This is a genomic window from Microbispora oryzae (assembly GCF_017896165.1).
Taxonomy (GTDB): domain Bacteria; phylum Actinomycetota; class Actinomycetes; order Streptosporangiales; family Streptosporangiaceae; genus Microbispora; species Microbispora oryzae.
The window spans coordinates 1-112,236 of sequence record NZ_JAFCNB010000002.1 but is presented as its reverse complement, the minus strand read 5'-3'; the positions used below and the strand labels follow the sequence as shown (position 1 = coordinate 112,236).

The 112,236-nt window shown below is 70.3% G+C and carries 110 protein-coding genes and 1 tRNA gene (1 of these 111 only partly in view); 74 read left to right on the top strand and 37 right to left on the bottom strand.

Annotated elements, in window-relative coordinates; all coding sequences use genetic code 11:
- On the top strand, positions 1-210 hold the final stretch of the coding sequence (locus JOL79_RS04120) for an AarF/UbiB family protein (RefSeq protein ID WP_210154309.1). Its footprint begins 2,199 nt before the window's first position; only the last 210 of its 2,409 coding nucleotides appear in the window; its start codon lies beyond the left edge, outside the window; it ends in the stop codon at positions 208-210.
- 52 nt (positions 211-262) lie between these two features.
- Here the strand turns inward: JOL79_RS04120 and JOL79_RS04115 are convergent, their stop codons facing one another.
- Positions 263-1,108 carry a hypothetical protein gene (locus JOL79_RS04115; protein WP_210154308.1) on the bottom strand — a complete coding sequence of 282 codons (846 nt, stop codon included), beginning with the start codon at positions 1,106-1,108 and terminating at the stop codon, positions 263-265.
- Positions 1,105-2,361, bottom strand: a complete 1,257-nt coding sequence (locus JOL79_RS04110) for a KR domain-containing protein (protein ID WP_210154307.1) — start codon at positions 2,359-2,361, stop codon at positions 1,105-1,107. Before JOL79_RS04110 ends, JOL79_RS04115 begins: the two co-directional genes overlap by 4 nt.
- 222 nt (positions 2,362-2,583) lie before the next feature.
- Between JOL79_RS04110 and JOL79_RS04105 the strand changes: the two genes are divergently transcribed.
- From JOL79_RS04105 to JOL79_RS04070, 8 genes are all read left to right on the top strand, one after another.
- Positions 2,584-3,891 carry a HEAT repeat domain-containing protein gene (locus tag JOL79_RS04105; RefSeq protein ID WP_210154306.1) on the top strand — a complete coding sequence of 436 codons (1,308 nt, stop codon included), beginning with the start codon at positions 2,584-2,586 and terminating at the stop codon, positions 3,889-3,891.
- Between the two features lie 45 nt (positions 3,892-3,936).
- On the top strand, positions 3,937-4,578 hold the full coding sequence (locus JOL79_RS04100; protein ID WP_210154305.1) for a DUF6073 family protein: 642 nt from the start codon (positions 3,937-3,939) through the stop codon (positions 4,576-4,578).
- Between the two features lie 48 nt (positions 4,579-4,626).
- Positions 4,627-5,643, top strand: coding sequence for an SRPBCC family protein (locus JOL79_RS04095; protein WP_210154304.1), 1,017 nt, complete (start codon positions 4,627-4,629; stop codon positions 5,641-5,643).
- Between the two features lie 53 nt (positions 5,644-5,696).
- Positions 5,697-6,956: a cytochrome P450 family protein gene (locus JOL79_RS04090; RefSeq protein WP_210154303.1), complete on the top strand. Its 1,260-nt coding sequence runs from the start codon at positions 5,697-5,699 to the stop codon at positions 6,954-6,956.
- Between the two features lie 250 nt (positions 6,957-7,206).
- On the top strand, positions 7,207-8,229 hold the full coding sequence (locus JOL79_RS04085) for a class I SAM-dependent methyltransferase (RefSeq protein WP_210154302.1): 1,023 nt from the start codon (positions 7,207-7,209) through the stop codon (positions 8,227-8,229).
- Positions 8,226-9,662, top strand: a complete 1,437-nt coding sequence (locus tag JOL79_RS04080; RefSeq protein ID WP_210154301.1) for an alpha/beta fold hydrolase — start codon at positions 8,226-8,228, stop codon at positions 9,660-9,662. The genes JOL79_RS04085 and JOL79_RS04080 overlap by 4 nt, the downstream gene beginning before the upstream one ends.
- Positions 9,659-11,110 (top strand): alpha/beta fold hydrolase, encoded by a 1,452-nt coding sequence (locus JOL79_RS04075; protein WP_210154300.1) that lies wholly within the window; start codon positions 9,659-9,661, stop codon positions 11,108-11,110. Before JOL79_RS04080 ends, JOL79_RS04075 begins: the two co-directional genes overlap by 4 nt.
- Positions 11,111-11,136: 26 nt before the next feature.
- A complete protein-coding gene (locus tag JOL79_RS04070) occupies positions 11,137-11,727 on the top strand; it encodes a hypothetical protein (RefSeq protein WP_210154299.1) in 591 nt (196 codons plus the stop codon).
- An 84-nt stretch (positions 11,728-11,811) separates the two neighbouring features.
- On the opposite strand, the gene JOL79_RS04065 is transcribed toward JOL79_RS04070, so the two are convergent.
- Positions 11,812-13,038 (bottom strand): FAD-dependent oxidoreductase, encoded by a 1,227-nt coding sequence (locus JOL79_RS04065; protein ID WP_210154298.1) that lies wholly within the window; start codon positions 13,036-13,038, stop codon positions 11,812-11,814.
- Between the two features lie 160 nt (positions 13,039-13,198).
- Here JOL79_RS04065 and JOL79_RS04060 point away from each other — a divergent pair, with 160 nt between their 5' ends.
- The 3 genes from JOL79_RS04060 (at position 13,199) to JOL79_RS04050 (ending at position 15,941) form a co-directional block, all read left to right on the top strand.
- Positions 13,199-13,567, top strand: coding sequence for a VOC family protein (locus JOL79_RS04060; protein WP_210154297.1), 369 nt, complete (start codon positions 13,199-13,201; stop codon positions 13,565-13,567).
- 111 nt (positions 13,568-13,678) lie between these two features.
- Positions 13,679-15,271: an MFS transporter gene (locus JOL79_RS04055; protein ID WP_210154296.1), complete on the top strand. Its 1,593-nt coding sequence runs from the start codon at positions 13,679-13,681 to the stop codon at positions 15,269-15,271.
- 103 nt (positions 15,272-15,374) lie between these two features.
- Entirely contained in the window at positions 15,375-15,941 is a 567-nt protein-coding gene (locus tag JOL79_RS04050; protein ID WP_210154295.1) for a DUF5655 domain-containing protein, read from the top strand.
- A 16-nt stretch (positions 15,942-15,957) separates the two neighbouring features.
- On the opposite strand, the gene JOL79_RS04045 is transcribed toward JOL79_RS04050, so the two are convergent.
- The gene (locus JOL79_RS04045; RefSeq protein WP_210154294.1) at positions 15,958-16,962 is read right to left on the bottom strand and encodes an aromatic ring-hydroxylating oxygenase subunit alpha; all 1,005 of its coding nucleotides are present in this window, start codon (positions 16,960-16,962) and stop codon (positions 15,958-15,960) included.
- A 167-nt stretch (positions 16,963-17,129) separates the two neighbouring features.
- Between JOL79_RS04045 and JOL79_RS04040 the strand changes: the two genes are divergently transcribed.
- The 7 genes from JOL79_RS04040 to JOL79_RS04010 all read left to right on the top strand — a co-directional run bounded on the left by JOL79_RS04040 (position 17,130) and on the right by JOL79_RS04010 (position 22,998).
- Complete coding sequence (locus JOL79_RS04040; RefSeq protein ID WP_210154293.1) at positions 17,130-17,573, top strand: ester cyclase; 444 nt, start codon at positions 17,130-17,132, stop codon at positions 17,571-17,573.
- Positions 17,574-17,591: 18 nt separating this feature from the next.
- The gene (locus JOL79_RS04035; protein ID WP_210154292.1) at positions 17,592-18,080 is read left to right on the top strand and encodes an ester cyclase; all 489 of its coding nucleotides are present in this window, start codon (positions 17,592-17,594) and stop codon (positions 18,078-18,080) included.
- 71 nt (positions 18,081-18,151) lie between these two features.
- Positions 18,152-18,988 (top strand): helix-turn-helix domain-containing protein, encoded by an 837-nt coding sequence (locus JOL79_RS04030; protein WP_210154291.1) that lies wholly within the window; start codon positions 18,152-18,154, stop codon positions 18,986-18,988.
- Between the two features lie 103 nt (positions 18,989-19,091).
- Positions 19,092-20,108, top strand: a complete 1,017-nt coding sequence (locus JOL79_RS04025; RefSeq protein WP_210154290.1) for an aromatic ring-hydroxylating oxygenase subunit alpha — start codon at positions 19,092-19,094, stop codon at positions 20,106-20,108.
- 38 nt (positions 20,109-20,146) lie between these two features.
- The gene (locus JOL79_RS04020; RefSeq protein ID WP_210154289.1) at positions 20,147-21,211 is read left to right on the top strand and encodes a methyltransferase; all 1,065 of its coding nucleotides are present in this window, start codon (positions 20,147-20,149) and stop codon (positions 21,209-21,211) included.
- Positions 21,211-22,440, top strand: coding sequence for a cytochrome P450 (locus tag JOL79_RS04015; protein ID WP_210154288.1), 1,230 nt, complete (start codon positions 21,211-21,213; stop codon positions 22,438-22,440). The genes JOL79_RS04020 and JOL79_RS04015 overlap by 1 nt, the downstream gene beginning before the upstream one ends.
- A gap of 186 nt (positions 22,441-22,626) precedes the next feature.
- Positions 22,627-22,998, top strand: a complete 372-nt coding sequence (locus tag JOL79_RS04010; protein WP_210154287.1) for an ArsR/SmtB family transcription factor — start codon at positions 22,627-22,629, stop codon at positions 22,996-22,998.
- On the opposite strand, the gene JOL79_RS04005 is transcribed toward JOL79_RS04010, so the two are convergent.
- Positions 22,986-23,471 (bottom strand): SRPBCC family protein, encoded by a 486-nt coding sequence (locus JOL79_RS04005; protein WP_210154286.1) that lies wholly within the window; start codon positions 23,469-23,471, stop codon positions 22,986-22,988. The two genes, JOL79_RS04010 and JOL79_RS04005, sit on opposite strands and share 13 nt — an antisense overlap.
- Before the next feature lie 85 nt (positions 23,472-23,556).
- Here JOL79_RS04005 and JOL79_RS04000 point away from each other — a divergent pair, with 85 nt between their 5' ends.
- Positions 23,557-24,432, top strand: a complete 876-nt coding sequence (locus JOL79_RS04000; protein ID WP_210154285.1) for an LLM class flavin-dependent oxidoreductase — start codon at positions 23,557-23,559, stop codon at positions 24,430-24,432.
- Positions 24,433-24,450: 18 nt separating this feature from the next.
- On the opposite strand, the gene JOL79_RS03995 is transcribed toward JOL79_RS04000, so the two are convergent.
- Complete coding sequence (locus JOL79_RS03995; RefSeq protein ID WP_210154284.1) at positions 24,451-24,699, bottom strand: acyl carrier protein; 249 nt, start codon at positions 24,697-24,699, stop codon at positions 24,451-24,453.
- 168 nt (positions 24,700-24,867) lie between these two features.
- Here JOL79_RS03995 and JOL79_RS34875 point away from each other — a divergent pair, with 168 nt between their 5' ends.
- Both JOL79_RS34875 and JOL79_RS03985 read left to right on the top strand, forming a co-directional pair.
- On the top strand, positions 24,868-25,275 hold the full coding sequence (locus JOL79_RS34875; RefSeq protein ID WP_210154283.1) for a nuclear transport factor 2 family protein: 408 nt from the start codon (positions 24,868-24,870) through the stop codon (positions 25,273-25,275).
- Between the two features lie 26 nt (positions 25,276-25,301).
- The gene (locus tag JOL79_RS03985) at positions 25,302-26,045 is read left to right on the top strand and encodes an SDR family NAD(P)-dependent oxidoreductase (protein WP_230984209.1); all 744 of its coding nucleotides are present in this window, start codon (positions 25,302-25,304) and stop codon (positions 26,043-26,045) included.
- Here the strand turns inward: JOL79_RS03985 and JOL79_RS03980 are convergent.
- Both JOL79_RS03980 and JOL79_RS03975 read right to left on the bottom strand, forming a co-directional pair.
- Complete coding sequence (locus JOL79_RS03980) at positions 26,038-26,955, bottom strand: aromatase/cyclase (RefSeq protein WP_210154282.1); 918 nt, start codon at positions 26,953-26,955, stop codon at positions 26,038-26,040. The genes JOL79_RS03985 and JOL79_RS03980 overlap by 8 nt on opposite strands.
- Positions 26,956-27,076: 121 nt before the next feature.
- Positions 27,077-27,859: an SDR family NAD(P)-dependent oxidoreductase gene (locus JOL79_RS03975; protein WP_210154281.1), complete on the bottom strand. Its 783-nt coding sequence runs from the start codon at positions 27,857-27,859 to the stop codon at positions 27,077-27,079.
- Between the two features lie 155 nt (positions 27,860-28,014).
- Between JOL79_RS03975 and JOL79_RS03970 the strand changes: the two genes are divergently transcribed.
- The 5 genes from JOL79_RS03970 to JOL79_RS03950 are packed head-to-tail and all read left to right on the top strand — an operon-like array spanning position 28,015 to position 32,878.
- Positions 28,015-28,362 (top strand): antibiotic biosynthesis monooxygenase family protein, encoded by a 348-nt coding sequence (locus JOL79_RS03970; protein ID WP_210154280.1) that lies wholly within the window; start codon positions 28,015-28,017, stop codon positions 28,360-28,362.
- Positions 28,359-29,618 carry a beta-ketoacyl-[acyl-carrier-protein] synthase family protein gene (locus JOL79_RS03965; protein WP_210154279.1) on the top strand — a complete coding sequence of 420 codons (1,260 nt, stop codon included), beginning with the start codon at positions 28,359-28,361 and terminating at the stop codon, positions 29,616-29,618. The genes JOL79_RS03970 and JOL79_RS03965 overlap by 4 nt, the downstream gene beginning before the upstream one ends.
- A 4-nt stretch (positions 29,619-29,622) precedes the next feature.
- Positions 29,623-30,825 (top strand): ketosynthase chain-length factor, encoded by a 1,203-nt coding sequence (locus tag JOL79_RS03960; protein WP_210154278.1) that lies wholly within the window; start codon positions 29,623-29,625, stop codon positions 30,823-30,825.
- Positions 30,822-31,871, top strand: coding sequence for a ketoacyl-ACP synthase III family protein (locus tag JOL79_RS03955; RefSeq protein WP_210154277.1), 1,050 nt, complete (start codon positions 30,822-30,824; stop codon positions 31,869-31,871). Before JOL79_RS03960 ends, JOL79_RS03955 begins: the two co-directional genes overlap by 4 nt.
- Positions 31,868-32,878: an acyltransferase domain-containing protein gene (locus JOL79_RS03950; protein ID WP_210154276.1), complete on the top strand. Its 1,011-nt coding sequence runs from the start codon at positions 31,868-31,870 to the stop codon at positions 32,876-32,878. Before JOL79_RS03955 ends, JOL79_RS03950 begins: the two co-directional genes overlap by 4 nt.
- Here JOL79_RS03950 and JOL79_RS03945 read toward each other — a convergent pair.
- On the bottom strand, positions 32,807-33,667 hold the full coding sequence (locus tag JOL79_RS03945) for a class I SAM-dependent methyltransferase (RefSeq protein WP_210154275.1): 861 nt from the start codon (positions 33,665-33,667) through the stop codon (positions 32,807-32,809). The genes JOL79_RS03950 and JOL79_RS03945 overlap by 72 nt on opposite strands.
- Positions 33,668-33,824: 157 nt before the next feature.
- Between JOL79_RS03945 and JOL79_RS03940 the strand changes: the two genes are divergently transcribed.
- The 6 genes from JOL79_RS03940 (at position 33,825) to JOL79_RS03915 (ending at position 39,266) form a co-directional block, all read left to right on the top strand.
- Positions 33,825-34,262 carry an ester cyclase gene (locus JOL79_RS03940; protein ID WP_210154274.1) on the top strand — a complete coding sequence of 146 codons (438 nt, stop codon included), beginning with the start codon at positions 33,825-33,827 and terminating at the stop codon, positions 34,260-34,262.
- Positions 34,263-34,634: 372 nt separating this feature from the next.
- The gene (locus JOL79_RS03935) at positions 34,635-35,426 is read left to right on the top strand and encodes an AfsR/SARP family transcriptional regulator (protein ID WP_210154273.1); all 792 of its coding nucleotides are present in this window, start codon (positions 34,635-34,637) and stop codon (positions 35,424-35,426) included.
- Positions 35,427-35,648: 222 nt separating this feature from the next.
- Positions 35,649-36,428, top strand: coding sequence for a cyclase family protein (locus JOL79_RS03930; RefSeq protein ID WP_210154272.1), 780 nt, complete (start codon positions 35,649-35,651; stop codon positions 36,426-36,428).
- Between the two features lie 180 nt (positions 36,429-36,608).
- Entirely contained in the window at positions 36,609-38,075 is a 1,467-nt protein-coding gene (locus JOL79_RS03925; RefSeq protein WP_210154271.1) for an acyl-CoA carboxylase subunit beta, read from the top strand.
- Positions 38,072-38,731 carry a response regulator transcription factor gene (locus tag JOL79_RS03920; protein WP_210154270.1) on the top strand — a complete coding sequence of 220 codons (660 nt, stop codon included), beginning with the start codon at positions 38,072-38,074 and terminating at the stop codon, positions 38,729-38,731. Before JOL79_RS03925 ends, JOL79_RS03920 begins: the two co-directional genes overlap by 4 nt.
- Before the next feature lie 190 nt (positions 38,732-38,921).
- Positions 38,922-39,266, top strand: a complete 345-nt coding sequence (locus JOL79_RS03915; protein ID WP_210154269.1) for a hypothetical protein — start codon at positions 38,922-38,924, stop codon at positions 39,264-39,266.
- 111 nt (positions 39,267-39,377) lie between these two features.
- Here JOL79_RS03915 and JOL79_RS03910 read toward each other — a convergent pair whose 3' ends face one another.
- The 6 genes from JOL79_RS03910 to JOL79_RS03885 form a co-directional block, all read right to left on the bottom strand.
- Positions 39,378-40,787 (bottom strand): MFS transporter, encoded by a 1,410-nt coding sequence (locus tag JOL79_RS03910; protein ID WP_210154268.1) that lies wholly within the window; start codon positions 40,785-40,787, stop codon positions 39,378-39,380.
- Positions 40,784-41,656: a BtaA family protein gene (locus JOL79_RS03905; protein WP_210154267.1), complete on the bottom strand. Its 873-nt coding sequence runs from the start codon at positions 41,654-41,656 to the stop codon at positions 40,784-40,786. The genes JOL79_RS03910 and JOL79_RS03905 overlap by 4 nt, the downstream gene beginning before the upstream one ends.
- Before the next feature lie 10 nt (positions 41,657-41,666).
- Complete coding sequence (locus JOL79_RS03900; protein WP_210154266.1) at positions 41,667-43,541, bottom strand: CoA transferase; 1,875 nt, start codon at positions 43,539-43,541, stop codon at positions 41,667-41,669.
- Complete coding sequence (locus JOL79_RS03895; protein WP_210154265.1) at positions 43,538-44,578, bottom strand: flavin-containing monooxygenase; 1,041 nt, start codon at positions 44,576-44,578, stop codon at positions 43,538-43,540. The genes JOL79_RS03900 and JOL79_RS03895 overlap by 4 nt, the downstream gene beginning before the upstream one ends.
- Before the next feature lie 109 nt (positions 44,579-44,687).
- Entirely contained in the window at positions 44,688-46,553 is a 1,866-nt protein-coding gene (locus JOL79_RS03890) for an acyl-CoA synthetase (protein ID WP_210154264.1), read from the bottom strand.
- Between the two features lie 146 nt (positions 46,554-46,699).
- Positions 46,700-48,163: an NAD(P)/FAD-dependent oxidoreductase gene (locus JOL79_RS03885; protein ID WP_210154263.1), complete on the bottom strand. Its 1,464-nt coding sequence runs from the start codon at positions 48,161-48,163 to the stop codon at positions 46,700-46,702.
- A 326-nt stretch (positions 48,164-48,489) separates the two neighbouring features.
- Here JOL79_RS03885 and JOL79_RS03880 point away from each other — a divergent pair, with 326 nt between their 5' ends.
- Positions 48,490-49,077, top strand: coding sequence for a TetR/AcrR family transcriptional regulator (locus tag JOL79_RS03880; protein ID WP_210154262.1), 588 nt, complete (start codon positions 48,490-48,492; stop codon positions 49,075-49,077).
- Between the two features lie 231 nt (positions 49,078-49,308).
- On the opposite strand, the gene JOL79_RS03875 is transcribed toward JOL79_RS03880, so the two are convergent.
- Positions 49,309-49,905: a TetR/AcrR family transcriptional regulator gene (locus tag JOL79_RS03875; protein ID WP_210154261.1), complete on the bottom strand. Its 597-nt coding sequence runs from the start codon at positions 49,903-49,905 to the stop codon at positions 49,309-49,311.
- A 63-nt stretch (positions 49,906-49,968) separates the two neighbouring features.
- Here JOL79_RS03875 and JOL79_RS03870 point away from each other — a divergent pair, with 63 nt between their 5' ends.
- The 3 genes from JOL79_RS03870 to JOL79_RS03860 all read left to right on the top strand — a co-directional run bounded on the left by JOL79_RS03870 (position 49,969) and on the right by JOL79_RS03860 (position 53,217).
- A complete protein-coding gene (locus JOL79_RS03870; protein ID WP_210154260.1) occupies positions 49,969-51,480 on the top strand; it encodes an FAD-dependent monooxygenase in 1,512 nt (503 codons plus the stop codon).
- A 90-nt stretch (positions 51,481-51,570) separates the two neighbouring features.
- Entirely contained in the window at positions 51,571-52,272 is a 702-nt protein-coding gene (locus JOL79_RS03865; protein ID WP_210154259.1) for a lipase family protein, read from the top strand.
- Positions 52,273-52,413: 141 nt separating this feature from the next.
- Positions 52,414-53,217 carry an SDR family NAD(P)-dependent oxidoreductase gene (locus JOL79_RS03860; RefSeq protein WP_210154258.1) on the top strand — a complete coding sequence of 268 codons (804 nt, stop codon included), beginning with the start codon at positions 52,414-52,416 and terminating at the stop codon, positions 53,215-53,217.
- 80 nt (positions 53,218-53,297) lie between these two features.
- Here JOL79_RS03860 and JOL79_RS03855 read toward each other — a convergent pair whose 3' ends face one another.
- Positions 53,298-54,170, bottom strand: a complete 873-nt coding sequence (locus JOL79_RS03855) for a helix-turn-helix domain-containing protein (protein WP_307848295.1) — start codon at positions 54,168-54,170, stop codon at positions 53,298-53,300.
- A 103-nt stretch (positions 54,171-54,273) separates the two neighbouring features.
- Here JOL79_RS03855 and JOL79_RS03850 point away from each other — a divergent pair, with 103 nt between their 5' ends.
- The gene (locus JOL79_RS03850) at positions 54,274-55,152 is read left to right on the top strand and encodes an SDR family oxidoreductase (protein WP_210154256.1); all 879 of its coding nucleotides are present in this window, start codon (positions 54,274-54,276) and stop codon (positions 55,150-55,152) included.
- Between the two features lie 92 nt (positions 55,153-55,244).
- Here JOL79_RS03850 and JOL79_RS03845 read toward each other — a convergent pair whose 3' ends face one another.
- Positions 55,245-55,706 carry a hypothetical protein gene (locus JOL79_RS03845; protein ID WP_210154255.1) on the bottom strand — a complete coding sequence of 154 codons (462 nt, stop codon included), beginning with the start codon at positions 55,704-55,706 and terminating at the stop codon, positions 55,245-55,247.
- Positions 55,707-55,810: 104 nt separating this feature from the next.
- Between JOL79_RS03845 and JOL79_RS03840 the strand changes: the two genes are divergently transcribed.
- Positions 55,811-56,818, top strand: coding sequence for a BtrH N-terminal domain-containing protein (locus tag JOL79_RS03840; protein ID WP_210154254.1), 1,008 nt, complete (start codon positions 55,811-55,813; stop codon positions 56,816-56,818).
- A 154-nt stretch (positions 56,819-56,972) separates the two neighbouring features.
- The gene (locus JOL79_RS03835) at positions 56,973-57,560 is read left to right on the top strand and encodes an HD domain-containing protein (RefSeq protein ID WP_210154253.1); all 588 of its coding nucleotides are present in this window, start codon (positions 56,973-56,975) and stop codon (positions 57,558-57,560) included.
- 95 nt (positions 57,561-57,655) lie between these two features.
- Here JOL79_RS03835 and JOL79_RS03830 read toward each other — a convergent pair whose 3' ends face one another.
- The 3 genes from JOL79_RS03830 to JOL79_RS03820 form a co-directional block, all read right to left on the bottom strand.
- Positions 57,656-58,216 carry a GNAT family N-acetyltransferase gene (locus tag JOL79_RS03830; RefSeq protein ID WP_210154252.1) on the bottom strand — a complete coding sequence of 187 codons (561 nt, stop codon included), beginning with the start codon at positions 58,214-58,216 and terminating at the stop codon, positions 57,656-57,658.
- Positions 58,217-58,511: 295 nt separating this feature from the next.
- Positions 58,512-58,676 (bottom strand): hypothetical protein, encoded by a 165-nt coding sequence (locus JOL79_RS03825; RefSeq protein ID WP_230984207.1) that lies wholly within the window; start codon positions 58,674-58,676, stop codon positions 58,512-58,514.
- 208 nt (positions 58,677-58,884) lie between these two features.
- Complete coding sequence (locus tag JOL79_RS03820) at positions 58,885-59,289, bottom strand: winged helix-turn-helix transcriptional regulator (protein WP_210154250.1); 405 nt, start codon at positions 59,287-59,289, stop codon at positions 58,885-58,887.
- 95 nt (positions 59,290-59,384) lie between these two features.
- On the opposite strand from JOL79_RS03820, the gene JOL79_RS03815 reads away from it, so the two are divergent.
- From JOL79_RS03815 to JOL79_RS03805, 3 genes are read left to right on the top strand one after another with little or no spacing between them, the layout of a single operon-like run.
- Positions 59,385-59,963, top strand: a complete 579-nt coding sequence (locus tag JOL79_RS03815) for an SDR family oxidoreductase (RefSeq protein ID WP_210154249.1) — start codon at positions 59,385-59,387, stop codon at positions 59,961-59,963.
- 35 nt (positions 59,964-59,998) lie between these two features.
- Entirely contained in the window at positions 59,999-60,355 is a 357-nt protein-coding gene (locus JOL79_RS03810) for a pyridoxamine 5'-phosphate oxidase family protein (protein ID WP_307848294.1), read from the top strand.
- Between the two features lie 24 nt (positions 60,356-60,379).
- Positions 60,380-61,219 carry a haloalkane dehalogenase gene (locus JOL79_RS03805; RefSeq protein ID WP_210154247.1) on the top strand — a complete coding sequence of 280 codons (840 nt, stop codon included), beginning with the start codon at positions 60,380-60,382 and terminating at the stop codon, positions 61,217-61,219.
- 309 nt (positions 61,220-61,528) lie between these two features.
- Here JOL79_RS03805 and JOL79_RS03800 read toward each other — a convergent pair whose 3' ends face one another.
- Both JOL79_RS03800 and JOL79_RS03795 read right to left on the bottom strand, forming a co-directional pair.
- On the bottom strand, positions 61,529-62,287 hold the full coding sequence (locus tag JOL79_RS03800; RefSeq protein ID WP_210154246.1) for a hypothetical protein: 759 nt from the start codon (positions 62,285-62,287) through the stop codon (positions 61,529-61,531).
- A gap of 253 nt (positions 62,288-62,540) precedes the next feature.
- Positions 62,541-62,885 (bottom strand): CPCC family cysteine-rich protein, encoded by a 345-nt coding sequence (locus JOL79_RS03795; protein WP_210154245.1) that lies wholly within the window; start codon positions 62,883-62,885, stop codon positions 62,541-62,543.
- Between the two features lie 379 nt (positions 62,886-63,264).
- Between JOL79_RS03795 and JOL79_RS33725 the strand changes: the two genes are divergently transcribed.
- Complete coding sequence (locus JOL79_RS33725; protein ID WP_230984205.1) at positions 63,265-64,017, top strand: site-specific integrase; 753 nt, start codon at positions 63,265-63,267, stop codon at positions 64,015-64,017.
- Positions 64,018-64,043: 26 nt separating this feature from the next.
- The gene (locus JOL79_RS03785) at positions 64,044-64,562 is read left to right on the top strand and encodes a hypothetical protein (RefSeq protein WP_210154244.1); all 519 of its coding nucleotides are present in this window, start codon (positions 64,044-64,046) and stop codon (positions 64,560-64,562) included.
- 401 nt (positions 64,563-64,963) lie between these two features.
- Here JOL79_RS03785 and JOL79_RS03780 read toward each other — a convergent pair whose 3' ends face one another.
- The 3 genes from JOL79_RS03780 to JOL79_RS03770 all read right to left on the bottom strand — a co-directional run bounded on the left by JOL79_RS03780 (position 64,964) and on the right by JOL79_RS03770 (position 71,398).
- On the bottom strand, positions 64,964-65,962 hold the full coding sequence (locus JOL79_RS03780; RefSeq protein ID WP_210154243.1) for a hypothetical protein: 999 nt from the start codon (positions 65,960-65,962) through the stop codon (positions 64,964-64,966).
- Positions 65,963-66,655: 693 nt separating this feature from the next.
- Positions 66,656-69,250: a DEAD/DEAH box helicase gene (locus JOL79_RS03775; RefSeq protein WP_210154242.1), complete on the bottom strand. Its 2,595-nt coding sequence runs from the start codon at positions 69,248-69,250 to the stop codon at positions 66,656-66,658.
- A gap of 6 nt (positions 69,251-69,256) precedes the next feature.
- Entirely contained in the window at positions 69,257-71,398 is a 2,142-nt protein-coding gene (locus JOL79_RS03770; RefSeq protein WP_210154241.1) for a DNA methyltransferase, read from the bottom strand.
- 415 nt (positions 71,399-71,813) lie between these two features.
- Between JOL79_RS03770 and JOL79_RS03765 the strand changes: the two genes are divergently transcribed.
- Positions 71,814-72,374, top strand: a complete 561-nt coding sequence (locus tag JOL79_RS03765) for an NUDIX hydrolase (protein WP_210154240.1) — start codon at positions 71,814-71,816, stop codon at positions 72,372-72,374.
- Here the strand turns inward: JOL79_RS03765 and JOL79_RS03760 are convergent.
- Entirely contained in the window at positions 72,355-73,572 is a 1,218-nt protein-coding gene (locus JOL79_RS03760) for an NsdA family TPR-like regulatory protein (protein ID WP_210154239.1), read from the bottom strand. The genes JOL79_RS03765 and JOL79_RS03760 overlap by 20 nt on opposite strands.
- A gap of 121 nt (positions 73,573-73,693) precedes the next feature.
- Here JOL79_RS03760 and JOL79_RS03755 point away from each other — a divergent pair, with 121 nt between their 5' ends.
- From JOL79_RS03755 to JOL79_RS03710, 10 genes are all read left to right on the top strand, one after another.
- Positions 73,694-74,104, top strand: a complete 411-nt coding sequence (locus JOL79_RS03755) for a hypothetical protein (RefSeq protein ID WP_230984204.1) — start codon at positions 73,694-73,696, stop codon at positions 74,102-74,104.
- Positions 74,101-74,403: a hypothetical protein gene (locus JOL79_RS03750; RefSeq protein ID WP_210154238.1), complete on the top strand. Its 303-nt coding sequence runs from the start codon at positions 74,101-74,103 to the stop codon at positions 74,401-74,403. The genes JOL79_RS03755 and JOL79_RS03750 overlap by 4 nt, the downstream gene beginning before the upstream one ends.
- Before the next feature lie 91 nt (positions 74,404-74,494).
- Complete coding sequence (locus JOL79_RS03745) at positions 74,495-75,211, top strand: GntR family transcriptional regulator (protein WP_210154237.1); 717 nt, start codon at positions 74,495-74,497, stop codon at positions 75,209-75,211.
- A gap of 123 nt (positions 75,212-75,334) precedes the next feature.
- Positions 75,335-75,772, top strand: a complete 438-nt coding sequence (locus JOL79_RS03740; protein WP_210154236.1) for a plasmid replication, integration and excision activator — start codon at positions 75,335-75,337, stop codon at positions 75,770-75,772.
- Entirely contained in the window at positions 75,772-76,098 is a 327-nt protein-coding gene (locus tag JOL79_RS03735) for a 4a-hydroxytetrahydrobiopterin dehydratase family protein (protein WP_210154235.1), read from the top strand. The genes JOL79_RS03740 and JOL79_RS03735 overlap by 1 nt, the downstream gene beginning before the upstream one ends.
- Positions 76,099-76,185: 87 nt before the next feature.
- Positions 76,186-77,625 carry an FtsK/SpoIIIE domain-containing protein gene (locus JOL79_RS03730; protein WP_210154234.1) on the top strand — a complete coding sequence of 480 codons (1,440 nt, stop codon included), beginning with the start codon at positions 76,186-76,188 and terminating at the stop codon, positions 77,623-77,625.
- The gene (locus tag JOL79_RS03725; RefSeq protein WP_169987517.1) at positions 77,612-77,773 is read left to right on the top strand and encodes a hypothetical protein; all 162 of its coding nucleotides are present in this window, start codon (positions 77,612-77,614) and stop codon (positions 77,771-77,773) included. The genes JOL79_RS03730 and JOL79_RS03725 overlap by 14 nt, the downstream gene beginning before the upstream one ends.
- Before the next feature lie 38 nt (positions 77,774-77,811).
- Positions 77,812-79,386 carry a replication initiator gene (locus JOL79_RS03720; RefSeq protein WP_230984260.1) on the top strand — a complete coding sequence of 525 codons (1,575 nt, stop codon included), beginning with the start codon at positions 77,812-77,814 and terminating at the stop codon, positions 79,384-79,386.
- Positions 79,383-79,571, top strand: coding sequence for a helix-turn-helix transcriptional regulator (locus JOL79_RS03715; protein WP_076435042.1), 189 nt, complete (start codon positions 79,383-79,385; stop codon positions 79,569-79,571). The genes JOL79_RS03720 and JOL79_RS03715 overlap by 4 nt, the downstream gene beginning before the upstream one ends.
- Complete coding sequence (locus JOL79_RS03710; RefSeq protein ID WP_210154232.1) at positions 79,568-80,950, top strand: tyrosine-type recombinase/integrase; 1,383 nt, start codon at positions 79,568-79,570, stop codon at positions 80,948-80,950. The genes JOL79_RS03715 and JOL79_RS03710 overlap by 4 nt, the downstream gene beginning before the upstream one ends.
- A 254-nt stretch (positions 80,951-81,204) precedes the next feature.
- Here the strand turns inward: JOL79_RS03710 and JOL79_RS03705 are convergent.
- A tRNA-Arg gene (locus JOL79_RS03705) sits at positions 81,205-81,278 on the bottom strand.
- A gap of 146 nt (positions 81,279-81,424) precedes the next feature.
- Positions 81,425-82,396, bottom strand: a complete 972-nt coding sequence (locus JOL79_RS03700; protein WP_210154231.1) for a Gfo/Idh/MocA family protein — start codon at positions 82,394-82,396, stop codon at positions 81,425-81,427.
- A 171-nt stretch (positions 82,397-82,567) separates the two neighbouring features.
- Here JOL79_RS03700 and JOL79_RS03695 point away from each other — a divergent pair, with 171 nt between their 5' ends.
- The 5 genes from JOL79_RS03695 (at position 82,568) to JOL79_RS03675 (ending at position 87,327) form a co-directional block, all read left to right on the top strand.
- Complete coding sequence (locus JOL79_RS03695) at positions 82,568-83,386, top strand: phosphotransferase (RefSeq protein WP_210154230.1); 819 nt, start codon at positions 82,568-82,570, stop codon at positions 83,384-83,386.
- Positions 83,387-83,419: 33 nt separating this feature from the next.
- Complete coding sequence (locus JOL79_RS03690; RefSeq protein ID WP_210154229.1) at positions 83,420-84,388, top strand: cobalamin biosynthesis protein; 969 nt, start codon at positions 83,420-83,422, stop codon at positions 84,386-84,388.
- Between the two features lie 197 nt (positions 84,389-84,585).
- Positions 84,586-85,494, top strand: coding sequence for an ABC transporter ATP-binding protein (locus JOL79_RS03685; protein WP_210154228.1), 909 nt, complete (start codon positions 84,586-84,588; stop codon positions 85,492-85,494).
- Positions 85,475-86,275, top strand: a complete 801-nt coding sequence (locus JOL79_RS03680; RefSeq protein WP_210154227.1) for an ABC transporter permease subunit — start codon at positions 85,475-85,477, stop codon at positions 86,273-86,275. The genes JOL79_RS03685 and JOL79_RS03680 overlap by 20 nt, the downstream gene beginning before the upstream one ends.
- Entirely contained in the window at positions 86,275-87,327 is a 1,053-nt protein-coding gene (locus tag JOL79_RS03675) for a PucR family transcriptional regulator (protein WP_210154226.1), read from the top strand. The genes JOL79_RS03680 and JOL79_RS03675 overlap by 1 nt, the downstream gene beginning before the upstream one ends.
- 37 nt (positions 87,328-87,364) lie before the next feature.
- On the opposite strand, the gene JOL79_RS03670 is transcribed toward JOL79_RS03675, so the two are convergent.
- From JOL79_RS03670 to JOL79_RS03645, 6 genes are read right to left on the bottom strand one after another with little or no spacing between them, the layout of a single operon-like run.
- Positions 87,365-88,324 (bottom strand): quinone oxidoreductase family protein, encoded by a 960-nt coding sequence (locus JOL79_RS03670; RefSeq protein WP_210154225.1) that lies wholly within the window; start codon positions 88,322-88,324, stop codon positions 87,365-87,367.
- Between the two features lie 38 nt (positions 88,325-88,362).
- Positions 88,363-89,070 (bottom strand): HAD family hydrolase, encoded by a 708-nt coding sequence (locus JOL79_RS03665; protein ID WP_210154224.1) that lies wholly within the window; start codon positions 89,068-89,070, stop codon positions 88,363-88,365.
- 8 nt (positions 89,071-89,078) lie between these two features.
- Entirely contained in the window at positions 89,079-90,179 is a 1,101-nt protein-coding gene (locus JOL79_RS03660; RefSeq protein WP_210154223.1) for an ABC transporter ATP-binding protein, read from the bottom strand.
- Positions 90,176-91,039, bottom strand: coding sequence for an ABC transporter permease (locus tag JOL79_RS03655; protein ID WP_210154222.1), 864 nt, complete (start codon positions 91,037-91,039; stop codon positions 90,176-90,178). Before JOL79_RS03655 ends, JOL79_RS03660 begins: the two co-directional genes overlap by 4 nt.
- Positions 91,027-91,863, bottom strand: a complete 837-nt coding sequence (locus JOL79_RS03650; protein ID WP_210154221.1) for an ABC transporter permease — start codon at positions 91,861-91,863, stop codon at positions 91,027-91,029. Before JOL79_RS03650 ends, JOL79_RS03655 begins: the two co-directional genes overlap by 13 nt.
- Before the next feature lie 4 nt (positions 91,864-91,867).
- Complete coding sequence (locus tag JOL79_RS03645; protein WP_210154220.1) at positions 91,868-93,025, bottom strand: ABC transporter substrate-binding protein; 1,158 nt, start codon at positions 93,023-93,025, stop codon at positions 91,868-91,870.
- A gap of 112 nt (positions 93,026-93,137) precedes the next feature.
- On the opposite strand from JOL79_RS03645, the gene JOL79_RS03640 reads away from it, so the two are divergent.
- The 3 genes from JOL79_RS03640 (at position 93,138) to JOL79_RS03630 (ending at position 97,844) form a co-directional block, all read left to right on the top strand.
- Positions 93,138-93,875: a GntR family transcriptional regulator gene (locus tag JOL79_RS03640; protein ID WP_210154219.1), complete on the top strand. Its 738-nt coding sequence runs from the start codon at positions 93,138-93,140 to the stop codon at positions 93,873-93,875.
- A gap of 164 nt (positions 93,876-94,039) precedes the next feature.
- Positions 94,040-94,306: a DUF6504 family protein gene (locus JOL79_RS03635; RefSeq protein ID WP_210154218.1), complete on the top strand. Its 267-nt coding sequence runs from the start codon at positions 94,040-94,042 to the stop codon at positions 94,304-94,306.
- 52 nt (positions 94,307-94,358) lie between these two features.
- Positions 94,359-97,844 carry a DNA polymerase III subunit alpha gene (locus tag JOL79_RS03630; RefSeq protein WP_210154217.1) on the top strand — a complete coding sequence of 1,162 codons (3,486 nt, stop codon included), beginning with the start codon at positions 94,359-94,361 and terminating at the stop codon, positions 97,842-97,844.
- A gap of 730 nt (positions 97,845-98,574) precedes the next feature.
- Here JOL79_RS03630 and JOL79_RS03625 read toward each other — a convergent pair.
- A complete protein-coding gene (locus tag JOL79_RS03625) occupies positions 98,575-99,291 on the bottom strand; it encodes a FadR/GntR family transcriptional regulator (RefSeq protein ID WP_210154216.1) in 717 nt (238 codons plus the stop codon).
- A gap of 88 nt (positions 99,292-99,379) precedes the next feature.
- On the opposite strand from JOL79_RS03625, the gene JOL79_RS03620 reads away from it, so the two are divergent.
- The 9 genes from JOL79_RS03620 to JOL79_RS03580 all read left to right on the top strand — a co-directional run bounded on the left by JOL79_RS03620 (position 99,380) and on the right by JOL79_RS03580 (position 111,028).
- On the top strand, positions 99,380-100,150 hold the full coding sequence (locus tag JOL79_RS03620) for a (Fe-S)-binding protein (RefSeq protein ID WP_210154215.1): 771 nt from the start codon (positions 99,380-99,382) through the stop codon (positions 100,148-100,150).
- Positions 100,147-101,580 carry a lactate utilization protein B gene (locus JOL79_RS03615; RefSeq protein WP_210154214.1) on the top strand — a complete coding sequence of 478 codons (1,434 nt, stop codon included), beginning with the start codon at positions 100,147-100,149 and terminating at the stop codon, positions 101,578-101,580. Before JOL79_RS03620 ends, JOL79_RS03615 begins: the two co-directional genes overlap by 4 nt.
- On the top strand, positions 101,577-102,194 hold the full coding sequence (locus JOL79_RS03610) for a LutC/YkgG family protein (RefSeq protein WP_210154213.1): 618 nt from the start codon (positions 101,577-101,579) through the stop codon (positions 102,192-102,194). Before JOL79_RS03615 ends, JOL79_RS03610 begins: the two co-directional genes overlap by 4 nt.
- 135 nt (positions 102,195-102,329) lie before the next feature.
- On the top strand, positions 102,330-103,418 hold the full coding sequence (locus JOL79_RS03605) for a GNAT family N-acetyltransferase (RefSeq protein WP_210154212.1): 1,089 nt from the start codon (positions 102,330-102,332) through the stop codon (positions 103,416-103,418).
- Between the two features lie 120 nt (positions 103,419-103,538).
- Complete coding sequence (locus JOL79_RS03600) at positions 103,539-104,666, top strand: sirohydrochlorin chelatase (protein ID WP_230984203.1); 1,128 nt, start codon at positions 103,539-103,541, stop codon at positions 104,664-104,666.
- A gap of 74 nt (positions 104,667-104,740) precedes the next feature.
- Positions 104,741-105,766 (top strand): nicotinate-nucleotide--dimethylbenzimidazole phosphoribosyltransferase, encoded by a 1,026-nt coding sequence (gene cobT, locus JOL79_RS03595; RefSeq protein ID WP_372446723.1) that lies wholly within the window; start codon positions 104,741-104,743, stop codon positions 105,764-105,766.
- A 111-nt stretch (positions 105,767-105,877) separates the two neighbouring features.
- Positions 105,878-107,110, top strand: a complete 1,233-nt coding sequence (gene cobA, locus JOL79_RS03590) for a uroporphyrinogen-III C-methyltransferase (RefSeq protein ID WP_210154211.1) — start codon at positions 105,878-105,880, stop codon at positions 107,108-107,110.
- 56 nt (positions 107,111-107,166) lie between these two features.
- Positions 107,167-109,338, top strand: a complete 2,172-nt coding sequence (locus tag JOL79_RS03585; RefSeq protein ID WP_307848293.1) for a GTPase — start codon at positions 107,167-107,169, stop codon at positions 109,336-109,338.
- A gap of 58 nt (positions 109,339-109,396) precedes the next feature.
- Positions 109,397-111,028, top strand: a complete 1,632-nt coding sequence (locus tag JOL79_RS03580; protein WP_210154210.1) for a GTPase family protein — start codon at positions 109,397-109,399, stop codon at positions 111,026-111,028.
- A gap of 38 nt (positions 111,029-111,066) precedes the next feature.
- Here JOL79_RS03580 and JOL79_RS03575 read toward each other — a convergent pair whose 3' ends face one another.
- On the bottom strand, positions 111,067-111,267 hold the full coding sequence (locus tag JOL79_RS03575; RefSeq protein ID WP_210154209.1) for an excisionase family DNA-binding protein: 201 nt from the start codon (positions 111,265-111,267) through the stop codon (positions 111,067-111,069).
- A gap of 168 nt (positions 111,268-111,435) precedes the next feature.
- Here JOL79_RS03575 and JOL79_RS03570 point away from each other — a divergent pair, with 168 nt between their 5' ends.
- Entirely contained in the window at positions 111,436-112,143 is a 708-nt protein-coding gene (locus JOL79_RS03570; RefSeq protein ID WP_210154208.1) for a single-stranded DNA-binding protein, read from the top strand.
- The last annotated feature ends 93 nt before the right edge of the window (positions 112,144-112,236 follow it).

Genomic DNA, 112,236 nt, shown 5'->3' with positions numbered 1-112,236 from the left:
ATCGCCGAGCTGGTCCGGACGACGACGGAGCCGGGCGGGCGGTTCGACATGACCGACTTCGGTCCCCGGGTCTTCGACTCCCAGAAGAGGTTCGGCGTGCATCCGCCGGCCGACTTCGCGTTCCCCCTGATGTCCCTGATGATCGTCGAGGGGACGCTCCGGCGGTGGTGGCCCGACCTCCAGATCCCCGCGGCCACGGGCGTGCGGTGAGAGGCGGCCGGCCTGGTCCGATCAAACCGGGGTCAGGCCCCGGTGCGCCGCGTCAGACCTGGGCGGCCCGCTGGAGCGTGTGCTGCCACGTGGCCAGGAACCGGTCCCGGAGGACCTCCCGCGTCTCGGCGTCCAGGTCGAGCGCCGACCAGCCCGTGTGCCGCACCTGAAGCTCCAGCGACGCCGAGTGCGCCGTGACGGCGACCTCGGCCTCGGTGGGCGGGCTCCCGCGGACGGCCTCGATCCCCAGAGTGATCAGGTCGTCGAAGTGCGTGTGCCAGCGGACGATGGGGAAAGGACGCGGCCCCTCGGAGTCGACGACGTAGAACCACCGCGGCGGCCACGCGGGTCCGGAGAGGGGCAGCCACTCGCTCAGCACGGCCCGGTGCAGCGGCCGCCAGCCCGGCCGGTCGAGCGTGCGGCGCACGCTGATGTCGGGGATCGGCCCGGGGCCGCCGCGCGCCCCGAGCTCCGCGATGTCGGAGACGCCGTCGGTCGCCGACATGGCCGGCAGTGCCGCCGCGAGGCGGTCGAACCGGTGCTGCCACAGCCGCCTGACCTGATAGATGGTCGCCGGATCGGCCGAGTCCACCGTCTCGGTGACGCACAGCCGCACCGGTCCCGCGCCGGACAGGTCGAACCGGACGGAGCTGACGGGGCTCACCCCCAGGTAGGCGGAGGTGAACTCGAGGGCCTCGCCCGGGGTGATGGACTCGATCCAGACGCGGTAGAGCGACGACGAGCCCGTGGACACGCTCAGCTCCTGGGCGACGTGCGTGATGTCCCGCTCCAGCCGTCCCCACCACGCCTGGGCGCGCCCGGCCTCCACCAGCATGAGCCATACCGTCGCGGGGTCCGACTCCAGTCGCACCGAGTGCTCGACGGGGAAACCCCTCACCCCTGCCTCCGCGGTGTCCGTGTGTTCCAGTCCCGGCAGCCGGAGCCCCAGGTGTAGACGGTGTGGTCGGCGACCTGGGCCCGGACGACGCGGTCGTCCGGGCCGACCGGCCGATGCGGCGCGGCCCGGCTCGGGCGGCAGAGCTCGACCAGGCGCCGTACGGACGCGTCGTCCATCGCGAGGGAGCTGCCGCCGACCCCGGTGATCGCCGCCAGTGGGCGATCCGGTGTGGGCTGCGGCCCGCCGAGCACGATCTCGTCCGGGACCGTGCGGCGTTCGTCCAGGAGGAGATCGGTGATCTGAACGCCCCAGGCCGGCGGCACGATCGCGAAGCCGGCCCGGCCCGCCATCGCGGCGGCGAACGCGCCCATCCCGATCGACGACCAGAGGGACCACTCGGCGACGACGACGCGCATCCCGGGCCGCTCCTCCCGCAACCGGGCCGCCTCGCGCCGCAGGAGCTCGTTGGCCAGGGCGTATCCGCCGAACATCCGGTGCGGGCGGCGCGACTCGGTCGAGCCGAAGGCCACCACCGAGCGCAGCCCGGCCAGGGCCGGCGCGTCGACCAGGCTCCGCAGCCCGCCGGCCTTGCCGCCGGCCAGCCGTTCCAGGTCGTCGCCCGTGACCTCGCTCAGCGGGGCGAGGTCCAGCTCGCCCGCGGCGTGAACGAGCCGGGTGATCGGGAACGGCGCCGGGGGGACCGCGGCGGTCACGTCCGCCTGATCGACGATCACCTGGGTGCGGGCGGCGACGGCCGCCAGGCGCCGCCGGGCCGCCGCAGGAAGGCCGGCGGCCGGTCGCCGGTCGAGCAGCCAGAGCCGGTGCCCGGCGGCGGCCAGATGGGCGGCGAGTTCCAGGCCGATCCCGCCGAGCCCGCCGCTGATCGCGACTCCGGCGGGTTCGCCGCCGGGCCGGGGAGCGGGGAGGCGGTGATGCGTCCACCGGGGCTGGCGCGGCCGGAACGACGCGTGCCGGCCGGGCACGAGCTCCTGGCAGCGCAGCCGCGGCCATTCGACCGACGCGGCCCGCAGCAGGCTGCCGCCGCCGGCGCCGCGGTGGACAAGTGTGAGCGGGACGTCGCGGGCGAGGGCCCCCCTGATCCCGTCGAGAAGGACGCCGGCGTCGCCGGCGCGCCAGCGGCCGCCCAGTTCAACGAGGACCCCGCCGTCACTCCAGTGAATTCTTGAATCAGAATTCGACGTCGTTAATGGGGAGCGGCGTTGCGGCGGGCAGGGTCTGGGAACGAATGTCAAATCCGTGCTCGGTGCGATTAGGTTGCCCATCGCGACCCTTCCGTGGACTCCCTCGATCGGCGGATCGGCTTTCCCGGGTCAGGCCGACAGTATCCGATCAGTTGCCTGTCCGCCAGTGTCGACGCCGTCGTCGGCGGGGTGGGCAAGGTGGGAGAAGTTTTGTCATGCGGGCTCTCTTAGCGTGATTCATGCAGCCACAACTTCGCCCTTCGGAGGAATCAGATGGCAATTGATCTAGCCAATAAGTCACCGGAATCGATGGGCAATCCCGGTCCTCAGTCGGCGCTTCCGGTGGAGGCCCCGCCGCTTGAGTCGCTGCGCGAGGAGCAGCGCGACGCGCTCAACTTCGCGTACCGCACGACGCTGAGCATGGACCCGCGGTTCGTGGCCGGCGACCCCGCCGCCTGGTGCAGCGACTTCGGCTACGCCCTCAACCGGGCCGCCGTCCGCGTCGACAACCGCACCGACGAGGAGCTGCAGCACGACGCGCTGCACCACCCCGACCCGGTCATGCGGGAGCAGGCCGTCTTCGAGTACGCCGACCGGGACCTGCCCGACGCGTTCGAGCTGCTCAGCGAGGTCATCAAGCACGAGAAGCACCGCGAGGTCCGCTGGGACACCCTGTGGGCGATGGAGAAGCTCGGCGGCCCGCACGCCATCGCGGCGCTGCGCCGCTTCGGGACGGACGCCGACCCGGAGATCGCCGAGTGGTCGCGGCTGTTCGCCAGCGAGCTCACCACCGGCGACCCGTCGTTCGACGGGCGCAGCGGCGTCTTCACCGAGGGCAGGACCTTCGACGAGACGATCTACCTGCTCATCCACTGCGACCTCTACGTCCGGCTGGACGACACCAACCGGCACTGGGGCAAGATCTCCCTCGGCCCCCTGGGCCTGGCCCGCATCTACGGGCAGGCGCACGCGTGCCCCAACGTGGCCACCCGCGAGCGGCAGCTGCTGATGGCCAAGACCATCAGCGGCCTGCACACCGACGGCTCCCCGCACATGGACAACTACCTGTTCCGCGGCTTCACCGAGCGGACCCGGCGGGACCGCGGCAACTTCTTCTTCGAGTCGCAGGTCCCGCGGACGTTCTTCAAGTCCGGCCGGGCGGACGACCCCTCGATGGGCACGCACGAGACGCGCATCGGCTTCGCCCGCTACGGCACCTGGCACCTCGACCCGACGCTGCAGGTCCGCGGCGAGGACGCGATCAGATACGTACGCGGCCGCTTCCAGGGCTGGGGCTACACGAACGTCGCCGGTGTGGCCGGCAAGTCCCTCGAGGAGATCCTGCGGCCCGGCAACGGGATCCTGTCGACCATGCACGACCCCGAGGTCAGGGACCTGACCAACGTGTTCATCCTCGGCACCTTCAAGGGCAAGCTGAACGACTGGGACGGCGACGGCCGGATCGACCTCAACTCCCGTGACGTCTACAGCACGGTCGACGGCGAGGTCGACAGCGACCAGGACGGTATCGCCGACGAGCCCGGGCGTACCTGCTGCGACTACCGCTCCGCAGGCCTCTAGACCGCCGTCATCCCGATAGCACGCTTTCTGAAAGGACGAGACATTATGGCCAGTTCCGAGAAGACCACCGTTTTCGGCCGGCCGGTGCCGACCGACGGGGTGCCCAATCTGTACAGTGGCACACCGGTCGTCAAGTGGGCGACCCCCGAAGCCGGTATCGACAATCTCGGGATCCACTCCTGGGACACGTTCGCCATTCCGGGTGTCGGCGAATTCGACGTCGAATTCGATGGTTACGTTCGGGTGGTCCGGTCGGAGCCCACGGAAAGTGAATGGGCCGGCGCCGAGGTCTACACGAACCTCATCGAGATGAAGATGACCGGCGAGTCGGAGGAACTGGGGACCATCACCGTCACCCTCAACCCGACATGCCTTTCCGCCGGCCAGATCCGCAACCCGTTCGACCCGTACGCGGGCGAGGGCCCCTCGGCCAAGGCGTGCCGGATGGCGGTCGGATGCCTGTTCGACATGCCGAAGCTGGGCAAGACGCTCTTCAACAAGGAGCCGGTCATCCTGACGATCGACGACGTCCGTTCGATCCCCCCGGCGGGCGCCCCCGGCAAGGGGCAGATCTACCGGATGCTGCCGCTGCACGACATGCAGAACCCCGACGGCGAGCCCGTCGGCTACCTGACGAGCCTGCGGTTCAACATGGGCGGCTACCTCGCCCCGGAGCGCTTCGCCTGACCCGGACCAGACCGGTTCCCCGCCCCCGCCGATCGAGCCGAGGATGTCATGACCTCTGTCTCACCACTGCCCGATGATCTCGTCGTCCCGCTGATGGAGCCGTCGCCCTTCCCTCCCTTCAGGTCGACGGCTCAGCCGGTCGCGCACGACCGCTGGGAACGGCTGATCACGACGGTGACCGTCCCGGCCGATCTGCCCGAGGTGTGGACCGCGCTGACCGATCCCGCGCGGGTCGGCATGTGGTTCGCGGAGACCGGTCCGACCTGGGCCCGGGAGAACGAGCGGAGCATGCTCGACTTCCGCGACGGCGAGTTCTTCTGGTGTCACACCGACGTCGTCGAACCCCCCGGCGCGGACGGGCGCTCGGGCAAGCTGAGCTACCGATGGCGGTGGGTGGGCGCCGGCCCCGCCACGCGGGTGACATGGCAGCTCACCGCCATGGGCGGCGCCACCATGGTGACCACCACGGAGATCAGCTCGAACGGGCCGTCGGACTGGCGGAGCTGGAACGGCACCGGCTGGCCGGGCATCCTCGACCAGTTCTCCGACCACGTCCAGACCGGACGCGACGTGCGCTGGACCTGGCGGCGCATGGGGCCGTACGTGCAGACCGAGCTGCCCGTGCCGGTCTACGAGGCGTGGGCGGCACTGACCGCCGTCCCCGCCCTGCAGTACTGGGCGGGTCGCACGTCGGGTTCGCTCAGCGTCGACGACCCGATGACGTTCGTGATCGGCGACGCCAGCGGAAGCTGCGTCCTCACCGTGACCGAGCACGTCGAGGCCGGCCAGCGGTTCCCCTCGTACCTGCCGAGCCTCAGCTTCGACCTCGACCGCGGCGGATGGCCGGGTCGTCTGTCCGGCCATCTGTGGATCGAGCCGACCCACCTCGGCGGCAGCCTGCTGCAGGTCTTCCATTACGGGTGGGAGATGTTCGGCTCGACGGAGACCGCCCCGCACGACCGGACCCTGCTCACCCAGTTCTGGGCCGCCGCATTCGACCGCCTCGGCAATCTCGTCCGGCGGTTGTCGCCGCCGCCGGAAATGCCGGGCGGCATGCCCGGATGACGGCCGGGCCGCACGAATTTCTCTCATAACTTCACAACGGAAGGACCGGCGATATGGCACACGCCGAGGACGAACTCCACCCGCTATATCAAAACCACCTTCGCGCCCACCCCTTCCCGATTTACGCGGAGATGCGGGAGGAGGGGCCCGTCCAGCTCGTCAAGGAGCCCCGCGGCATCGAGCACTGGGTGATCACGCGGTACGACGAGGCGCGGGCGGCGCTCGCGGACCGCAGGCTCTCCCGCGACCCCCGCAACATGTGGGAGGTCATGCGTCAGACGGAGCTCTACGACGAGGGCGAGGAGGACTCCGAGCCGCACATGCTCAACGCCGACCCGCCGGACCACACCCGGCTCCGGCAGCTGGCGAACAAGGCGTTCACCGCCGAGCGGGTGCAGCGGCTCCGTCCGCGCATCCAGCAGATCACCGACGAACTGCTGGCCGAGATCGACACCTCCCGGCAGGTCGACTTCATGAGCACGTTCGCCGCGCCGATGCCCATCAAGGTCATCTGCGAGCTGCTGGGCGTCCCGTACGAGGACGCCCTGAGCTTCACCAACTGGGTGCTCGCGGCCCTGACCCCGACGTACGTCAAGGGCGAGCGGATCCGTCCCTACGAGGCGAACCGGCTGCTGCGCGACTACTTCGTCGACCTCGTCGCCCGCAAGCGCGCCGAGCTCAAGCCGGGCTCGGGGCGTGAGGAGGAGCAGCCCGACCTGCTCAGCGCGCTGATCGTGGCGTCCGACTCGGGCAACACGTTCACCGAGAAGGAGGTCGTCTCCACCGCCGGGCTGCTGCTCATCGCGGGCTACAAGACCACGGTGAACCTGATCGGCAACGGGATGCTGGCGCTGCTGCAGAACCCCGGCGAGATCGACCGGCTCCGCGAGAACCCGTCGCTGATGACGTCGGCCGTGGAGGAGCTGGCCCGCTACGACGGCCCCGTGGAGCGGGCGATGCTCCGGGTGGCCACCGAGCCCGTCACCATCGGCGAGGTCACGATCCCGGCGGGCGCGCTGGTGACGGTCGCCAACGCGTCGGCCAACCGCGACGAGCGCAGGTTCGCCGACGGCGACCGGCTGGACGTGAGCCGCGGCGACCGCAACCACCTGGCGTTCGGCTACGGCATCCACTACTGCATCGGGGCGCCCCTGTCCCGCCTGGAGACGGAGATCGCGTTCGGCTCGTTGCTGAACGAGTTCTCCGAGATGGCCCTGGCCTGCCCGGTCGAGAAGCTGGAGTATCGCGAGACAGGCGTCCTGCGCGGCCTCAGCGAGCTGCCCGTCTGGTTCACCCGGCGCGAGACCGCCTAGCGAATCGACGGCCCGGGTCGAAACCGGCGCACCGGTCTCCGCGCAGTGACGCGGACCGGCGCGCCGGTTTCCATTTCTCTCCTTTTCTCCGCCGGCGCGGGCGCAATCTCGAAGAAGCCGCCCGCCGGGGCGATATTTACGCTGGCGGCACCGGACAGGAAAACGACGACAGGCGGAGCAAATGGGCAACCCTATCGTTTCCGACCGTGGAGCCGACCTCGAAGAAACGCTGGCGGCGGGGGGACGGTTCATGGCGGATCTGAGCCGCGCCATGGTGACCCTGTCGTGCGCTCTGGGAGACCGGCTGGGACTGTTCGCGGCGATGGCGGACGGCGCCGCCCGCAGCGCCGACGACATCGCCGGCCGGGCCGGCGCCGACCCCCGCTACGTACGTGAATGGGCCCGGACGCTGGCCGCGGGAGGCTACCTGGAGATGGAGCCCTCCGGGGAGGCGTTCCGGCTGCCGCCGGCCTACGCGGCGCTCCTGGCCGACCCCGGCTCGCCGTTCTACGTCGGCGGCATCGCCCGGCTGGTCCCGCCGCTGGCCGCGATGGTGGGGCCGGTGGCGGACTGCTTCCGCACCGGCGCCGGTCTGACCCCGGGCGACTACCCGCCCGAGATGTACGAGGCCACCTGGCGGATGAGCGCCAAGTGGCTCAGGGCGATGCTGCTCGACCAGTGGCTGCCCCTCGTCCCCGGACTGGACGAGAGGCTCTCGGCCGGCGCCCGGGTGGCACATCTGGCCTGCGGATCGGGCACCGCCCTCGCGCTGCTGGCGCGGCGGTTCCCCGCGTCGCGGTTCGTGGGCGTCGACCGGCACGAGCTCAACGTCGAGCGGGCCCGCCGGGAGGCGGCCGACTTCGGCGTCGCCGACCGCGTGACGTTCACCCGGGTGGCGGAGTTCGCGGACGGCCTGTCCGGACACCATGAGCTGATCATGGCGTTCGACTCGCTCCACCTGGCCGCAGACCCCGCCGACGTTCTGCGCAGGGTCGCCGGAGCGCTTACTCCGACCGGTGTCTTCCTCCTCCTGGAGACCCAGTGCTCGACCGACCCCCGGGAGAACGTGGGTGACGTCGCCGCCTTCCTCTACGGCACCAGCACCCTCTACTCGGTGCCGCTGTCGACGCCGGGACCGGTGGTGGCGGGCATGCTCGGGCTCCCGCAGCCGGTGCTCACCGGCATGTGCGCCGACGCCGGCCTGACGGCTCCCCAGCGGATCGCCGCCCCCACCCCCTTCAACGTCCTGTACCAGATGAGGAGGGCGTCATGAGCGGAGCCTCACCCGCCCGCACGGTCACCGGCGTGCCGTCGCCGATCCGCTGGGCGGAGGCGTCCGACGGCTCTGAACGGGCGCGGCTGCCCGTGCCCGTGGACCATCGCGACCCGGACGGACCCGCGATCGACCTCGCGCTGGTCCGTCACCCGGCCGCCGAGCCGGGCGCCCGGCTGGGGGCGCTGGTCGTCGCGCCCGACGATCCGGGCAGCTCCGGCATCGCGGTCGCCGGCGAGCTGAGGAAGGCGCTGCCGCCGTCGGTCACCGCCCGGTTCGACCTGATCGGGTTCGACCACCGATTCAGCGGAGAGAGCGCGCCGCTGCAGTGGGGCCTCGACCAGCGGGAGATCTTCTGGGTGTTCCACCAGTCCGGGTCGTTCGCCGCCGAGGTCCGGTTCCAGGCCGAGATCGCGGCCAAGGCGGCCGGGCCCTCCCTCGCCGTCCTGCCGCACATCACCACCCGCAACATCGCCAGGGACATCGACATCATCAGGCGTGCCCTCGGCGAGGAGCGGATCTCCCTGCTCGGGCACAACTACGGCTCCTACGTCGCCGCTGTCTACAGCCAGATGTTCGGTTCCCACGCCGACCGGGTGATCCTCGACAGCGTCCTCAGCCCCGACTGGGTGTGGAGCGGGCTGTTCCGCAACTTCGCCCGCAACTGCGAGGAGACCCTGCGGTGGTGGTGCGCGCGGACCGCCCGGCCCGGCGGGCCGCTCGGCGACACCCCCGAGCGCGTACGCGACGCCTTCGAGGAGGTGCTCCGCAAGGCGGGAGCCGGGGGCATCATGCTCGCCGGGGTGCCGGTGCCGCTGGACGACCAGTTCCTGCGGGTGCTGGCCATGCTGCTGCTGAGCTCGGCACGCTCCCACGCCGCGCTGGAGGACGTCGTGCGCTCGGCCGCGACCGGCGCACCCCCGAACCCGGCGACGCTCCAGCTCATCGGCTCGATGTTCGCCGTACCGCGCGACGCTTCCACGGCCGCCGCGCAGATGGCGATCCTGTGCGGCGACGCGGCCTGGCCGCGGGCGCTGGAGGAGTACGAGTCGGCGAGCGAGGAGGCGCCGGGGTTCATGGGCAGGGCGCTGCTCGGTGTCAAGGCCGGAGCGTTCTGGCCGGCCCAGCCGATCGAGCCGCCCACGGCCTTCGGTCCCACCGCCGCGGGCGGGGTGCTGCTGGTCCAGGCGGAGCGGGACATGTTCACCGCCTCCGTGGGAGCGACGCGGATGCGGAGCCTGCTGGGCGAGCGGTCCCGGCTGCTGATGGTGCGCGGCATGATCGAGCACCGGGTCTTCCCCTTCGCCGGGGACGCCCAGGTGAACGAGGTGGCCGGGGAGTTCCTGACGACGGGACGGCTGCCGGACGCCGACATCACGCTGGACGACGGCCTGGACGACCTGGACGCACGGGCACTGAGGGGGCCACGATGAGCCAGCCGAGCTCCGACCTGACCGTCTACTACGACCAGCCGGTCGAATGGAGCGCCCCGGATCCCGGGCTGGGTGGCGCCCGCCGTGCGACGCTCCGCGTCCCCCTCGACTACCGGCGCCCCGGCGAGCGGGACATCGAGATCGGCGTCGCCAGGCACGAGGCCACCGGCCACCGCCAGGGCGTGCTCATGGTCGGCCCCGGCGACGACCTGGGCAACAGCGGCCTGAACCTCCTGACCGCGCTGCTCGGCAGCCTGCCCGGCGCGCTGATCGAGGCGTTCGACGTCGTCGGGTTCGACCACCGGTTCATGGGGGCGAGCACACCGATCTTCTGCGACCTCGAACCGTCCGAGCGCTTCTGGGTCTTCCACTATCCGGAGTCGTTCGACGCCGAGGTGCGCTATCAGGCCACGGTCGCCGCCAAGTGCGCGGCCGGCTCGCTCGACCTCCTCGCGCACGCCAACTCCCGCAACATCTGCCGGGACATGGATGTGATCCGCGGCGTGCTCGCCGCCGACCAGATCAACTACGTGGGCTACTCGTACGGCACCTACCTGGGCGCCGTCTACGGCGAGATGTTCGGCCCCCACCTGAACCGCGCGGTCCTGGACGCGATCTGCAGCCCCGACTGGGTGTGGCGAGGGCTGTTCACCGACTTCCCCGAGAACGGGGAACGGGCACTGAACCGCTGGTGCCGGTGGGCCGCCACGAGACACGACACGTACGGGCTCGGCGCCACCGGTCCCGACGTCCGGGCCGGGTACGACGCCGTGCTCGCCGCGGTGGACCGGGGAGACCAGGTCACGTTGATGGGGTTCCCGCTCGACCGCACCCTGGCCAGGCTGATCCCCGTGGGGATACTCAACAGCGAGAAGGCCTACCCCGTGCTCGCCGACATCGTCAGGCACCTGCGCACGGGCGCGGATCTCGACGCGGGCAGCCTGGACTTCCTCGCCCGGATGTTCGGGCAGCCGAAGGAGGAGAGCGGCACGGTCGCCCAGCTGGCGATCCTGGCCGGGGACGCCTTCTGGCCCCGCAGCCCGGCACTTTACGAGCAGGACATGCTCAAGGCGGCCGGGGAGTTCCCCTGGACCGGCGCGGCGCTCAACGGGATCAAGGCGCCGGCGTTCTGGCCCGTCCCGCCCACGGAGCCGCCCACCCGGCTCGGCACGGACGCGGGAGGCGGCAGCTATCTGCTGGTCGCCGCCGACGAGGACATGTCCACCCCGTGGGTGGCCGCCCGCCGCATGCACGAGGTGCTGGGAGACCGGTCGACATTCGTGACCGTCGCCGACACCGCCCACCACCGCGTCTTCCCGTTCTACGGGAACGCCGGCCTGAACGAACTCGTCGCCGGCTTCCTGCTGACCGGCCGGACGCCGGGGCCCGATCACGTCTGCGTCAACCCGGACCGGATGCTTGAGCCGGTCGCGTCCGGCCCCGGATGACGACCGCCCGCGGGTAGCCTGCCCTCATGCTGATCGAGAGGGAACGGCACGACGGCATTCGCAGCGGCGCCATCACCGTGTTGTTCCGTCGCTGGCGGCAGCGGCAGGCGACCGCGGGCGGCGTGTACCGCACCGCGCTCGGCCGGGTGGCCGTCGACGCGATCGACGTCGTGACGCCCGAGCGGATCACCGAGGCCGACGCGGCGGCCGCCGGTTATCCGTCGGCCGCCGCCGTCGTCGAGGATCTCCGCGGCGACCCCGGCGATCCCGTCTACCGGCTCCGCGTCAGGTTCGTCGAGGAGCCCGATCCGCGCGACAAGCTGGCCGCCGCGGAAGACCTCTCGGCCGGCGACCGGGAGGCCATCGCGGGCAGGCTGGCCCGGCTGGACCGGGCGAGCGCGACCGGCCCGTGGACCACGGCGACGCTGGAGATCATCAGTCGCCGGCCCGAGGTGCGGGCCGGCGACCTGGCCGCCGAGCTGGGCCGCGACGCCGCGCGGTTCAAGCTCGACGTGCGCAAGCTCAAGAACCTCGGGCTCACGATCAGCCTCGGCACCGGCTACCGGATCTCCCCGCGCGGAGCGGCCTACCTGTTGAGCCGGACCCGCGAGCACTGAGGCGCCGGGGGCGGCCGTCCCGGCAGGGCAGGACCCGGGGCCGGTCAGCGCCGGCCAGCGCCGGCCAGTGCCGATCAGCGCCGCTTAGGCCGGCTCGGCGCCGGGGGGCGCGGGGGGCGTCCATCCGAACAGGCCGGCGTTCTGGCCGCCGCCGTCCGTTCCGCGGGTGGTGGCCCTCAGAACGGCGTCGCGGACGGCGGCCGTCAGCGGCGAGCGCACGTGAGCGATCTGTCCCAGCATCCGGGACATGCGGACGACCGGGCGGACGCGCGGGCCCCGTTCGGCCGCGTAGCCGCGCAGCCGCCGTTCGACCTCGGCGGCGCCGGTGGCGTCCAGGGCGGCGGCGAGGACGGACGCGTCCTCCAGGGCCATCCCGGCGCCCTGCCCGAGGGTGTACACCATCGGGTGCGCGGCGTCCCCGGCCAGAGCGACGCGGCCCCGGTGCCACGTGCGCGGCGGCGGACGGTCGCAGACGTCGTGGACGGCGCAGCGGGCCGGATCGGCCGAGGCGGGCACCTTGCGCAGGTCCGGATGCCAGGCGCGGGTGCGTTCGATCACCTCGGCCAGCGCCTCCTCGACCGGCCTGCGGGGCAGGTCGCCGCGGGGCGCGGTCATCGACGCCACCCAGTAGAGGTCGCCCCCGCCGATGGCGGCGGCGAAGAGGACCACGCCCCGTCCGTAGGCGATGAACCCGTCGCGGTACGCGCCGGGGGCCGGTCCGACGCCGCGCACGGCGGAGAACCCCCGGTAGCGCGGCGGCCCGTCGCCCAGCAACTGCGCGCGTACGGCGGAGTTGGCGCCGTCGGCCCCGACCAGGACGTCGCCGCGCCGCACCTCGCCGGTGCGGGAGACCAGGTCGACGTGCGCGCCGTCGTCGGCATAGCGGTCGGCGGCGAACCCGCGGGCGATCTCCACCCCGGCGTCTTCGGCCGCGTCCCAGAGCAGCGCGTGGAGATCGGACCGCAGGAGGGTGACCGCCGGCATGCCCCAGCGGTCCTCGTATCCGTCGAACGACACCGACCCGAGCACCCGGCCGCGCTCGTCCAGGAACACGCTGCGGTGCGGGGCCGCGCCGCGTTCACCGGCGGCATGGCCGGCCGCGCGGACCCGGCCGGCGAGGCCGGGCGCGATCGCGGCGAGCGCCTTGAGGGCGTTGGGGGCGAGCACCAGGCCGCCACCGGCCCGGTCGGGTCCCGCCGAGCGTTCCAGGACGACGGGTGCGAACCCGCGGTGGCGCAGCGCGATTCCGAGCGCGAGCCCGGTGAGCCCCCCGCCTGCCACGAGTATCCGGCCCCGCCTCGTCGGACGCATGTTCCGAGCATGCCCGACGTGGCAGGAGGCGCCTTCTTCGACATTGCCCTCCGCGCCGCCTGACCCGCCGCCGAGATGGCGTCCGGGGTGGCGGGGGACGAAACGCGTAGGATGTACCCGACCCTTGACGGGTAGGATCCTTCCTACCTACGATTGCCGCATGGAAATCACGCATCTGCAGAAGTTGACGGTCCCGGTCACCGACCAGGACGTCGCCAAGGCCTTCTACGTCGACAAACTCGGCTTCGAGCTGCGCTCCGAGACGCCGATGCCGATGGGCGACAACCTGCGCTGGATCGAGGTGGCGCCCAAGGGCGGGCAGACGACGCTGGTGCTGTGCAGCTGGATGCCGGACATACCCAAGCTGCAGAACGCCATGTTCGAGACCAAGAACACCGACGAGGCCGTCGCGGCGCTGCGCGTCGCCGGTGTCGCCGTCGACGACCCCACCCCGACGCCGTGGGGCAAGCAGGCGGCCTTCGCCGACCCCGACGGCAACAGGTACATCATCACCGACGGCGGCGCCTGATCCGTCGGCCGCCGCCGCGCGCGCCCGCGCGGTGATCCGTCCGTCCCTTCGCGCTCGGTACGCACCCCCCAGAGGGACCGCCGCTACCGAGGTGCCCCTGCGGGAGAAGCCATGACCCAGCCAGCCCGTGACGAAGCATGGTCACCCTCCGGCGCCGAGCAGGCCGCGCCCGCCGGTGTCATCACGACCCGGATGTGGGTCACCCTGGTGCTCGTCTCCCTCGGGGCCATGATGGAGGCGCTCGACTCCACGGTGATGGCCATCGGAAACCCGGAGATCGCCGTCGACCTCGGGACGAGGCTCACGCAGCTCCAGTGGGTGAGCAACGGCTACATGTTCGCGGTGGTCGTCTTCCTGATCACGGCCGGGAAGATCGGTGACCGGTTCGGTCACCGCACCACCTTCCTCGTGGGGATGGTCGGGTTCGCGGCGGCCTCGGTCGCGGCGGGCCTGGCCGGCTCCATCGAGGTGCTGATCGCCGCCCGCGTCGTGCAGGGCCTGTTCGGCGCGGTGCTCGCGCCCAACTCCCTGGCGATCATCCGCAACGTGGTCCCGTTCGACCGGATGAAGACGGCGATCGGCGTCTGGGCCGGGTTCGGCGCTCTGGCCATGGCGGCCGGCCCCTTCGTCGGCGGCCTGGTGGTCGGCCAGTTCGGGTGGCGAGGGATCTTCTTCCTCAACGTTCCGATCTGCGTGATCGTCGTGATCGCCGGGCTGTTGTCGATCGACAGGGGCCGTGAGCAACGACTCGCCGCGCCGATCGACATTCCGGGCGTGGTCGTGCTGTCGGCCGCGTTGCTGGCGCTGGTCTGGGGGATCGTCCGTCTCCCCGTGGAGGGGCTCGACCTGGTCACCGGGCTGCTGTTCCTGGCCTTCGTGCTGCTGGGGGCGCTGTTCCTGTGGCGGCAGCAGTCGTCGGCCAACGCGGTCCTGCCGCTGCGCCTGTTCCACTCCACCTCGCTCTCCGCCGCGGTCGTGGTCATCACGATGGCCGCGTTCGTGGCCTTCGGCAGCTACTTCTACTTCGGTCTCTACCTCGAACGGGTGCAGGGGCACTCGCCGCTGCTCGCCGGCGTGCTGCTGCTGCCGCAGACCGTTCTGTTCGGTCTCGGCGCCGCGGTCGGCGGCAAACTGGCCGGCGACAAGGGCCCGCGTGTGCCGATGATGCTCGGCGCGGTCCTGGTCGCCCTGGGGTCGGTGGGCATCACGCTGCTGCAGGCCGACTCGTCGTATCTTCTCCTCGGGCCTTCGCTTGGGCTGATGGGCACCGGAATCGGGGCGATCGTCCCGGTGGCCGTCGGGGTGATCCTCGGACACAGCCCGGCCAATCTCGCGGGGACGGCGTCGGGCATGCAGCAGACCGGCCTGATGCTGGGCGCCGTGCTGGGCACGGCGATCATCGGCACGATCATCAGCGCGCGCGTGGCCGGAGACCTGCCCGGTCGCCTGACGGCGGCGGGAGTCCCGCAGGACGTCGCGAGCCGGGCGGCGGACCAGGCGAGCGTGGCGGCCCAGGGCGTCCTGCCCCAGATCGACGGCGCGGCTCCGGCCGTCGCGGCGCAGATCAGGACCGCGGTGGGTCAGAGCTTCACCGGCGGCCTCAACACCGCGCTGATCGTCGGCGCCGCGCTGATGGTGGTGGCGGCCGTGATCGCCAGTCGCGTGCAGGCGCCCCCGCAGGAGTCGGCCGCGTCCTGGGGCTGAGCGGCTCCGCTTCGGCAGACCTGGAAAGCGGCCAGGAAAGCCGGGAAGGCAGCCGGGAAGGCAGCCGGGAAGGCAACCACAGCAACCACGAAAGGAACATGGCATGGCGCTTTCCGGGGCGGAGATGCTCGTCCGCGTCGCGGAGTCCCTTCCGGCGAAGACCGGCAGGTCGCTCGACGACTGGGTCGCCGAGATCGGCAAGTCCGGGATCGACCCGCTCGACCAGGGCGCGGTGCGGCAGTGGCTCAGGTCCGAGCACGGCCTGACCAAGCCGCAGCAGGAGGCGATCGCCATCGCCGCGGCCAAGGACGCCGGATGGACCGAGCCCACCGCCGACGACCATCTCGCGGCTCAGTACGCCGGGCCCAAGCAGGGCCTCAAACCGATCTACGAGGCGCTGCTGGCGGCGGCCACCGCGCTGGGCGGCGACGTGGTCGTCGAGGTGCGCGCCAACTTCGTGGCGATCAACCGCAAGCGGCAGTTCGCCGCGGTGCAACCCGCCACCGCGAGCCGGATAGACCTCGGGCTGCGGTTCGTCGACCCGCCGTCCGACGCGCGGCTCAAGCCGGCCACGGCCCCGGGCCAGTCCACTCACAAGATCGGGCTGACCGCCGCCGACCAGGTCGACGGCGTCACGGCGCTGCTGCGGCAGGCGTACGAACAGAACTGACGCCGGGGTCCGCGCGTCAGCGCAGATAGTGCCGCGCCGGGTTGGCGCGCGGATACCGGCGCAGATATGTGAAGAAGTCCGCGAGCGCCGCGTCGCTCCGGGTCAGCAGCCCGGGGGTGTAGTGGATGGTCATCAACACGGGCGCGTCCTCCGACAGCAGGTTGAACATGAACATCTGCGCCCTGGTGAGGAACTCCTGCGCCGCCTCCGGCGGCTCGCCGGGCAGCACATGGGTGCCCCAGCTGAAGAACGAGGCGGTGGTCCGCGCCCGGAGCGCCGCCATGCCGGTGATCCAGTAGAACCAGCGGCCGTCGAGCGTGCCCTGCTGCCAGAAGATGTTGCTGCCGTGGATGGACGCCCAGACGCGGTACTCCTCACCGCCGGGCATCAGCGCGTGATAGCGGTAGCCCACCGAGAAGTCGTCCCAGGTGACCGAGTCGTTGGGGTCCTCGACGAACCTTCCCTCATGGGGGAGCGCGAAGTGCTGCAGGTCCATGGTCTGGGCCGCGACCACCCAGGGATCCACCGCGAGCCGCTGGTCGAACGCCAGCGTCCGGGTCGCGACGGGTGTTCCGGGCAGCGGCGGGTCCGGTTGGGGGAGGGCGAACAGAGGGTCGGTGCCGTTGAACGCCCAGACGATGCCGTGCGTCTCGACGGTGGGAAAACGGAACAGGCGTGCCTTGGGGTCGACGGGTGTGCCGTTGGCGGACAGGCAGCGGCCGTCCATGCCGTAGCGCCAGCCGTGGAAGGCGCAGCGGATCGCGCCGGGTTCGAGGCTGCCCACCGAGAGGTCGGCGCCAAGATGCACGCAGTAGGCGCTGAACACGGACACCTCGCCGGAGGGCGAGCGTACGGCCACCACCCGGCCGCCGAGCAGGTCGACGCCCACGATGCCCCCGTCCGCCGGGAGCGCGGAGCTCAGGCACACCGGAAACCAGGTCTGCGTGAAAAGGCCGTCCTGGCCCTCGGACGGGATCGGCTCGGAGCGGGGCCGAGGCTGCACGTCTTCCGCGATCGTCATGGTGATCCCGTCCCTCCGGGCAGGCACTGTGGCGCGTTCAGTGTGTGCGGCGCCCGACAGACCGGTCAATTGACCCCAATAGGACGACAATTTCGAAGAAACCCGGCATGTGCCGATGTGTTCCCCTATGAGGGTGTCATCCGGCCTGGCGTCGACGTGGAGGAACCGTGCACACCGATACGGATCAGCTGGCCGCCAACAAGGCCGTCGTACAGAAGCTGGTTGACGCCTGGAATGTGCGAGACGTCGCGGAGATGATGCGCTACTGGGCTCCGGACATGGTGCACCACGGCCGCGACGGGGCCATGCCGGCCGGTCAGGTGAGCAGTGAGATGCAGCGGTTCATCGCCGCCTTTCCGGACATCCGGATCGATGTCGAGGAAATGGTCGCCGAACGTGATCTCGTCAGCACCCGGCTCACGGTCTCGGCCACCCATTCCGGCCCCTATCTGAACATCCCGCCGACGGGCCGGGCCGTCCAGTGCGCGCTGATGGGCCAGCTGCGAATCGTCGACGGCAAGGTCGTCGAGCATTGGGGAGTGGCCGACACCGTGCATCTGCTGGAACAGCTCGGGCTGATCGACAGCGGGCTGCTGGCGGCGACGGCCTGACAGGCCCTGGGAGGGCAAGTGAACGACGAACTGGCGAAAATCAAGGCCGAACGGGAAGAGATCGTACGGCGTTTCCGCGGGGCCGTGCTGTTCTCCAGGAATTTCACGGCGATCCAGGAGGTGCTGGCGCCGGAGTTCGTGGACCACTTCGCCCCCTCGTGGGATCCGCCCGGCCGCGACGGCGTCGAGCATCGATTCGGCCAGGCCGCCACGGCGCTGACCACCACCAAGGTGGAGGTCCTGGTCTCGGTGTGCGAGGGGGACTATCTGTCCCAGGCCATCGAGCTGCACTTCTCCCACACCGGTGAATTCATGGGCATCCCGGCCACAGGCAGATCGTTCGCGATCGGCGGATCCAACACCTTCCGCTTCGACGGCAGGCAGATCGTGGAGCACTGGGGCGTCTTCGACGTGGCGAAGATCCCGGATCTGCTGCGGGAGACGCACGGCGCACAGGGCGGCTGGGCGTCGATGTGGCCGGACCGGGAGGCGTCCAGCCGGAGCTGAACGATCGTCGCAGGCGGCAGGTGGACAGTCCACGACGCGCCGATGGATCCTACGGGGACCTGGAGGTAGGAGTGCGGACCCGCGAGAACAGCGCACCGGACGGGATCGGCGGCTGCGACGACCACCGGCTCCGGGCGGTCGAACAGGTCCTCGGCAGGATCCGGCGTGACCTGTCCCGCGGGCACTCACTCGTCGACCTGGCGCAGACCGCGTGTTTCAGCCCGTTCCACTTCCTTCGCGTGTTCCGGCTCGTCACCGCGACCACACCGGCGCGGTTCCTGGCGGCGCTGCGGATCGCCGAGGCCAAGCGGCTGCTCGCGACCACCGACCTGGACATCACCACGATCTGCATGCAGGTCGGGTACACGAGCCTCGGCACGTTCTCCCACCAGTTCGCCCGGCACGTCGGGGTCTCGCCGCGGAAGTACCGGCGACTGATCACCGAGATGTCGGACCAGTCCTGGGAGACCGTGCTGGCCGCCGCGGCGCCGCCTCCGCCGCGTGCCGGGCAGGCGCGCGGGTTCCGGGTGAGGTTCAACGGCCTGAAACCCGGCAACATCGCGCTCGTCGGACTGTTCGAGTCGGGCATCCCGCAGGGCTGGCCGGCCGCCTGCGCCGTGGTCCGCGAGTCCGCGGAGATGGACCTGACGGTCTGCCCGGACGGCGCGTACATGGCACTGGCGATGAGCCTGCCACCCGACACCGGTGTCGAGGCCCTGATGACCAGCGGCGTGCCGAACCAGTGCCTCGTCGGGTCGTACGGGCCGATACACGTGAAGGGCGACCGCGTCGCCGGGAGCGGCGGCATCGTCATCGATCTGCGCCCGCGCCGGCCCAGCGATCCGCCCATCGTCTTCGCCTCACCGTTCCTGGCCGCCCAGGAGAACCGGCTCGCCTCGACGCCCTGAGGATCGCGGCCGGATCGAGCGTGCGCAGCTTCGAAGAAGTACCGGGACCTGGCCTGACCTAGTGTCTGGGCCGCCGCCCGACACCGACAAGCGGAGGTGACCCGTGACCGAATCCCTGGCCCCGGCGACCGGACCCGACGCCCCGGTTCCCCGCCCGATGGGCGCGCACCTGCCACACGAGGGCGACGACGGGCTCTACACGCAGAGCTGGTATCCGATCTGCATGGCCGGCGACCTTACCCCCGGCAAGGTCGTCGGCGCGGAGTTCCTGGGCGGGCGCGTGGTCGCGTTCCGCGACGCGTCGGGGCGGCCGTCGGTGGTGTCGGCCTACTGCGTGCATCTCGGCGCGGACCTCAGCGTGGGCACCGTGTCCGGCGGCATGCTGAGATGCCGCTTCCACGGCTGGACGTACGACGGGCAGGGGGTGTGCCGCCGCACGGGCAGCGGAGACCCGGTGCCGGACGGCGCGCGGCTGTTCCGGTTCCCCACCGCCGAGAGATTCGGCGTCGTGTGGGCGTTCAACGGCACCGAGCCGATCTTCCAGATCCCCGCCCTGCCCTGCCCGGAGGACGAGATCCGGGCGCGCCGGGGCCGGTTCGGCCATCTGGCCATGGAGCCGTGGATGGTGTCGGCGCACACCCTCGACCTGCAGCATCTGTCGTTGCCGCACGGGTTCGACCTGAAGGTGCCGCCCGCCGACACGGTACGGCGCGGCGCGCACAGCCACGGCTACGACCTCGTCGGATCGCTGCCGGACGGCACGACGTACGACGTCCGGATCGACATATACGGCCCCAACCTGTTCCTGCAGACGGGGCTGCTCAACGGCCGCTGGTATTTCTGGATGACCTCGCCCAGCCTGCCGGCCCCGGGCCGTACGGACTCCTTCTTCGTCTTCGGGGTACGTAAGGGAGAGTCGGAGACCGAGGAATCCGCGGAACAGACGCTGCAGCGGGTGTTCGAGGCGCAGATGCAGTTCTATTCGGACGACTCCGACATCTTCGACACCATTCATTTCCAGCCGGGCCTGCTCACCGCGCGTGACACGACCCTGGCCGTGTTCCTGGACTACATGCGGACCTATCCCCGCGCCAATCCGGCCCGGGAGTTCCTCAGTTAGACGCCGGCACGGTGTGCCGATCTCGAACGGAGTACAAGGTGTCCGACGCACGTGCCACTCCCGACATCCAGGCGGACGACGCGTTCGTCAGGATGCTCGCCCTGACCGACACGGTCGCTCCCTGGGCCATCCGCGCGGCGGCGACGCTCGGCCTGGCCGACATGGTCACGCCCGACGGCGCGTCCGCCGACACGATAGTGAAGGGGCTTGAGGCCGCGGGGGAGACCGTCGATCCCGAGGCGGTCCGCCGCCTGCTGCACTACCTGGCGTCCCTCGGCGTCTTCGAGCACGACGGGCCGTCCGATCTCTACCGCCCGACGCGGCTGTCGGCACTGATGTCCGAGCACAGCCCGGTCAGCATGCGCAACTGGTGGCACGCCGACAGCGCGATGTGCCGGCTCGACCAGACCCCCGTGCTCCTGCTCGACGCGGTGCGGACGGGCCGGCCGGTCTACGAGCGGATCTTCGGCCGCGACGTCTGGACGGACCTCGCGGACAACCCGCCGCTGGCGGCGTCCTTCGAGAGGGCGATGGCCCACAAGACCCGCATCTCGCTGGGCGCCATCATCGCGGCCGTCGACTGGGCGGAGTACGGCGACGTCGTCGACGTGGGCGGCGGCCACGGGCTGCTGCTCGAGGCCGTCCTGCGGAGCTCACCGGACGCCCGCGGCGTCGTGTTCGACACCCCGGCCGGGGTCGCCACCGCGCGTGCGCACCTGGCCGGCTCGCCGGTGGCCGACCGCACCGAATTCGTCGAAGAAGACTTCTTCGCCGCCTGGCCCACCGGCGCGGACACGTACGTCCTGATGAACGTGCTCCACAACTGGTCAGACGACCAGGTCGTGGCGGTGCTGCGGCGCGGCGCCGAGGCGCTCGGGCCGGACGGCCGGCTGCTGGTGATCGAGACGATCGTGGGCGGCGACGGCGACCAGCGGTCCCTGGCCCGGCTGGACATCATGATGCTGCTGTTCTGCGGCGGCAAGGAACGCAGCCGCGCGCAGTACGACGAGCTAGCGGCGCGGGCCGGGCTGACCGTCACCGCCTCCCACCCGACCTCCTTCGGCCTGGCGATCCTCGACCTGCGACCGGCCGGGAGCGCGTGATGGAGGAACGCGTGATGGAGGAACACGTGATGGAGGAACACGGCGTGCGCCGTTTCCCGTTCGGCCCCACCACGGGACTGGAGCTGGACGGCACGTATCGCGAACTGCAGGAGTCCGAGCGGGTCGCCCGGATCCGGATGCCGTTCGGCGGGGACGCGTGGCTGGTCACGGGCTACGAGGACACCAAGTTCGTGCTCTCGGACCCCCGGTTCAGCCGCGCCGTCACGCTGGCGATGGATCTGCCCCGGCTGCAGCCGCAGATCGTGCAGAACCCCGAGATGATCATGAGTATGGATCCGCCCGACCACACGAGGGTCCGTCAGGTCGCCGCGCGGGCGTTCACCCCCCGCCGGGTGGAGAAGCTGCGCCCGTGGATCGCCGGCCAGATCGACGACCTGCTCGTCCGGATGGCCGAGCAGGGGCCGCCCGCCGATCTCATGAAGGATCTCGCGACGCCCCTGCCCATCGCGGTGATCTGCGAGATCCTCGGCGTCCCGTTCGCGGACCGGCACCGGTTCCGGGAGTGGTCGGAGATCGTCATGTCGGTGACGGCGTTCACCCCGGAGGAGATCTTCGCCGCCTTCCAGAGCCTCAGCGAATACCTGGGGTGGCTGGTCAGGCAGCGCCGGGTCGCACCGGCCGACGACCTGTTCAGTGCGATGGTGCGGGCTCGGGACACCGAGGCGGTGATGAGCGAGCGGGAGCTGGTGACGTTCGGCGTCACCCTGCTCGTGGTCGGCCACGAGACGACCGTCAACGAGATCGCCGACATGATGTTCGTCATGCTCCGCGACGGCGTCTACGCGGAGCTGGCCGAAGGCGGTGGCCCGGCGCTGCCGCGGGTCGTCGAGGAGCTGCTGCGGTTCGTCCCGATCGAGAGCCCGGGCGGATTCGCCCGCGTCGCCACCGAGGACGTCGTCATCGGCGACACCCTGATAGCCAAGGGGGAGGCCGTCTACACCCAGCTGTCGGCGGCCAACCGCGACCCGCGGGTCTTCTCCGATCCGGACGCGATCGACTTCGAGACGGCGAGGGAGCAGCATCTGACGTTCGGCTTCGGCCCGCACCGCTGCATGGGGGCGGCCCTGGCCAAGATGGAGATCGAGCTGGTCATCGAGGGTCTGCTGCGGAGGATGCCCGGTCTGCGGCTCGCCGTCGACCCGGGGCGGATCGAGTGGAAGGTCGACCGGCTGGTACGAGGGCCTGAGGCGCTCCCGGTGACGTGGTGAACGCTCCGGCGAGAGGGCGCCCGGCCGCCGATCCGGCATCCGCGGGGCGCCCCGCGCCGGTCCCGCTCGCGGCCGCCCGGCGCAGAGCCCCTGCGGCGTTGACAGGTAGGATACCGCCTACTGATAATGTACTCGAGTCGGCGGATATCAGACCGTTGACGACGGTGCGACCAGGGGCTGCCAACCATGCCGAGGAGCGGGAAGACGACGACGCCGGACGGCGTCCCCACCCTGCTCGACGACGTGTTCCCCGCGCTGGCCAACCCGGTCAGGCGGCGCATTCTCCAGCTCCTGCTCCAGGGTCCGCGGTCGGTCAACAGCCTGGCGGCGCACTTCGACATGGCCCGCCCCAGCGTGTCGGAGCATCTGAAGGTGCTGCGCGACTCCGGTCTGGTGACGGAGCAGAAGATCGGCAGGGAACGCCACTACTCACTGTGTCAGGCGCCCATGCTGGAGATCTCCAACTGGCTCCACCCCTACGAGGTCTACTGGCGGGATCGGCTGAGGCTGCTGCGCGACACCGTGATGGAAGAGGAGTCCGGCTCTCAGGACGGGTAGGGCCGCCCCTCGCAGGTGATGCCCTGCCCGGGGGCCTGGTCCGCCAGAACCGATTCCAGCCGGCGCAGCAGCCACGAGCGCCAGCCTCCGCCCATGATCCGGCGTGCCCGCTGCTGCAGCTCGTTGTCCGGATCGAAGCCCTCGTGGTCGAAGAACAGGCGGGTGCCGTGGCCCTCGGCCACCAGCCGCCAGGTCGCCGTGCACCGCGCCCCGCTCGGGCCGTGGTCGTCCCAGCTGATCCGCAGCAGGCGCTCCGGCTCGATCGCCAGGACCTGGCAGTGGATGACGCCGTCGAACTTCGTCGTCGGCACGGCCTGCGCCACGATGGTGAACCGGTGGCCGACAATCGGCTGAAAATCCTCCGGCCCGAGCCATTTCGTCACCAGCCGCGGTTCCGCGAACGCCCGCCAGACGCGGCCGGGAGGATACGGAAGGAACTCGTCCAGGCTGATCGCCCGGGGGTCGTCCGGCATATCCGTCAGCTCTCGATCAGGGACTGAATCACCACGGCGAGCCTATCGCCGCGGTCACGACAGCGCACGTGTGAAGGAGACACCCATGAAGATCGGAATCGGGTTGCCGGGTGACGAACCGGAACTGCTGCTGGACTGGGCGCGGAACGCGGACGAGGGACCGTTCAGCACCCTCGGACTGCTCGACCGTTTCATCTGGCGCAATCCGGAGCCGCTGGTGATGCTGGCCGCCATCGCCGCCACGACGCGGCGGATCCGGATCCAGACCGAGGTGCTGATCGGCCCGCTGCGCGACACCGCGTTGCTGGCCAAGCAGGTGGCCACGCTCGACCGGCTCGCCAAGGGCCGGTTCACGCTCGGGATGGGCGTGGGCAGTCGTACCGACGACTTCGAGGCGGCGGGAATGCCGCTGAAGGGCCGCGGACACCGGCTCGACGATCAGCTGATCGCCATGCGGCAGCTGTGGGCGGGCGGCCGGGCCGACCGCGGGCTCGGGCCGGTCGGGCCGGCGCCGCTGACGCCGGGCGGCCCCGAGATCCTGTTCGGCGCGTTCGCGCCGGCCGCGCTGGCCAGGGTGGCCCGGTTCGGGAACGGGCTGCTGTGCGCCGCGCCTCCGCCGTGGGCGGGCGACCTGTTCCGCGCGGTCGACAAGGAGTGGTCGCAGGCCGGGCGGCCGGGCCGCCCGCGCAACGTCGGTCAGCTCAACGTGGCCTTCGGCTCGGACGAGACGGTGGCCACGGCCAAGGCGGCGATCAGCGAGTGCTACGCCATCGTCGGGGCCTCCCACTGGATGGTGGAGGGCATGCTCACCACCGAGGACAAGATCCGCACGGCGCTGCGCGGATTCGAGGAACTCGGGGCGGACGAGGTCATCCTGTACTGCTGGTCGCCCGAGATCGGTCAGGTGGACCGGCTCGCCGAGCTCGTCGGCCGCTACAGCGCGCGGAAGATCGGCGTCTGACCGGAACGTGATCCGGGGTCACGCCCGCCCGGGCGCGCCGACGACCTCAAGGAGGTCCCTGGGAGTGGAGACGTCCTCAAGCTCGGCGTCGGGCAACGCGCGCCCGCACGCGCGCTCCACGTGGTGGGCGATCTCCATCAGCGCCAGCGAGTCGTACCCGAGATCCTCGAAGGTCCTCGTCTCGAACCCGTCGGCCAGATCGATCGTGTCGTCGTCACCCGCGACCCGCCGCATGATCTGCTTCAGCTCGTCGAGACTCAACCGCATCGTCTTCCCGCCTCCTCTTCCCCGGGGTGGTGCTCCGCCCGGGGACCAGCCTGGCCGCGTCCCGTGCAGCCGCGCTCGAACGGGGATGGACCATCGCCGGTCAGGCGCCCCTGTAGCCCGCGACGGGATCGTGAGTCCGCAGGACCGACTCGTGGAGGGCAGGCCGGAGTGGACGAAGACTACGTTGACGCGCAGCACTTCTACGCGCGTCAGATGCAACTCCTCGACGCGGGGTCGACCGACGAGTGGGCCGGCACGTTCACCGACGACGGCGTCTTCGAGGTCGGCGACGTCGCGGTGCGCGGCTCGGGCGACATCGCCAAGGCGGCCCGCGAGACCGCCGGCGCGTTCGCCGCGGCGGGCGTCACGCGCCGGCACTGGATCGGGATGCTGACCGTGACACCCGGCCCGGAAGGGCTGACGGCCCGCAGCTACGCGCTCGTGCTGGAGATCCCGCGTGGCGGCGAGGTGGTGGTCAGGCGCAGCACGGTCTGCACCGACCTGCTGGTCAGGACGGGCGACCGGTGGCGGGTGAAACACCGCAGGGTCACCCGGGACGGGCTCGACCCGGAGTGACGCGCACAGGGAGGGAAGGTGAGCCGATGGACCGGGTGGTGATCGTCACCGGCGGCGGTTCCGGCATCGGCCGGGCCACCGCGCACGCGTTCGCCGGACGCGGCTGGGGTGTGCTCGTCGTCGGCCGGGACGCCGGCGCGCTCAAGGACACCGCGGCGGGCCACGAGGGCATCCAGCCGTTCGCCGCGGACCTGTCCCAGGAGGGCGCGCCCGAGGCCGTGGCCGAGGCCGCCCGGCAGCGGTTCGGCCGGGTCGACGCGCTGGTCAACAACGCGGGCATCGGGATCTTCGGCGCGCTCGGCGGGCTGGCGCGGGCCCACGTCGAGGCCCAGGTGGCGACCAACCTCATCGCGCCGATCATGCTCACCCAGGCGGTGCTCGACGACCTCTCGGCCGGTGGGGGAGTGGTCGTCAACATCAGCTCGGCCGGGTCTCTCGGGCTGCGCTCCTGGCCGCACAACGCGGTCTACGGGGCCACCAAGGCGGCGCTCGACGTGCTGACCCGCTCCTGGGCGGTGGAGCTCGGCCCGCGCGGGATCCGGGTCGTGGGCCTGGCCCCCGGGATCGTCGACACCGCCGCGGGGATCCGGGCCGGGATGCCGGAGCGGGACTATCTCGGATTCCTGGAGACGATGCGCGAGCGGGTGCCCCTGGGCCGGATCGGCCGCCCCGAGGAGATCGCCTGGTGGATCGTGCAGCTCACCTCTCCCGAGGCGTCGTACGCCAGCGGCACCGTGTTCGCCGTGGACGGAGCCCTGTCGGTCACCTGAGCGTCTCGGCGTACTCCTTGGCGGCGCGCAGGGTGGCCCTGCTGTTGCGGCCCAGTGCCTCGCGGACGAACGCGTGCGCGCCGGCCACCGTGGCGCCGGAGCCGAGGACGTCCGTGACGGCCTCCTGCGCGATGGCCACGGTGTGCTCCGACGTGACCGCCGTCTCGCCGCCCTCCGGCCGGATCGTCCAGCGGCCGGTGTGCGCCGCAAGCAGCCGGGGCGTCCGCACCTGCTTGTAGACGATCAGGTGCTCGGGAAAGCAGACCCGCACCGAGGTCGTGGAGTGCGCCGAGCCGTCGGCCGCGCGGGTGTCCATCGTCATGAGCTGCACGTCGGGCGTCTCCGACTCGACCGTGACGGCCGCCACGTGCGGCAGCCGTTCGTGCCACAGGTCGGCCCGGTAGAGGAAGTCGTAGACGTCGCCCGCGGCGCCGCGCACCCGCACCGTGTCCTCGAACGTGACCGGCCGGCCGCCCGCCGCGGCGGTGCGCAGGGCGGCCAGCTCGGCCTCGCTGTTGCGGTCGACGGCCTTGGCGACGAAGTCGAGCCCGGCCTCGTCCACGGCGCTGAAGTCGTGCCTCAGCCGGACCCGGGTGCCGCCGCCGACCGGCTCGACGATCCACTCGCCGCCCATCGCGGCCACCGGGTGAGCGGGCACCTCCTGGCGGAACCGGATGCGCAACCCCTCGGGGTCGAGCTCACGCCGCGACGTCCAGGTCTTGGGCCTGCCGTTGGCGGTGGCCCAGATGCGGAGGCGTTCCGACCCGCCGCCGCGTTCGATCACCGCGACGTGGACGGTGGGCGGGAAGACCGCAGGCCAGCCGCTCGCGTCGGCGAGGACCGCGTAGACCGCCCGCGGGTCCGCCGGCAGGGTGATCTGGTGTTCGGTCTCGTGCGTGGGTGTCGCCATCGGGGCGCTCCTGTCGGTCGGACGGGCTGCTCGGACGGGCTGCTCGGAAGGGTTAGCCGGAAGGGCCGTTCAGCAGGGCCGTTCAGCAGGGCTGTTCAGCACGGCCGCTCAGCAGGGCCGCTCAGTACGTGCCGAGTCCGCCGCAGACGTTGATCGCCTGCGCGGTGACGGAGGAGGCCGCGTCGGAGACGAGGTAGCGCACCATCCCGGCGACCTCCTCCGGAGTCGAGTAGCGGCCGAGAGGGATCTTGTCCTCGAACTTCGCGAGCACCTCGTCCTCGGTGACACCCCAGAACGCCGCGTAGCGCCGGCGCACGCCCTGCGCGAGCGGCGTCTCGACGTACCCCGGGCAGACGGCGTTGACCGTGATGCCCGTCTTGGCCAGCTCCAGGGCGAGCGCCTTGGTGAGCCCGACGAGTCCGTGCTTGGAGGCGGAGTAGGGCGCGCCCAGCACGACGCCCTGCTTCCCCGCCGTAGAGGCGATGTTGACGATCCGCCCGCTGTCGCGCTCCAGCATTCCGCCGGTGGTCAGCACCGCTTTGATCATCCGGAACGCGCCGGTCAGATTGGTGTCCAGGATGTCGAGCCACAGCTCATCGGGGAGCTCCGCGGTCACGCCTCCGCCGCCGCGGCCCGCGTTGTTGACGAGCACGCCGACGGGGCCGTAGCGGTCGCGGGCCGCCCGCACCAGGTCCTCGACGGCGGCGGGGTCGCGGACGTCGCAGACGCGGCCGCCGGCCTCGACGCCCGCCTCCCGCAGGTCCTTGACGGTCAGCTCGACGGCGTCGGGCGTACGCGCGCACAGGAACACGGGCATCCCGGCGCCGCCCAGGTCACGTGCCACGGCGAGGCCGATGCCGCTGGTCCCGCCCGTGACCAGAGCGACCCGATCTTCCTCGGACATGGGTTCTCCTTTCGGTCGACGCCAGGGTCACAGCGGCCGCTCGAGTGGCGCTAGACGACCTGAGTTCGAGCGGGCCGCAAGAGCCGTGCCGCAGCGTCGTGCCGGAGACCACCCGCCGCCCGTGCGGAACCACGGGCCCCGATCGAGGAGCACGGATGCCGTACACCGAGTTCGGAGGGGCCGTCACGTTCGTGAACCGCTTCCTCCTGCACGGCTCAGCGGAGGAGTTCGAGCGCGTGTTCGCGGCCACCTCGGAGTTCATGGGCCGCCGGCCCGGGTTCCTGTGGCACCTCCTGCTGCGGCCCATGGACACCGGAATGGACACCGCAACGGGCAGGCACTACGTCAACATCGCCGCGTGGCGGGACGAGGCATCCTTCCGCGCGGCGGTGGGGCACCCCGAGTTCGCGCCGCACGCGGGCGCGCTGCGGGCGCTCAGCACGAGCGAGCCCGCGCTGTACGAGACGCGGCAGTCGCGCGCCGCGGCGGCGGTACGGCCGTGAGCAGGCGGGTGGTCGTCACCGGGCTCGGCGTGGTCGCGCCCGGCGGGATCGGGGTCGAGCCGTTCTGGGAGCTGCTGCTCTCCGGCAGGACCGCCACGCGCGGGATCACCGCGTTCGACCCCGCGCCGTTCCGCTCCCGGATCGCCGCGGAGGCGGACTTCTGCCCGGAGGAGGCCGGCCTGCCGGCCGGCGCGGTCGCGCGGCTCGACCGGGCGGCGCAGTTCGCGCTGGCCGCCTGCGGGGAGGCGCTGGCCGGCAGCGGCCTGCGGGTCGAGGAGGCTGTCGCCCATCGGGTGGGCGTGAGCCTCGGCAGCGCCGTCGGCTGCACCCAGAAGCTGGAGTCCGAATATGTGGCGATCAGCGGCCGGGGCGCCGCCTGGGACGTGGATCCCACGCCGGCCTCGCCACACCTGTACGACTACTTCGTCCCCAGCTCGATGGCCGCCGAGGTGGCGTGGGCGGTCGGGGCGCGGGGCGCGGTGTCCATGGTGTCGGCCGGATGCACGTCCGGCATCGACGCGATCGGGTACGCCTGCGAGTTGATCCGCGAGGGCTCCGCCGACGTGATGGTCGCGGGCGGCACCGATGCCCCGATCGCCCCCATCACCGTCGCGTGCTTCGACGCCATCAAGGCCACCTCCGCCTACAACGACACGCCCGAGAGCGCCTCACGGCCCTTCGACCGCACCCGGAACGGGTTCGTGCTGGGCGAGGGCGCCGCCATCATGGTGCTGGAGGAGGCCGGGACGGCACGGCGGCGCGGGGCGCCGATCCTCGCCGAGATCACCGGCTACGCCTCACGCGGCAACGCCTACCACATGACGGGCCTGCGCGCCGACGGCGCCGAGATGGCCGCCGCGATAACGGCGGCGCTCGACGAGGCCCGGTGCGACCCGTCCGCCGTCGGCTACGTCAACGCGCACGGCACGGCCACCAGACAGAACGACCGGCACGAGACCGCCGCGATCAAGAAGGCGCTCGGCGAGCACGCCTACCGGGTGCCGATCAGCTCGATCAAGTCGATGATCGGCCACTCGCTGGGCGCCATCGGCGCGATCGAGGTGGCGGCCGCCGCGCTCGCGGTGGAGCGGAGCGCGATCCCGCCCACGGCCAATCTGCACGAGCCCGATCCCGAGCTCGACCTCGACTACGTGCCGCTGGTCGCGCGCGAGCGGCGGGTGGACGTGGCGCTGACCGTCGGCAGCGGTTTCGGCGGGTTCCAGAGCGCCCTGCTCGTCCGCCGGTTCGACGGGTGATCGCATGGGCGACGTCGTAGTGACGGGGATCGGCGTGGTCTCCCCGATCGGGCTGAGCGCCGAGGACTACTGGGCGGCCGCGATGAGCGGGCGCAGCGGCATCCGTCCCATCCGCCGGTTCGCCACCGCCGGCCTGCCCGCGCGCCTGGCCGGTGAGGTGGAGGGCTTCGCGCCCCGCGATCACCTTCCGGCCCGGCTGCTGCCGCAGACCGACCTCATGACGCAGTACGCGCTCTACGCCGCGGACCGGGCCCTCGCGGAGGCCGGGCCGCCGCCGGGCTCGCCGCTGGACGCGGGAGTCGTCACGGCGGCGGCCTCAGGGGGCTTCGGCTTCGGGCAGCGGGAGTTGCAGCATCTGTGGGGCGAGGGCCCCGGCCACGTCAGCGCGTTCATGTCGTTCGCCTGGTTCTACGCGGTCAACACCGGTCAGATCTCGATCCGGCACGACCTGCGGGGCCCGGTCGGGGTGATGGTGACCGAGCAGGCCGGCGGGCTCGACGCGATCGCGCACGCCCGCCGCAAGGTCGCGGGCGGGGCGCGGATGATGGTGACCGGAGGCATGGACGCGTCCCTGTGCCCGTACGGCATGGCCGCGCAGCTGCGCTCGGGACGGCTCAGCCGGGGCACCGACCCCGCCACCGCCTACCTGCCGTTCGACCGCAGGGCCCAGGGGCACGTGCCGGGCGAGGGCGGCGCCCTGCTGACCCTGGAGGACGGTGAGGCGGCGCGGGCGCGGGGCGCCCGCGTGTACGGGCGGATCGCCGGTCACGGCGCCGCCTTCGACCCGCCCGCCGGCTCCGGCCGGCCGTCCACGCTCGTCCGGGCCGTCGAGGCGGCGCTCGCCGACGCCGGCGCCGAGCCCGCCGACGTGGCGGTCGTGTTCGCCGACGCCGCCGCCGACCCGGGCCTCGACGAGGCGGAGGCGGAGGCGCTGACGGCCGTCTTCGGGCCGCGCGGGGTGCCGGTCACCGCGCCCAAGACGCTGACGGGCCGGCTGTACTCCGGAGCGGCGCCGCTGGACGTGGTGGCCGCCCTGTTCGCACTGGACGTGGGCGTCGCCCCGGTCACGGCCAACGTCGCAGACGTCGACCCGGAGTCGCCGCTCGACCTCGTGCTCGGCCGGCCCCGGCCCGTCACGGGGAACGCGGCGCTCGTGGTGGCCAGGGGCGCCGGCGGCTTCAACAGCGCGATGGTCGTGCGCCGATGACGGGCGGGCTCTACATCGCGGGCTGCGCGTCCTGGCTGCCGCCCGCCGTGCCCACGGAACGGGCGATGGAGGTGGGGGAGTGCGATCAGGCGCTCGCCGCCGCCACGGGGATGCTCGCCGTCGCCGTGGCCGGCAAGGAGACCGGTCCGGAGATGGCCGCCCTGGCCGCCCGCACGGCGATGACGCGGGCGGGTGCCGGGCCCGGCGACATCGACCTGGTCCTCCACGCCAGCCTCTACTTCCAGGGCCATCACCTGTGGTCGCCCGCCTCGTACGTGCAGCGGGCCGCGGTCGGGAACACCTGCCCCGCCATGGAGGTCAGGCAGGTGTCCAACGGCGCGATGGCCGCGCTGGAGCTCGCCGCGGCCTATCTGGAGGCCGGGCCGCGACGGACCGGCGCCCTCGTGACGACGGGCGACCGGATGAGCCCGCCGGGCTTCGACCGCTGGCGCAGCGACCCGGGCACCGTGTACGCGGACGGCGGGACGGCCGTCGTGCTGTCCCGCGCGGCGGGGTTCGCCCGGTTGCGCAGCCTCGTGACGGTCTCCGATCCGAGCCTGGAGGGGATGCACCGAGGTGGTGACGCGTTCGGCGTCCCGTCCCCCGACGAGCAGCCCATCGTCGACCTCGACCTGCACAAGCGCGCCTACCTGAGCGAGGCGGGGCGTACCGTGACGGCCGCCAGGGTCAGGGCGGGCCAGCGGTCCGCGCTCACCGGCGCGCTGGACGCGGCCGGGGTCGCGCTCGGCGACATCCGAGGCTTCGCGCTGCCCCATATGGGTTTGCGCAGGCTCAGGGCGGGCTTCCTCGGCCCGTTCGGCATCGATCCCGGGCTGACGACCTGGCCGTGGAGCCGGAGCGTCGGCCATCTCGGCGCGGGCGACCCGATCGCCGGCCTCGATCACCTGGTCGGCGCGGGCCGGGTCGGTCCTGGCGAGCTGTGCCTGCTCGCCGGCGTGGGGGCGGGGTTCTCCTGGTCGTGCGCGGTCGTGGAGGTCCTGCACCGCCCGTCCTGGGCCGTGCCGGCGAGAGGGGCGGCGACGTGACGGTGACTCTGCTGATGTTTCCCGGTCAGGGGGCGCAGCACCCGCGCATGGGATGGGGCCTGTACGGGGCCGAGCCGCGTTTCACCGCGGCGCTGGACGAGGTCCTCGCCGCCTTCGACGACGGAGACGCGCTGCGCCGCGACTGGCTGAGCGACGACCCCCGGGTGCCGCTCGACCACGTCACCCGGGCGCAGCCGTTGCTCTTCGCCCTCGACTACGCCCTCGGCCGGGCGTTGACGGAGCACGGCGTGCGGCCGTGGGTCATGCTCGGCCACAGCGTCGGGGAGATGGCGGCCGCGGTGCTCGCCGGCGTCTTCACCCTCGGAGACGGCGTCCGTCTGCTCCAGGAGCGGGTCCGGCTGCTCGCCGAGGCTCCGCCGGGCGGCATGCTCGCGGTCTCGGCCACGGTGGCCGCGCTGGACGGGACGGTGACCGACGAGGTGGTGGTAGCCGCGGTCAACGCGCCCCGGCAGACGATCCTCGCCGGGCCGTGCGAGCCGCTCGCCCGCGTCGCGGAGCGCCTGCGCGGTGACGGCGTCGTCTGCGCCGCGCTGACCGCATTCCACAGCCCGTCGCTGGCGTCCGTCGCCTCGGCGGCGGTGGAGGGCTTCGCCGCGACCCCGGTCAGGCCGCCCCGCGTCCCGCTGTACTCCTGCTACACGGCGGCGCCGCTGACCGGGGAGGTCGCCGCCGATCCCGGCTACTGGGCCGGTCACCCGGTGCGGCCGGTGCTGTTCTGGCCCGCGCTCGACGCGATCCTGTCGAGCCGAGACGACGTCGTCTGCGTCGAGGCCGGTCCGGGGCAGGGGCTGAGCACGATCGCCCGGCGGCACCGCTCCGTGCGGGCGGGACGAGGGGCGGTGGTGCCGCTCCTGCCCGCACGGGCCGGCGGGCCCGGCGCGGACCTGGCCGCCTTCGCCGCGGCGCTGGCCCGCCTAACGGGCGACCCACGCGGTGACGAACCGGACCGGCACCTGGATCACCAGCGGCCCGCTCCCTCCGCGTAGCCGGTCGAGCCCCTCGATCAGCCGTTCCCGGAGGTCGTCGCGCTGCCGGGGCGGCAGGTGCTGCCACAGCAGGCGCATGCCCTGCGTGTGCGACCACTCCACCCACCGTTCCGGTGACTCGGCGGTCATCAGGACCGGCTCGTCCAGCACCCGCACGTCGCCGTATCCGGCTCGCTCCAGGGTCCGCTCCAGGTCGCCGGTGTCCTCCAGCCAGCTGTTGAACCGCCGTACGAGCGCCTCGGGCCGCCATTCCGGGGGGAGATGCTCCAGCAGGGAATTCGGGATGAGCGGGGTGAACTCCGGCGGCAGGAAGGGAAAGACGCCGGGCCGGAAGACCGGGCTGGAGAACACGACGCGGCCTCCGTCGGCGAGCAACCGGGTGTAGCGGGAGAGCGCCTCGGGGGCGTTCGTCAGGAAAATGACGCTGTAACCGCCCAGCACCACGTCGAAGGACCGTTCGGGCAGGCCGGGGTCCTCCGCGTCCATCACCCGCGCCTCGACGTTGGCCGAACCGCGTGCGGCAGCCTCCGCGCGGACCTCCTCCACCATGGCGGGCGCCAGGTCGATCCCGAGCGCTCGCCCGGCCGGTCCCACCCGTTCCGCCGCGGGGAACAGGCTCGCGCCCCGGCCGCACCCCACGTCGAGCACCCGTTCGCCCTCGGCGGGCGCGGCCAGCTCGACGAGCCTGCGGCCCATGGGGGTGAAGAACTCCACGCCCATCCGGTCGTAGCGGGCGGCCGAGTCGTCGAAGACCACCGCGACCTGTCGCTTGTACGCCGAGCTGTCCATGCGTCCTCCGTCCGCGTGTCACCGCACATTCCCGAGTATTCGAGCGGTCCTGGAGAACCGGTCGAGAACGAATGCACCGGCGGCTTTCCCGCTTGTCGCCCGAACGATCCCGGGCGAACAATCGAGTCGGAGACCCGGCCCACAGAATGGAACGTCGATGAGTGAGCAGATCGAAACGGTCCGCCGCATGGTGGCGGCGTACAACAGCGGGGAAACCGGTGACGTCGAGGATTTCATTCATCCGGAATACCTGAATCCCGGCGCGCTGGAGCACAACCCCGACCTGCGCGGCCCCACGGCGTTCGCCGGCGCGGTCAAGTGGCTCAAGTACGCCTTCTCCGAGGACGCCCACCTGGAGGAGATCGGCTACGAGGAGAACGGCCAGTGGGTGCGCGCCCATCTCGTGCTCTACGGCCGGCACGTCGGCAATCTCGTCGGCATGCCGCCGACCGGGCGCAAATTCGCCGGTGAGCAGATCCACCTCATCCGCATCGTGGACGGCAAGATCCGCGATCACCGGGACTGGCCGGACTATCTCGGCACCTACCGGCAACTGGACATGCCGTGGCCCGAGGACGGGGGCTGGCGTCCCTGATCGCGGGGTCACGCCGTCACCGTCCGGTCCGTCACCGTCCAGTCCGTCACAGTCCTCGTCGCCGTGGCCGCCTGGTCCGGGTCCGAACGCCGCCGCGTTCCGGCTCGGGCGGCCGCGGTTTCGCGCGTTTTCGGGGCGATTGAGGATGATGCGAGTCCCGTGAAACGCTCCATCGATCCGGCTGGTCGTGATATTCGCATGGAGTGGCATGAGATTCTCATGCCGCTATATGAGGAGTTCATGTCCTTATAGAGGCAATGGTGTTGACATGGTGATAATGATGGTGTCTCATCAGATGGATAGAAGTGGGTGATATGTATTAGATCGTGGCCGAATTTCATTAAATGCCGTTAAAAGGGGACGTCTCCGGCAATGGAAGTCAAGCTCTTGGGACCGCTCGTCGCGTCCCAGAACGGAATGTTCATCACGCCGATTCCACGCAAACCCCGGCAAGTCTTCTCGCTGCTGGCGCTGAATGCGGGAACCGTGGTCACGGTGCCCGCATTCGTCGAGGAACTGTGGGGGATGCGCCCCCCGGCGAGCGCGCTCTCCACCCTGCAGACCTACATCCTTCAGGTCCGCAGGGGGATCGCCCCGGCACTCGGCGCCAGCCGTACCGACGCGACCAAGCACATCCTGCGGACCTGCTACGGCGGCTACATGCTCGACATCGATCCCGGCGACGTGGACGTCCACCGCTACGAGCACCTGTCCCTCGCCGGCAAGCGGGCCTTCGAGTCCGGTCAGTGGGAGACGGCCTCGGCGCTGTGTCATGAGGCGCTCGCCCTGTGGCGCGGAGAGGCGCTGGTCGACGTGCACGCGGGCATGCGGATCGGGGTAGAGGTCGCGCGGCTTGAGGAGAGCAGGCTCGGCGTGCTGGAAACCCGCATCGAGACCGATCTGCGGCTGAACAGGCACGCCGGGGTGCTCGCCGAGCTCTCCTCCCTGACCGCCCGCTTTCCGATGCACGAGAACTTCTGGGCGCAGTTCATGATCGCGCTGCACCGGTCGGGGCGGACGAGCCAGGCCCTGGAGAACTTCATCAAGATCCGCACCACGCTGGTGAGCGAGCTCGGCGTCGAACCGTCGGCCCGTCTCCGCCACCTCCAGCAGGCCATTCTGCGCTCGGACCCGAAGCTCGATCTCGTCAAGATCGCCGGGTGACCCTGGCCGCTCCCTGACTCGCCGCTGGACCGTCGGCGCCAGTGTGCCGGTCGCCGTTGGAAAGCCGGTGGAAGCCCGGTGGAGAAGCGCTTCGGCCCGCATGGTCCACCCGCGCTCCACGTGCCCTCCAGGCCGTCCCGCTGTGCTCGAAGGCGGCGACGATTTCCAGCGGGCGGCCCCGGCGAAGGGCGGCCCGGCGAGGGGCGACAAAGGAGGCGGCCGGTGCGGTTTGTCGACATCAGCAGCGCGGTGGACGCGGCGGCGTGGGAGCCGGATCCGATCGAACACGTAATCCTCACTCCCGCGCAGGGGGCCGCGCACATGGCCGCGGAGATGCGGGAGCACTTCGGTGTCGATTTCGATCCCGCGGAGCTGCCCGACGGCGAGTTCCTTTCGCTGGACCGGATCACGCTGACCTCCCATACGGGCACCCACGTGGACGCCCCCTCGCACTACGGCTCACGCGCCCTCTACGGCGACGGCCGGCCGCGAGACGTCCACGAGCTGCCGTTGGAGTGGTTCTACGGTCCCGGGCTCCTGCTCGACCTGCGAAGCTGCGACGGGCCGGTGGCGGGCGTGGCCGAGCTGGAGCGGGCCATGGACCGGGCGGGGCGCCGTCCGGAGCCGGGCGACATCGTGCTGCTCGACACCGGCGCGTCCGCGTGGGCGGGGACCCCGCGCTACTTCACCGACTTCACCGGCCTCGACGGTCCCGCCGTCCACCTCCTGCTCGACCACGGAGTGCGCGTGATCGGAACCGACGCGTTCAGCCTGGACGCGCCGTTCGGCGACGTGATCTCGCGCTACCGGTCGAGCGGCGACCGCTCGGTGCTGTGGCCCGCCCACGTCGCCGGCCGCAACCGGGAGTACTGCCAGATCGAGCGGCTGGCCAACCTGGACGCGCTGGACCGGCCGCACGGCTTCCTGGTCGCCTGCTTCCCCGTCAAAATCACCGGCGCCGGGGCGGGGTGGGCCCGCGCGGTCGCCATCTTCGCCGAATAGCCGATTAGCCGAGATTGCCCGCCGCCGTCCGCGGCGACATCTTTGTTTGGAAGAAGTAGTGGAGTGTTCCCTGTGGGATCATCCGATCATCGGCCGAACACCAGCGCTCTGGAGTGATCCGCGGCCGAGTCGTCACCTCGCTCGTTGCCGGGAAAAGGATCTCGATTCGATGGAGTGGTAATGACCGGTCCTCCGCGCTCGCCGTCCCCCGCGGTATCGAGGATCGAACCCGCGGTCGTCCGGCGCCGCGTCGACATGCTGACCGACCCCGGCTCGTTCGTGGAGTTCGGCAGCCGGGCCCGGCACCGGGCGACGGCGTTCGGCATGCAGGCACGCAGGCCGGCCGGGGACGGCGTCATCACCGGGCACGGGACGGTCGACGGCCGTCCCGTCGGCGTGTTCGCCCAGGACCCCTCGGCCCTCGGCGGGTCGCTGGGCGAGGTGCACGCCACCAAGATCCTGACGGTGCTCCGGTGGACCGAGCGGGCGAGGATGCCCGTGGTCGGCCTGCTCGACTCGGGCGGCGCCCGGATCCAGGAGGGCCTGGCCGCGCTCGACGGCTATGGCGCGATCTTCCGGGCGCATGTACAGCTCTCGGGCAGAGTGCCGCAGCTCAGCCTCATCCTCGGCGCCTGCGCGGGCGGCGCCGTCTACTCTCCGGCGCTCACCGACGTCATCATCATGCTGCGGGAGAACGCCCACATGTTCCTGACGGGCCCGCAGGTCGTCAAGGCGGTGACCTTCGAGGAGGTCAGCCCGGCCGAACTGGGCGGAGCCGAGGTCCACACCCGCCGGTCCGGCGTCGCACACCTGGTGGCCGGCAACCACGCGGACGCCATAGACCTGGCCCGCCGCGTGCTGTCCTACCTGCCCGACTCGTGCTGGGACGAGCCCCCGATGGGGGTGCCCGCGCCCGCGGGCGTGCTGCCCCGGCTGCCGGAGAGCCCACGCATTCCGTACGACGTGCGCGGGGTGATCGGGGGCCTCGTGGACGCGGACAGCTTTCTGGAGCTCCAGCCTCGTTTCGCGCGCAACCTGGTGACGGGATTCGCCAGGATCGAGGGCCGCCCGGTCGGAGTGGTCGCGAACCAGCCGCTTGCCCTCGCGGGCGCGCTGGACATCGCCGCGTCGGAGAAGGGAGCGCGCTTCGTCCGGCTGTGCGACGCGTTCGGTGTGCCGCTCGTCGTCCTGGTGGACACCCCGGGCTTCCTTCCCGGGACCCGGCAGGAGACGAACGGCGTCATCCGCAAGGGCGCGAAGCTGCTCTACGCGTTCTCCGAGGCCACGGTGCCCAGGCTGACCGTCGTCCTGCGCAAGGCGTTCGGCGGCGCGTACATCGTGATGAATTCCAAGTCGTTGGGAGCGGATGCCGTGTTCTGCTGGCCGGGGGCCCAGATGGCGGTGATGGGAGCGGAGGGAGCGGTCGACATCGTCTACCGGCGCGAGCTGCGCGACGACCCGGAGGCCAGGCAGGGCCTGGTGGCGAGCTACGAGCGCGAGGTGATGGGCTCGCATCTGCCTGCCGAACGGCTGTCGGTGGACGAGGTCATCGAGCCGGAACGCACCAGATCGGTGCTGGCCGCGACCTTGCGGACGCTTGCGGGAGCGATCCGGCCCCGCTTCCGTCACGACAACCTTCCCCAATGAGGACGGCCGGCTCTGCCCGGACCTCGGCCGCCGAGCCGGGAAACGGGACGATTCGCGTTCTCGTCGCCGAAGACATGGACATGGTGCGGGGCGCCCTGGTCGCGCTGCTCAACCAGGAGGCGGACATCGAGGTGGTCGGAGCGGTCTCCGACGGCCGGCAGATCGTCGCCACCGCCCGCAGCGGCTGCCCCCACGTCGCTGTCGTCGACGCCGACCTCTGCTGGAAGGATCGGTTCGCGGCGGTCGCCGAGCTCAAGGAGAGCCTGCCCGGCTGCGACACCCTGCTGCTCAGCAACCTCGCCCGGCCGTCCGCGCTGCGGCAGGCCCTGTCGGCGGGCGTGCGGGGGCTCATGCTGAAGACGTCGCCACCCGAGCAGCTCGCCGACGCCGTCCGCCGGGTGGCGGCCGGTTACCGGGTCTTCGACGCCGACGTGGCCCTCGCCTCGTGGGGCCTCACCGACTGCCCGCTCACCGACCGTGAGGTGGAGATCCTCCAGCTGGTGTCCGAGGGCGACGAGATCACGGAGATCGCGAGCGCGCTCTTCCTGTCGCCGGGGACCGTACGGAACTACCTGACGGTCGTGGTGAGCAAACTGAAGGCCCGCAACCGCATCGACGCCATTCGCATCGCCAGGAAGTCGGGCTGGATCTACTGAGCCCGGCTTGGTGCGCCGAATCGTTTTAGGGGGCGGGTAGGGGAGCTGTCCGGTGCCGCGGGCCGGAACGCTGAGATCGCCGGAGAAAAGCGGCCGGTGGTTTTCGACGGAAAGGGCGCCGCCGAAGCGTGCGAGCCCCTTTTCCGGCCGGACTCCGTACGAGGGCACCAAAAGAAAGTGAGCAAGGAAAATGGGACTGAGGAACGTCGCCAAGGCAGCCGTTGTCGCGACGGCGGTGGCCGCCGCCGGTGTGAGCCTTACCGCGCAGCCCGCTTCGGCCGCGACCACCGTCGATTGGTACAGCGCCCAGGGCCAGTTCGACAACAACCCGGGCAACGGCGCCGCGAGCTGGGTCTGGGTCTACGCCGGCCCCAACACCTCCGCCGCCGTGGAGTACCAGTACTACAACGGCGCCACCGGCCGCGTCACCGCCAACACCTGGGGTGCGGCCAGCGCGAACCTGGGCCAGGACATCTGGCGCATCCGCGTCTGCGTTCTGCGACTCGTCGCGACGTCGTGCTCGAACTGGACCTGATCTAGGTAGATCGCTCTCGTGGCCCGCCTGACGGTGGGGCCACGAAAGCGCGCCACGAATTCGCGCTCGCGGAGAAGCTCAGCGGTGGCGCCGGCCGTGGGGTGCGGAACCCTATGCCTGCGCTTGGGGTTTCTCAGTGCGTTCCTGGGGCCCGGCTCCGGGAAGCCGGCGGGTCGCCGGGATGCAGGCGGCGATCACCGCTGCTGCCACGACGAGAGCCGGGGTCAGGCCGTCGGCGTAGGCATCCGGGGTCATACCGCCGCCGGAGAGCAGGAAGACGGTGGCGAGCCCGGCGACGCCGAGTGCGCCGCCCACCTCGCGCAGCGCGTTGAGCGCTCCCGAGGCACGTCCCTCCTCTCCGGGTCCCACGGCGCCGAGCACGGTGACGGCCGAGGCGGGGAAGATCAGACCCATCCCGGCGCCGCCGAGGATCGAGGGGGCCATCAGCATCGCGAAGGACGGGTCGTCCGGCACGACGTAGGCGAATCCGGCGAAGGCCGCGGCCAGGAGGACCAGCCCGGCGGCTACCGGACGGCGCGGGCCGTATCTGTCGCAGGCGATCCCCGCGAGCGGGGACACGAACATCGGCATGAGCGTCCAGGGCAGCAGCCGTAGTCCCGCCGAGACGGGCGTGTGTCCCTGGACGGTCTGCAGGAATGGCACGAGCAGGAAGATCGAGCCGAACGTGCCGAAGTACATCGCGACGTTCACGACGTTGATCGAGGTGAACGCCGGGATGGTGAAGAAGCGGCGTGGGAGCACCGGCTCGTGTGCACGGCGCTCCCAAGCCCCGAAGGCGATCAGCGCCGCACCACCCGCCGCCAACGGCACCAGAACTCTGGAGGAGCCCCAGCCGGCGTCCGGTACGGCCGTGAGCGCCAGCAGGGCTCCGGCCAGCCCGACGGCGACCAGGGTGACGCCGGGTACGTCGAGGTGGCGCGCGGTGCCGCTCTTGGGCGGCAGCGTCCAGAGGCAGGCGAGGAACGCGCCGATCCCGACCGGCAGGTTCAGCCAGAACACGAACGGCCACGAAGACGCCTCGACAACGGCTCCTCCGACGAGCGGCCCGACCGCGACCCCCAGCCCGTTCACTCCCGACCAGATGCCGAAGGCCAGGCCGCGGTTGCGGTCAGGAAAAGCCTCGCCGACGAGCGTGAGCCCCACAGGAAGGATCACCGCCGCGCCCACTCCTTGGGCCGCGCGGGCCGCTACCAGACCGCCGATTGTGGTGGACAGTGCGGCGACCACCGAAGCCGCCGTGAACGCCGCGATCCCCCACATGAAGACGCGGCGACGTCCGTAGCGATCTCCCAGGGCGGCTCCGAGAAGGATCATCGCCGCGAACGACAGCGTGTAGCCGTTCAGCACCCAGACCAGTGTCTCCAGCGAGACCGACAGATCCGACCTGATGCTGGGCAGCGCAGTGGTCACCACCAGGTTGTCCAGCGCCGTCATGAACACAACCGTGGAGACCAGCGCCAGCACCACCCAGCGACTGGAGGGGCCTCGCTGAGTGCTCATCGTGCACCCGGCTGTTCGACCTTCAACGAACCCCAGAGCATGGACCGGTCGCGACTCGCCCACCGGGTCTCGTCGGGATCGTCGCTCTCGGCGAAGCTCCGGGAGACCACGACCGCTTCCGGGGCCGTCGCATGGCGCACAGCCGCCTTCAACCGAGCCGTGTAGACCGGGCCGGCGGCGTCCAGCACGTTGGAGAGGCTGATGCCATCGTATGTTCCGGCGGGCACCTCCTCCAGGTGGGCGGCGACGTCAGCGCAGACCAGCTTGACCCGGCGTGGGTCGAAAGGGGGGATGGGGTCGTCGAAGTCGCCGAGCAGGAGACGCCGGACGAACGGGTTGTGGCGGTTGGGATGCTGGGCGATGCCCCGTTCGAACCGGGTGCGCAGCAGGACGTCGAAGCGCATCGGCGCCCGCGAACTGTAGGCCTCAGAACCCGCCGCGCGGGTGGACGTCCGCGACGCGAGAACCGCGAGGATGGCGCGCAGGCGACGGGTGTCGAAACGTTCGCGCCACACCCGCAACTGCTCGGCGGGATCGTCCATCGCGCAGAATCGGATGAGCTCGCCGCTGCGCAGTCCGGCCAGCGCAAGACCGTACCGGCTGAGCTGCTGCATCCGCTCGACCCTTCCGAGCCGCGCCGGTGCTCCGCGGAGACGCTCCCGGACGTAGTCGATCTGCACGGGATTGGAATCGACCGCAGTCACCTCGGCACCGCCGGCGGCCAGTCGCATCGCGACGTCACCTCCTGAGGCGATGACCAGAAGGCGGCCCTGGCCTGGCAGCACCGCCGCCTCGATGGCCGCGTCCTCGTTGACCGAGCCGAATACGAGCCTGCCTTCGCGTCGTGGTGCCTTCTTGATCGATGGCATGGGATTCATTTCACTCAAATCTCCAGGGGTTCCTGGTGAACGCGGCTCTGGTCCCGTGCAGGAGCTCGGAGAGTCCTGAGTCGGCAGGAAGATCAGCCAGGTCCTCGCACACCGTGACGGCGTCTATCCCCGACTGGCGCAGGAGCTTCACCCAGTCGTCGGCGGGCCTCGTGGTGAGGGCCTCGATCGAGGGGACCGTACGGCGGAATCGATCTGCCGGAGTGCCTGCGGGCAGTGCGAGGAAGCCGTGGGCGGTGGGCAGCGGCCGGTCGAGCTCCGTCCAGATCGGGCGGCCGTTCCGGCGGCCGATCTCCCGTTCCGCCGCCAGATCCTCGAGCGCTGGAGCCTGGAGCACACCCGCCGCCGCAAGCAGGCCCGACTCGACGCGCCTGCCTCGTCCGTCCGACGTACGGGCGGCAAGGGCGGCCACGACGCCCTCAGCCACAGTCAGTCCGCCGAGGAAGTCGAGCAGGGTCATCAGGGAAGGAACCGGGCGCTCGTCGTCGGGCCGGAGCTGCTCGCCCAGGCCCGCGTACGCCTGAACGATGTAGTCGGTGCCATGCAGGGCCGCAGGTTCGCGGGCGTCCCCCCAAGCGGAGGCGACGGCCCACACGAGCCGCGGGTTCATGGCGGCCGAGGCGGCGGCGCCGAGCCCGAGGTCGTCTGCTCTGCCAGGAGCCAGGTTGTGCAAGAACGCGTCAGCACCGGAGATCAGCTCACGTACGGCGTCGCGGCCGCGCGGGGTCCGCAGGTCGGCCTGCACAACCTCCTTGCCGCCGTTCACCGCGAGGAAGGGCGCGGAGCAGCCGTCGATGAGCGGTGGGAAGGACCGGTGCGGCTCACCGCCCGGCGGCTCGATCCGTACGACGTCGGCGCCCAGGCGGCGCAGGACCATCCCGGCGACCGGGCCCTGGATCCGGCGCCCAAGCTCGACGACGCGTAGTCCGGTCAGTGGCCCGGCGCCCGCGTTCGTCCTGTGGGTGCGGGGCGGGTGCGCAGCTGATGGAAGGATCTCGTGGGGAACGATCGTCCACGGTGGCCCCACTCGTCCGTGCTCGCGCAGGCCGAGCTCTTCGAGGCGTTCGGCTGCGCTCCGCAGGCGGCACAGGCTGACCCCGGCCTCGGCCGCGATGGCAGCGATCTCCGCCAGCGGACGAGATCGGGCCGCGGCGTGCAGCTCGGGCGGCAGCGGCCCTTCCGCGCGGGGAAAGCGCAGGTCGAAGGTCAGCCAGCAGCGCCCAGCGATCGCCGCCGTAACGCCGAGCGCCTCCCACATCCGGCGCCATGCGTCGGCGTCGATGCATTCGAGCTCGAAAAGGACCCCGTCGGCCGAGGTGAACGGTGGCGGCTCTCCTTCAGTGAGCAGTGCCCTCTGGAGGAGGGCGAGCCCGTCGTCATCGCCGGCCTGGGCGGCGGCGGTGGCAGCGGCGAGGTAGTGCGACACCGTGAGCAGCGCCGCCTCGGTCGCAGAGGTTTCGACGACCGTTCCTCCCTCATGGCCGTACGCCCGGCCGACCAGCACTGCCAGCACGCCGGTAGCGGCGAGGACCCCGGCGGCCGTCGCGGCATAGTCGAGGCCGATCCGCCGGGGACCGAGGCCCTCCCGGCGTCCGTGCACCGCCATGAGCCCGCACCTGGCCTGGACGGTGACCTCGTCGACGGGGCCGTCAGCGACCGGTCCTGCCCAGTCGGCCCGTACGCCGAGGGTGGTCCCGTCCGGTGCCGCGACTTCCATCGGAGTACCGGGGTGACGGGAGGGGTGACGGGTCGCGGTGGCACCGAGATCGGTCAGGTGGCGGAGGCAGGTGGCCTCGGCGAGTGTTCGGGGGGCTCCGGCGACGGTGTACCCGGTGAGGACCGTCGCCGTGGCGGCCGCGCGGGTCACGGCTTCCTCCGCGCCGCGATGTGGCTGGCGATCAGCGCCGCGTCACGCCCGGCACCGGCGAGAAGGGCGGAGGCTCGATGCGTCATCCACGGCAGGCCCAAGACGTAAAGGCCGTCGAGCCCGGTCATCCCTTGGTTCTGTCGCGGAACGCCGGTGTCGTCGAGGACTGCCGTATCCACCCATGGCAGGGACGTCCGGTAGCCGGTGGCCCAGACCACGGCATCCGCGAGCACACCAGAGCCGCCCTCGAACTCCATCCGCCGCCCGTCGGCGGCGGACAGGCGGCCGACTCGGGTGATCAGCCCCGCACGTACCGGCCCGCGCAGGTCGGTGCCGATGATCATCTCCCGGGTTCGCATCTTCTGGCCCCGCGGGGAGTCGGCGGACACCTCCAGCAGCCCGAGGCGATCGAACCAGCGGAAGAGGTCGGCTCCGAGGAACCGTTGCGGCAGCCTTGGCAGCTCGCGTCCGGACAGCACGACGCTGCGGCCGTGTGCGGCCAGTTCGGCCGCGATCTGGACGCCCGAGTTGCCGGCGCCGACGACGACCACGCACCCGTCGGGCAGTTGCTCCGGGTTGCGATATCCGGAACTGTGCAGCGACACGACCGTGTCGGCGAGCCTCGCTGCGACGAGGGGGACGTGGGGTTTCTGGAACGGGCCTGTGGCCAGCACCACCTGCTTGGCAAGGACGGTGCCGGTGCTGGTCTCCAGGCGGAAGCCGTCGTCTTTGGTCAGGGCGGTGACCCTTGTGCGGAGCCTCAGCGGAAGGTCGAAGGCGTGGGCGTACTCGGCAAGGTAGGCCGCCACCTCGTCCTTTCCCGGATGGTGGTTCGGATGGCCCGGGAAGCGCAAGCCGGGCAGCCCGTTGTAGCGCGCGGGTGTGAAGAGCCTCAGGGAGTCCCAGCGGTCCCGCCAGGACGCGCCCACCTGGGATGCGGCGTCCAGGATCAGGAAGTCGGCCTTCATGCGGTGCAGTTCGTGCCCCAAGGCCAGGCCTGACTGGCCGGCGCCGATCACCGCGATCTCGGTATCCATACCTTTCGCCCGTTCTCGAAGGTTTATCTAGGAATGGGTGGGTAGCGCACCGGCCGCCGTGGTGAACCCGGGGCCGGGCCCGCTCCGGCGGCGGCCACACCAGGGCCGGTCACGGACGTGCCTCCACGGACCACCGAACCGAGTACTGGTCGAGGGCGGCCCTGACCGCATCCAGGGTGAGCTCCGGTGAGACGGTGACGGTCACGGCGACAGCGTCGTCGTCGGTCGCGACGGTGACCTCGGCGCCGACCTCCAGCGCGGCGAGGGTCTCGACGACCGCGCGCCGGACGGCGTCCGCGCGCAACGGGAGTTTGTAGGGTTTGCCGACAGCGGTGACCGGGAGCACGTCCAGCACGGTTACCGCCCTGGGCGCGGCGGCCCGCTCCGGTACGTGCTCGGCGGCCCAGGCGCACAGATCCTCTTCGGTGAGCGTGGCGCCAGGTGCGAGAGCGACGTAGGCGACCGGCACCTCGCCGGCGTGCGCGTCCGGGCGGCCGACAGCACTGGCGGCCATGACCTGGGGGTGGGCGAGCAGGGCATCCTCGATGACGGCCGGGTCGATGTTGTGGCCGCCACGGATGATCAGGTCTTTGGCCCGGCCGGCCAGGTGAATGAAGCCATCCGGGTCGAGGCGGGCGAGGTCTCCGGTGTCGAGGCGTCCGCCGTTCAGCTTTCCCAAGCCGTCCAGGATGTGGCCGGAGGCATTCCGGCCGGTGACGTAGCCGGCGAAGACGTTCGGGCCGCTGATCGTCAGCACGCCCGTCTCGCCGTACGGTAACTCCTCCCACGTGCCGGGACGCACGACCGCTACCCGCTGATAGGGAAGGCGCTGTCCGACGGCGCCATGGCGGGGCGCGCAGGGGAAGCTGCGCGCGGTCGCGCAGGTGCCCTCAGTGAGCCCATAGCCTTCCACCAGGGCGACGCCCGTGTGCCTCTGAAAGGTCTCACGGACCGCGACCGGCAGCGGTGCAGCGCCGACCATGGCATGGCGCAGGCTGGAAATGTCCGCGTTGACCGGGCACTGCGCCAGCACCGAGTACACGGTCGGGACGGCACTCATAGCGGTGATCCGAAAGTGTTCGACGATCTTCCAGAACTCCTCGAACAGCCCGGGCTCCCGGTAGCCGAGCGGCCCGGCCCACACCACCTGTGCTCCCCGGAACAGCGGGGCGAGCAGGGTGACCACCAACGCGTTGACATGGAACAGCGGCAGCGCGGCGCACACCACCGCCTCAGCGCTGATTCGCGCGTCGGCGGCCAGCATCCAGGCGTTGGCGACCTGGGCGGCCTGCGTGTGCGCGGCGAGCTTGGGATTCCCGGTGGTGCCGCCGGTGTGGAAGAACGCGGCGAGGTCGGTCCGGGTAGGTAGGTCTGCGGCGAACGCGTCAGGGTCCTCGTCCGCGGCCATCTCGGCGAGGTGGCCGATGAGCACCCCGTTGATCGCGGGGAGCGGCTCGGGAGTGCCCGTCGCGCCGGTGGGCCGCAGCGCCAGGACCGCGTCCAACCCATCAAGCTCACCGACTCTCGCCCACATCTCCGGGGAAAGCTCGGGTCCGGCAGTGATGAGCACCCGGGCACCGGACCGGCCCAGCAGCTGGGTCAGCTGCGCCGGCGACAAACCGCCGTTGAGGGGTGCGGCGATGCCGGCGAGCTGCGCGGCGAGTGTGGCCGGGATCAGCTCGGCGCAGTTCGGCGACATGAGCGCGACCACGTCACCGCGCCGGACGCCGAGCCGGTGGAGCAGGTTGGCGTACCGGTGTACCTCAGCGAGCAGTTCGGCGTACGTACGGTGAAGCGGTTCGCGCCAGCGGGAGGCTTCTGGCAGGACGGTGATCGCCGTACGGCTCGGCCACAGAGCCGCAGCCCGTGCGAGCAGCGCGTACGTCGACTCCGGCAGACCGCGGGCCTCCAACGGCAGTCTTTCGATGGCGGCCAGGTCATCGGGGCCTTCATAACGTGGCCAGAGCCGGCTCATCGGGCGTACTCCTTGGTCGCAGCGGACAGGAGCGAGGCGACGATCTCGATCGGCTCGGGTGGTGCGTCGACGGGGACGGAGATGCTCATGAGGACGCTACTTTCGGCTGGCCGCGCAGGCATTCGAGGTGGATCCGGTCAACCGCCCTAACCATGGAAAGCGTGCGAGGCCTTCACGAATGCGAGGACCGACTCGGTGTCCTCCTCCGAGGTCGCGTTCAGCGTGACGTGCATGAGGATCTCCGGAGGCAACGAGACCGGGGATTCCATCTGGGCGTAGAACTGCTGCGCCGCGTGCGCGTACACGGGCTGGAGGGCCTCCGGGCCGATCCAGAAGGGCAGCTCGAGGCCACCTTCGAACGCCCCGCACACGCCGTGGTAAGCGAATTCGGCGATCGATTCATCCACGGACATCGTCTGGATGAGTGGGCGTTCCGGCCGGAACATCTCCAGACCCGTTTCGCCGCCCTCGGACAGGATGCTCGCGGCCACGTGGCGCGCAAGGGCCGGCGAGCAATGGAATCCGTCCCGGTAGGTGCCGGCCGCTACGACGAGCCCGCCGATCGAGGTGGGGCCGATCAGTGGGAAGCCGTCGACGGGGACCGGCCTGTTGCCCACCATCCAGCGGATGACGTCCGCGGAGAAGAGCTTGTGGTCCAGCTGCTCGCGGGCGCACTGGATCAGGAAGTGGCTCATGCCGAACGATGCCTCGCGGAGGGGTTCGCGGTGCACGATGTTGGTCGCGCCGATGTACTCCGATCCGTTGCTCAGCGGAACGATGTGCAGCCCACACGAGCCCGACCGGTTGGGAGTGCGCACGACCTGGTCGAAGTGCGGCGGGCGATGCCGGCGCACCTCCAGCGAGATGCCCGTCCCGGCCAGCATCGCGGGCACGGAACCGGGCGGCAGAACGTCCAGGAATCGGCCGGTGAAGGCGCCGGCCGCTACGACCACCGTGCCCGCCGCAACCGAGGTCCCATCGGACAGCCTGACGCCGCTGGCGCGCCCGCCCGCGGTGTCTACACCGGTCGCGACGACCGGCACCGTGATCACTCCCTGTCGCTCCGCGGCACGTTCGAGCGCCGCGAGCACCCGGCGCGCGTCGATCGCGCCCTCACGCGGCAGATGGAGCGCACGCAGCGGCCGGGCGTCGGGAACAGGATCCAGCCCCGGGATCGTGCGCGGATCCACCTCTTCGTATGGCTCCCCGTACTCATCCAATGCTGCGATGGTGGCCTGAAAGTTGTCCTCGTCGAGCCTGCCGGACTTGGCGTTCAGCGCGATGAACGTGCCGGGGCGGAAGTACCCCGGCAGGTCAGGGTCCGCCGCGTCGTCGGCGAGCATGCCCAGCCACTCCGGCCAGGCGTCGAGTGCGTCCCTGCACAGTTCCAGCTTGGCCCGTCCGGCCGGGTGGGAGAGGGTGTTCTTGGTGACCTCGCCAAAGCAGTTGAGCATGGCTCCAGCCGCGACCGACGCCCCGCCGGGACGGGCGGGCGGGCCGATGACCGCGACTCGGGTATCCGGGCTCCGGCGACTGATCTCGATGGCGATCGAGTAGCCGATGACACCGTTGCCGACGACCGCCACGTCCGCGCTGACTGCTTCCGTCATTGCCGCTCCTACCCCTCGGATGACCGGTCTCGTCAAAGCGTCCATCAACCCGGTTCGGTCGAGACCCCCCAGGCGGGCGGACCATCGGCCGCCCGGCCAGGCATGCCCGGTCAGCGCATACCGCTGGCTGTCGCGGGTGGTCTTGGTCTGGACGGGAGTGGAGGCAGCGGTCGAGTGCGGCTGCGGGGTGCGGGTCGCGCACCGCGCGCAGGCCCCGGCGGTGCGCGGCTTGGCTCCGGCCGGCCCGGTCTGGCATCCTGAACAACCGGATCCACGTTCCGCTAACTGTGACGCGGAACTCAGGCTGGCGACGGAGGTAACAGGCAGTGGCCGACATCGGCGGCGGGGCGGGGCCGTCCGTCCCGCGTAAGCGGGCCGACGCCCGGCGCAACGAGAGGACACTGCTGGACGCGGCGGCCGCGGCCTTCGTCGCCTCCGGCGTCGACGTGCCCGTGCGCGACATCGCGGCGAGAGCCGGTGTCGGCGTCGGCACGATCTACCGCCACTTCCCGACGCGGGCCGATCTCATCGTCGCCGTCTACCGGCACCAGGTCGAGGCGTGTGCCGAGGCCGGTCCGGAGCTGCTGGCGAACAGCGACACACCGTACGCGGCCCTGGCGGCGTGGATCCACCGCTTCGTCGACTTCGTGGCCACCAAGCACGGCCTCGCCGAGGCGTTGCAGTCCGGCGACGCCGCCTTCGAGACGCTGCACGCCTACTTCCTCGACCGCCTCGTCCCCGCCTGCGCCCAACTGCTCGACGCGGCGGTCGCCGCGGGCGAGATCGTCTCCGACGTGGGCGCCTACGGATTGATGCGCGGCGTCGGCAGTCTCTGTATCGGCGCGGGCACCGACTCTAACTACGACGCGCGCCGCATGGTCGACCTCCTCATCGCGGGACTGCGCGTTCGGTAGGGAGGACGGCGACGACGCACCACGTGGTGTGGTCGTGCACCCCTGGCGGCGCAACGGCGTTCATCGGGGGCGAGCTCGTCGAACCAGCCGAGGATCTCGTCGAGCACTCGCGGGGGGGATCGACCTTGCCCCACGCCAGATCACCGACATGGTGGGCAGGCCTCTCTGACGGAAACAGCCGGGGCCGGGGGCCGCGGCGGCGCGGCGCCTTACCAGGGTCGAAGGCGCGCGCTATCGCAGTTGAGCGAACGCGAGGTCGGCGTCGGCCACGGCCTCGGGGTAAACGTCGTGGGCGGTGCGCCCTTCGGCGATCTTCTGCCAGTTCGTCTGGGCGAGCACCCGTTGGACCGCGAGCACCTGTGCGGCCCGCAGTCGTGACTCGATGCCTGGGCCGAGCGCGCCCGCCAGTGCCTTCTCGTCCTCGATCATGTACCGCGTGAGCCGTCCCGCCAGGCTCGGTGTGGTGAAGACCAGCCGGTGAAACGCCACCACCGCGGGGTGATCGTTGAGGCCGGTGAGAGGCTCGTGGCGATCGAGGCCGTCCCGGAAGTGCCGGTGCAGCGCCGTCAGCGGGGAGTCGCCGGGCCGGCGGTCACGCACGACGCGCGCGGCCTCACCGTTGTGATCCGCGAACCGGTGGAGCACCAGGTCTTCCTTGGTCGCGAAGTATCGGAAGAGGGTCGGCTTGGAGATCTCGGCCGCCGCGGCGATGTCGTTGATCGAGACCTGGTCGAAGCCGTGGGCCAGGAAGAGCGAGATCGCCGCGTCCGCGATGGCGTCGTGGGTTCGCGCCTTCTTGCGGGCCCGCAGCCCCGTCGCCTCGATCACCTCGTCAGCGTAACATTATTAACCCGGTTGCGTTTTTAACCTGGTAACGCTTTGATGGGGAGCGTGACTCAGACAGACGTTCTCGTGGTCGGCGCGGGCCCGACCGGCCTCACGCTCGCAGGTGATCTGGCTCGGCGTGGCGTCGCCGTCCGCCTCGTCGATCGGGCCCAGGAGTTTGCGGGCGGTTCCCGAGGCAAGGGGCTGAGCCCGCGCAGCCTGGAGGTCTTCGACGACCTCGGCGTGATCGACCGGATGCTGGCCTCCGGGATCACCCATCTGCCGCATCGCAAATACCGGGGAGCGGAGGTGATCGCCGAGGTCGACCCCGAGGCCGGACGGGTGCCCACGCCCGACATCCCCTACCCGATCGGCCTGAAGATCCCTCAGTGGCGGGTGGAACAGCTCCTGCGCGAACGGCTGGCCGACTTCGGCGTCGCCGTCGAACCGGGCGCCGAGCTGCGGAGCTTCAGCCAGCACGCCGACGGGGTGACCGCCACGATCGGTGAGACGCGGATCGAGGCTCGATACCTGGTCGGCTGCGACGGCGGCCGCAGCACCGTCCGCAGAACACTCGGCCTGAGCCTGCGCGGCCACACGCCGGACGTTCAGCTCATGGCCGTCGGCGACGTCGAGGTCGACGGGCTTGGCCGCGACGCCTGGCACCAGTGGTTCACCGGTGACGGCGTGATCATGCTGTGCCCGCTCCCCGGCACCGACGCCTTCCAGGTGCAGGCTTCACATGAGCTCGACCAGGACGGTTCCCCGCTCGAACCGACCCTGGAGCGATTCCAGCAGACCTTCGACCGGATCGCCGGTGTTCCGGGCGTGAGACTGCACAATCTGACATGGCGGTCGAGCTACCGGGTCAACGTCCGCATGGTCGACCGGCTCCGCGTGGGCCGCGTGTTCCTCGCCGGAGACGCCGCGCACGTCCACCCGATCGCGGGCGGGCTCGGCATGAACAGCGGGATCCAGGACGCCTACAACCTCGGCTGGAAGCTGGGCCTCGTGCTCGGCGGCGACGCCACGCCGGGCCTGCTGGACACATACGAGGAAGAACGGCTGCCCATCGCGAGCTGGCTGCTCGACATCACGTCGGAACGGCTCAACGTGGTCCTCGACGCGATCAAGGAAAAGGGCGGCGGCGTCGACGCCGTGGCCACGCCCGAGCTCACCCAGCTCATGCTCCGATATCCGTGGAGCCGGCTCTCCCGCCAGACCGAAGACCGGTCTACCGGACCCCGGGCCGGAGACCGGGCGCCCGACGCGCCGCTGCGCGACGCCGCCACCGGCGCGCCGATTCGTCTCTTCGATCTCTTCCGCGGACCGCACTTCACCCTGCTCGGCCTCGGTGCACGCTGCGCTCCAGCACTCGGCGTCGTCGAGTCCGGCCTCGAGTCCGGCGTCGTGAAGCCTTACCTCGTCGGGCCTGGCGGCCTCCTGGACGACGGCGGGCACGTGGCGCAGGCATACGGCACCGACGCCCTGATCCTTGTCCGCCCGGACGGACACGTCGGGATGGTCGCCCACCCAACCGAGGCGGAGAGCGTAGGCGACTACCTCCGTTCCCTGTGAGGAGGCCGGAGACTCGGCGAGTGTGGAAGTCCGGTGGTGTCGGCACGCCGGACTCGTCACCAGGGGAGGGCGGTTCAGTACGATCGCGCAATGGCGGAGCCCATGATCGTGCTGGTGCACAGCCCGCTGGTCGGACCGAAAACGTGGTGGCCGGTGGCGGAACGGCTGCGCGCACGCGGCCGCAGTGTCGTGGTTCCCTCACTCGTCGACACCGTCTCGTCGCCGCCGCCGCGCTATCTCGCACTGGCTGACACGGTGTGCTCGGCGGCCGAGGGCGGCCCAGCCGACGCGATGACGCTCGTCGTCCACAGCGGTGCGGGCGGATTGGTGCCGTCGATCGTCGACAGGACCGCGCTGCCCGTGGACGCCGTCGTCTTCGTCGACGCCACTCTGCCCTACTCCGGACAGTCCTGGATGGACACCGCCCCGGCCGAGTTGGTGGAGAGCCTGCGCCGGTCGGCTGGGCCGGACGGATTCCTGCCACCCTGGCATGAATGGTTTCCGCCGGAGGCGATCAGCGAGCTGCTGCCGGATCCGCGGATCCGGGCCGAGCTCTGCGCGGAGATCCCCCGCGTGCCGTGGGCCTACCTGGAGGAGATCGCTCCAGAGGTCGCGGGCTGGCAGGACCGGCCATGCGGCTACGTGCGGCTGTCGGACGGATACGACGACGTGACCGCCGAGGCCGGACGCCGCCGCTGGCCGGTCGTACGTCATGACGGTCACCATCTGAGCGCCGTGACCGGGCCGGAGGCCGTGACACACGCCATCCTCACGCTGCTGGACCGGCTGTAAGCGGCCGAGCGCGGACCTCGGATGCGACGTCCGATATACGCCGCAATTGCTGGTCTGAATCACACCAGCCCTCGTCGCACGACCGCTCGTAACGTCGTTGGTGATCGCTTTCCGAATGAGATCGCAACGAGGGATGACAATATGGATTTGCAGCTTTCCGGTCGGGTCGCGGTTGTCACCGGTGCCTCCAAAGGCATCGGTCTGGCCGTCACTCGTACCCTCCTCAACGAAGGCGTCCGTGTCGTGGCCGCTTCGCGGAGAAGCACCCCCGAGTTGGAGGCGCTCAGCGGCGACCTGTTCCACGTTCCGGCCGACCTGATGGACCCCGAGGCTCCCGCCGGGATCGTGGCGCGGGCCGTGACGGAGTTCGGGGGCCTCGACATCCTGGTGAACAACGCCGGCGGACCGCCACCCGGCGTGTCCCTGCCGCGCTTCTCGTTCCTGGCCCCCACCGACGAAGACTGGCGGGTGATGTTCGAGTTCAACCTGTTCTCGGCCGTGCGCGCCGTTCGGGCGGCCATCCCGCCGATGCTCGCCCGTGGCGGAGGCTCGATCGTCAACATCTCCTCGGGCAACGCCCGCCTGCCCGCGCCCATGAACGTCGACTACAACGCCGCGAAGGCGGGCCTCAACAACCTGACGAAGGCGCTGTCGGAGGAGTTCGCACCGCAGGGCATCCGGGTGAACACCGTCTCCCCGGGTCCGGTGCGTACGGCGTGGTGGACGGAGAGCGGCGGCGCGGCCGACATCCTCGCCGCTCAGGTCGGAACAGACCGTGACAGCGTCATGAACCAGGTGGCACCCGAGATGATGAAGCTGTCGACCGGCCGTCTGGCCGAGCCCCAGGAGATCGCCGACGTGGTCGCCCTGCTCGCGTCACCTCGTTCGGCGAGCACGACCGGCGCCGACTTCGCCGTCGATGGCGGATTCCTGAAGCAGCTCTGACGGCATAAGGCGAGATCGCCTACCGGACCACCGCGTTGTCGTCCACGAATGGCCGGAAACGCACACCGGCGCACGGACGCTCAGCGAGGGGGATGCGTGTGAGTTCGAGGCTTGAGTCGCTCCGCCGTGTGGGGAGGGAGGGGAGCGGCTTCCTGCGGCAGCGACCCCAGCAGGATGAGGGCGTCGGCGCTCGGCGAGCCGGGCTCGGCGTGGTAGACGACGAGCAGTTGCCCGTCGGCGCCGGTGACGGCGAACTTCTCGTAGTGCAGTTCGAGGTCGCCGACGATCGGGTGGCGCAGCCGGTGCGCCCCGCCGCCCGGATGCGGCTTGGCGTCGTGGCGTGACCAGAGACGGCGGAACAGGTCGCTCTTCACCGACAGTTCGCCGACCAGATCGGTCAAGCGCGGATCGTTGACGTCGGGGCCGACCATCACCCGCAGGGCGGCGATCAGACTGCTGACCCGGTTCTGCCACCCGGGCAGGAACTCCTGTACGGCGGGGTCGAGCAGCACCGAGCGAAGAATGTTGGTGCCCGGGGCGAAGATCGGTGACAACGCCACGGCCAGACGGTTGGCCGCCAGCACGTCCTGGAACGGCCCTTGGACGTACGCGGGGGTGTCGTGCCACGCGTCGAGCAGATCTTGTACGCCGGCTCGGACCCGCCCGGGCCGGCGCCTCCGGGGTTCCTCCGGGGCGCCGAGCGTGTGCAGGTGCGCGGTGGCGTCCTCGTCGAGGCCGAGCGCGCGGGCGATCGCATCGAGCACCTGGGGTGAGGGACGCCGGTCGCGGCCCTGCTCAAGCCGCGTGTAGTACTCGGTGCTGATCCCGGCGAGCATGGCCAGTTCGTCCCGCCGCAGCCCGGGCACCCGCCGATGACCGTTGCCGGGCAGTCCGACATCCTCTGGCCGGATCAGCTCGCGCCGGGCGCGCAGGTATTCGCCGATCAGGTTCACGTTCCGACCATAAGCCGGTTCGGGGCCGTGCTGGGTAGCCCTGGCGGCACCCCTCTCACCAGGGGAATGGCTGATTTGCCGGGATCCGGCCGACGCTACCGGCATGACTTCACGAACCTGGCTCATCACCGGCGCCAACAGCGGTTTCGGCCGGCACCTCAGCGAGCAACTCCTCTCCCGCGGTGACCGTGTCGTCGGCACCTTCCGCGCTATCGGGAGCGTGGACGATCTGTCGCGCCGCTGGCCGGACGACTTCCGCGCGGCCCACCTCGACGTCACCGATCCGGCCGAGATAACCGCGGTGGTCGACGAGGCGTGGGCCGCTCTCGGCCGGATCGACGTCGTGGTCAGCAATGCCGGGTACGGCCTGATGGGCGCGGCCGAGGAGTTGACCGACGACCAGGTGGTGCACCAGATCGCGACCAATCTGACGGGGTCGATCCGGCTGATCCGGGCCGCGCTGCCACATCTGCGCCGACAGGGCGGCGGCCGGATCCTGCAGCTCTCCTCGGTCGGCGGGCAGGCGGCGTGGCCGGGCGGATCGCTCTACCACGCCACGAAGTGGGGTGTGGAGGGTTTCGCGGACGCGCTGGCCGGCGAGGTGGCTCCGTTCGGCATCGGCGTCACCATCGTCGAACCGGGCGGCGCCCGCACCAATTTCCGCTACGGCGGTTCGGTGCTGGCCGACCGCATCGAGGCGTACGACGTCACCCCCGCCGCTGCGATCCGCCGCGTCCTCACCGAACGGACGACCGAAGGCATAGGCGACCCGGCCCTGATGGCCACCGCGATGATCGCCAGCGTCGACCACGACCCGGCACCCCGCCGGTTGGTCCTGGGCAGCGACGCCCACCAGGCCATAGAGAACGCCCTGAACGCCCGGCTGTCCGACGTCCGGACCCAGCGGGACTCGGCGAAGGCGACCGACTCCCCGCTGGAGGGCGTGATCACAAGCGGCCCGGCCGACCTGAACGCTGAGTAACGCGACATGGAGGTGCGGGGAGGCGCGGCCGATTCACAGTGGGTGCCGCTGTCACGCCGGAGGCCTGCCCGCACGCGGCGTCCGCCGCGGTGTCAGAGAGACATCCAGCAGTACAGCTGGTGCCGCTGCTGGGTGGCTCGTACCGCCAGATCACGCAGGTCTCGAAGCAGCTCGGCCAGCTCGGCCGGGTCCGCATGGCCCCAGAACTCCTCTGTCTCGGACCAGGCGTGTGCTACGGCATGGATCCGGTCATCGTCGGCGGAGACGAGTGCCGAGGTGAATTCGCCGGTAATGGTGAAGAGCCCATCTCCTCCGTCATCGCCGAATCTCAGCGTCGCGGCATGCCTGGGCCGCTCGGTGATGTCCTCGTATCGATTGCCGGTGAGCAGCGCCTCCAGGGTTCCCATCATCACGTGTGGATCGATGTTCTTGACTTCGACGCTGTCTTTTGGCTCGGTGCCGGAAGGCGGGCAGATGGGACCTGCAGGCCAGTCGTAGACGGCCGCGGCTTCATCGTCCGTGGCGGCGCTGAAGTAGTCGTAGATGACTCCCACGGTCGGACAGTGTGCCATCCCAGCGGCCCCAACGCTTGATCATGAGGTATCAGGATGGGGACGGTGTGACCGTGCGCCGCTGTCAGTACGAGGAGAGCGAACGCATGACGATCGTGGAGGACATCGAGGCCCGCGGTATGCATCACTGCGAGACGACGGCGCTGGGGGTGCTGTTGCGGCATGAGGGACTTGATCTGTCCGAGCCCATGCTGTTCGGAATGGGTTCGGGCCTGTCCTTCATCTATTGGGACAGCAAGGGCATGACGTTTCCCTTTCTCGGAGGCCGTGTCAAACCTTTCGACCTCACCAGGAACCTGGCCGCCAGGCTGGGGCTGACGTTGACGGTCAAGGAGACCACCTCACCGCCCAGGGCGTGGGAGAACGTGGCGGTCCCCATCGACGCCGGTCGGCCGGTCGGTCTCCAGCTCGACTGCTATCACCTGGACTATTTCCGCTCCAAGGTGCACTTCGGCGGTCATGTCGTCGCCATGTACGGCTACGACGAGCGCGACGTCTACCTCGTGGACACCGACCAACAGGGAGGAGCGGTGCGCACCAGCCGGGCCTCCCTCGCCATGGCACGGGCCGAACGCGGCCCGATGACCGCCAGGAACCGCTCCTTCACCATCACCTTGCCGGCTCACCCGCTTTCCTGGCAGGACCAGATCATCCCCGCCATCGGAGCCTGCGCCGACGCCTTTCTCGCCGCTCCCATCGCGAACCTGGGCCACCGCGGCATCGAGAAAGCCGGCAAGCAGGTGCCCAGATGGCTGATACGCGCCGGCGAGCCGCGGCAGGACCTGCCACAGGCCGCCCGTCTCATGGAGAAGGGCGGCACCGGCGGTGCCCTGTTCCGCGCCCTCTATCGCGACTTCCTCGGCGAATGCACCCGGCTGATCGACGACGGCAACCTCCGCGCCGGTCACAGGCTGTACGCCGAGGCCGCCGTCCTGTGGACGGAAGTGTCCACCTTGATCGCGAAGGCCGGAGAGAGCGGCGACGCGAAGTTCCTGGAACAGGCCGGCGTCATCCTCCGCGATCTTTCGCGCCTCGAGAAGGACGCCATGCTGATGCTGCGTCAGCTGCGATGCCTCACGTCAAGGCCGCAGTGATGTATGCCCGTCTTTGCGTGAAGCTGAAGCCGCCGGCCAAAAGACGAGACCGCCACCTGATGCTGATCGATTCGTCGACGTCATGGCCCCTCCTGGCGATGCACGGCACTCGCGCCTCTTCTCGTTTCTGACTCCGCCCTCGTACGGTCGGGGCATGAACGACATACTCGCCCTGCCCACGGGGCCGCTGGCCGACGCGAGCCTCGCCCTCGTGCATAAGTCGGAGAGCACGCCGATCGCCGACCACAGCATCCGCAGTTTCTTGTTCGCTCGCCTGTTGGCCGAGCGGGAAGGCTGCCTGAACGACCCGGCATACGACGAGGACCTGCTCTTCGCCGCCTGCGTGATGCACGATCTGGGGCTGGGCACTCTCGCGGCCGGCCAGGCCCGGTTCGAAGTGGAAGGCGCCGATCTGGCGGCATCCGTGCTGACCGAGCACGGCATCGGCGCGGCGGACGTCGACCGGGTGTGGGAAGCGATCGCCCTGCACTCCTCCGTGGGCATTGCCGAGCGGCGCGGGCTGCTGACCTACTTGACCCACAAAGGTGTCTTCACCGATGCCGGCCGCTTCACCGACCTCGGCGCCGAGATGCTCCAGCCGATCTATGCGGCATACCCCCGGCCCGCCGACGACCGCTCTGTCCGGGACGCGATCGTCGAGCATGCCGCCCGCTCCCAGGCCGCGGCACCGCCGTACTCCATCGCAGCCGAGTTGCTGCGCCAGCGACAGACCGGACAGTGACCTCGGAGGCTGGTGTGTCCTATGGGTCGATTCGTCCCCGAACGGCCCTCTATGGCCCATCTGGTGCTGTGACCGGGGAACCTTCACCAGGTTGATTACGCCGAGGGGCTGCGGTCGGCAGGGACTTCAAAGATGAGTCCAAGACCGTCCTCTTCGTCCCACTGCTCTCCGACCTCGACGAAGCCGAAGCCGGCGATCGTGGCCAGAGACGCCACATTGTCGGGACTGATCGTCGCCCGCACGGTCTTGACCGCCGGTTCGGCCGCGGCCCGGCGCAGCAACTCGATCAGCATGGCACGGGCATACCCCTGGCGACGGAAGTCAGGAGCAACCGAGTAACCGATCTCAACCATGCCCGCGTCATCGGGCGGTCCGTGAAACCCGGCATGACCGACGACGACACCTTCCGGCCCGGTTGCTATCTGCCGCACCATCCACCGTGCGTTGCCCGGGTCGGCAGCCATTTGATCGATCCGGAAGCGCCACAGCCACCGTGCTCTGTCGGTCACGAAGTACTCGGTCAGAGCGACCCCAGCCGTCTTACTGGCTGCGGGCAGGTCCCCGTCAAGCAGAGCGGACATCGCGGTGCGGGACAGCTCGACAAAGCGCACATGCTTTCGACTGGTGGGCGTCCGGCGATCGGCTTCGTCTGTCACCGTGCAGATGCTTGCAGAGTGCCCGACAGACGTCCAACGGATTTCGGAGGCTCCATCCTTTCCAACCGGTGGGGGTGATGTGCCTCGGGTTCCGTGGAGCCTGCTTGCGGGCCTCGGATCACTCCGGAGCCCTTCGGCGTTCTGAGGGACCGCGGCCGTGCCAGGAGTGCGGCTGCCGCGCAGGGTCTTGCCGTCCACGGCCGGTCCGGTCAGTCCGGTCAGTGCGGGCGGAGCGGGTGGATGTGTGGTGCCGGCCGGCGTCGCCAGGTAGTGGTCGGCCACGATGTCCAGGGCATCACCGTCCAGCCGCGACATCAGGCGGCAACGTGGTCGCCGCCAGCCGGGTGGCCGTGGCCGGCAGCCCGATACGCGCCAGGAGGGCCGGGTCGCACCCGGTGATGTATCTGATGACAGCCGCGAGCGAGGTCGCTCCGGCGAGTACGGCCAGCAGGCAGGCCACCAGCAATGACCCGAGCCGGTAGCGGCGTCCCCGGCGGGTACGCGGTTGTCGTTCACAAGGCGGAAGTGGCCCTGGGGGCATCGCCACACCCCCCTGTCATCTCATGATCCGAGAACGCAACGGCCCTGACTCTGCACACCCTCAGCATTTGCACTGGCACGAGGGTTTATGCCGCACGTATCCCGGACTGGTGGGAATCTGTGCGTGATCACGCACGGCGGGGGCGGCGATCTTCTGCGTCGTACTCCTCCCGGGCCTCCTCGACCTTGCCCATGTTGGCGCCGGCCCAGTCGGCTAGGGCGGCGAAAAGGGGCGCGAGGCTGCGTCCCAGATCGCTGATTTCGTACTCCACCCGCGGCGGCACTTCGGGATGGTAGGTGCGCACCACGAGGCCGTCGCGCTCCAGTTGCCGGAGCCGCTGGGTCAGCACCTTGGGCGTAATCGTGGAGATGCGCCGCTCCAGCTCCACAAAGCGCTGCCGGCCGTATTCGTTGAGGCTCCAGAGGATCGGCGTGGTCCAGCGGCTGAAGACGATGTCGACGACCGGAGCGATCGGGCAGGCCTGCTCGGGGTCGGCCGACACAGTCGCCGACCATGTCGCGTCACCGCTCATGCGGATCCCCTCTGACATAGTTACTTTCCTCTAGGTACCTACTATACGAAGGATGCTAGCTTCCTCGAAGTCACCGACTCGGAGCGGAGCTGTTCGTGATCGTAGTAACCGGAGCGACGGGAAATGTCGGGCGGCCACTGGTCCACGCGCTGGCCCAGGCAGGTGAACCCGTGACGGCCGTCTCCAGGCGACCGGCCGAGTTGCCGGAGGGCGTACGGCACCGGCAGGCCGACCTCGCCGACCCGGATGGCCTTCGGCCCGTACTCGACGGAGCCGACGCGCTGTTCCTCCTCGTCGCGGGCGAAGACCCGCAAGCCATCCTCGGCGCCGCGAAAGCCGGCGGTGTGCGGCGGATCGTCCTGCTCTCCACTCAGGGCGCCGGCGGTCGCACGTACGAGCTCACCGGCCCGGCGCCGATCACTCCACGCCAGCGGGCCCAGGCCATCGGTGACGCCCTCGACGCACCAATACGGTTCATCGAGCAGAGCCGCGACGAGGCCCGGGCGCAGATGGCGCAGTTCATGCCCGAGCCGGTCGTCGACGGGCCACTCGCCATCCTCGGCGACCCGCTGCCCGCGGAACAGCGTGTCAGCCTCGACGTCCAGAAGATCCTCGGCCGAGCACCCCGCACCTTCGCCGATTGGGCGGCCCGGAACGTCGCCGCCTTCATATGACAACGCTGCCGTTGCCGTCCTCTGCGGAGCGCTTCTTGGCCGAGCCGCATCTCGCCACCCTGACCACCTTCCGGCCGGACGGGTCTCCTCACGTGGTGGCCGTCCGGTTCACCTGGGATCGCGAGGCAAGACTGGCCCGGGTCATGACGGTCGGCTCGTCCCGCAAGGCCAGGAACCTCCTGTCGGCCCCCGGAAGCCGCGCCGCGCTCTGCCAGATCGCGGGCTTCCGCTGGATCACGCTCGAGGGCCCGGCCACCGTGTCCGACGACCCGCTGCGGGTCGCCGAAGGAGTACGGCGATACGCCAGGCGCTACTCGTCACCACCGCCCAACCCGCCGGGCCGGGTGGTGGTTGAGATCGCCGTTGACCGAGTGATGAACCTCAACAGTTGATTTGTCGTAACAGAAAGGTTTGCCATGCCAACCGCGCACATACTCGACTCGACGATGTTCTATCGGGAGCTCGGGACGGGGACACCGATGGTCTTCCTGCACGGGAACCCGCACTCGTCCTATCTGTGGCGTCATATCATGCCCGCCGTCGGTGACCCCGGCCGCCGGCTCGCGCCCGACCTGATCGGAATGGGCGACTCCGGGAAGCCCGACATCGACTACACATTCAGCGATCATGCTCGCTATCTGGATGCGTGGTTCGACGCCCTGGACCTCGACGACGTGATCCTCATCGGGCACGACTGGGGCGGCGCGCTCGCCTTCGACTGGGCCGCCCGCCATCCCGGACGTGTGCGCGGCATCGCGTTCACCGAGACGATCGTGAAGCCGATGTCCTGGGAGGAGTTGCCCGAAGCGGGGCGGGAGGTGTTCAAGGCGATCAAGACGGAGGGAGTGGGTGAGGCCATACTCCTGGACGACAACATGTTCATTGAGAGCAGTGGCCTCGCCGAAGAGGATCTCGCCGTCTACCGCAAGGCGTTCCCCACCCGCGACAGCCGCCTGCCGATTCTCCGATGGGCGCGATCGATGCCACTGGGCGGCGAGCCGGCCGATGTCGTGGCCATAGTCGAGGCGTACGACAAGTGGCTGGCGAGCAGCACCGACGTGCCCAAACTGCTGATCGCTTTCGAACTCGGCTATGGCGCCATGATGGGTCAGGAGATGATCCAGTGGTGCGCCGACAACATGGCGGCCCTCGACATCGAAAAGCACGGCGTCGCCGGCCACAGCACTCCGGAGGAGCAGCCCGAGGTGATCGCCGCGGCGATCACCGATTGGATGGGCAGGCACGGGCTGCGCTGAGGCGGCGTATGGCTCCGTCCGCGCGCTCGGCAGGTGGGCGTGTGGCGTACGGCTGCACAGGCGATCACGGCGTGATCAAGCGAAAGCCCAGCTCAGGGGCCAAAGAGACTGAGGGAGGAGCGCGCCCTGAGGGATTCGAACCCCCGACCGTCGGATTCGAAGTGGATCGCCTTTTCGCGGACCAAGGACGCGCTGACCTGCGCGTGATCGCTCGGTCCCTCTCGACCGCGGCAAGGTCATTTCGCGCATCTTCCGGATCTTGTTTTGTATGACGGCCAGTAGGGAGACTGATTCGTGGTGGGCGTTGACTCAGTAGCGGTGGCCAGGCCAGTGGGGGTCCTCCCAGCGGGCGGGGCCGACAAGGCCGAGCAGCCGTATCCGGTGGAGCAGCTCTACGGGAGCGTTCCCGGTATGAAGCCGGGCGGGGGCGTGACGAATCAGCCAGGCCGTCAACTCGGTACGTAACTCTTCCTCATTGTCCCAGCCTCTCCAGGGGAGCTGGTCTCCCAGCAAGTCGTACTCCCAGTGCGCGACCGCTTCGGCCAGGTGCTGGTCGGCCACGGCGCACGTCTGCACCTCCCAGACGTGCAGCCATGGGCTGAGCGTCGCGGAGGCTTCGGCACACAGAGCGAGGACTTCGTGCGCGGGCACAGCAGGATCCGCGTCGATGAGGGTGGAGGCCCACCAGGCGTTCAGGAATTCCCGCACCGATGCGGCCTGCTCGGCAGGCCACTGCTGCCACTCGCCGCGAGCAAATGCACGTCCGACCTCCTCCATACCGAAGAGAGGCTCGACGAGGCCGCTGACCAGGGCCCTGGACAACTGGGGCAGAATACGGCGCAACACCGATGCATGGTCATTCCAGTCGGTGGCCTGCCAAGTGCGGCGCAGGAGATCGAGGTCCAACTCCGCGTCCGGCAGCTTCAACTGCGCGAGCTCTTCTGCGCTGCCCCAGTGGCACTCACAGTTGTGCTCGTCAGGATGGGCGGTCATGCCGTGGAAGGTGACGGCCATGCGGTTCAACGCGGCGTCGAGACGGAACAGTGTGGGTGTCTGGTTGAGGTTCATCGGGGGCGTTCGCCTTCAAAGACTCCGGAAGGTTGCGCCATCCGAAGGTTGCCACTCTAGCGAAATCCGTGCTCCAGCGCCAGTGGTGGAGAAGACGGAAGCGGCGTTGTCAGCTTGGGAATTGCATGGATCACGGCCGTTAGTGTTGCTGAGCTGGGCGTAGGGCCGGTCATGAGTGACCGTGATTGCCCCCTCGTTCCCCTGGCTAATTGCACGCTAATTGCACGACGATCACGTGTCTGGCCTGCGCGCTTCAGTCCGGATCGCGGGTAGGCGGCCTTGGGTTTGTCTCGGTGGGGAATTCCTCGCGCCGTGGGGGGCGTACATGGGGGACGGCTCGCTCGCGGTAGGCGCCGATCTGCTGGAAGTTGAGGCGGGCCTGGGTGAGGCTCAGTCCATAGTTGGGGCCGCCGCGCCGGATGTCGTCGGCATCGTGGTCGTCCTGCCCGTCGTCCTCCCAAAAGCACACGGGGCAGATCTGGTACCAGCCGCGAGAGTCGAGAGTCAGATATCCGCAGCAGGGACAGGCGTGAGGACCACTTCCTTCCGGAGTGTGTACCGAGCGGTTGGTGGCGACTTCGACGTACTCCTCGAACACCTCAATTCCCCGTTGGACTTCCTCGGGCGTCTGTTCACGTCGTTCACGAGCGGAAATGACCCCTCCTGAGATTCTGATGCAAGCTGTAGCCCTCGAATGCGAGGCCGGCTGCTGATGACCCTTCTCCATGGACTGGTATCACATAGTGTGATCATTGTTCTGTGATCACGGAACACCTGCAGGAAGACGGGAAACTCTACGAACTCCTCAGTTACTACTGCGTACCAGATGACGCCTGGAGCGTCGAACTTACGGAGCTTGGTGAGAGCCGAGCGGGGGTCGTACATGTTCTCCTTCCGGACGAGGACGCGGACCGACCGTGCGAGGTACTGCAGCTTTCAGGGGATGTGCCAGTTGGTGCGTTACGGCTTAGATCGGCATGGCCTGTCCAGCCGAGCGGTTCAGGCCCAAGGCCGACCCCCGGGAGGAGTTGCTGCCGCTGCGGCTTCCCGGCGCGCTCAAGGCAATCGACGGCCGGGCCGTTGAACAGGGTGCGCCGCAGCAGCCTTGCCCGTCGCCGGATCCCACTTCGCCGGCCGCTCTCGCCGAGCCCGCGGATCTGGTCGACGGCAAGGAGCTGGTCAGGGCGTGGTCGAGCGGGCCGGTGGAGTTCGACCGCGTCGTCCCGGCCAGCGGCAACATGTTCGTGGCGGGACGCCAGTTCCGGCTGGTCCCGGACCAGGCCGGGGTGATGGTGACGTTCTGGGCCGACACCGACGTCATCCACCTGCTGGTCGCCGGGGCGCGGATCAAGAGCTTCCGCTCGCGCCTGTCGAACCCCGACCTAGCCAAGCTCGCCTCCAGCGGGGGACGCGCGGCCGGGCCGGCGCACGGACGGCTCTTCCGTACGAGGACGGGTGGCCTCATCTTCGGCTCGGCCTACTCGAAGGTCTGGAAAGAGGCGCGGAACTACGCCTTCACGCCGGAACTGGTCGCCTCGCCGCTCGCGGCCCGGCCGTACGACCTGCGCCATGCGGCCGTGTCCCTTTGGTTGAACGCGGGTGTCCACGCTCCGGAAGCAGCCGAGCGGGCCGGTCACGGTGTGGACGTCATGTTGCGCGTCTACGCGAAGTGCATCGACGGGCAACGCGAGATCGCTAATCAACGGATAGAAGGCGCGCTTGCATCGTGATTGATCAATGCGGCGATACTGGCCTGGTGGAACTTTCCCCTGAGCTCAACAATCGCCTGGCCGAGCTGCGAGGTGAACTCCTCTGGGGTCGGCTTTCCGGGACTGCGCCGGAGGCCGGTTGGCTGGCTTGCGAGCTCATCGAGGCCGGCCTCAACTCTCCTGCCGTCTGGGAGCTCGCGGGTTATGCGTTGTCCATCGGATCAATGACCGAAGTTGAGCCCCTCGTCCGCGAAGTCATGGTGGAGGCTGGCTTTCCGCCCATCGATCTCCAACGCACGCCTTGGGCGGTCGCCCGGGATGTAGCGCAGGGGATAGCAGAAGGCACGCTCCCCATCGGTAGCGGCGCGGACTTCCTGATCTCTGAGCTTGGAGTCAGGGAAGAATTCGACGGTCCTAACGAGATCGACTGGCTGATGATCCTCATCGACGACTGGGAAGCCGTGCGGAAAACTCCGCCGAGTGACGATGAGCTCCGAGAGCAGGCGAGGAAGATCGCTGACGTCGCAACAGGTCGGCTTGTGGCGATGAGGGATCAGGAGGCATAGAAGCGGAACCGCGCCAGCAAGGGTCTCGGATCACTCCGGGACCCTTCAACGTTCTCCGGGGCGGGTCTCATCCCGCAGAGGTCCTGGAAAGCGCCGCGCGACCTGGGGAAACGCGACCAACATCATCCCGCGTTATATCCCGTGACTGGCGACAAGCGGCCGCTCTCGGCGGCGTACGGCTGCACAGGCGATCACGGCGTGATCAAGCGAAAGCCCAGCTCAGGGGGCAAAGAGGCTGAGGAGAGGAGCGCGCCCTGAGGGATTCGAACCCCCGACCGTCGGATTAGAAGTGGATCGCCGTTTCTTGGCCCGATGCTGCGCTGACCTGGGGCCGATCTGTCGGCCGTGCCCGTCCTAAGAAAGATCATTCCGGGCATGTTCCGGATCTTCGGGATGGCACATCAGGAGCCCAGGTTGGCCAAGAGGGCGGGCATAGGTCGATGCGCGGAGGGGTTGGGCCTGCTCGTCACGGTGAACGGAAACTTGTTGTCGATCCAGAGCAGCCCGGCCAACTCTGGGGGCATGTCCCATCGGGGCGAAGGGACGGCAGGCCCGCCGATGTAAGCGTCCCCGAGGTTGAACTGGAACGTGATGACCTGCTCGCCCGTAAGTAGGTCGTCGAGTTCTTGAAGCCCCAGGCCGGTGAAGGGGTGGGTACCCACTGCCACCACCAACGGGAGCTCATGCTTCTCAACCAGTTTCCGATACTTGCTGATCTTGCCCTTAACGGGCGTGACGATCTGTGTCGCGTTGACCTGGCCGGCGATTGAACTGGGTGGCTCAAAGCAGGTGTACAGACCGAAAGGAGAGGGGAGGGTTCCGCCGTAGCCGTCGCCCTGGATAAGGAAGGTATAGCCGAAGCTGGTTGGTATGCGGGGCGGGCAAAAAGGACTGCATAGTGCCTTCCGCACCTCTCCCGCGATCTTCTTCGCTGCCTTTGAGTCCGGGGCTGAGATCGGCCTGCCGGTAGGCTCTAGCATGAGAAGTACACCGACCGGAATCGTCTTGATGTGCTGGGTCAGTTGGTGCCACGCCCGCATGTTCTTGTAGGTCACCTGCGCTGGCGATGCGGTGTGAACCTCGACGATGCACAGCGGCTCACCTGTGGCTGAAAACACCGTCCAATCAGGAGTCTGGTGGTACCAGGGGTGATCGTAGATCAATTTCAGCCCTGTTTGACGGAGCGCGGCACCGACTGCCATTTCAAAGTGGACGGACCAATAGTGATCGTCTTGCCACACCCTACGGGCGAGTTGATCAGCCTGCTGGACGGGTAATAGCGATAGCTGCTCGTCCAGCCATTCCCGACGAGACGCGAACTCCTCATTGACGGCGTTCTCGTAGGTGAGAGCGCGACCCTGTGGCGTCTTGTTGCCATGGCGCCTTCGGTACTCGTCCACGAAATCAGGTCCGAACCGACGCGAAGGTATAGACGCAGCTTCCACGTTGCCCAGTGTGACGGGCTGGCCACGCGACCGAAAGTGGGTTTTGCTATCGCGCAGAGAAGCGTCCGCGCTGACTGATCGTCCCGTCGCCTTCGTCCCACCCGCAGGGGAAGCGGGCCAGGGCCACGGGGTCAAGGTGGAGCGCCCTACTGGACGAACGACCTTGACCCCGTGGCCCTGGTCTGCTCGGCTTGTCCTGGGCGATGGCGACGGGACGATCAGCCTCCGCAACCGCTTACGGCCTCGCACTGTGGCACAGGCGATCATCCCGGAGCCAGAGGCCCCCGCCGGAGGCATAAAGGACAGCAACCCAGTGGGATTCGTCCGGCAGTACTACGGCGGCTTGCCGGTGGGGCCATTGGGCGGCGCGGGGCTGCGTCGGCGAGCGCGGTGGGTACGGCGTGGCATGCGTGCGGTGGGCGGCCCGAGCCGCTGCCGGCCGGGACCGGCCCCCAGGCCGCACGCCCGGACGGCGGGCGGGCGACGGGCCGCACTGCGGCGGCGCGCCGCGCCGCCGCCTTGATCCTCATAAGCGCATTTCGGCAATGAAACCGCTGAAACCTTTGTCGCAACGTCGCCTGCTGCTGACGAGGAGCGGCGGGACCGCGCCTATGCCCTAAGACCGCGAGAGCGCGGGAACGGGACTGCTTAGTAATCTATAGCTGCGTTGCTTAGATACAACTGCTCGGCGTCAACGGCCTGGCGGATAGCCTGGCGAACTGATTCGATCTTTATGTCTAGGACACGAAGTGTATGGTCCTCCATCTCGGCGACGGCTTCGATTCGATGGAAGGTGGATCCGTACTCCTCTGTGAAGTCGGCTAGACCGCGCAACTTAGGCAGTGCATCACGGAGGTGAAATCCGTGGGGGTCGACGATTGATACCTTGATGTCGTCATCGCTCCCACTGAAGAAGATGAAATCAGGGCACATACGTCGCCAGTTGTCTTTAGCGTCCTTGTACGCGATGGCGAGAGAGTCCTCAGACGCGCGTCCTGGATTACGGTACCAGGCGCGGAAGCCGGGCTGACTCATCTCCGATTCGAGGACCTTCATCTCCCATGTGTTGAGCGACCCGACGGGGAACTCGCCGTTATCGTCGGACATGAGATGCGCTGGCTTAGTAGGGAGTCTGCTTCCGCCGGCTTTCTCTGTTTCCTCGGTGCGAATTTTAGGACGGAGAATATCTATGCGCTGCGGCTTGGCGGACATGGCGATAATGTCGTCGTAGACGGCTCGGCGTTCATCGGAGAGACCCTTGATGGCAACACGATACTCGGTGAGCCACTTCTTCGTGAGCGCGTCAGCTTCCCGATCGAGTTCTGCCTGGACGCCTTCTATTTGAGCGAGTGCTGCCACCTTGACATGGGCGTCGAACAGCCCATCCTCTTCATCCTCGGGGACCGCGATATGGTCAGCGTACTTGCGGGCGAGGTCGGGGGACAGGATACGTCCGGCACTCTTGAATGCGGCGTCGATAGCGCGTTCATCGGCGGCCTCGGAGAACTTCCCAACAGTTCTTACTTTCTTTGTGGTTACTCCTGCGGCGATAGTTTCACCTTCGACCCTGAGGAGGCCATAGGTGGTCTCCTCAACCTGCTGCTTGTAACGAGCCATAAGCCCGTCAAGTACACCGAACAGCTCCCTGTAGACGTCCTTGCGTGCGTTCGGGCGCAGTCCGTCTCGTGAGAGCGCCTGCGCGAGCGCAGTTAGCCGCTTGGTAGGCTTGGCTGATTTTCGCGGCAAAGTCTGGGACGGTAGAGCATCGAAAGCGTTCCAGATAGCCTGAGAGATCGCGGAGTTGACATTCATATCGACCGGCTTGAAGAGGACGCGGCGGCCTTCGCCACCACCAGTGTCACCAGAACCGTCGTTACCTTCGGCTTTCTGCCCCAAGAGTACTTCGGCGACGGCAGTTGCGGTCTTACGGTTGAAGTGAGGGAGGACACACTCGACCGAGTTGAGTCTGTCGTGGCCGGGGATACGCCGTGCGAGTGGAGTGCGAACCATGCGGCCTAGCAACTGAGTAATATGCGTCTCGTCGTTGGCCGGTCGGAATGACATCAAAACTTCAGCGCGAGGGCAGTCCCAACCGGTAGAAATTGCGTCCTTCGCAAATAGGACTCGTATGTGTGTACGGTCCTGCACCTTCTCAGGACTGACATACGGGATCACATATCCACCAAGGTCGATGGGCGTGTGCTCACCGAATACGTGTGCGACCGCGTCCGGTGGAAGATCGGGCCACTCGTCGCGGATAGTCGTCAGGGCTGAGAGCAGCAGTTCCCGCGTTGGACTGTTGGGCACCTGCACCACCAGTAGAGGCGCTACAGGGTCTGCCTTCGTGTCCTGCGCTTCGGCGTACTCTCGCCACAGCTGGGTAGATTCTTTGAGCTTCCGGGTTGCCCGGGATAGGAGCACCAAATCGAAGACGCCGGTCTCTGCGGGGAAGTCGAGCCGGATGTCGTCCTTGAGTAGACCGGACTCCTGCACCCGTGCTGGATCCACAATGACCGAGGGATACGATAGGCGGCCCTCGGCCTCGGCCATCGCGGTGTTGAACCGCTCCACAGTCGCGGAGATACCCCAAACGATTGGGACCGGCGGAACGTCATTCGCGCCGTTGATAAGGCGGCGGACGATAGTCGACTTCTCCGCCCGATCCCGGGACGAAGGAGCCTTCATCCCTCGGTGCGCCTCATCGAGGATCAGGTACAGCGTCAGCCGATCGTCTTCAATTGTGTTGCGGATAGTGTCCCACATTGTGAAGACCCGCAGGTCCGGAGACGCACTGCGTTCCAATAGTGGGGTCTGAATGTCGTCCGGTGCACCCTTCACGAGGAGAGAGTTCTTCGACAACTTCTGAGAGTTGAGGAAATAGACCTTGCCAGGTTCGAGCTTCTCCTGGTTGAACGTGTTCTCCACGACCACAAGGCGGGAGTGAGCGATACGATCGCCGGCTGCGTCTAAGAGCCGAAACCTCGTCTGCTCGTTCAATGACGGGTCGTCGGTGAACCACAGCAGCACCGCACCGGGATCAGCTTCGAAATCGAAGTCATCATTGCCGTAGAAGAGTGCTTCGATAACCGCGGCGGCCATCACCGTCTTGCCTGCACCGGTGGTTGCAGTGAGTGAGAATGCGACGGGGCGGCCCTTGCGATGATAGTCGTCACGGGCGTCGACCAGGTTGCGGAGTACTTCACCGACCGCATCGATCTGGTAGTCCTTCAAGGTAAACTGCATCGCCCGTCACTCCCTGCCCGTGTTTATGGTGAAGTTCGTAAGGTACGACTCATATAACCGCACCGGCTCCGCGTGAGCCGGAAGTTCCGAGCAAACCATCTGGTAACTGCGGTCGTCGTCGGTCACGATGAATGCAATCCGAACGCGCTCAGCCTTCCCTAACGCTTCAAGGAACTCGTGTGACGCGTCCAAGTCGAACAGAACGCCGTAGGTGTCCGCGACGTCGAAATCGTCGGTCACCTTCTCGATACGACGCCCCTGTGAACCAGCCCTGAGCCACAGCAGTGGAGCAACCGCCTCAAAAGCCCGATTATGCGCCACTAAGCGAGGGGCCTCGTAGGTCATGGTGAAGAACTCAACGTTCTCCTCGAACCCGTCGGTCATGGGGAACTCGTCGACAAACTTGTAGGCTCCCTTGATGGGATCACCTTCGGGGGTCTTACCAGTTACTGCTGCCTCGAGGCGAGGCTTGGTGATGTGGTCACAGACCCCCATCGCTTCCCACTCGGGGTCTCCGGGCCGTAGGTCTTGCTCGCGAAGAGCCCCTTGCTCGTCGACGGATACCTCATTGTTGGTTATGGAAATCGACCATCGCCTTCCACCGTCCTGTTTGTTGAGGCGCATCACTGCGTGGGCAGTGGTTCCTGACCCAGAAAAGAAGTCGACGATGAGCGCGTTGGGTCTGTCCGCGACGAAGAAACGGAGCGTGTCCTCTACTGCGTAGAGACTTTTTGGAAACGGGAATCGCCGGCTAGGCGTGAGGGAGCGCAGAAGACCGGTCCCTCCGGGGCCGCCCGCTTCATGGGACGCGACCCTCCATTGAGTTCCAGGGATGAAGATGGGCGTATACTCAGACGAGTCGACAATAATGGAGTTGTCTGGCCGCCTGCCCAAGACTGGGAACAGTCCCTCTTCAACCTTCTGCTGTTCTCCCCGCTTCAAGTACGAGATCGTGGTACGCCCCTCCCTCCAGGCGCCCGTCTTCACGTACCCCTGTCCAATTAGTTCGACAAGCGCACTTGCGCTGATCTGCCAGTTGCCCTCAGACCCGTCCGAGCGAATGGGCCACACGGCGACACAGCCTTGAGGCGGAATGACGCTATCCCTGTCTGCGCCAAGGTAACTTTCGCCGACCGAATCGAAGATTGGGCCGTCTTCCGTGTTGCGGAGAAAGATCGGATAGAAGAGTTTGGGGCGGTCTTCCCTCCTGGCATTGGTTCCAGAGCGAAGAAGCTCCGCCCAACGAAGCCTCTCAGCACGAGAATCACGCACAACCTTCCACTCATTCCCTAGCGGAAGCGCGCGTGGCGCCGCCCTCCCAAACATCACAAAGTAGATGTACTCATCGGTTCGCCCGAACGCCGTGGACCGCGTTGCGCCCTTTGGATTGATAACGCTGCTAACCATCTGGATTCGAGCCTCGGGAAACGTCTGCTCCAGCAGCAGACCCAGCCGTAGGTACTCCTTCTCGTCGATTGTGACGATCAGCACCGAGTCTTCGGGCTTCAATAGCCGCCTGGCGAGTTTCAGGCGACGTTCCATAAAGGCTAGCCACTTGGAGTGGCGGTAGATGTCATCGCTGTCGACGTAGTCATTGTTGTACTTCCAATCCCGCGCACCCGTGTTGTATGGCGGGTCGATGTAGATCGCATCAACCTTTCCCTCATGCGTATAGAGCAACGCCTGAAGGGCGTGGAAATTCTCAGCGTTGATGACAGTGTGGAATGGCTTTTCTCCGCCATGTTCGACTTTTCCAGTCGAGACGAGACCGGGATAGATCGGATCGCCGAACTCCGCCACGACCACGAGGTCATCTACCGCCCGGGTGGCGGTCTCATGCGCGGAGTCCGGTTTGTCCTGCCTGACAAGGCTGGCGACACGTCCACTGTCACTGCGGGTGATAGAGGCGACGCGCCAGAGGCGGTGGTCGACGCTCTTCGGCGATGCGCCGCGTTCGGCTAGGAAGCGAACTTTGTCACCCTTGCGGACAGGCCGGCCAGGAAGCTCAACGGTTTCCGGGGTGTGGCGCTCGAAGTTCAGGCCAAAGCTACGCCGCGCACGGAGTGCCTTGACCTCGTGGGCGAGGTCGGCCGCCAACTGTGGGTCCTTCTGCTCGACCTGGCGCAGCAGATTGCTCAGTGTCGACACCTTGGGCCAGTCCCTCCGTCTGTACGTCGTCCTATGGATTATGGGTAAAGCGGAGATTATCCCTTAGGGCCGAACGTGCGCGCGGACCACCTAGGGACTTTTCTATTGTGCTTTGCGTGCGAAAACGGGCGACAGATGTACGAATGCGGCAAAATGCCTACTTGGATATCCTGCTCATTTGGGGATGAACTGCGTGTTTGGGTACTAATGTCTCGCCGTCATGCGCCCGGCCCTTGACGAGGTTGCTGGTGTCCTGGGTGGCAGAGGCTTCCGTGAATGCCGTACGCCGTGAAGATGCGCGGGGAAGGTAAACGGCCTGACTGAGCAGGACAGATCTCATGGCGGTACGAGGGATGTTCGACCTGGTCTGGCTTCCTCCATGTACGCCGATGGATTCGGCCGGTAACTTCGCTACGTGACTACCAACGAAGAGCGGTCGCGGTGGGTCGTGCACGGGGAGCGGCTGATCTACGACAATGAGTGGATCCGGCTGGGCCTGGTGGACGTCGAGATCCCTGATGGGGAGCGGTTCGAGCATCACGCGGTGCATCTGGGCCGGGCGGCCATGACGGTGCTGGTAGACGACGAACAACGCGTGCTGATGATGTGGCGCCACCGCTTCCTCTTCGACCGGTGGGGCTGGGAACTGCCCGGGGGCCTGGTGGAGGTCGGTGAAGACCCGAAGGACACCGCTGTTCGCGAGGTAGAAGAGGAGACCGGTTACCGGCCCAAGGAGATCGAGCACCTAATCACCTTTCAGCCCATGGTCGGCATGGTGGACTCCGAGCACCTCGTTTTCCTCGGGCGTGGCGCTGAACTTGTCGGTGAGCCGGTCGGCGAAGTGGAGGCCGATCGGCTGGAGTGGATCCCGATGAAGGAGATCCCGGACATGATCGCCCGTGGGGACGTGTGGAATTCCGGCGTGTTGATCGGGCTGCTGTACGCGCGGGAGCGGCTCAATGGGTCGCGCGGGTAGCGGCCCGGGTCAGTTCCTTGATACGGCGCGCATGTCGGCGAGAGCCGATCATCGTGGCGAGTTGCTCGGCTCGGTAGAGGTGGGGTTGCGCGGCGTCCAGTTCACCCATCGCCAACAGTGCGTGAGCAAGGTCGCAGCGCAATCCGGCCTCGGCCCGGTTATAGGTGCCGTCCATGCCTGCGAGAGCCGACCGTAGGTCCTCGACGGTCTCCGGATCGCCGAACCGGACGAGGCAGTTGCCGCGCCACCGTGCGAGGTGGTGTCGATTGAGTGAGACGTACGGCAGGCTCGGATCGGCGTCCCCTCCGGGGAGCAGTGCGGCGGCCTGGTCGAGAGCGGTCCGGCAGGTCGCCTCATCTCCGAGAATGGCGGCGGCCTCTGCTTCGGCAGCAGCAAGCCACGTGCGCAGATGGCCGGGGACGCGGCGATCGTACGAGGCCCGGGTGTACTGAAGTAGTTCGGTGGCCTCTGCCGGCCTTCCAAGATCAACGAGAACGTATGCCTGCTGGCCGCAGGCGTAGGCGAGCAGAGCCGGGTCTTCGGCTTCGCGTGCTGCGGCTTTCGCATGCTCGTGGTAGTCCCAGGCGTCTTTCAGTGCACAGATGTCGATGGCCTGCCATCCGGCGAGAGCCGCGGTTTCGGAGAGCACGTGCGCCAATTTCGTCCGTATGCCGGGTCGTATAGCGTGATGGTGGGCGCGCTCTATCTGGGTAATTTGGGCGCGCATTTTGTCGGCGATGGCCGCGCTGCCAAGTCGGCGATCGAGCAGGCGCAAGTTATTGGTGTCGGTACTGAGGATCATCACCATCGTGGAGTCGATGGCGGTGGCGGCCTCGATGCGGGCGGTGAGTTCCTCGGTCTGCTCCTGGTGCTCGTCGCCGCGGTTGCCGGTGGGTGAGGCGATGTCGAGTGGGGCGAGGCCGAGCAGCATGCGGGCGTGGTCGGGTAGACCGAGGCCGGCGGCGATGCGCTCGTAGACCTCAAGGTCGGTGACCTGGCGCTGACCGCGCATGAGCTGACTGATCCGGCCCTGGGCGATGCCGGTGGCGGCGCTGAGGCGGACCTGGCTGGCGCCTGCGTACTTGACAGCAAGGTTGAACAGACCCGCTACGTTACGGTTCTTGAGCGTTTCCCTGATTTCGTCACGGTCCCATACCCATTCGGGTAGCTGGATCGGCTCGAAAGCGTTCCCGTGCATTCCGGCCTCCGGTCGTTCGCCCAGGCTGGTGGTGCATGGCTCGTGCTGAGAACTCTATATCTCCCGGTGATATATCCCGTGGGAATAGGACTGGATTCGTCTGCGATCCATTCTTTCCGGCATGACCACACCAGTTAAGTGCACCGCGTGCGACGGTCGCGGCTGGAAGATCGTCACCCGACGCGGACAGGTGGCGGCCGTGTCGCTGGGACTGGCGACCTCGTCACGAGAGGACTGCCTGTACTGCGACGGCGGCCAGGTGCCCGTGGAGATGTTCGAGTGGGAAGTCTTCCTCACGGGCAACGGGACCGACGAACTCGGACCGTGCGGGACCAGTGCTCAGCAGGCCGCCTCGATGGACGAGCTACGTATGGCGCTGCGCCGGATGGACCCGGCCCGGCAACCGTGGGGGAGGATCACACACCGGGTCTACGACTTCGGCACCGTGCCGGACGACTGGTCCCGCCGGATCATCTTCCGCGCGACGCTCGATGCGGCCGGACAGGTCCGGTTCGAACGGACCGACCGGTGAGCAACCGCACCCCGGCATGGGGCGGGCTGTGCCCATCCCCACATCTCCCGCCACTGCAGAACGGGGCCAAGCCGCTCGCCTGGCACAAGCCGGGACAGTTCGCCTGGTCGCGGGTGCTCGCCTGGACCTGCCACGAGCACCGCAACACCTGGTATGAGCTGTGCGCGGCTGGCGGCCTGGCCTACATCCGCCGGTTCAAGGGGGACCAGTTGAAGCCGGAGGTAGCGCAGACGCACGCCTGGCGGGAGGCTGAGGCGCGGGCGGTGTGGCTGGCGCTGCTGTCCGGGCGGGCTCAATAGCCTTCCCGGTGGTGGCTGAGGTCCTGACAGGCATTCGCTCAGCCGCTACTGTGCTTATGCAGACAAGTGGAAAAGTGATTGGGCGCTTAACATGAGCATGGACTTCGCCCCGCCGAAGTACGCCCAGGTGATGACGGCGATTCAGCAGCGTATCCGGGACGGGGAATATGCGCCCGGCGACATGCTGCCCTCGGAGACGCAACTCGTCCGGGAGTTCGGCGTCGGCCGCACCACCGTTGTGCGGGCGCTTCAGACCCTTGCCATGCAAGGCTGGATCGAGCGCGAGCACGGCCGCGGCTCGTTCGTGAAGGGCCGCCCGGAAAGCCCGGCCGAGCGGGTACGGCCCGGCCTGTCGACCGCCGAGCATCCCGAGAACGCCGAGAACATCGTCAGTGTTGCCCGAGTGCCGGCCCCCCGGCACGTCGCCAAGCTGATGGGCGTCGACGAGCGAACCCCCGTGATCGCCCGTCACCGCGTCATTCGGCAGGGCGACCGGGTCTCGGCTGCCGAGACGCTGTGGTTCCCGTTGGAGATCGCCCTCGGCACCGACCTGGACAAGCCCGCTCCGCTGCGGCATGGCGTCCGTCAGCACCTCCAGGCGGTCAAGCATCTGCGGATCGACCACGTCACCGAACGCCTGACCGCACGGAAGCCGACCAAGGAGGAAGCCGAACTCCTCGGCTCCTCGTCCCCCGTTCTCGGCGTGCTGGCGACCGTGCATGACCCGGCGGGGAGCGTGCTCCTGGTGCTGAGCGTGGCCCTGCCCGGTGACCTGCACGAGCTTGAGGATGTCTACCAGGTGAGCTAAGTCTTACCCCGCTCGTCTCGCTCGGTGACTTGTGCGGACGAGTGGGCAAGACTTACAGTAGAACTCAATCGGACAAGTGGACGAGCGCTTGAGCTACTCGTCCCGAGCGAAGGAATCACGCACATGGCAATTGCAGGACCTATCCCGATCGCCTTCGAGCACGTCTTCCCGCACGGCTGCTACCTGGTGGGGGAGGTGGAGCAGGTCAAGGACTTCACCGCCTCGACCGGCGGGCGCACGGTGTTCGCCAAGGACAAGACCACCGGGGAACTGGTCTGGCAGGTCGCCGTCATGGACGCCGACCCGGCCGCCAAGCTCGCTCAGAAGACGGTCGCGGTGAAGATCATCTCCCCGGTGCAGCCGGTCCCGCCGACCTCCACGCCCGGCCTGCCCATCACGCCGGTCGAGTTCGAGGGGATGACGGTCACGCCGTACGTCCACCAGACCACCGGACGCCTGGCCTACTCGCTGCGGGCGAGGGGCATGCACGCTCCCCGCTCCTCGGCCACCTCCGGGACCTCGGCGGCCTCGGCCAAGGCCGGTAAGGAGGTGGCGGCCTGATGCTCCGCGACCCCTACACCTACGTCACGCTGTCGCTCAGCCCCGGCAATCCCGCCAACGTCGGCATCTCGTTCTACTCGCCTGAGCTGCGGGCCGGGGCCTCGGTGCTCGACTCCGGGCGGCCCTACTTCGCCATCACCAGCCCGAGCGTGGACGTGACCGTCTCGACTACGGCGGCCGGGCCGGTCACCCCCAGGGATGTCGAGATCGCCCGGCAGATCGTCCAGGCCGCCTCGCGCTACCTCGCCGAGTGTGAGCGCCTGGTCGAGCAGCAGCCGGCCGACTCCGATCAGCTCGCCCTTCCGGTCGGCGGCTCGGCGGCCTGACATGCAAGCGGGGCCGCTGGAAGCGGGAACTTCCGGCGGCCCCTCGGATCTCCCACGCACGCCAATGCTTGAGAGGACTCCAGCCTAATGCTGAGAAGACTGCCCGGAGACGAGGCACGTAACCTCGTCTCCACTACCCCGGACACGGCCGTCGTCTTCCGCCCGGCCGTCATGCAAACCCCCGCGATCGTCACCATCGTGATCTGGCTGGCCCGCCTGCTACGCGGGCTGATCCGGACGCTCTGGCGGCACCCAATTGCCTGCACCGCCGCCCTGGCCCCCGTCGTGGTCACCCTGACCTACGGCTGGCGCATGGCCGTGGTCCTGGCCGGTTTCCTGCCCGCACTCGGGCTGTCGTGGGTGCTGCTGGAGCGGGATTCGTTCCTGCGCGTGGTCGGCTGGCCGCTGCTCGCGTGGTGGCGCCTGGTGTGGGTGTACCGGCGGCACTGGCAACCGGTGATGATCGTCTCCGGTCTCGGGCGTCACCTGCGCGGCCGGGACTACCTGCCCCGCCTGGTCAAGGTGCGGTGTACCTCCTGGGCCGACCTGGTCACCGTGAAGATGCTGAACGGGCAGGCGGTCAAGGACTGGACCGACCGGGCCGACCACCTCGCGCACGGCTTCGGCGCCCGAAGTTGCCGGGTGTCGATCGCGCGCGCTGGTCGCCTCGTGCTGACCCTGCCCCGGCATGACCCCCTCGCCGAGCCGTTGCCGGCCGTTCCCATCCCAGAGGTTGCCTCGGTGGGGGCGGTCGAGATCGGCCGGTGCGAGGACGGCACACCGTATCGGCTCAAGGTCCACGGCACGCATGTGCTGATCGCGGGCGCGACCGGCGCGGGTAAAGGCTCCTACCTGTGGAGCGCCATCCGCGGCCTGCTTCCCGCGATGCGGGCGGGCCTGGTGCAGGTCTGGGCGCTCGATCCCAAGCGGATGGAGCTGTCCTTCGGCCGGGCGCTGTTCGGCCCCCGCTACGCGGCGACCCCTGCCGAGTGCGCCGACCTGCTTGAGGCGGCCGTGGCGGTGATGCAGGAGCGCGCCGACCGGTTCGGCGGCAACCAGCGCTCCCACACACCTACCGTGGCAGACCCCTTCGTCCTGGTTGTCGTCGACGAGGTCGCCTTCCTGACCGCCTACCAGTCCGACAAAGGCCTCCGGGAGCGAACCAAAGCGGCCCTGGCCACGCTCACGACCCAAGGCCGGGCGGTCGGCGTCGGCGTCATGGCCGCACTCCAGGACCCGCGCAAGGAGGTCATGAACATCCGCAACCTGTTCCCCGACAAGATCGCCCTCCGTCTCGACGAGTCCGAACAGGTGGACATGGTCCTCGGCGACGGCGCACGCGACCGGGGCGCGCTCGCTGACCACATCTCACCGGTTCCCGAACTCGGCGCGGGCGTCGGCTACGTCCGGCTCGAAACCTCGCCCGATCCGATCCGCGTGCGCGCGGCCTACGTCTCCGATGAGGACATTCGCACCATGGTTGCCATCTTCTCGACCGGCAGGGCGGGGGCGCATGCCCGTGGTTGAGATCTCCCACCTTCTCGACGAGCTCACCTGCGCGGCCTGCGGCACCCGCAACGCGCTGTGGCTTTACCCCGTCCGGGGCGTAATCGAGTGCCGCGAGTGCGGCGAGAAGGCAATCGTGATCGTCGAGCCCTCCGGCGGTGACCAGTGACAGCCGCCAATGACAGGGCCACCCCTCGCGCCGTCCGCATGGCGATGCCGCTGGCCCGGGGCGTCGTCGAGGAGATCGCCAAGCAGTACGGCGTGTGCATTCGCCCGGTGCCGCTGCGGCGGCAGGACATCCTCACCGGACAGGTTGAGGTCATCGACGTCCCCTGCGGGGCGACGCTGGAGAGCAAGTGCCCGCCGTGCGCCAAGCGGAATCGCCAGTTGCGTCGGGCGCAGTGCCGGGAGGGCTGGCACCTCGACCACGAACCGGTCAACCTCCCCGACAACGCCGACGAGTATCAGCGTCACCTCGTCGAGCTGCGAGCCGACGCCCAAACCTGGCGGGACGAGGTCGAAAAGACCGGCGGCGACACCACCGACCTGGACGCCGCGATCGTGGACCTGGACGAGGAGATCAACGCCGCCGGGATGCGCGGCAACGTCCTCGGCCGGACTTCCGGCAAGCGGTCGCGCTCGACCAAGCGGCGGCAGGACGCCCCGGATCTGCCCAAGCGGCAGATGATCAAGACCACGCTCGGGCGGACCTTCACCGGGTCGGACGGCAAGGTCTACCGGCCGTCGATGTTCGTGACCCTCACCCTGCCCTCCTACGGGCGGGTGCTGGAGGGCGCGCCCCTCGACCCGGACCGGTACGACTATGCGCGGGCGGCCCGGGATGCGCTGCACTTCTCCAAGCTCGTGGACCGCTTCGTGCAGAACCTCCGCCGTGTGGCGGGATATGACGTGCAGTACTTCGCCACCGTCGAGCCTCAGAAGCGGCTTGCGCCGCATCTGCATATGGCGATCCGCGGCACGCTCCCGCGCGCGGAGCTGCGGCAGATCATCGCCGCGACGTACCACCAGGTGTGGTGGCCCTCCACGGACACGGTCCGGTTCGAGGGGGACCACCTGCCGGTCTGGGAGGACGGGGCCGGCTACCTCGACCCCGAAACCGGGGAAGTGCTGCCGACTTGGGAACAGGCCCTCGACAAGCTCGACCAGGACGACGAGGCGGAACCCCTGCACGTCCTCCGCTTCGGCGACCAGGCCGACATCAAGGGCGTGCTCGCCGGAACGCCGGACGCCGACCAGCTCATTCAGTACCTCTCGAAGTACCTGACCAAGTCCCTCGGCGACGCCCTCGGCACCGACGACCCACGCCGCAAAGCACACGCCGAACGGCTGCTCGACGCGCTGCGGTTCGAGCCGTGCGCGCCGACGTGTCCGAACTGGCTGCGGTACGGGGTGCAGCCGAAGGGCGCCAAGCCGGGCATGGTTCCGGGCCGGTGCAGGGGCAAGGCGCACAAGCCCGACCACCTTGGCTACGCAGGCCGCCGGGTCCTGGTCTCAAGGAAGTGGTCCAACAAGACCCTGACCGAGCACAAGCAGGACCGGCGTACCTGGGTCCTGGAAGCGCTCGGCGTCGAAGACGCGCCGGTCGATCCCCACCGCTACGTCTGGCGACCGGTCAAGCCCGGTGATCCCGACCTGGCCCCCATCGGCGTTCGGCTCCTGCGGTCGGTCCACGAACGCCAGCGCTGGCGCAACCACCTCGACCGGCTCCAAGCCGAGGCGGACGGACGAGTTCTTTCGGCAATTGAAGGGAGGGCGGCATGAGAAAGGACGACAAGCTGATGACGGTCCCCGAGATCCTCGACGAACTCGGCGTGTCCGTCCGCACCTTTTATCGGTGGCGCGAGATCGGCAAGGCACCCCAGGGCTTCAAGCTCCCCAACGGCGAGATCCGTATCTACCGCAGCGAGTTCGCCGCCTGGTTGGAAAGCCTCCGGGAGGCGGCGTGAACCCGACCTACAACGTGAAGTTCTGGGAGATCCGCGCGAACAAGACCTCCCAGGGGCCGGGGAAGCCGAAGCGGGTCGTTTCGCACACCGTGCGGTGGACAGTGGACACCCGCGAGAAGTCCTCGACGTTCCGAACGAAGGGCCTGGCCGAGAGCTATCTGTCGGACCTGCGGCAGGCCGCCAAGCGCGGGGAAGCTTTCGACCTTGAGACCGGGCTCCCCGAATCCATGGTCAAGGCGAAGAACGCTCGCACGTGGTTCGCCTTCGCCGTCGCCTACGTCGAGACCCGCTGGCCTCACTCCGCGGCCAAGAGTCGGGAGGGCATGACAGACGCGCTGTCCAACGTCACGCCCGTGCTCACCAGCGACCGGCCGGGCCGACCCGATGACGAAACCTTGCGGCGCGCTCTCCGAGAGTTCGCGTTCGTGCCGGCTGACCGTCGTCCGGCTCCTACGCCTGAGATCGCAGGCGCACTGCGCTGGCTGGAAGCGGCTTCGTTGCCTCTCACTGCCTTGGAGGACGCCAAGCATGCACGGGCGGCCCTGGAGGCGCTCGCGCTCCTCCTCGACGGCTCCGCGGCGGCGGCCTCGACCTACCGGCGCAAGCGGGCCGTGTTCCATCACGCCTTGGACTACGCCGTAGAGCTGGAAGAGCTTTCGGCAAATCCACTCGACCGGGTGAAGCTACGCCGTCCCAAGTCGACGGATGAGATCGATCGGCGCGCGGTGGTGAATCCCGCCCAGGCGCGCGAGCTGCTGACGGCCGTGACCTACTGCGGCCGGACGCGGGGGCCGATGCTAGCCGCGATGTTCGCCTGCATGTACTTCGGCGGCCTGCGACCGGCTGAGGCGGCTGGGCTGCGTGAGAAGGACTGTCACCTGCCCGAATCCGGCTGGGGCCTGCTCACCCTGGAGAAGACCAAGCCGCAGAGCAACAAGCGCTTCACCGACTCGGGCAAGACCCACGACGATCGCGGGCTCAAGCACCGCAGCGAGAAGGACACGCGGCAGGTACCGATCCCGCCCGAACTGGTCGCCATCCTCCGCGAGCACATCGAGCGGCACGGCGTCGGTAACGACGGACGGCTCTTCCGTACGAGGACGGGGGGCCTCATCTCCGGCTCGGCCTACTCGAAGGTCTGGAAAGAGGCACGGAGCTACGCCTTCACGCCCGAGCAGGTAGCCTCTCCTCTCGCTGCCCGGCCGTACGACCTGCGCCACGCGGCCGTCTCGCTGTGGCTGAACGCGGGAGTCCACGCACCGGAAGCTGCAGAGCGGGCCGGCCATGGCATAGACGTGATGCTCAGGGTGTACGCCAAGTGCATCGACGGTCAACGCGACGTCGCCAACCAGCGGATCCTGGAAGCTCTCGCCGGATGAGGCGACACGAGCACGTGTCGACGAAGGGTCTCGGTCCACGCCGAGGCCCTTCGGCGTGTTCCGGGAGGCTCGGAATCGTTCCGGAAGTTGGCGGAATCCGCCCGGCGACCTGCGGAAACGGGGCCAAGATCATTCCGGATATATTCCGGGAGTGGCCGCCTGGGGCTGCACCTCGTGGCGTCCGGCTGCATCCTCGGCGAGAGCCCGATCATGAGAAGGCCCAGCTCACACGGCAAGTGGGCTGGATGGGGGAGCGCGCCCTGAGGGATTCGAACCCCCGACCGTCGGATTAGAAGTCCGATGCTCTATCCAGCTGAGCTAAGGGCGCCCGTCCAGGCCGTGGGGCCTGGACTTTCGGGACCGTACCACATGCCTCACACCTGGCGAACAGCATCGGATTCGGCCCACGTAGACAGGATAGATCAACCCACGCCCCGAGCCCTTCTCGATTGCTCGGGGTGCTGTGGCCACGGGCTACACCGTCGCTCTGGGGGCCAGTCCGGCGGCTCGGTAGATCTGGTCGATCACGGTCATGTTGGCGATCGCGTCGGCCGGTGGGGTGAGGTTGCCGTCGCCGGTGCGTACGGCTGTCTCGAAGGCGCGCAGTTGGCAGGTGTAGGTGGCGTCGCCGGGGACTTTCTCCCGCCGTGTGACACCGTCCACCGTGTACGACAGCCGGTGGAAGAGCTGCGGCAGCGCGAAGTTGGTCACCCGCATCTCGCCCCGCGAGCCGGTCACCCGGGCGGACAGTCTGAGCAGGGACGACGACCACAGCGACGCGTGTACGCGGCCGGTCGCGCCGGAGGGGAACGCCAGCTCGGCCGTCATGGCCCGGTCGACGCCGGGGGAGCGGAGCAGGGCGCGGGCCGACGTCACCTCGGGTTCGCCGCCGCCGAGCAGGCGGGCGCAGTGGACGGCGTAACAGCCGGCGTCCATGAGGGCGCCACCCGACAGCGCGAGGTCGTAGCGGATGTCGGAGAAACGGGGCAGCGGGAAGCACATCGCGGTCTCGATCCGGCGCACCTCGCCGATCTGTCCGACGATGGCCCGCATCCGCTCCGCCAGCGGGTGATACCGGTAGTGGAACGCCTCCATGACGACGAGCCCCGCCTTGTCGGCGGCCTCCGCCACCCGCCGGGCCTCCTCGGCGTTCGAGGTGAGCGGTTTCTCGCACAGGACGTGCTTGCCGGCTTCGAGGGCGCGCAGGGTCCATTCCGTGTGCAGCGCGTTCGGCAGCGGGTTGTAGACGGCGTCGACGGCGGGATCGGTCACCAGCGCTTCGTACGAATCGAGCACCCGGGGGATCCTGTGCTTGGCGGCGAACGCGGCGGCCCGGCCGCGGTCGCGTGCCGCCACGGCGGTGACTTCCACGCCGGGCACCAGGCGAGCCGGTTTCACCAGGGCGTTCGGTGTGATGCGGGCAGCGCCGAGGGCTCCGATTCGCATGCGATCATCCTAGGACCCCGCGCTGGGCAGGAGACGTCGCGCTGAGGTCCCGCGGCCTGCACCGGCATCTCGGCGAACCGGTGTGGCCGCGTGCGTGCTCGGCGACTTCGCGGCGGCGTATCCGGCGAATCGGTCCGGTTCCGGCGGCTTGCCGGGATAGGCTGCGTGGCCATGTCGACGCGCTTCGCCTCGCCCGAGATCGCCCTGGGTGGTGAGCCGGACGCGCCGGTCGTACGGGTCGCCGGGACGGTGCGGCGGCCGGGGCGGCCGTCGTCCGGGTCGGTGAGCGCGCTGCTGCGTCATCTGGAGTCCGCCGGTTTTCCCGGCGCTCCCCGGGCGCTGGGCGTCGACGAGCTCGGCCGGCAGGTGCTCACGTACGTCGAGGGCGAGGTGCCGGGGCGGCCCCTCCCGGCGTACGCGATGAGTGAGGCAGCGCTGGTCGCGCTGGCCCGGCTGCTGCGCGAGCTCCACGAGGCCGCCGCGTCGTTCGCGCCGCTGCCCGGCGCGGTGTGGGAACGCGGGTCGAGTCTCGACGACGAGCCTGAGCTGGTTGGCCACTGTGACGTGACCCCGGAGAACGTGGTCTTCCGGCCCTCGCCGTCGCCCGGAAACCCGCTCCTGCCGTACGCGCTGATCGACTTCGCCATGGCGAGGCCGACGACGCGCCTGTTCGACGTGGTCACGACGTTGCGGCACTGGGCGCCGCTGGCCGACCCGGTCGACCGGGAGCCGGTGCAGCGCACGCTGGACGCGGGCGCGCGGATGCGGATCTTCTGCGACGCCTACGGGCTGACGGCCCGCGAGCGGCTCCGGGTCGTCGACGCGTCGAGGATCAGGCTCGGCCGGTCCTACCTCGTCATGCGCGACCGTGCACGCGGGGCGGAGCCGGGGTGGGCCCGCAGGTGGGCGGACGGCGCGGGCGCCCGCATACGAAGGGCCGCCGCCTGGCTGGACGCGAACGAGGACGACCTGCGCGCCCACCTCATGTGAGCCCTGCGGAAGAATGCGGGCGTGGTGCGGATCATGGACAGGGCGACCGCGGCCGGCGTGCTGGTCGGGGCGGCGGTCGACGCGGTGGTGGGCGACCCCAGGCGGGGCCATCCGGTGGCGGCCTTCGGCGCCGCCGCCAGCGCCTTAGAAAAGCGGATATATCGGGACTCACGGGTGACGGGGGCGCTCTTCACCGCCGCCTGCGTCTGCGGGGCGGGGGCCGTCGGCGTGGCGGCCGACCGGTTGACGCGCACCCGTCCGCTCGCCCGTGTGGCCGTCACCGCCGCCGCCACTTGGGCCGTGCTCGGCGGCACCACCCTGGCCCGTGAGGGCGCGGCCATGGCGGCGTCGCTCGAAGCGGGCGACATCGAGGCGGCCCGCGAACGGCTGCCGCACCTGTGCGGCCGGGACCCCTCCGGCCTCGACTCCGCCGAACTGGCCAGGGGAACGGTCGAGTCGATCGCCGAGAACACCTCGGACGCCGTCGTCGGCCCGCTCGTGTGGGGAGCCGTGCTCGGCCTTCCCGGCCTGCTCGGCTACCGCGTGGTGAACACGCTCGACGCGATGGTGGGGCATCGGTCGCCGCGCTACGAGAGGTTCGGCTGGGCCTCGGCGCGGCTCGACGACCTGGCGAATCTCGTGCCCGCCCGGCTGACTGCCCTGCTGACCGTCGCCTTCGCGGGCACGGCGGGCGGCTCGCCCCGCGTGGCGGCGGCCGTGGTGCTCCGGGACGGACACCGGCATCCCAGCCCCAACTCCGGCCGGTGCGAGGCCGCCTTCGCCGGAGCCCTCGGCGTACGGCTCGGCGGCGCCAACGACTACGGCGGCCGGGTCGAGCACCGGCCCGAGCTGGGCGACGGCCCGCGGCCGAGGATCCGGGACATCCGCAGGTCGGTACGACTGGCCCGGGTGGTGTCGCTGGCGGCCGTCGCCCTGTCGGCCACCGTCGCGGCGAAGATGGGCTCCCGGCGCCGGCCCCCGGGAGGCATGATGGGGTCATGACTGCAGTCATGGTCCTTCTGGGTGTCGCGTTCGTCTTCAGCGCCGTCGTCGCACTGTCGGTCGTCACGGTGCTCGTGCGCGCGTCGCGGCGGTCCTGAGGATCGGGCTGACGCTGCCGGGACCGGGAAGCGAACCGCCCGGCAACTGTTCGGGTCCGGGTATGTCCGTGCGGACCCCGGGCCCATCACCATTGCGCCATGACAGCAGTGGTGGAGACCGAGGGACTCACCAAGTTCTACGGTCCTAAACTGGCCCTCGACGATCTCGCGCTCGCCATCAGGCCGGGCGAGGTCTTCGGCTACCTCGGCCCCAACGGCGCGGGCAAGACGACGACGATCCGGCTGCTCCTCGATGTGATCAGGCCGACGTCGGGCCGGGCGACGGTGCTCGGCGCCGGCACCCGCGACGCCCGGATCCGGGCGCGGATCGGGTACCTCCCGGGGGAGCTCGCCCTGGAGGGCAGGGTGCGGGCCCGCGCCTATCTCGACTTCGTCGCCGACGTCAGGGGCGGGGTCAACCGCGGGCGGATCGACGAGCTGGCCGAACGGCTCGACGCCGACCTGTCCGTCCCGATGGGACGGCTCTCCAAGGGCAACAAACAGAAGGTCGGGCTGATCCAGGCGTTCATGCACGAGCCTGAGCTGCTCATCCTCGACGAGCCGACGACCGGTCTCGACCCCCTGGTGCAGCAGGAGTTCCTCTCGATGGTCCGGGAGGCCCGCGCCTCCGGTCACACCGTGCTCATGTCGTCGCACGTGCTGGCCGAGGTCGAGCACGTCGCGGACCGCGTCGGCATCGTGCGGTCCGGCCGCATGGTCGCCGTCGAGGACGTCGCGGCGCTGCGCGAGCGGGCCGTACGCAGGGTGGAGCTCCACTTCGACGCGCCGGTCCCGCGTGAGGCGTTCGAGGGCCTGCCCGGCATCCGGGACCTGACCGTCGAGGGCGCCTCGCTGCGCTGCACGGTCGACGGCCGTCCGGACGCGCTGATCAAGGCCGCGGCCCGGTTCACCGTGGTCCACATGGTCAGCGCGGAGCCCGACCTGGAAGAGATCTTCCTGACCTACTACAGCGAGGAGGAGGCCGCCCATGCCCGCGCTGGTGCGTAAGACCCTGGGGGAGTACGGCCGCGCCCTCGTCGGCTGGACCGTCGGGCTGTCGGCGTTCCTCACGATGTACATCTCGATCTGGTCGAGCATGAAGGACAACCCGGAGGTCTTCACCGAGACGGCGGTGGCGAAGTATCCGGGCGCGCTCAGGGACCTGATGGGCGGCATGGCCGACATCGCGAGCGGCGCGGGCTTCCTTCAGGCGATCGCCTACCAGCTCCTCGGCCCGCTGCTGTTCGTCATGTGCGCCGCGATCCTCGGAAACCGGGCCGTGGCCCGTCCCGAGGAGGCCAGGACGCTGGAGCTCACGCTGACGCTGCCGATCGACCGCAGACGGCTGGTCCTCGACCGCTGGGCGGCCATGCTGCTCGGCCTGCTGGCGGTGGCGCTCGTCACCCTGTGCGTGGTCGCCGTCGCGGGCGGCCTCGCCGGGATGGGCGTGCCGTTCGGCCGGATCCTCGCCGCGCACACCGGACTGTTCCTGCTCGTCCTGTTCTTCGGGACGCTCGCGCTCTGCGTGGGGGCGGCCTTCGGGCGCGGGCAGGCGGCGCTCGCCGTGGTGGGCGTGTGGGGCGTCGCCGGATACGTCGTGGAGACCCTGGGCAGGAACGTCGACGCGATCGCGTGGCTGCGCTGGCTGTCGCCGTTCCACTACTACCTTGACGGCCGCCCCCTCTACCAGGGCTGGCCGGCCGGGGACTACCTTGTCCTGCTGGGCGCGACGGCCGTGCTGCTGGCGACGGCGGTGTTCGCCTTCGAGCGGCGTGACGTAGGGGTGTGATGGACAGCGTTCTCGCTCGGGTGAGCGGGGCGACCGGGGTGCCCGCCGATCTTCTCGGCGGGTACCTCTCCGTGCTGGCGGCCTGCGCCGCGACCGGGCGGCTGCCCGGCCGGGCGGACATCGACGGGCTGCGGGAGAGCGGCGCCCTCGCCGCCGAGCGCGGCGTCCCGCTCCACGTGCTCGCCGACGCCTGCCTGCACGCCGCCGAGATCACCGCGGGCGGCGCGTTCGGCGCCGTGCGGCGGAGCGTCGCGGCCTTCGCCGAGGGATACGAGGAGGCGCAGCGCGCCGCAGTCGTCCGGGAGGACGCGGCCCGCCGCCTGTTCGTCGACGACCTGCTGCGGGGCCGGGCGGACGCCGAGCGGGCCGAGCACTTCGGGCTGCGCCTGGCGGAGGCGTACGTCGTGACCGTGGTCAGGGCCGAGGAGCCGCTCGCCGGGACCGACCCGGTGATCGGGACGGTCGAGCGGGCCCTCGTCGGCCGGTTCGGCTCGCACAACATCCTGGTCGCCGTCAACGACGGGATGCTGGTCTGCGTCTCTCCCGCGTCGCTCACGGCGGCCGGGGGCGAGTTCCTCCACCGGGTGCGGTCGTGCCTGACCTCGTGGCGGGCGGGCGTCGGCCGGGCGCACCCCGGGCCTGGCGGCATCGTCACGTCGCTCCGCGAGGCCGCGAACGCCATCGAACTGGGCGACCGCCTGGGGCTGCGGGCCCAGGTGCTCCGGGCGGCCGACCTGCTCGTCTTCCCCGTGCTGCTCCGCGACCGGGGCGCGATCACCGACCTCGTCTCCACCGTCCTCGGGCCGCTCACCGCCGCGCGCGGCGGGGCCGGGCCGCTGCTGGACACCCTGGAGGCGGTCTTCGCCTCGCAGGGCAACCACACGGCCGCGGCCCGCCGGCTGGGCGTCAGCACGAGGGCGATCACCTACCGGCTGGAGCGGATCCGCAGGCTCACCGGCTTCTCCCCGGCCGACTCCACCCAGCGGTTCACCCTGGAGACCGCCGTGCTGGGCGCCCGGCTGCTGGAGTGGCCGGAGCGGCCGCTGCCCTGAGCCCGGGCGCCCTCCCATGAGGCCCTTCAGGAACCCGTCACGGGATCAGCAGGAGCTTCCCGGTGGTCCGCCGTCCCTCCAGGTCGTCGTGCGCCCGGCCGGCCTCGGCGAGCGGGTAGCGCTCGGAGACGAGCACCTTGAGCGCTCCCGAGGCGACCCAGCCGAGCACGTCGTCGGCCCGGGACACCAGTTCCTCCCGGGTGGCGATGTAGTGGCCGAGCGTGGGCCGGGTGAGGAAGAGCGACCCCGCCGGGTTGAGCCGCTGCGGGTCGAACGGCGGCACGGGACCGCTCGCCGCGCCGTAGAGCGCCAGCATGCCGCGGGGGCGCAGCGAGGCGAGGGAGCCCTCGAAGGTGGCCGCGCCCACGCCGTCGTAGACGACGTGGACCCCGGAACCGGTGATCCGCTTCACTCCCTCGGCGAAGCCGTCGTAGCCGAGCACCTCGTCGGCGCCCGCCTGCCGGGCCAGCTTCTCCTTCTCCGGCGTGGAGACGGTGCCGATCACCCGGGCGCCGCGCATCTTCAGGATCTGCGTCAGCAGCAGCCCCATGCCGCCCGCCGCCGCGTGCACGAGCACGTCGTCGCCCGGCCGTACGGCGTAGGTCGAGTGCGTGAGGTAATGGGCGGTGAGGCCTTGGAGCATCACCGCCGCGGCGAGGTCGGGCGCCAGCCCTTCGGGCAGCCGGATGACCTTGTCCGCGGGCACCACGGCCTTGGTCGCGTACGAACCGGTCCACTGCGCCCAGGCGACCCGGTCGCCCGGGACCACGTCGGCGACGCCGGGGCCGACGGCCGTGACCGTGCCCGCGGCCTCCTCGCCCGGGATGAGAGGGAGCGGCCGCGGGTAGCGGCCCATGCGGTGGTAGACGTCGATGAAGTTCACCCCGCTCGCCGCCACGTCGACCAGCACCTCGCCGGGGCCGGGCTCGGGATCGGGCAACTCCCGGTACTCCAGTACGGAGGAGTCACCATAAGCGGGGACGACGACGGCATGCATGCTGGCTCCCTTTCTGCGGGCGGACCGTTACGCGTGTCTCAACCCCCCTCGCGGCGGCCGTTGTTCCGATCGCCGGGACGGGCGGTGGCGGCCAGGAGGCGCAGCATCGGCAGGTCCACGCGCTCCAGGCTCGGCACCCGCACCATCCTGCCGGAGACCCCCCGGTACGGCGAGCCCACCACGACGACGGCGCATCCGGCGGCCCGGGCCGAGGCGATCCCGGTGGGGCTGTCCTCGACCGCCACGCAGGCGACGGGGTCGACGCCCAGGCGGCGCGCGGCGGCCAGGTAGGGATCGGGGGCGGGCTTGTTCCGCGCGCTGTCGCCGGCCGCCACGGAGAGGCGGAACCGGTCCTCGCCGATCGCTTCGAGCACCAGGTCGACGACCGCCCGGGGAGAGGCGCTGACCAGGCCGGCCGGAATCCCGGCCGCCCGCAGCGCGTCGAGCAGGGCGACGGTGCCGGGGAGCGTCGTCACCCCTCGTTTGACGCGGGCGGTGAACGCGTCGGTCAGCATCGTCGTGACGGCCGCCGGCGGGGGGTCGCCCCCCGCCCGCCGGGACACGTGCTCGGCGGCGTCCTCGGCGGCGAGGCCGAAGAGCACCTCCTGGTCGGCGGCGGGAAGCGGCGCGCCCAGGCCGGACGCGACCTCGGCGCACGCCTCCCACCACAGTCCCTCGGTGTCGACGAGCGTTCCGTCCATGTCGAAGAGGACCGCGGACGGTCCGTCCGCGAGTTCGTCAGGCATCGGACGCGTCAGACGACGTCGGGCTCGGCGACGGCGACGGCGGCCGGCCGCGCCTGGCTTCCGGCCCCGTCCGCCGCGGGCGCCACCAGCACGGGCCGCTCCACCAGCGCGACCCGCACGGGCGTGCCGGGCGCGAGCCGCGCCGAGTCGTGGCCGGGCACGTCGGCCAGCACCTCGGTGCCGTCGGCGAGCTGTACGGTCAGCCGGGCGATCGAGCCGCGGAACGACGACACCATGACCATCGCGCCGCCGTCGGCGTCCGGGGTGACGAGCACCGTCTCCGGCCGGACCAGCACATCGACGTCGCCGGTGGCCGGGGCGTCGCCGTCCACGGGCAGCGTCTGGCCGAGCACGGTCACCCGGCCGTCCGCGGCCCTGCCCCGGATGTGGTTCATCGTGCCGACGAACTCGGCCACGAAGGGAGTCGCGGGCCGGTCGTACAGGGTGGCCGGGGCGGCGACCTGCTCCAGGTGGCCGTCGCGCAGGACGGCGACCCGGTCGGCCATCGACAGGGCCTCCTCCTGGTCGTGCGTGACGAAGATCGTGGTGATGCCGAGGGAGAGCTGCAGCCGCCGGATCTCCTCCCGCAGCGAGACCCGGACCTTGGCGTCGAGCGCCGACAGCGGCTCGTCGAGCAGCAGGACGCGGGGCTCCAGGGCGATCGCGCGGGCCAGGGCGACCCGCTGCTGCTGGCCGCCGGACAGCTGGTGCGGGTAGCGGCCCCCTATCTGAGGCAGGCCGATGAGCTCGAGCAGCTCCTGCGCCCGCTCGTGCCGCCGGGCCGCCGCCACCTTGCGCACCCGCATGCCAAACGAGATGTTGTCGCGGATGTTCAGGTTGGGGAACAGACTGTAGGACTGGAACACCATTCCCGCGTCCCGGCGATTGGCCGGCACGTGGGTGATGTCCTTGCCGTCGACGAGGACCTGGCCCTCGTCGGGATGCTCGAATCCGGCCAGGCAGCGCAGCGCGGTGGTCTTGCCGCAGCCCGAGGGGCCGAGCAGCGCGATCAGCTCGCCCGGCTCCACGGTCAGGTTCAGGTTGTCGAGGGCGACCGTCGCGCCGAACCGGCGCCGCAGCCCGCGGAACTCGACCCGGGCCCCGTTCATGAACCACTCCTTTGCCTCGCACCGGCGGAGGACAGCAGGAGCAGCAGCAGCCAGGTGATCAGCAGGCTGAACACCGAGACGGCCACGGACACCTGCGCCTGCGAGCCGGAGATCGTGTAGATCCAGACGGGGAAGGTCTGGAAGCTGAGCAGCTGGGCGATGGTGAACTCGCCGAGCACCAGGGCCAGCGTGAGGAAGCCGGCGCTGGCGAGGCCGGACCGGAGATTGGGGATGATCACCCGGAAGACGACGTGCGGCCACGACGCCCCCAGGTTGCGCGCCGCCTCGGACAGCGTCCGCACGTCGATGGCGCCGAGCCCCGCGTCCAGCGACCGGTAGACGAACGGCAGCGCCAGCACGACGTACGCGAAGACGAGCACCAGCGGGAAGTCGGGGTTCTGCACCGCGATGATCGTCTGGTAGAAGGGCGTGCTGGCCAGGTAGTCGGGGCCCCAGCGCAGCACGGTGCTGATGCCGGCCACGAACGTGATCGGCGGCACGACGAGCGGCAGCGTGCACACCACTTCGAGCGGCGTCCGCAGGCGCGGCGCGGCGAGCCGTACCGCGATCATCGCCGGCAGGGTCAGCACCAGGACGAGCGCGATGGTGACCAGGCCGAGCCCGAGGGAGAGCAGCAGGCTCCGGCCGAAGCCCTCGGCCGAGAAGATCTGCCCGTACGCGTCGAGCGTGAAGCCCGTGCTCGGGTCGTCGACCGTGAAGACGAACGACGCGAGCAGCGGCACCACGAAGTAGAGCGCGGCGACGACGAGGACCACGCCCCGCCACACCCTGGGCCTGCGGGGACGGCCCTTCGCGGGCGGCGCGGCGGCCGGCGCGACGGACGGGGTCACCGTAGCCATCGGGCACTCCTCTTCTGGAGCGGGAGGTAGACCGCCATGACCAGGCCGGCGATCACGATCATGTCGAGGCTGAGGGCGAGGGCCACGTTCTCGTGGCCGATGAGCACGTTGCCGCTCAGGGCCGCGTCGATCTGCAGCGTGACCAGCGGCACGCTGCCGCCGACCATCGCCTTGGCGGTCGCGTAGGCCGCGAACGAACCGCCGAACAGCAGCACGAACCCGCCGAGCAGCGTCGGCGCCAGCACCGGAACGCCGACGTACCGCCAGAACTGCCAGGTGTTGGCCCCGTTGTTCTGCGCGGCCTCGCGCCACTGCGGCCGCAGGCCGTCGAGCGCGGGGACGACGGTCAGCACCATCAGCGGGATGGAGAAGTAGAGGTAGACGAGGGTGAGTCCCCAGAAGTTGTAGAGGTTCCACCCGTGGTCGGACAGGCCGAACGCCTGGGTGACAACCCCCGAGTTGCCCAGGGTGGCGATCCAGGCGAACGCCAGCGGCACGCCGCCGAAGTTCGCCAGGACACCCGAGGCCGTCAGGACGGCCTCCCGCAGGGCCCGGAACCGCGACGTCACGATCGCCTGCGCGAGGAACGTGCCGAGCACGCCGCCGGCCACGGCGACCACCGCGGAGATCTTCACGCTGCCGAGCAGGGCGGTGAGGTACGCCCCCTGGAGGGACTCGGTGAGGTTCGCGGCGCTCACCGAGCCGTCGCGGGTGAACGTGCCGCCGAGAAGCACAAGCAGCGGCACGCCGAAGATCAGGGCGATGAAGGCCAGCAGCGGCACGGCCGCGAGCCAGCCCTTCGATCGCGTACGGTTTCCGGTCACCGGGTCAGCCCGCCACCGCCGCGCTCCACCCGGTCGCCAGGACCTGCTTGGCCTTGTCGACCTGGGCCGGAGTCGGGAAGGTGGGGGTGCCGTCGACCTTGGGGAGCTGCTCGACCATCGCGGCGTCGGCGGTGCCGTCCTGCTGCATCGCGGGGAGCAGCACGGGGCGGGCGTAGCCCTTCAGCCACAGGTTCTGGCCCTCGGCGCTGTAGAGGAACTCCTGCCAGAGCCGGGCGGCGGCCGGGTGGGGGGCGTACTTGCTCACGGCCTGGGAGTAGAAGTTGGCGTACTGGCCGTCGGAGGGGATGGCGATCTTCCAGTCCACGCCCTTGGTGGAGAACTCCTTGGCGTAGCTGGCCTGCAGGTAGTCCCAGTCGATCGTGATGGGCGTCTCGCCCTTCTCGACCGTGGCGGGGGTGGCCTCGACCGGGGTGAAGTTGCCGTTGCCCTTGAGCTTCTTGAAGAAGTCGATGCCGGGCTGGATGTCGTCGAACGAGCCCTGGTTGGCCAGCGACGCGGCGTACACGCCGGCGAACGCGGCGCCCGCCTTGGTCGGGTCGCCGTTCAGCGCGACCTTGCCCTTGTACTCGGGCTTGAGCAGGTCGGCGAAGCTCTGCGGGCACTCCTTGACGCGCTTGGCGTCGCAGCCGATGGAGATGTAGCCGCCGTAGTCGTAGACCCAGGCGCCGGACGCGTCCTTCTGACCGTCGGGGATCTTGTCCCAGCTCTGCACCTTGTACGGCGCGAACAGGCCCTCCTGGGCGCCGCTGAGGGCGAAGGCGCTGCCGAGGTCGAGGACGTCGGGGGCGCGGCCTTGGCCCTTGAGGGTCTTGACGGCGTTGATCTCGTCCTGGCTGGAGCCGTCGGGGTTGTCGCTGGTGATCTTGATGCCGTACTTGTCGCCGAAGGCCTTGATGATCTCGCCGTAGTTCGCCCAGTCCGGGGGCAGGGCGATGACGTTGAGCTGGCCCTCCTTCTTGGCGGCCTCGACCAGCTTGTCCAGGCCGCCGAAGTCCTGGGCGGAGGTGGCCGTGGCGGCCTTGTCGGCGGTCGAGCCGGAGGAGGCGCCGCCGGTGGCGGTGTCGGGGGCCGCGCCGCACGCCGCGAGAGCGGAGGTGGCTATTGTGAGCGCGGCCACGAGGCCGACGGTACGTGTGGACATGGGGTCCTCCCACTGAGTGCGTGGATCGAACTTAAGCGAACTTGTACAAACAAGCCAGACCAAGTAAGCCGCATATCCATGTCGATAAAGTGAACGGACGGGTTCCATGGCGATGGCGCGCTATGAACAGATCGCGGGCGACCTGCGGGATGCCATCGTGCGCGGCGAATACGCGATCGGGGCGCAACTGCCCAGTGAAGCCGAGCTTGCCGACAGGTACGGGGCCGCGCGCGGCACGATCCGGCAGGCGGTCGCGGTACTCGTCAACGAGGGACTCGTGGGGTCGCGACAGGGGGCGCGGCGCATCGTTCTGGGCAGTGAACGGAGCCAGAGTTTCGCCGAGTTGCACAGTTTCGCGCAGTGGGCGCGCTCGATGGGCTACCGGGCCAGCGGCGCGGTGGTGCGGTCGGACCGCCGTCCCTGCACCCAGTCGGAGGCCGCCCGGCTGTCGCTGACGCCGGGGGAGGAGGTGCTCACCGTGCTGCGGCTGCGCCGGCTCGACGGCGAGCCGGTCCTCCTCGAACGCACGGTCTACGCCGGCTGGATCGCCCCCGCCGTGGAACGGCTCGACCCCTCGTGCGAGTCGGTCACCCAGGAACTGTACGACGCCGTCGGGCTCGTCTTCGCGTACGGCGAGCACCTGATCGACGCGGTCGCGGCCGGGAGCGAGGACGCCCGCCTGCTCGGCGTCCGCAGGGGCAGCCCGCTGCTGCGCCAGCGGCGGACGACGACGAGCCAGGAGGGCCGGCCGGTCGAGTGCTCGGACGACCGCTACCGGGCCGGCAGCGTGGCCTTCAGCATCCGCAACTCGACGTCCACCAACCCCCTGGTCCGGCGGACCGGCGACTGACCTCGCGCCGGACGCCCGGCCCGGATCCACGCTGACCTGGCAAATTTCCCGATGGCGACTTGCGTTCGATCTCCTGGGAACGTATGTTCGAAGTAGCGGCTTTTCTGCCCGAAACATCCGCCCGTCTTCCCCCGGGTGGCACGTAGCCACAGGGAGAAGGGGTCTTGAGCAGACTTTACGGCGAGCCGATCGAGGTGTGGGTCCGGGACGGCCGGCCGGCTCAGTTCGTCTGGCGTGACCGGCTCTACACCGTCCGCGAGGTCCAGGATCACTGGGTGGTCGTCCGCGAGTGGTGGAAGACCTCCGACGCCGATCCGGGGGAGCGGCGCTTCTGGCGCGTCGAGGCGGCGGCGGGCAGGCAGGTCGGCACCTACGAACTGCGATTCGACACCGCCGCCGACGGCTGGCTCCTGCTGAGGGCGTGGGACTGATGGGAACGCTCCAGGGTCCCTCTCCGGCCGGTGCGGCGGGGAGGAGGGGCTGATGGCCTCCTTCGTCCATCTGCACACGGCCTCCGCCTTCTCTCTCCGGTACGGCACCGCGTTTCCCGGCGCGCTGGCCGGCCGGGCGGCCGAGCACGGCATGGACATGCTCGCGCTGACCGACCGCGACGGCCTGTACGGCGCGATCAAGCACATCCGGGCATGCCACGAGCGGGGGATCGCGCCCGTCGTCGGCGTCGACCTCGCCCTGGACGGCGGCCCGGCGAGCCGCGGGAGGCGGGCCGACCCCGCCCGGATCGTCGTGCTCGCCCGCTCCGGCGGCTGGGCCGCGCTGTGCCGGCTCGTCACGGCCGCCCACCACGCGGGGGAGCGCGGGGAGCCGCACGTCACACCGGGGATGGTGTCCGAACACGCGACGGGCCCGGACGGCGAGCCGGCGCTCACGGTCATGCTCGGCCCGCGGTCCGGCGTGGGCCGCGCGGTGGCCGAGCGCCGTGACGACCAGGCGCGCGCCCTTCTCGCCGCCTGGCGTTCCGTCGTGCCCGACCTCCTCGTCGAGGTGGTGGACCTGTACGGCTACCGCGACGCGAACATCGCCGTGCGCATGCTGGGCCTGGCCGCCTCCATGGGCGTGCCCGCCGTGCTGACCAACGCCGTCCGCTACCTCGACGCGGCCGACCACCAGGTGGGCAACGTGCTCGACGCGGCGCGCAAGCTCGTCCCCCTCGACGGACGGCACCTGGAACACCCGACCGCCCACGCGTACCTGAAGGACGGCGCGGAGATGGCCCGCGTCGCGTCGCGGATCTGCGGCGGCGACGCGGAACGGGCGGCCCTGCTGCTGGCCGAGACCCGCCGGGCGGCGGAGCGGTGCGCGCTCGACCCGGTCGAGATCGTCCCGCTCCTCGACCCGGAGGACCCCCGGCTCCACCTCCCGGAGATCGGCGAGGACCCCGTGCCGCTGCTGCGTCACCGGTGTGAGGACGGGCTGGCACGCCGGGGGCTGGAGCGGTCGGAGGAGGCGAGGAGCCGCCTCGCGGCCGAGCTCACGATCATCGAGCGGAAGCGGCTTTCCGGCTACTTCGTCACAGTCGCCGGCATCACGGACATGATCCGCTCGATGGGCGTGCGCTGCGCGATCCGCGGTTCAGGGGCCGGCAGCCTGGTGAACTATCTCACCGGCATCGGCGAGGTGAACCCGCTCGAACACGGCCTGCTGATGGAGCGGTTCCTCTCGGAGGGCCGCCGCGGGCTGCCCGACATCGACGTCGACGTGGAGTCCGCCCGCCGCCTCGACTGCTACCGCGCCATCCTCGACCGGTACGGCGAGGCCCGCGTGGCCTGCGTGTCCATGATGGAGACCTACCGGGCGCGTAGCGCCATCCGCGACGTCGGGGCGGCGATGGGCCTGCCTCCACACGAGATCGACGTCATCGCCAAGGCGTTCCCCCACGTGCGGGCCAGGCAGATCGGGGCGGCCCTGACCGACCTGCCGGAGCTGCGCGCCAGCGGCCTGAACGACCGCTCGCTGGAGACGGTGTTCCGGCTGGCGGAGCGGCTCGACGGGCTGCCCAGGCACGTCGCGCTGCACCCGTGCGGCGTGCTCGTGGGCAACTCCTCGCTGCGCGACCGCACGCCCGTCGAACGGAGCCTGCTCGACTTCCCGATGTCGCAGTTCGACAAGGACGACGTCGAGGAGGCCGGCCTGCTCAAGCTCGACGTGCTCGGCGTGCGCATGCAGTCCGCGCTGGCCTACTCGCTGCGGGAGATCGAGCGGGTCGACGGGCTGCGGATCGACCTGGAGGCCGTGCCGCACGACGATCCCGCCACCTACGACCTCATCCGCGTCGCCCGGACGCTCGGCTGCTTCCAGATCGAGTCGCCCGGCCAGCGGGAACTGGTCGCCAAGCTGGAGCCCCGCACGATGCACGACCTGATCGTGGACATCTCGCTGTTCCGGCCCGGTCCGGTCAACTCCGACATGGTCACGCCCTACCTGGAGGCCAGGCACGGATTCCGGGAGGCGCGCTACCCGCACGAGGCCCTGCGGGACGCGCTGCGGGAGACCAACGGGGTGGTCGTCTTCCACGAGCAGGTCCTCAGGGTCATCGACGTCATGACCGGTTCCGGCCTGTCGGAGGCGGAGCGGGCCCGCCGCGGCCTCGGGTCGCCGGAGGGCCGGGAGGCGGTGCGGGCCTGGTTCGTGCCGCTCGCCCGCGCGCGGGGGTTCCCCGAACCGACCGTCGAGCAGGCGTGGCACGTGCTCGACGCGTTCGGCGGCTTCGGGTTCTGCAAGGCCCACGCGGCGGCGTTCGCGCTGCCCACCTACCAGTCGGCCTGGCTGAAGCGACACCACGCCGCGGCGTTCTTCGCCGGCGTGCTCACCCACGAGCCGGGGATGTACCCCAACCGGGTGATCCTCGACGAGGCCCGCCAGTGCGGCGTCGAGGTCCTGTCCCTGGACGTCAACCACTCGGGGGAACACTGGCTGGTCGAACGGACCGGCCCGGTCCCGGAGCCCAGCCCGGACGGGCCGCGGGTCGCCGAGCTCGGCCGCGGGTACGGCCTGCGGGTGCCGTTCTCGGCGGTCAAGGGGGTCAGCGACGCCGAGGTCGCCCGGATGGTCGAGGGGCGGCCGTACACCTCGCTCGCGGACTTCTGGGAGCGGGCCCGGCCGTCCCGGCCGGTGGCCGAGCGGATCGTGGAGGTCGGCGGGTTCGACGCGCTGCACGGCCTGCGCCCGGGCGAGCCGCGGTGGCGGCCGGGGGAGCTGACGCGGCGCGACCTGATCGCCCAGATCGGCACGCTCGACCGCGGCGCCGCGGGCGCGGCGGGGCAGCTGCCGATGGCGTTCACCGAGCGGGTGACGCCGGGGGAGCTGCCGGAGATGACCGAGGCCGAGGCCGTCGAGGCCGAGCTGGCCGTCCTCGGCATGGACGTCAGCCGGCACGTGATCTCCTTCCACGACGAGTTGCTCGACGCCATCGGCGTGACCAGGGCGAAAGACCTGCTCAGCCGGCGGAACGGCGCGGAGATCCTGGTCGCCGGGGTGAAGGTGGCCACCCAGACGCCCGCCGTCCGGTCGGGGCAGCGAGTCATCTTCACCACGCTCGACGACTCCACAGGACCGGTCGACCTGACGTTCTTCGAGTCGGTGCAGGGCCACACCGCGGCCACCGTCTTCGGGTCGTGGCTGCTGGTCGCGCGGGGCGTGGTCCGGCGCACCGGGGGACGGGCCGTCTCGCTGCGGGCCCTGCACTGCTGGGACCTGGTCGCGCTCGACCGGCTCTGGCGCGACCGCGGTCTCGACGCCGTCCGCGCCGTGCTGGACGAGAGGCCCGCGCCCGGCGCCGGGGTGGGCGGGCGGCCCCTGGAGTACGGCAACGGCTACCGGCTGTCGCCCTACTCCGACAACGGGGCGCCGCCCGCGGCGCGGGAGGGCCGGTTCCTGGCGGGTTCGGGAGAGCCCCACCGCCGGCTCTGGCACGCCAGTGCGGGAAGCTCGGGCCCGCCCCCGGGCCGCTGACGGCCGCGGTCACCGGCGGCCGCCTCCGGCCCGCGCCGGACGGCGGCCGCGTGGGCCGCGTGGGCGACGCGGGCCACCGTGACCTCGCGTACGGTGGCCGCGCACAGAAGGGCGGCGACGGCCAGCGTCACGACCTCGGGGACGCCGACCCCGACCAGGCCGCCGTCGCCGGGACGGCCCGCCACGGTGGCGAGCGCGGCGAGGGTGGCGAGCCACCAGCAGCCGAGCAGCACGAGCCACCGGGACCGGTCGCGCGTCCCGCCCGCCTCCCGCCAGGCGCGGTCGGCGATGAGCGGCGGAGCCACCAGGTTGACCCCGGGGACGAGCCACGCAGCGGTCAGCGCGATGCCCGGGACGTCCGGCCGCACCCGGCGCAGCCAGGTGAGGTAGGCCAGCGCGCAGGCGGCGGTCGCCGCGACCACGACGAGGATCAGCAGGGCGAACGCGGTCGCGGCCCCGGCCACCTCGCGGGCGGCGGGGGCGTGCGGGTCGCCGCCGAAGGCCGCCACCTGCCGGACCAGCCGGCGGCCCCGGGTCTCCTCGAACACGGCCAGCGCGACCACCGAGGCCATCTGCGCAGACAGGCCCGCGTAGACACCGGCGGCCGCCCTGCTCACCTCTGCCGACGTCGGCCGCATGCGTCACTCCCCCAAAGCCCGCGGACACTGCAATCACTCTTATCCCGTCCGCGACGTCGCTAATCAGGCCCCGGCCGGCTCGCCGAGCCGCATCACTCTCCTGGGACGTCGCCGGGCGGGTAGACGCGGGCGAGGTGCGCGGCGATCGCGGCGGCGGCCCCAGGGGCGTCGCCCGCGCCGATGGCCGCGTGGATGCGCCGATGATCCGCCTGCAGACCGGAGGTGCCGCCCAGCCGGGCCACCGCGTCGACGGCGTAGCGGTGCACCGCCCCGCGGACCGCCTCCATGATCGCCACGATCAGCCGGTTGCCCGACGCGGCGGCGATCGCCAGGTGGAACGCGACGTCGTGCGCGACGAACTCCCCGGGGCCGGTCGCGGCGTCCATGCCCGCAAGGGCGGCGGCCATCTCCGCGAGGCCCTCCCCCGACCGGGCCGCGTGCTCGGCCGACCACTGCTCCACCATCAGCCGCAGGTCGACCACCTCGCGCAGCGACAGCGTGGCGAGGCCGAGGTGCAGCCGGAGCAGGCCCGCGAGCGCGCCCGCGGGGCGTGAGGTCAGCACGGCTCCCGCGTCCGGTCCCCGGCCGGCCTGCGACGAGACGACCCCGAGCGTCTCCAGCACGCGCAGCGCCTCACGGACCGACGACCGGCCGACGTTGAGCTGCTCGGCGAGCTGACGTTCCCCGGGAAGCCGGTCGCCCACGGTCAGCCCGTCGGCCGCGATGCGCTCCTCGATCCGGGCGAGGACCTCCTCGAAGGCGCGCGGGCGCCCGCCCTGTCGGGCCGGGGCCCGGTCATCGACGCTCATGCGATCCTCCGGCGCCCGCCCGTGGTCCGGGAGACGGGCCGCGATGTATGGTCTGACCATATTTGGTCTGACCATACAGGAGGGCAGCGTGCGGGTCGCCCTGTTCATCACCTGCGTCAACGACACCCTGTTTCCGGGCACCGGCCGGGCGGTCGTGACGCTGCTGCGCCGGCTGGGGGTGGACGTGGACTTCCCCGCGGCCCAGACCTGCTGCGGGCAGATGCACGTCAACACCGGCTACCGCGACGAGGGGGCGCGGCTGGCGCACCACACGATCGCCGCCTTCAGTGGGTACGACGCGGTGGTGGTGCCGTCGGGCTCCTGCGCCGCGATGGTGCGGGAGCAGTACCCGCGCCTGCCCGGCCCGCCCGGTTTCGCCGCGGCCGTGGCGGAGACGACGCCGCGGGTGCACGAGCTGACCGAGTTCCTGGTCGACGTGCTCGGCGTGACCGACGTGGGCGCCTACTTCCCGCACCGGGTCACCTATCACCCGACCTGCCACTCGCTGCGCGGGCTCCACCTCGGCGACCGTCCCCTGAGGCTGCTGCGGAAGGTACGGGGCCTGGAGCTGGTGCCGTTGCCGAACGAGGAGGAGTGCTGTGGCTTCGGGGGGACCTTCGCGGTGAAGAACGCCGACGTCTCGGCCGCGATGTGCGCCGACAAGGTGCGCGCCGTCCTGGACACCGGCGCCGAGGTGCTGTGCGCCGCGGACAACTCCTGCCTGACGCACATCGGCGGCACACTCGGCCGGCAGAAGACCGGGGTGCGCGTGATGCACCTCGCCGAGATCCTCGCCGCGACCGAACCCGTGACCGGAGCCGCCGGCGTCGCGCGCGGCGGGCGAGGGGGTGCCGCGTGACCAGGACGTTCCTCGGCCTTCCCGGCCCCCGGCCCGGGGCCGCGGGCGAGGGCTTCCCCGCCCGCGCGGCCCGCGCCGTACGGGACTCGCAGCTCAGGTTCAACCTGCGCAAGGCGACCCGGACGATCCGGGCCAGGCGGGCGGGCGTGGTGAGCGAGCTCCCCGACTGGGCGGAGCTGCGCCGGGCGGGCAAGGCGATCAAGGACCACACGCTGCGCAACCTGGACGCCTACCTGCTCCAGCTGGAGGAGGCGGTGACCCGCGCGGGCGGCCACGTCCACTGGGCCGCCGACGCCGCCGAGGCCAACAGGATCGTCGCCGGGCTGGTCAGGGCCACCGGCGAGACCGAGGTGGTCAAGGTCAAGTCGATGGTCACCCAGGAGACCGGGCTCAACGAGGCCCTGCTCGCCGAGGGCATCACGGCGTACGAGACCGACCTGGCCGAGCTCATCGTGCAGCTGGGCGACGACCGGCCCTCGCACATCCTCGTCCCCGCGATTCATCGCAACCGCGCCGAGATCCGGGAGGTCTTCGCCGGGCGCATGGCGGGCTGGGGCCGTCCCGCCCCGGAGGACCTGACCGACGACCCGCCCGCGCTCGCCGAGGCGGCCCGGGTGCACCTGCGCGAACGGTTCCTCGCCACCAAGGTCGCCATCTCGGGGGCCAACTTCGCGGTCGCCGAGACGGGCACGATGGTGGTGCTGGAGTCGGAGGGCAACGGCCGGATGTGCCTGACCCTGCCCGAGACCCTCATCACCGTCGTCGGCATAGAGAAGCTGGTGCCCACCTGGCGTGACCTGGAGGTCTTCCTCCAGCTCCTGCCGAGGAGCTCCACCGGCGAGCGGATGAACCCGTACACCTCGATGTGGACGGGCGCGACGGAGGGCCAGGAGTTCCATCTCGTGCTGCTCGACAACGGGAGGACCGGCGTCCTCGCCGACGAGACGGGCCGCCAGGCGCTGCGCTGCATCCGCTGCTCGGCGTGCCTCAATGTCTGTCCCGTGTACGAACGGGTGGGCGGCCACGCGTACGGATCGGTCTATCCAGGGCCGATCGGGGCGATCCTGACTCCCCAGCTCCACGGCATGGAGTCGGAGCTCGAACGGTCGCTGCCGTACGCGTCCTCGCTGTGCGGGGCCTGTTACGAGGTCTGCCCGGTGGCCATCGACATCCCCGCGGTCCTGGTCCACCTGAGGGCCAAAACCCGTCACCCGGTGGCGGAGCGGGCCGGGATGGCCGCGGCGGGCTGGGTGCTCGAACGGTCCGGGCGGCTCGCCCGGATGCAGCGGCTCGGCGGCCGGCTGCGGCGGCTGGCCCCTGAACGGCTGCCCGGCCCGATGGGGGGCTGGAGTGACACGAGAGACGTCCCCGAGCTGCCCGCGGAGTCGTTCCGCGCGTGGTGGGAGCGCACGGACGGAGGCCGCCGATGAGTTCGCGGGAGCGCATCCTCGCCCGGATCCGCGCCGCCGTCGCGGGAGCGCCGGACGTCGAGATCCCGCGCGCCTACCGCGGCGCCGGCGACCTTCCGGACACCGGGCTCGTGGACCTGTTCGCCCGGCGCGTGGGGGACTACCGGGCGGTCGTGCACGTCGTGCCCGAGACCGGGGCGGCGGAGCGGATCTCCGCGTCCCTCACGGCGCGGGGCGCCCGGCGGATCGTCGTTCCCGGCGGCTTCCCCGAGCCGTGGCCGTCCGTGCCCGGCGTCGAGCTGATGACGGACGGCCCCGGACTGGGCGCGGCCGAGCTCGACACGGTGGACGGCGTGCTCACCACCTGCGCGGTCGCCGTCGCGGAGACCGGGACGATCGTCCTGGACGCCGGCCCCGGACAGGGCCGCCGCGCTCTCACGCTCGTGCCCGACTACCACCTGTGCGTCGTGCGGGCGGACCAGATCGTCGCCGGGGTGCCCGACGCCGTCGCCCGTCTCGTCCCCGATCGGCCGCTGACCTGGATCAGCGGCCCCTCCGCGACGAGCGACATCGAGCTCAACCGGATCGAGGGGGTGCACGGCCCCCGCACGCTGGAGGTGCTCGTCGTCACCTAGCCCCGCCCCTCCGGCTCCGCGAGCCGTGCATGTCGCGTGCATGTCACTGCGCATGTCACCGTCCCGCTGGATGTTCGTAACCTCGCCTCCCGATTAGGGTCACTGTGGTGCCCCGCCCATTTCACGGAGTGACGAGTGTTCGACGAGCGACTGACGATCATCACGGAACGGCTGGTCCTGCGGCCGTTCGGCAAGGGTGACGCCGGCCGGGTGCGGGCCGTCATCGCCGCGGGCGCGCAGCCGACGGCGCTGCCGCCGGGATCGCCCGGCCATCCCGCGGGGATCGGCCAGTGGCTCTCGAACGGCGTGCACGAGCTGTGGCGCTCGGGGCAGGGCATCCACCTGGCGATGGAGACCGCGGACGGCATCATCGGGTCGATCAGCCTGTTCAAGGCGCAGTGGGGCATGGGCATCGCCGAGGTCGGGTACGGCGTGCACCCGGCGCATCGCGGGCGGGGTTACGCCACCGAGGCCGTACGAGGACTCACCGCGCGCCTGCTCGGCGAAGGGGTGCTCCGGCGGGTCGAGCTGCGGGCGAACGCCGACAACGTGGCCTCCATCCGGGTCGCGGAGAAGGCCGGGTTCGTCCGCGAGGGGCTGCTGCGCGGCGCGGGCTTCGAAGACGACGGCCCGCACGACCTGGTCGTCTTCGGCCTGCTCAAGGACGACACGGGCGGCGGCGAGCGGCGACGCCTGGAGAGCGACCGCCTGATCCTGCGCCCGTACGCCCGGCGCGACGCCTTCGACATCGTGGACGCCGTGCGCGACGACCCCGAGATCGCCCGCTGGATGACCTGGGCGGAGGGGTACACGCTGGAGCGGGCCCTGGAATGGGTCACCCGGCTCGCGCACAATGTGGGGCCGGGCTATGGTGGCAACTTCGCGATCCAGCCGAGGGACGGGGGACGCCTCGCGGGCGCGATAGGGGTGCAACGGGAGGACCACGAGCGTGGGGACGCCGAGCTGGGGTACTGGATCGCGCCGTGGGCACGACGGCAGGGGTACGCCGCCGAGGCGACCAGGATGGTCACCGCCTACCTCTTCGGCATGGGTTTCCACCGCGTCCACCTGCTGGTCGCGCGGGGAAACCTGGCCAGCCAGGCCGTCGCGAGGCGGGCCGGGTTCATCGAGGAGGGCATCCTGCGGCAGGCGCTGCCCGTGCCGGGAGGGCGGGCCGACGCCATCCTGTTCGGCATCCTCAACGGGGAAATTTCATGGCAATAGGTAAAGAATTCCCCCGCATGTGGGCTGACGGGTCAAGAGAAGCCCATCATTGGGCGCACGAGGTTATCCTCACTGGCCGGATCCGGCATCCGCACGGCAAGGGCATGGGAGATCAGGTAGATGAAACCGCCGCTGCTACTCATCGGTCACGGCACGCACGATGAGACCGGCGTGGCCGAGTTCGGCAGGTTCGTACACCGCCTCCGCTGCCGTCTCGACGGCCTCCCCGCCGAGGTGAGCGGCGGCTTCATCACGAACGCCCGGCCGCCGCTCGGCGAATCGATCGCGTCCCTGATCGCCCGGGGGCACCACCACATGGTGGCCGTGCCGCTGAGCCTCACCGGCGACCGCAGGGCGCTCGGCGACGTGCCCGGCACGATGGCGCTCGAACAGGAGCGGCATCCGACCCTCGAATACGACCTGGGCCGCTCGCTCGGCCCGGACCCCCGCGTCCTGCGGCTCCTCGCCGAGCGGCTCGCCGACGCCAGGGCCGAGATGCCGCGGCTGGTCACCGACGAGCCGCCCGCCGACATCGCGCCGGGGGAGACCGCCGTCGTGCTCGTCGGCCACGGCTCGACCGATCCCGCCGTGAACGCCGAGGTCCACCGGGTCTCCCGGCTGTTCTGGGAGACCCACGTCCCCGACCTGCTCACGGTCGAGACCGCCTACGTCTCGCACGCCCGCCCGGGTGTCCCCGGCGGCCTGGAGCGCTGCCGCAGGCTCGGCGCCAAGCGCGTCATCGTGCTGCCGTACGTCCTGTTCGCCGGGGGTGTGCTCGAACGGATCTGGGCCCAGGCGCTCGCCTACGGCGCCAACCACGAGGGCCTCGACATCCGGTGCGCCGAGGTCATCGGCGACTGCGAGGGCCTGGCCGACGTGGTCATCGACAGGTATGAGGAGGCGCTGGCCGGGTCGGGCGAGTCGTCCGTGTCCGCCCTCCACCGCGTTCACTCCGCCGTCCCCTGCGTCGTACCGGCGGCTGACGGGGGAGCCGTACGCGGTCCCTGGCGCGGCGCCGGCCTGGCCGCCGGTCCGAGCGACGAGGAGACCGACCTGGACGCCGACCTCGACGCGGAGTTGGACGTCGAGCTGGACGCTGAACTCGACGCCGACCTGGACGCGGAGTTGGACGTCGAGCTGGACGCTGAACTCGACGCCGACCTGGACGCGGAGTTCGAGGCCGATCTGGAGTCCGAGTTCGAGGCGGACCCCGGCACGCTTCCCGGCACCCACCCCAGCGCGGTCTGAAGGAGCGCACGTTGGACCCCCTGCACCCCCTGCGGCAGACGATCGACGCCGTCGTCCCCATCGATCCGGGCGCGATGGCCCAGGCCCGCGAACACCAGGACCGGCTGACGAAGCCGCGCGGCTCGCTGGGCGTCCTCGAAGACGTCGCCGTGCGGCTGGCCGGGATCGCCGGGGCGTGCCCGCCGCCCCTGCCGACGCCCGTCGCGCTGGCCGTCTTCGCGGCCGATCACGGCGTGCACGCGCAGGGCGTCTCGCCGTGGCCCCAGGAGGTCACCGCGCAGATGGTGGCCAACTTCACGGCGGGAGGGGCGGTCGCCAACGCGTTCGCCGCGCAGGTCGGGGCGTCCCTGACCGTCGTCGACGTGGGCGTCGCATCCGACCTGCCGCCCGCGCCCGGTCTGCTCTCCCGCAAGGTCGCGTACGGCACGGCCGACCTGTCCGAGGGCCCGGCGATGACCGGCGAGCAGGCCGCCGAGGCCCTCGCCGCCGGAGTGCGGGTGGCCGCCGACCTGGTCGCCTCGGGCAACCGGTGTCTGGTCACCGGTGACATGGGCATCGCCAACACCACCGCGTCCGCCGCGCTGATCAGCGTGTTCACCGGCCGGGACGCCGCCGCCGTCACCGGTCGCGGCACCGGCGTCGACGACGCCATGTACCACCACAAGATCGACGTCGTACAGCGCGCTCTGCGGGTCAACGGCCTGGAAGGCGCCGTACCCGAGGGCCCTGAGGCGGCCGTACGGGCGCTCGCCGCGGTCGGCGGGCTGGAGCACGCCGCGATCGCCGGGTTCGTCCTCGGCGCGGCGGCGGCCCGGGTGCCGGTCATCCTCGACGGGGTGATCGCCGGGTCGGCCGCCCTGGCGGCCGCGGCGATCGCGCCCGACGCGATCGGCTACTGCGTGGCCGGGCACCGGTCGGCGGAGCCGGGACACGCCGTGGCCCTCGCCCACCTGGGGCTCCGTCCCCTCGTCGACCTGGAGCTCAGGCTCGGGGAGGGCACCGGCGGGCTGCTCGCCCACCCGATCGTCACCGCCGCCGCCCGGGTGATGCACGACGTCGCCACCTTCGATTCGGCCGGAGTGGCGGACAAGGACGCCTGACGGCCGGGCCCCGGCCCCGCGATAAGTCTCGTCTGGTGAATGTTCCGCGAGCCCACCGGGTAGGTTTGCCTCCTAACAGTGCAGGCTTGACGCATTAGGGAGACAGGGGTCATGGCGCCCTACCTGCTTGGCCTCCGCCTTGACGGCCGTCGTGTTCTCGTCGTCGGGGGAGGCCGTGTCGCCCAGCGCCGCGTGCCGGCCCTGCTCGACGCGGGAGCCTCCGTGACTCTCGTCTCGCCGGGCGTCACCCCGGCGCTCGACGATCTCATCGCCGCGGGCCGGGTGACCTGGGAACGCCGGCCGTACCGGGTGGGTGACTGCGACGGCGCCTGGCTCGTGCACGCCTGCACCGACCACCGCGAGGTCAACACCGCCGTCGCGGCCGAGGCGGAGGCCAAGCGGATCTGGTGCGTGCGGGCCGACGACAAGGACGCGAGCGCCGCCTGGACTCCGGCCAGCGGCCGGGTCGACGAGGTCAGCGTGGCCGTCACGGCGGGAGGCGACCCGCGGCGGGCGGCCGGCATCCGCGACGCCGTGGTCGGCGCCCTGCGCGACGGCACGGTCGACGCCCGGCGCCACCGCACCAAGCCCGTGGGCGTGGCGCTCGTCGGCGGCGGCCCCGGCGATCCCGGTCTCATCACCGTGCGCGGCCGCCAGCTCCTGGCCCAGGCCGACGTCGTGGTCGCGGACCGGCTCGCCCCCCGCGCCCTGCTCGACGAGCTGCCCTCCGACGTCGAGCTCATCGACGCCGCCAAGGTCCCGTACGGACGGTCGCTCTCGCAGGAGCGGATCAACGAGCTCCTGATCGAGCACGCCCGGCAGGGAAAGTTCGTCGTGCGCCTGAAGGGGGGCGACCCTTTCGTCTTCGGCCGCGGCGGTGAGGAGATCCTCGCCTGCGCCCGCGCCGGCATCCCGGTGACCGTCGTGCCCGGCATCACGAGCGCGGTCGCGGTCCCGGCCTCGGCCGGCGTTCCGGTCACCCACCGTGGGGTGAGCCAGGAGTTCCACGTGATCTCGGTGCACGTGCCTCCGGGTGACGAAAGATCTACGGTCGACTGGCCGGCACTGGCGAGTCTCGGTGGGACGCTGGTGCTGCTGATGGCCGTGGAACGCGTCTCGGAGATCGCGGCCACCCTCATTCGAGACGGCCGTTCCCCGGAAACTCCCGTAATGGTGGTACAGGACGGTACTCTTCCCACCCAGCGGACCGTTACCGCCACGCTCTCCACGGTGGCGGAACGGGTGACCGCGGCCGGGGTACGCCCCCCGGCGATTGTGATCGTCGGTGAGGTCGTCACAGTCGGCCAGGAGATCGAGATGGTGCGAGCGGAGCGGGTTCCGTGAAATCGGCAGCCAGGAAGACCCCTGACCACACGCCGGCACGGAGCGCGGCGGGCGCCGTGACCGAGGAATCCGCCATCGAGGAGCCCGGCGTCCAGGAGTTCGGCGTTCAGGAGCCCGGCGTTCAGGAGTCGGCCGCCGAGGAGTCCGCCATCGAGGAGCAGCCGGAGAACCCCGGGGAGCAGACCGCCGTGTTCCCCGCGATCGGCGACGGCGGCCCCGTCCCGATGCGGCCCGTGCTCCCTCGTCCCGACCTGCCGCCGGCCCCCGCGCCCTCTCCCGCCCCGCCCGAGGCCGAACGGGACCGGGACGTCGGGGGGGACGGCGCCGACGGGACCGACGGTGATGAGATCACGGTCGGCGACGAGGTGGCGTCCGGCGAGATCGCGGCTGGCGACGAGGCCTCCGAAGCTGAGACCGCCGGAGCCGAAACGGCGTCCACCGAGGCGACGGTCGGCGAGACCGCGGATGACGAGACCACGGCTGGCGACGAGGTGGCGGCCGAGGACGTCGCGTCGTCCGGCGACGCGGAGGCGGGGCGGCGCGTCCGCGAGATGCCCCTGCCCGAGCCGGTTTCCGAGGCGCTGACCAACGCGCTCAACCAGCTTCGGGGGGCCGTCAAGGGTCTCCACTTCGGGCTGGACGTGCCGGGAGCGCAGGAGGCGCGCAAGGCCCAGTCGGCCGTACTGGCGCAGCTCGACGACTACGTGATCCCCCGGGTCCACATGAGCACCGCACCGGCCCTGGTGGCGGTGGCCGGGTCCACGGGGGCGGGCAAATCGACCCTCGTCAACACGCTCGCGGGGCAGCAGGTGTCCCGCACCGGCGTGCGGCGTCCGACGACGTCGATCCCCGTGCTGGTCTGCCACCCCGACGACCGCGACTGGTATGCCACGGGCGACCTGCTCGCGGGGGTCACCAGGCTCGCCGAACCGGCGGGGGACACCGCGTCCGGGAGCGTCGTCCTCGTGCCCGCGCCCCGGCTGCCCCAGGGCGTCGCCCTGCTCGACACGCCCGACATCGACTCGGTGGTCGAGGAACACCACGACGTCGCGCACCGCATGCTCGACGCCGCCGACCTGTGGGTCTTCGTGACCACCGCCGCTCGATACGCCGACGCCCCGTCCTGGGGGCTGCTGCGCCGCGCCAAGGAGCGCGGAGCGCGCCTCGTCATCGTGCTCTCCCGGGTGCCGAAGCGGTCACGCGAGGTCATCGTCAAGCACTTCGGCCGGATGCTCGACGAGTACGGCCTGGGCGAGGTCGAGCGATTCGTGATCAACGAGACGGCCGTCGGCGAGGGCCGGCTGCCGGAGGCGGAGATCGCCGAGTTGCGCCTGTGGCTGGCCGAGCTGTCGATCGACGACGAGCGGCGTACCGCCGCCGTGCAGGCGACGCTGAACGGCGTACTGAACAGTTTCCGCGCCCGCCTTCCCGCGCTCGCCAGGCACCTGGAGACCCAGGTCGCCCTGCGGGCCGATCTCCGGTCCGATGTCGACGCGGCCTTCACGGGCGCGCTGACCGAGATCGACGAGGCGACCAGGAACGGCTCGTTGCTGCGCGGCGAGGTGCTGGCCCGCTGGCAGGACTTCGCCGGGTCCGGCGACCTCATGCGTACGCTTCAGCTGCGGCGCGGCGCCAAGGGCCACCACCACGGTCCCGAGCGGATGCGCGCGCTGAAGGGGGCGCTGCGCGCCGGCCTGGAGTCCCTGATCGCCTCGGCGATCCAGCGGGCGGCGGAGGACGTGGTCGCGCGGTGGCGGCAGCGCGCCGGAGCGGGCGACCGCCTGGCCGCCACGCCCGGCCTCGGCCGTCCGGCCGACGACGTCGTACGGCGGACCGCCCGCACCATCACGGCCTGGCAGGAGCACGTCACCGAGCTCATCCGCACCGAAGGCGTCACGAAGCGGTCGGTCGCGAAGGTCGTCTCCTTCGACGCGGACTCACTTTCGTTGATCTTCATGGTCGGCCTGCTCGGGTACGGCCCGACCGATGTCACGGCCGGGGACGGCAAGGGGGCGCTGCCCCAGAGGATGCTGCGCGGGCTGCTCGGGGCGGAGTCGCTGCGCAGCATCAGCGCCAAGGCGCGCAGCGACCTGCGGGCGCGGGTCGGCCTGCTGTTCGACGAGGAGACGCTCCGATACGTGGACGCCCTCGACAGCGTCGGGATACCCGACGAGGCCGCCGCCACCCGCCTCTATCAGGCGACGTACAACCTCGAGGTCGCACGATGACGGAGCGGGCCCGTCCCGCGATCGTGCGGCCCGCACACGGCACCATGGTGAGGGACCGATGAGCGTTGTCAGCACCGCCCACCTGCAGTACGGGCTGGGACCCCGGCTCGCCGCCCTGGCGAGGGTCGTCGAGCTCGGCCACGGCCGGCTGGACCCCGCTCTGCTGACCGATGGGGGACAGCTGCTGCTGCGCGCCGGCGACCGGCTCAAGCTGTCCGCCGAGCACACGGTCGTGGCCCTCGCCGGCGGCACGGGAAGCGGGAAGTCGTCGCTGTTCAACGCCGTGTCCGGGCTGGAGTTGTCGCCCATCGGAGTGCGCCGGCCGACCACGGCCAGGACCCACGCCTGCGTGTGGGGGCTCGACGGGGCAGGACCGCTGCTCGACTGGCTGCAGATCCAGTGGCGGCACCGTTTCGCCCGCGCCAGCGCCCTCGACAAGGGCGAGAGCCGGCTCCACGGGCTGATCCTGCTCGACCTGCCCGACCACGACTCGATCCGCGCGCTCACCGATCCCGAGGCCGACCGCCTGATCCAGGTGGCCGACCTGGTGGTGTGGGTGCTCGACCCGCAGAAGTACGCCGACGCCTCCGTGCATCGGCGCTACGTCGCCGAGCTGACCGGGCACGACGCCGTGACGGTCTTCGTGCTGAACCAGGCCGACCGGCTGACCCCGGAGGAGCGGGCGGAGTGTGTGGCCGACCTGGAGGACCTGCTGCGGCGCGAAGGCGTCACCGTCCCCCGGGTCGTGGCGACCTCGACCACCACCGGTATGGGCATCGACGACCTCAAGGCGGTTCTCGCCGAGTCGGTCGCCGCCCGGAGGGCCGCCTACCAGAGGCTGGAGGCCGACCTCGACCGGCTCATGGCCCGCCTGACGAAGGAGATGCCGGACGTCCCGCGCGTCGACCCCACCGTCGACGACGTCCGCCGTGGGGGGCTCACCGACGCCCTCTGCGACGCGGTCGGCGTCTCCGCCCTGGGAGAGGCGATGGAGAACGTGTACGGCGTGCGCTCCGCCGACTGGGTCGGCTGGCCGTTCGCGCGGTGGGCCGCGAAGCTCCGCCCCGACCCGGCGAGCAGCCTCCGCCTGGGCGGGGTCAAGGACGACATCCGAGAGCTGGTCGGCAGCTCGGTCAGCGCCCAGCCCGCCGAGGTCGACAACGCCGTTCACGCACTGGCCGACGGCCTCGCGGCCGGTATGCCGCAGGTGTGGCGCCAGGGTGTGCTGGAGGCGGCCAGGTCACGGTCGGCCGATCTGCCCGGCGCCCTCACGAACGAGCTGGCCGAGGCGGCTCCTCCGCTCAATCGGGTGCCCGCCTGGTGGTGGCTGCTCAAGATCTGGCAGTACCTCCTGGTGGTCATGTTCGCGGCCGGGCTCGGCTGGGCGGGGGCCGTCCTCGCCTACGGGGTGTTCGAGGTGGGCCGCCCGCCCGCCGCCGTCCTCGGGGACGTCGGCGTACTGCCGTGGGTGGGCCTGATGCTGCTCAGCGTCGTCGGTCTCGGCCTGCTGACCGGTCTGGCCAGCCGCAACTTCGTGGTGCTGGAGGCGGGCAAGGAGCGCGAGCGGCTGGAACTGGACATGCGCCGCCGCGTCGGCGGGGTCGCGCACGACATGGTGATCACGCCGGTCGAGGGAGAGCTCAACCGCTACAACGAGTTCTACGGCGCGCTGGGGGCCGCCCGCCGGTGACGCCGCCGGTCCGGCAGACCTGGAAGAGGACGCCGGATCTAGAACTGCTTGTCAGGGAACTTGATCGGCAGCCCGCAGTACCTGGTCGTGAGCCAGCGATCAACGTAGCCCTTCGGGAACCGGCGCGACTTGCCGACTCTCACGAACGGCATCTCCCAGGCGTGTTCGGAGATCCATTCCTCGGACACTCCGAGATACTCGGCCAGCTGCTCTTGGGTCATCAGTGCGTCACCGATCATCGGTCACCTCTGGGATGGAGCCATCTGCCAGGAGCGACCAAGACTAGGGCCGCGTTCTCCCCTCTTCACGCCTTTTCCACAGAACGTTGTTCGGCAGGCCCGGGGCGGGCGGTCGCGGACGACAGTGTGGCTGGGGCCCGGCGAGTGTCCGGGCCGGGGAGGCACTCGATGAGCGACATCCACGTCACCCTGAGCGGCAACGTCACCGACGATCCGCGGCAGTACCAGTTCAGGGACGGCTCCCGCGTCACGTCGTTGCGGATGGCCGTGAACAGACGGGTCCTCGACCCGAAGACCAACACCTGGCAGACCAGGGACACGACCTACTACACGGTCCGCTGCTATCGGGGGCTCGCGGACAACGTCCATCAGTCGGTGCGCAAGGGCCATCCCGTCGTCGTGTACGGCAAGCTGCGCATCAAGCAGTTCGAACGCGACGGCGAACAGCGGTTCTGGGCCGAGGTCGAGGCCAGCTCGGTCGGTCATGACCTGAAGTGGGGCATCACCAGCTTCGAGAAGCCCGTCCGGGTCTACTCCGGCGCCGCTCCGAGCGACGACGACCAGCGGCGGATGGAGGACGCCACCCGCGAGTGGGAGCTCGCCGCCGACACGGGCGCGAACGGAGTCGTGCCGGAGGGTGCGGGCAGCCGGGCGCGGCGCTCCGTGGCGGTCGGCCGGCAGATCGACGGGGAGAACGCCGAGGTCTGGCAGGCCGACGAGTCCGACCGGCCCGAGCGGCCCAACCAGCCCGACCGGCCTGATCAGTCCGGTGAGTCCGGTGAGTCCGGTGAGTCCGAGGAGCCCGACGAGGCTGTTGGGGCTGACGAGGTGGGGGACGGCGGCGTCTCCTGGCTGCCCGACGCGCTGGCCGCCTGAGCGCGTTCGTCGTCGGCCGCGGTGCCGGCGGGGCGGGTCGGCGGGGCCCGTGAGGGGCGGTCGATGGGGTCGGGGGGGGGGGCGGTGGGGTCG

Excerpts from the sequence above, each read along its gene's own strand:
- JOL79_RS03910 (WP_210154268.1), bottom strand. The coding sequence starts at position 40,787 with ATGAGCACTCAGCGAGGCCCCTCCAGTCGCTGGGTGGTGCTGGCGCTG.
- JOL79_RS03645 (WP_210154220.1), bottom strand. The coding sequence starts at position 93,025 with ATGTCCACACGTACCGTCGGCCTCGTGGCCGCGCTCACAATAGCCACC.
- JOL79_RS03925 (WP_210154271.1), top strand. The coding sequence starts at position 36,609 with ATGACCGGTCCTCCGCGCTCGCCGTCCCCCGCGGTATCGAGGATCGAA.
- JOL79_RS04065 (WP_210154298.1), bottom strand. The coding sequence starts at position 13,038 with ATGCGTCCGACGAGGCGGGGCCGGATACTCGTGGCAGGCGGGGGGCTC.
- JOL79_RS03755 (WP_230984204.1), top strand. The coding sequence starts at position 73,694 with ATGACCACACCAGTTAAGTGCACCGCGTGCGACGGTCGCGGCTGGAAG.
- JOL79_RS03600 (WP_230984203.1), top strand. The coding sequence starts at position 103,539 with ATGAAACCGCCGCTGCTACTCATCGGTCACGGCACGCACGATGAGACC.
- JOL79_RS04005 (WP_210154286.1), bottom strand. The coding sequence starts at position 23,471 with ATGCCGGACGACCCCCGGGCGATCAGCCTGGACGAGTTCCTTCCGTAT.
- JOL79_RS03865 (WP_210154259.1), top strand. The coding sequence starts at position 51,571 with ATGGCGGAGCCCATGATCGTGCTGGTGCACAGCCCGCTGGTCGGACCG.
- JOL79_RS04080 (WP_210154301.1), top strand. The coding sequence starts at position 8,226 with ATGAGCGGAGCCTCACCCGCCCGCACGGTCACCGGCGTGCCGTCGCCG.
- JOL79_RS03935 (WP_210154273.1), top strand. The coding sequence starts at position 34,635 with ATGGAAGTCAAGCTCTTGGGACCGCTCGTCGCGTCCCAGAACGGAATG.
- JOL79_RS04060 (WP_210154297.1), top strand. The coding sequence starts at position 13,199 with ATGGAAATCACGCATCTGCAGAAGTTGACGGTCCCGGTCACCGACCAG.
- JOL79_RS03660 (WP_210154223.1), bottom strand. The coding sequence starts at position 90,179 with ATGAACGGGGCCCGGGTCGAGTTCCGCGGGCTGCGGCGCCGGTTCGGC.
- JOL79_RS03895 (WP_210154265.1), bottom strand. The coding sequence starts at position 44,578 with ATGGATACCGAGATCGCGGTGATCGGCGCCGGCCAGTCAGGCCTGGCC.
- JOL79_RS03665 (WP_210154224.1), bottom strand. The coding sequence starts at position 89,070 with ATGCCTGACGAACTCGCGGACGGACCGTCCGCGGTCCTCTTCGACATG.
- JOL79_RS03820 (WP_210154250.1), bottom strand. The coding sequence starts at position 59,289 with ATGAGCGGTGACGCGACATGGTCGGCGACTGTGTCGGCCGACCCCGAG.
- JOL79_RS03920 (WP_210154270.1), top strand. The coding sequence starts at position 38,072 with ATGAGGACGGCCGGCTCTGCCCGGACCTCGGCCGCCGAGCCGGGAAAC.
- JOL79_RS03610 (WP_210154213.1), top strand. The coding sequence starts at position 101,577 with ATGAGTTCGCGGGAGCGCATCCTCGCCCGGATCCGCGCCGCCGTCGCG.
- JOL79_RS03745 (WP_210154237.1), top strand. The coding sequence starts at position 74,495 with ATGAGCATGGACTTCGCCCCGCCGAAGTACGCCCAGGTGATGACGGCG.
- JOL79_RS03840 (WP_210154254.1), top strand. The coding sequence starts at position 55,811 with ATGACGATCGTGGAGGACATCGAGGCCCGCGGTATGCATCACTGCGAG.
- JOL79_RS04055 (WP_210154296.1), top strand. The coding sequence starts at position 13,679 with ATGACCCAGCCAGCCCGTGACGAAGCATGGTCACCCTCCGGCGCCGAG.
- JOL79_RS03685 (WP_210154228.1), top strand. The coding sequence starts at position 84,586 with ATGACAGCAGTGGTGGAGACCGAGGGACTCACCAAGTTCTACGGTCCT.
- JOL79_RS03980 (WP_210154282.1), bottom strand. The coding sequence starts at position 26,955 with ATGGCGACACCCACGCACGAGACCGAACACCAGATCACCCTGCCGGCG.
- JOL79_RS03575 (WP_210154209.1), bottom strand. The coding sequence starts at position 111,267 with ATGATCGGTGACGCACTGATGACCCAAGAGCAGCTGGCCGAGTATCTC.
- JOL79_RS03760 (WP_210154239.1), bottom strand. The coding sequence starts at position 73,572 with ATGCACGGGAACGCTTTCGAGCCGATCCAGCTACCCGAATGGGTATGG.
- JOL79_RS04095 (WP_210154304.1), top strand. The coding sequence starts at position 4,627 with ATGACCTCTGTCTCACCACTGCCCGATGATCTCGTCGTCCCGCTGATG.
- JOL79_RS03735 (WP_210154235.1), top strand. The coding sequence starts at position 75,772 with ATGCTCCGCGACCCCTACACCTACGTCACGCTGTCGCTCAGCCCCGGC.
- JOL79_RS03740 (WP_210154236.1), top strand. The coding sequence starts at position 75,335 with ATGGCAATTGCAGGACCTATCCCGATCGCCTTCGAGCACGTCTTCCCG.
- JOL79_RS03800 (WP_210154246.1), bottom strand. The coding sequence starts at position 62,287 with ATGAACCTCAACCAGACACCCACACTGTTCCGTCTCGACGCCGCGTTG.
- JOL79_RS03715 (WP_076435042.1), top strand. The coding sequence starts at position 79,383 with ATGAGAAAGGACGACAAGCTGATGACGGTCCCCGAGATCCTCGACGAA.
- JOL79_RS03805 (WP_210154247.1), top strand. The coding sequence starts at position 60,380 with ATGCCAACCGCGCACATACTCGACTCGACGATGTTCTATCGGGAGCTC.
- JOL79_RS03915 (WP_210154269.1), top strand. The coding sequence starts at position 38,922 with ATGGGACTGAGGAACGTCGCCAAGGCAGCCGTTGTCGCGACGGCGGTG.
- JOL79_RS03970 (WP_210154280.1), top strand. The coding sequence starts at position 28,015 with ATGCCGTACACCGAGTTCGGAGGGGCCGTCACGTTCGTGAACCGCTTC.
- JOL79_RS03625 (WP_210154216.1), bottom strand. The coding sequence starts at position 99,291 with ATGAGCGTCGATGACCGGGCCCCGGCCCGACAGGGCGGGCGCCCGCGC.
- JOL79_RS03835 (WP_210154253.1), top strand. The coding sequence starts at position 56,973 with ATGAACGACATACTCGCCCTGCCCACGGGGCCGCTGGCCGACGCGAGC.
- JOL79_RS03725 (WP_169987517.1), top strand. The coding sequence starts at position 77,612 with ATGCCCGTGGTTGAGATCTCCCACCTTCTCGACGAGCTCACCTGCGCG.
- JOL79_RS03885 (WP_210154263.1), bottom strand. The coding sequence starts at position 48,163 with ATGACGGAAGCAGTCAGCGCGGACGTGGCGGTCGTCGGCAACGGTGTC.
- JOL79_RS04010 (WP_210154287.1), top strand. The coding sequence starts at position 22,627 with ATGCCGAGGAGCGGGAAGACGACGACGCCGGACGGCGTCCCCACCCTG.
- JOL79_RS04085 (WP_210154302.1), top strand. The coding sequence starts at position 7,207 with ATGGCGGATCTGAGCCGCGCCATGGTGACCCTGTCGTGCGCTCTGGGA.
- JOL79_RS03655 (WP_210154222.1), bottom strand. The coding sequence starts at position 91,039 with ATGGCTACGGTGACCCCGTCCGTCGCGCCGGCCGCCGCGCCGCCCGCG.
- JOL79_RS03945 (WP_210154275.1), bottom strand. The coding sequence starts at position 33,667 with ATGGACAGCTCGGCGTACAAGCGACAGGTCGCGGTGGTCTTCGACGAC.
- JOL79_RS04075 (WP_210154300.1), top strand. The coding sequence starts at position 9,659 with ATGAGCCAGCCGAGCTCCGACCTGACCGTCTACTACGACCAGCCGGTC.
- JOL79_RS03695 (WP_210154230.1), top strand. The coding sequence starts at position 82,568 with ATGTCGACGCGCTTCGCCTCGCCCGAGATCGCCCTGGGTGGTGAGCCG.
- JOL79_RS04070 (WP_210154299.1), top strand. The coding sequence starts at position 11,137 with ATGCTGATCGAGAGGGAACGGCACGACGGCATTCGCAGCGGCGCCATC.
- JOL79_RS03680 (WP_210154227.1), top strand. The coding sequence starts at position 85,475 with ATGCCCGCGCTGGTGCGTAAGACCCTGGGGGAGTACGGCCGCGCCCTC.
- JOL79_RS03985 (WP_230984209.1), top strand. The coding sequence starts at position 25,302 with ATGGACCGGGTGGTGATCGTCACCGGCGGCGGTTCCGGCATCGGCCGG.
- cobA (WP_210154211.1), top strand. The coding sequence starts at position 105,878 with ATGGCGCCCTACCTGCTTGGCCTCCGCCTTGACGGCCGTCGTGTTCTC.
- JOL79_RS03630 (WP_210154217.1), top strand. The coding sequence starts at position 94,359 with ATGGCCTCCTTCGTCCATCTGCACACGGCCTCCGCCTTCTCTCTCCGG.
- cobT (WP_372446723.1), top strand. The coding sequence starts at position 104,741 with ATGGCCCAGGCCCGCGAACACCAGGACCGGCTGACGAAGCCGCGCGGC.
- JOL79_RS04045 (WP_210154294.1), bottom strand. The coding sequence starts at position 16,962 with ATGACGATCGCGGAAGACGTGCAGCCTCGGCCCCGCTCCGAGCCGATC.
- JOL79_RS03670 (WP_210154225.1), bottom strand. The coding sequence starts at position 88,324 with ATGCATGCCGTCGTCGTCCCCGCTTATGGTGACTCCTCCGTACTGGAG.
- JOL79_RS03700 (WP_210154231.1), bottom strand. The coding sequence starts at position 82,396 with ATGCGAATCGGAGCCCTCGGCGCTGCCCGCATCACACCGAACGCCCTG.
- JOL79_RS03580 (WP_210154210.1), top strand. The coding sequence starts at position 109,397 with ATGAGCGTTGTCAGCACCGCCCACCTGCAGTACGGGCTGGGACCCCGG.
- JOL79_RS03940 (WP_210154274.1), top strand. The coding sequence starts at position 33,825 with ATGAGTGAGCAGATCGAAACGGTCCGCCGCATGGTGGCGGCGTACAAC.
- JOL79_RS04000 (WP_210154285.1), top strand. The coding sequence starts at position 23,557 with ATGAAGATCGGAATCGGGTTGCCGGGTGACGAACCGGAACTGCTGCTG.
- JOL79_RS03955 (WP_210154277.1), top strand. The coding sequence starts at position 30,822 with ATGACGGGCGGGCTCTACATCGCGGGCTGCGCGTCCTGGCTGCCGCCC.
- JOL79_RS03675 (WP_210154226.1), top strand. The coding sequence starts at position 86,275 with ATGGACAGCGTTCTCGCTCGGGTGAGCGGGGCGACCGGGGTGCCCGCC.
- JOL79_RS04100 (WP_210154305.1), top strand. The coding sequence starts at position 3,937 with ATGGCCAGTTCCGAGAAGACCACCGTTTTCGGCCGGCCGGTGCCGACC.
- JOL79_RS03720 (WP_230984260.1), top strand. The coding sequence starts at position 77,812 with ATGGCGATGCCGCTGGCCCGGGGCGTCGTCGAGGAGATCGCCAAGCAG.
- JOL79_RS03890 (WP_210154264.1), bottom strand. The coding sequence starts at position 46,553 with ATGAGCCGGCTCTGGCCACGTTATGAAGGCCCCGATGACCTGGCCGCC.
- JOL79_RS03690 (WP_210154229.1), top strand. The coding sequence starts at position 83,420 with ATGGACAGGGCGACCGCGGCCGGCGTGCTGGTCGGGGCGGCGGTCGAC.
- JOL79_RS03960 (WP_210154278.1), top strand. The coding sequence starts at position 29,623 with ATGGGCGACGTCGTAGTGACGGGGATCGGCGTGGTCTCCCCGATCGGG.
- JOL79_RS03975 (WP_210154281.1), bottom strand. The coding sequence starts at position 27,859 with ATGTCCGAGGAAGATCGGGTCGCTCTGGTCACGGGCGGGACCAGCGGC.
- JOL79_RS04105 (WP_210154306.1), top strand. The coding sequence starts at position 2,584 with ATGGCAATTGATCTAGCCAATAAGTCACCGGAATCGATGGGCAATCCC.
- JOL79_RS33725 (WP_230984205.1), top strand. The coding sequence starts at position 63,265 with ATGGCCTGTCCAGCCGAGCGGTTCAGGCCCAAGGCCGACCCCCGGGAG.
- JOL79_RS04050 (WP_210154295.1), top strand. The coding sequence starts at position 15,375 with ATGGCGCTTTCCGGGGCGGAGATGCTCGTCCGCGTCGCGGAGTCCCTT.
- JOL79_RS03570 (WP_210154208.1), top strand. The coding sequence starts at position 111,436 with ATGAGCGACATCCACGTCACCCTGAGCGGCAACGTCACCGACGATCCG.
- JOL79_RS03860 (WP_210154258.1), top strand. The coding sequence starts at position 52,414 with ATGGATTTGCAGCTTTCCGGTCGGGTCGCGGTTGTCACCGGTGCCTCC.
- JOL79_RS03640 (WP_210154219.1), top strand. The coding sequence starts at position 93,138 with ATGGCGCGCTATGAACAGATCGCGGGCGACCTGCGGGATGCCATCGTG.
- JOL79_RS03775 (WP_210154242.1), bottom strand. The coding sequence starts at position 69,250 with ATGCAGTTTACCTTGAAGGACTACCAGATCGATGCGGTCGGTGAAGTA.
- JOL79_RS03905 (WP_210154267.1), bottom strand. The coding sequence starts at position 41,656 with ATGCCATCGATCAAGAAGGCACCACGACGCGAAGGCAGGCTCGTATTC.
- JOL79_RS03995 (WP_210154284.1), bottom strand. The coding sequence starts at position 24,699 with ATGCGGTTGAGTCTCGACGAGCTGAAGCAGATCATGCGGCGGGTCGCG.
- JOL79_RS04090 (WP_210154303.1), top strand. The coding sequence starts at position 5,697 with ATGGCACACGCCGAGGACGAACTCCACCCGCTATATCAAAACCACCTT.
- JOL79_RS04015 (WP_210154288.1), top strand. The coding sequence starts at position 21,211 with ATGGAGGAACGCGTGATGGAGGAACACGTGATGGAGGAACACGGCGTG.
- JOL79_RS03730 (WP_210154234.1), top strand. The coding sequence starts at position 76,186 with ATGCTGAGAAGACTGCCCGGAGACGAGGCACGTAACCTCGTCTCCACT.
- JOL79_RS03850 (WP_210154256.1), top strand. The coding sequence starts at position 54,274 with ATGACTTCACGAACCTGGCTCATCACCGGCGCCAACAGCGGTTTCGGC.